The sequence below is a fragment of the Blautia sp. MCC283 genome, from assembly GCF_018785565.1.
In the GTDB taxonomy this organism is placed as follows: domain Bacteria; phylum Bacillota; class Clostridia; order Lachnospirales; family Lachnospiraceae; genus Blautia_A.
The window spans coordinates 1-115,343 of record NZ_WQQB01000066.1 but is presented as its reverse complement, the minus strand read 5'-3'; the positions used below and the strand labels follow the sequence as shown (position 1 = coordinate 115,343).

At 41.0% G+C, this 115,343-nt stretch carries 113 protein-coding genes and 5 pseudogenes (1 of these 118 running past the window's edge); 8 read left to right on the top strand and 110 right to left on the bottom strand.

The window, feature by feature from the left end; translation table 11 throughout:
* The 90 genes and pseudogenes from GPK81_RS15575 to GPK81_RS15140 form a co-directional block, all read right to left on the bottom strand.
* A protein-coding gene (locus tag GPK81_RS15575; RefSeq protein ID WP_195983180.1) for a YodL domain-containing protein crosses the window boundary here: on the bottom strand, window positions 1-1,275 show its start. The gene continues 1,482 nt to the left of window position 1, outside the view; 1,275 of the gene's 2,757 nt are visible here — the first part of the coding sequence; its start codon is at window positions 1,273-1,275; its stop codon lies beyond the left edge, outside the window.
* A gap of 81 nt (window positions 1,276-1,356) precedes the next feature.
* Window positions 1,357-2,982 (bottom strand): helicase C-terminal domain-containing protein, encoded by a 1,626-nt coding sequence (locus GPK81_RS18085; RefSeq protein WP_330627645.1) that lies wholly within the window; start codon window positions 2,980-2,982, stop codon window positions 1,357-1,359.
* Window positions 2,983-3,061: 79 nt separating this feature from the next.
* Complete coding sequence (locus GPK81_RS15565) at window positions 3,062-3,250, bottom strand: transposon-encoded TnpW family protein (RefSeq protein WP_004452856.1); 189 nt, start codon at window positions 3,248-3,250, stop codon at window positions 3,062-3,064.
* A 123-nt stretch (window positions 3,251-3,373) separates the two neighbouring features.
* Window positions 3,374-4,639, bottom strand: a complete 1,266-nt coding sequence (locus GPK81_RS15560; RefSeq protein WP_215707318.1) for a plasmid recombination protein — start codon at window positions 4,637-4,639, stop codon at window positions 3,374-3,376.
* Window positions 4,640-4,819: 180 nt separating this feature from the next.
* Window positions 4,820-5,839, bottom strand: coding sequence for an AAA family ATPase (locus GPK81_RS15555; protein ID WP_237972435.1), 1,020 nt, complete (start codon window positions 5,837-5,839; stop codon window positions 4,820-4,822).
* The gene (locus GPK81_RS18080) at window positions 5,820-6,011 is read right to left on the bottom strand and encodes a hypothetical protein (RefSeq protein ID WP_035323891.1); all 192 of its coding nucleotides are present in this window, start codon (window positions 6,009-6,011) and stop codon (window positions 5,820-5,822) included. The genes GPK81_RS15555 and GPK81_RS18080 overlap by 20 nt, the downstream gene beginning before the upstream one ends.
* Before the next feature lie 261 nt (window positions 6,012-6,272).
* A complete protein-coding gene (locus GPK81_RS15550; RefSeq protein ID WP_158365190.1) occupies window positions 6,273-6,683 on the bottom strand; it encodes a helix-turn-helix domain-containing protein in 411 nt (136 codons plus the stop codon).
* Window positions 6,684-6,837: 154 nt separating this feature from the next.
* Complete coding sequence (locus GPK81_RS15545; protein ID WP_173757014.1) at window positions 6,838-7,140, bottom strand: DUF3784 domain-containing protein; 303 nt, start codon at window positions 7,138-7,140, stop codon at window positions 6,838-6,840.
* Between the two features lie 9 nt (window positions 7,141-7,149).
* Complete coding sequence (locus GPK81_RS15540; RefSeq protein WP_015533646.1) at window positions 7,150-7,356, bottom strand: helix-turn-helix transcriptional regulator; 207 nt, start codon at window positions 7,354-7,356, stop codon at window positions 7,150-7,152.
* Complete coding sequence (locus tag GPK81_RS15535; RefSeq protein WP_173757016.1) at window positions 7,353-7,682, bottom strand: DUF6442 family protein; 330 nt, start codon at window positions 7,680-7,682, stop codon at window positions 7,353-7,355. The genes GPK81_RS15540 and GPK81_RS15535 overlap by 4 nt, the downstream gene beginning before the upstream one ends.
* Window positions 7,683-7,935: 253 nt before the next feature.
* A complete protein-coding gene (locus GPK81_RS15530; protein ID WP_173757018.1) occupies window positions 7,936-8,307 on the bottom strand; it encodes a TnpV protein in 372 nt (123 codons plus the stop codon).
* The gene (locus GPK81_RS15525; protein WP_215707316.1) at window positions 8,232-10,352 is read right to left on the bottom strand and encodes a recombinase family protein; all 2,121 of its coding nucleotides are present in this window, start codon (window positions 10,350-10,352) and stop codon (window positions 8,232-8,234) included. The genes GPK81_RS15530 and GPK81_RS15525 overlap by 76 nt, the downstream gene beginning before the upstream one ends.
* A 175-nt stretch (window positions 10,353-10,527) precedes the next feature.
* Window positions 10,528-16,545, bottom strand: coding sequence for a DEAD/DEAH box helicase family protein (locus tag GPK81_RS15520; protein WP_215707315.1), 6,018 nt, complete (start codon window positions 16,543-16,545; stop codon window positions 10,528-10,530).
* 68 nt (window positions 16,546-16,613) lie between these two features.
* Window positions 16,614-17,702 carry a DUF5688 family protein gene (locus tag GPK81_RS15515; RefSeq protein ID WP_148463343.1) on the bottom strand — a complete coding sequence of 363 codons (1,089 nt, stop codon included), beginning with the start codon at window positions 17,700-17,702 and terminating at the stop codon, window positions 16,614-16,616.
* A 6-nt stretch (window positions 17,703-17,708) separates the two neighbouring features.
* On the bottom strand, window positions 17,709-17,849 hold the full coding sequence (locus GPK81_RS15510) for a hypothetical protein (RefSeq protein ID WP_170962603.1): 141 nt from the start codon (window positions 17,847-17,849) through the stop codon (window positions 17,709-17,711).
* An 85-nt stretch (window positions 17,850-17,934) separates the two neighbouring features.
* On the bottom strand, window positions 17,935-24,228 hold the full coding sequence (locus GPK81_RS15505) for a SpaA isopeptide-forming pilin-related protein (protein WP_195983178.1): 6,294 nt from the start codon (window positions 24,226-24,228) through the stop codon (window positions 17,935-17,937).
* Between the two features lie 68 nt (window positions 24,229-24,296).
* Entirely contained in the window at window positions 24,297-24,956 is a 660-nt protein-coding gene (locus GPK81_RS15500) for a DNA topoisomerase (RefSeq protein WP_252196676.1), read from the bottom strand.
* A 53-nt stretch (window positions 24,957-25,009) separates the two neighbouring features.
* Window positions 25,010-25,207: a hypothetical protein gene (locus GPK81_RS15495; protein ID WP_005335835.1), complete on the bottom strand. Its 198-nt coding sequence runs from the start codon at window positions 25,205-25,207 to the stop codon at window positions 25,010-25,012.
* Window positions 25,208-25,458: 251 nt separating this feature from the next.
* Window positions 25,459-26,835 (bottom strand): virulence-associated E family protein, encoded by a 1,377-nt coding sequence (locus GPK81_RS15490; RefSeq protein WP_064785841.1) that lies wholly within the window; start codon window positions 26,833-26,835, stop codon window positions 25,459-25,461.
* The gene (locus GPK81_RS15485; RefSeq protein ID WP_215707314.1) at window positions 26,747-27,385 is read right to left on the bottom strand and encodes a CHC2 zinc finger domain-containing protein; all 639 of its coding nucleotides are present in this window, start codon (window positions 27,383-27,385) and stop codon (window positions 26,747-26,749) included. The genes GPK81_RS15490 and GPK81_RS15485 overlap by 89 nt, the downstream gene beginning before the upstream one ends.
* Before the next feature lie 152 nt (window positions 27,386-27,537).
* Entirely contained in the window at window positions 27,538-27,975 is a 438-nt protein-coding gene (locus tag GPK81_RS15480) for a hypothetical protein (protein ID WP_118322795.1), read from the bottom strand.
* 123 nt (window positions 27,976-28,098) lie between these two features.
* Window positions 28,099-28,311 carry a hypothetical protein gene (locus GPK81_RS18075; RefSeq protein WP_252196675.1) on the bottom strand — a complete coding sequence of 71 codons (213 nt, stop codon included), beginning with the start codon at window positions 28,309-28,311 and terminating at the stop codon, window positions 28,099-28,101.
* A gap of 188 nt (window positions 28,312-28,499) precedes the next feature.
* Window positions 28,500-28,949 carry a hypothetical protein gene (locus GPK81_RS15470; RefSeq protein ID WP_118624419.1) on the bottom strand — a complete coding sequence of 150 codons (450 nt, stop codon included), beginning with the start codon at window positions 28,947-28,949 and terminating at the stop codon, window positions 28,500-28,502.
* A 152-nt stretch (window positions 28,950-29,101) separates the two neighbouring features.
* Window positions 29,102-30,091: a DUF6560 family protein gene (locus tag GPK81_RS15465; RefSeq protein WP_117962072.1), complete on the bottom strand. Its 990-nt coding sequence runs from the start codon at window positions 30,089-30,091 to the stop codon at window positions 29,102-29,104.
* 356 nt (window positions 30,092-30,447) lie between these two features.
* Complete coding sequence (locus GPK81_RS15460) at window positions 30,448-31,983, bottom strand: plasmid recombination protein (RefSeq protein WP_215651041.1); 1,536 nt, start codon at window positions 31,981-31,983, stop codon at window positions 30,448-30,450.
* A gap of 84 nt (window positions 31,984-32,067) precedes the next feature.
* Window positions 32,068-32,817 carry a hypothetical protein gene (locus tag GPK81_RS15455; protein WP_050006303.1) on the bottom strand — a complete coding sequence of 250 codons (750 nt, stop codon included), beginning with the start codon at window positions 32,815-32,817 and terminating at the stop codon, window positions 32,068-32,070.
* A gap of 216 nt (window positions 32,818-33,033) precedes the next feature.
* A complete protein-coding gene (locus GPK81_RS15450; protein WP_007488503.1) occupies window positions 33,034-33,324 on the bottom strand; it encodes a hypothetical protein in 291 nt (96 codons plus the stop codon).
* Window positions 33,302-33,550, bottom strand: coding sequence for a hypothetical protein (locus GPK81_RS15445; RefSeq protein ID WP_007488504.1), 249 nt, complete (start codon window positions 33,548-33,550; stop codon window positions 33,302-33,304). The genes GPK81_RS15450 and GPK81_RS15445 overlap by 23 nt, the downstream gene beginning before the upstream one ends.
* Window positions 33,551-33,659: 109 nt before the next feature.
* Complete coding sequence (locus tag GPK81_RS15440) at window positions 33,660-34,043, bottom strand: TnpV protein (protein ID WP_007488505.1); 384 nt, start codon at window positions 34,041-34,043, stop codon at window positions 33,660-33,662.
* Complete coding sequence (locus GPK81_RS15435) at window positions 34,040-35,962, bottom strand: recombinase family protein (protein WP_050006304.1); 1,923 nt, start codon at window positions 35,960-35,962, stop codon at window positions 34,040-34,042. Before GPK81_RS15435 ends, GPK81_RS15440 begins: the two co-directional genes overlap by 4 nt.
* The gene (locus GPK81_RS15430) at window positions 35,959-37,422 is read right to left on the bottom strand and encodes a DNA topoisomerase (RefSeq protein WP_215707313.1); all 1,464 of its coding nucleotides are present in this window, start codon (window positions 37,420-37,422) and stop codon (window positions 35,959-35,961) included. Before GPK81_RS15430 ends, GPK81_RS15435 begins: the two co-directional genes overlap by 4 nt.
* Window positions 37,423-38,853 (bottom strand): CD1107 family mobile element protein, encoded by a 1,431-nt coding sequence (locus tag GPK81_RS15425; RefSeq protein WP_330626631.1) that lies wholly within the window; start codon window positions 38,851-38,853, stop codon window positions 37,423-37,425. It abuts the gene before it with no gap.
* Window positions 38,807-39,109, bottom strand: a complete 303-nt coding sequence (locus GPK81_RS15420; RefSeq protein WP_008688068.1) for a DUF4315 family protein — start codon at window positions 39,107-39,109, stop codon at window positions 38,807-38,809. The genes GPK81_RS15425 and GPK81_RS15420 overlap by 47 nt, the downstream gene beginning before the upstream one ends.
* A 42-nt stretch (window positions 39,110-39,151) precedes the next feature.
* Window positions 39,152-41,953, bottom strand: coding sequence for a CD1108 family mobile element protein (locus GPK81_RS18595; protein WP_215653215.1), 2,802 nt, complete (start codon window positions 41,951-41,953; stop codon window positions 39,152-39,154).
* Between the two features lie 145 nt (window positions 41,954-42,098).
* Entirely contained in the window at window positions 42,099-44,555 is a 2,457-nt protein-coding gene (locus GPK81_RS15410) for a VirB4-like conjugal transfer ATPase, CD1110 family (RefSeq protein WP_173020512.1), read from the bottom strand.
* Window positions 44,437-44,901, bottom strand: a complete 465-nt coding sequence (locus GPK81_RS15405; protein WP_012744297.1) for a PrgI family protein — start codon at window positions 44,899-44,901, stop codon at window positions 44,437-44,439. The genes GPK81_RS15410 and GPK81_RS15405 overlap by 119 nt, the downstream gene beginning before the upstream one ends.
* Window positions 44,902-44,924: 23 nt before the next feature.
* Window positions 44,925-45,794 (bottom strand): VirB6/TrbL-like conjugal transfer protein, CD1112 family, encoded by an 870-nt coding sequence (locus GPK81_RS15400; RefSeq protein ID WP_012744298.1) that lies wholly within the window; start codon window positions 45,792-45,794, stop codon window positions 44,925-44,927.
* Window positions 45,795-45,806: 12 nt separating this feature from the next.
* A complete protein-coding gene (locus GPK81_RS18070) occupies window positions 45,807-45,878 on the bottom strand; it encodes a hypothetical protein (protein WP_255626455.1) in 72 nt (23 codons plus the stop codon).
* 84 nt (window positions 45,879-45,962) lie between these two features.
* Window positions 45,963-47,660 carry a recombinase family protein gene (locus tag GPK81_RS15390; protein WP_177969079.1) on the bottom strand — a complete coding sequence of 566 codons (1,698 nt, stop codon included), beginning with the start codon at window positions 47,658-47,660 and terminating at the stop codon, window positions 45,963-45,965.
* A 26-nt stretch (window positions 47,661-47,686) separates the two neighbouring features.
* Complete coding sequence (locus tag GPK81_RS15385) at window positions 47,687-47,869, bottom strand: hypothetical protein (protein WP_015521925.1); 183 nt, start codon at window positions 47,867-47,869, stop codon at window positions 47,687-47,689.
* A 303-nt stretch (window positions 47,870-48,172) separates the two neighbouring features.
* The gene (locus GPK81_RS18065; RefSeq protein ID WP_015543458.1) at window positions 48,173-48,289 is read right to left on the bottom strand and encodes a putative holin-like toxin; all 117 of its coding nucleotides are present in this window, start codon (window positions 48,287-48,289) and stop codon (window positions 48,173-48,175) included.
* A gap of 264 nt (window positions 48,290-48,553) precedes the next feature.
* A complete protein-coding gene (locus GPK81_RS15380) occupies window positions 48,554-50,461 on the bottom strand; it encodes an AAA family ATPase (protein ID WP_023843669.1) in 1,908 nt (635 codons plus the stop codon).
* 38 nt (window positions 50,462-50,499) lie between these two features.
* Window positions 50,500-52,227, bottom strand: a complete 1,728-nt coding sequence (gene mobQ / locus GPK81_RS15375) for a MobQ family relaxase (RefSeq protein WP_003864580.1) — start codon at window positions 52,225-52,227, stop codon at window positions 50,500-50,502.
* Complete coding sequence (locus tag GPK81_RS15370; protein WP_015543456.1) at window positions 52,227-52,592, bottom strand: DUF3847 domain-containing protein; 366 nt, start codon at window positions 52,590-52,592, stop codon at window positions 52,227-52,229. The genes mobQ and GPK81_RS15370 overlap by 1 nt, the downstream gene beginning before the upstream one ends.
* A 200-nt stretch (window positions 52,593-52,792) precedes the next feature.
* On the bottom strand, window positions 52,793-53,023 hold the full coding sequence (locus GPK81_RS15365) for a hypothetical protein (RefSeq protein WP_003864582.1): 231 nt from the start codon (window positions 53,021-53,023) through the stop codon (window positions 52,793-52,795).
* The gene (locus GPK81_RS15360) at window positions 53,011-53,577 is read right to left on the bottom strand and encodes a DUF3990 domain-containing protein (RefSeq protein WP_020944841.1); all 567 of its coding nucleotides are present in this window, start codon (window positions 53,575-53,577) and stop codon (window positions 53,011-53,013) included. Before GPK81_RS15360 ends, GPK81_RS15365 begins: the two co-directional genes overlap by 13 nt.
* Window positions 53,570-53,794: a DUF3791 domain-containing protein gene (locus GPK81_RS15355; RefSeq protein ID WP_003864584.1), complete on the bottom strand. Its 225-nt coding sequence runs from the start codon at window positions 53,792-53,794 to the stop codon at window positions 53,570-53,572. The genes GPK81_RS15360 and GPK81_RS15355 overlap by 8 nt, the downstream gene beginning before the upstream one ends.
* Before the next feature lie 322 nt (window positions 53,795-54,116).
* Window positions 54,117-55,628: a hypothetical protein gene (locus tag GPK81_RS15350; protein WP_003864585.1), complete on the bottom strand. Its 1,512-nt coding sequence runs from the start codon at window positions 55,626-55,628 to the stop codon at window positions 54,117-54,119.
* 112 nt (window positions 55,629-55,740) lie between these two features.
* Entirely contained in the window at window positions 55,741-55,923 is a 183-nt protein-coding gene (locus GPK81_RS15345) for a DUF6440 family protein (protein WP_003864586.1), read from the bottom strand.
* A gap of 33 nt (window positions 55,924-55,956) precedes the next feature.
* Window positions 55,957-56,271 (bottom strand): L-2-amino-thiazoline-4-carboxylic acid hydrolase, encoded by a 315-nt coding sequence (locus tag GPK81_RS15340; RefSeq protein WP_215707312.1) that lies wholly within the window; start codon window positions 56,269-56,271, stop codon window positions 55,957-55,959.
* A 94-nt stretch (window positions 56,272-56,365) separates the two neighbouring features.
* Window positions 56,366-56,791: an N-acetyltransferase gene (locus GPK81_RS15335; protein ID WP_003864588.1), complete on the bottom strand. Its 426-nt coding sequence runs from the start codon at window positions 56,789-56,791 to the stop codon at window positions 56,366-56,368.
* A 57-nt stretch (window positions 56,792-56,848) separates the two neighbouring features.
* Entirely contained in the window at window positions 56,849-57,370 is a 522-nt protein-coding gene (locus tag GPK81_RS15330; RefSeq protein WP_003864592.1) for a GNAT family N-acetyltransferase, read from the bottom strand.
* Window positions 57,371-57,716: 346 nt separating this feature from the next.
* Window positions 57,717-57,923: a helix-turn-helix domain-containing protein gene (locus GPK81_RS15325; protein ID WP_003864593.1), complete on the bottom strand. Its 207-nt coding sequence runs from the start codon at window positions 57,921-57,923 to the stop codon at window positions 57,717-57,719.
* Window positions 57,924-58,069: 146 nt separating this feature from the next.
* Complete coding sequence (locus GPK81_RS15320) at window positions 58,070-58,480, bottom strand: single-stranded DNA-binding protein (protein WP_003864594.1); 411 nt, start codon at window positions 58,478-58,480, stop codon at window positions 58,070-58,072.
* A gap of 23 nt (window positions 58,481-58,503) precedes the next feature.
* The gene (locus GPK81_RS15315; protein WP_015543455.1) at window positions 58,504-58,803 is read right to left on the bottom strand and encodes a hypothetical protein; all 300 of its coding nucleotides are present in this window, start codon (window positions 58,801-58,803) and stop codon (window positions 58,504-58,506) included.
* A gap of 696 nt (window positions 58,804-59,499) precedes the next feature.
* Window positions 59,500-60,354, bottom strand: a complete 855-nt coding sequence (locus GPK81_RS15310) for a substrate-binding domain-containing protein (RefSeq protein WP_015543454.1) — start codon at window positions 60,352-60,354, stop codon at window positions 59,500-59,502.
* 1 nt (window position 60,355) lies between these two features.
* Window positions 60,356-62,074, bottom strand: coding sequence for a Na/Pi cotransporter family protein (locus tag GPK81_RS15305; protein WP_020944839.1), 1,719 nt, complete (start codon window positions 62,072-62,074; stop codon window positions 60,356-60,358).
* Window positions 62,075-62,246: 172 nt separating this feature from the next.
* Window positions 62,247-63,029 (bottom strand): EAL domain-containing protein, encoded by a 783-nt coding sequence (locus GPK81_RS15300; protein ID WP_215707311.1) that lies wholly within the window; start codon window positions 63,027-63,029, stop codon window positions 62,247-62,249.
* A gap of 258 nt (window positions 63,030-63,287) precedes the next feature.
* The gene (locus GPK81_RS15295; RefSeq protein ID WP_003864601.1) at window positions 63,288-63,569 is read right to left on the bottom strand and encodes a hypothetical protein; all 282 of its coding nucleotides are present in this window, start codon (window positions 63,567-63,569) and stop codon (window positions 63,288-63,290) included.
* A 14-nt stretch (window positions 63,570-63,583) separates the two neighbouring features.
* On the bottom strand, window positions 63,584-63,931 hold the full coding sequence (locus GPK81_RS15290; protein ID WP_015543451.1) for a TnpV protein: 348 nt from the start codon (window positions 63,929-63,931) through the stop codon (window positions 63,584-63,586).
* A gap of 73 nt (window positions 63,932-64,004) precedes the next feature.
* The gene (locus tag GPK81_RS15285; RefSeq protein ID WP_055298248.1) at window positions 64,005-64,166 is read right to left on the bottom strand and encodes a Maff2 family mobile element protein; all 162 of its coding nucleotides are present in this window, start codon (window positions 64,164-64,166) and stop codon (window positions 64,005-64,007) included.
* A 121-nt stretch (window positions 64,167-64,287) separates the two neighbouring features.
* Window positions 64,288-65,097 (bottom strand): annotated as a pseudogene (locus GPK81_RS15280) (VirD4-like conjugal transfer protein, CD1115 family); the annotation flags it as partial.
* Window positions 65,098-65,245: 148 nt separating this feature from the next.
* Complete coding sequence (locus GPK81_RS15275; protein WP_044963264.1) at window positions 65,246-67,954, bottom strand: DEAD/DEAH box helicase family protein; 2,709 nt, start codon at window positions 67,952-67,954, stop codon at window positions 65,246-65,248.
* Window positions 67,955-68,212: 258 nt separating this feature from the next.
* Window positions 68,213-69,328, bottom strand: a complete 1,116-nt coding sequence (locus tag GPK81_RS15270; RefSeq protein ID WP_021738879.1) for a hypothetical protein — start codon at window positions 69,326-69,328, stop codon at window positions 68,213-68,215.
* A 264-nt stretch (window positions 69,329-69,592) separates the two neighbouring features.
* Entirely contained in the window at window positions 69,593-70,120 is a 528-nt protein-coding gene (locus GPK81_RS15265) for a DUF3592 domain-containing protein (protein WP_021738880.1), read from the bottom strand.
* Between the two features lie 54 nt (window positions 70,121-70,174).
* Window positions 70,175-70,552: a translation elongation factor Tu domain protein gene (locus GPK81_RS15260; RefSeq protein WP_021738881.1), complete on the bottom strand. Its 378-nt coding sequence runs from the start codon at window positions 70,550-70,552 to the stop codon at window positions 70,175-70,177.
* Window positions 70,553-70,640: 88 nt separating this feature from the next.
* Window positions 70,641-70,808: a transposon-encoded TnpW family protein gene (locus GPK81_RS15255; protein ID WP_081695227.1), complete on the bottom strand. Its 168-nt coding sequence runs from the start codon at window positions 70,806-70,808 to the stop codon at window positions 70,641-70,643.
* Between the two features lie 288 nt (window positions 70,809-71,096).
* Complete coding sequence (locus tag GPK81_RS15250; protein WP_227097757.1) at window positions 71,097-72,536, bottom strand: virulence-associated E family protein; 1,440 nt, start codon at window positions 72,534-72,536, stop codon at window positions 71,097-71,099.
* Window positions 72,451-73,104, bottom strand: coding sequence for a CHC2 zinc finger domain-containing protein (locus tag GPK81_RS15245; RefSeq protein WP_021738884.1), 654 nt, complete (start codon window positions 73,102-73,104; stop codon window positions 72,451-72,453). The genes GPK81_RS15250 and GPK81_RS15245 overlap by 86 nt, the downstream gene beginning before the upstream one ends.
* Before the next feature lie 106 nt (window positions 73,105-73,210).
* On the bottom strand, window positions 73,211-74,644 hold the full coding sequence (locus tag GPK81_RS15240; RefSeq protein WP_021738885.1) for a hypothetical protein: 1,434 nt from the start codon (window positions 74,642-74,644) through the stop codon (window positions 73,211-73,213).
* Between the two features lie 412 nt (window positions 74,645-75,056).
* Window positions 75,057-75,359, bottom strand: a complete 303-nt coding sequence (locus tag GPK81_RS15235) for a hypothetical protein (RefSeq protein ID WP_021738887.1) — start codon at window positions 75,357-75,359, stop codon at window positions 75,057-75,059.
* A 37-nt stretch (window positions 75,360-75,396) separates the two neighbouring features.
* On the bottom strand, window positions 75,397-75,675 hold the full coding sequence (locus GPK81_RS15230; RefSeq protein ID WP_044963260.1) for a hypothetical protein: 279 nt from the start codon (window positions 75,673-75,675) through the stop codon (window positions 75,397-75,399).
* Window positions 75,676-75,690: 15 nt separating this feature from the next.
* Window positions 75,691-75,870, bottom strand: a complete 180-nt coding sequence (locus GPK81_RS15225; protein WP_021738889.1) for a hypothetical protein — start codon at window positions 75,868-75,870, stop codon at window positions 75,691-75,693.
* 9 nt (window positions 75,871-75,879) lie between these two features.
* Window positions 75,880-76,263, bottom strand: a complete 384-nt coding sequence (locus GPK81_RS15220; RefSeq protein ID WP_021738890.1) for a TnpV protein — start codon at window positions 76,261-76,263, stop codon at window positions 75,880-75,882.
* On the bottom strand, window positions 76,260-78,143 hold the full coding sequence (locus GPK81_RS15215) for a recombinase family protein (RefSeq protein ID WP_021738891.1): 1,884 nt from the start codon (window positions 78,141-78,143) through the stop codon (window positions 76,260-76,262). Before GPK81_RS15215 ends, GPK81_RS15220 begins: the two co-directional genes overlap by 4 nt.
* Window positions 78,144-78,414: 271 nt before the next feature.
* Entirely contained in the window at window positions 78,415-79,668 is a 1,254-nt protein-coding gene (locus GPK81_RS15210) for a type IV secretory system conjugative DNA transfer family protein (RefSeq protein WP_334300545.1), read from the bottom strand.
* On the bottom strand, window positions 79,665-80,156 hold the full coding sequence (locus tag GPK81_RS15205; RefSeq protein WP_012744313.1) for a PcfB family protein: 492 nt from the start codon (window positions 80,154-80,156) through the stop codon (window positions 79,665-79,667). The genes GPK81_RS15210 and GPK81_RS15205 overlap by 4 nt, the downstream gene beginning before the upstream one ends.
* 83 nt (window positions 80,157-80,239) lie before the next feature.
* Window positions 80,240-81,034, bottom strand: a complete 795-nt coding sequence (locus GPK81_RS15200; RefSeq protein WP_012744314.1) for an ATP-binding protein — start codon at window positions 81,032-81,034, stop codon at window positions 80,240-80,242.
* On the bottom strand, window positions 81,034-81,852 hold the full coding sequence (locus GPK81_RS15195; RefSeq protein ID WP_012744315.1) for a replication initiator protein A: 819 nt from the start codon (window positions 81,850-81,852) through the stop codon (window positions 81,034-81,036). The genes GPK81_RS15200 and GPK81_RS15195 overlap by 1 nt, the downstream gene beginning before the upstream one ends.
* A gap of 10 nt (window positions 81,853-81,862) precedes the next feature.
* The gene (locus GPK81_RS15190; protein WP_215653169.1) at window positions 81,863-82,744 is read right to left on the bottom strand and encodes a replication initiator protein A; all 882 of its coding nucleotides are present in this window, start codon (window positions 82,742-82,744) and stop codon (window positions 81,863-81,865) included.
* The gene (locus tag GPK81_RS15185; protein ID WP_129794754.1) at window positions 82,737-83,129 is read right to left on the bottom strand and encodes a hypothetical protein; all 393 of its coding nucleotides are present in this window, start codon (window positions 83,127-83,129) and stop codon (window positions 82,737-82,739) included. Before GPK81_RS15185 ends, GPK81_RS15190 begins: the two co-directional genes overlap by 8 nt.
* A 13-nt stretch (window positions 83,130-83,142) precedes the next feature.
* Window positions 83,143-83,541 (bottom strand): single-stranded DNA-binding protein, encoded by a 399-nt coding sequence (locus GPK81_RS15180; RefSeq protein WP_005344165.1) that lies wholly within the window; start codon window positions 83,539-83,541, stop codon window positions 83,143-83,145.
* A gap of 13 nt (window positions 83,542-83,554) precedes the next feature.
* On the bottom strand, window positions 83,555-83,953 hold the full coding sequence (locus tag GPK81_RS15175) for a hypothetical protein (RefSeq protein ID WP_129794753.1): 399 nt from the start codon (window positions 83,951-83,953) through the stop codon (window positions 83,555-83,557).
* A gap of 128 nt (window positions 83,954-84,081) precedes the next feature.
* Complete coding sequence (locus tag GPK81_RS15170; RefSeq protein ID WP_012744320.1) at window positions 84,082-84,393, bottom strand: DUF6050 family protein; 312 nt, start codon at window positions 84,391-84,393, stop codon at window positions 84,082-84,084.
* A gap of 35 nt (window positions 84,394-84,428) precedes the next feature.
* On the bottom strand, window positions 84,429-85,325 hold the full coding sequence (locus tag GPK81_RS15165; RefSeq protein WP_012744321.1) for a ParB/RepB/Spo0J family partition protein: 897 nt from the start codon (window positions 85,323-85,325) through the stop codon (window positions 84,429-84,431).
* Window positions 85,315-86,100 carry a ParA family protein gene (locus tag GPK81_RS15160; protein ID WP_008703831.1) on the bottom strand — a complete coding sequence of 262 codons (786 nt, stop codon included), beginning with the start codon at window positions 86,098-86,100 and terminating at the stop codon, window positions 85,315-85,317. Before GPK81_RS15160 ends, GPK81_RS15165 begins: the two co-directional genes overlap by 11 nt.
* 257 nt (window positions 86,101-86,357) lie before the next feature.
* Window positions 86,358-87,431 (bottom strand): integrase DNA-binding domain-containing protein, encoded by a 1,074-nt coding sequence (locus tag GPK81_RS15155; protein WP_138344409.1) that lies wholly within the window; start codon window positions 87,429-87,431, stop codon window positions 86,358-86,360.
* Window positions 87,432-87,535: 104 nt separating this feature from the next.
* Complete coding sequence (locus GPK81_RS15150) at window positions 87,536-87,757, bottom strand: excisionase (RefSeq protein ID WP_021650362.1); 222 nt, start codon at window positions 87,755-87,757, stop codon at window positions 87,536-87,538.
* Between the two features lie 424 nt (window positions 87,758-88,181).
* On the bottom strand, window positions 88,182-88,454 hold the full coding sequence (locus tag GPK81_RS15145; protein WP_015541278.1) for a helix-turn-helix domain-containing protein: 273 nt from the start codon (window positions 88,452-88,454) through the stop codon (window positions 88,182-88,184).
* Complete coding sequence (locus GPK81_RS15140) at window positions 88,441-88,878, bottom strand: RNA polymerase sigma factor (RefSeq protein ID WP_005426505.1); 438 nt, start codon at window positions 88,876-88,878, stop codon at window positions 88,441-88,443. Before GPK81_RS15140 ends, GPK81_RS15145 begins: the two co-directional genes overlap by 14 nt.
* A gap of 504 nt (window positions 88,879-89,382) precedes the next feature.
* On the opposite strand from GPK81_RS15140, the gene GPK81_RS15135 reads away from it, so the two are divergent.
* Complete coding sequence (locus tag GPK81_RS15135) at window positions 89,383-89,742, top strand: helix-turn-helix domain-containing protein (protein WP_015524620.1); 360 nt, start codon at window positions 89,383-89,385, stop codon at window positions 89,740-89,742.
* A gap of 63 nt (window positions 89,743-89,805) precedes the next feature.
* Here GPK81_RS15135 and GPK81_RS15130 read toward each other — a convergent pair whose 3' ends face one another.
* Window positions 89,806-90,141, bottom strand: a complete 336-nt coding sequence (locus GPK81_RS15130) for a hypothetical protein (RefSeq protein WP_005426510.1) — start codon at window positions 90,139-90,141, stop codon at window positions 89,806-89,808.
* 171 nt (window positions 90,142-90,312) lie between these two features.
* On the opposite strand from GPK81_RS15130, the gene GPK81_RS15125 reads away from it, so the two are divergent.
* The 3 genes from GPK81_RS15125 (at window position 90,313) to GPK81_RS15115 (ending at window position 91,169) form a co-directional block, all read left to right on the top strand.
* A complete protein-coding gene (locus tag GPK81_RS15125) occupies window positions 90,313-90,576 on the top strand; it encodes a helix-turn-helix domain-containing protein (RefSeq protein ID WP_015541275.1) in 264 nt (87 codons plus the stop codon).
* Between the two features lie 94 nt (window positions 90,577-90,670).
* On the top strand, window positions 90,671-90,844 hold the full coding sequence (locus GPK81_RS15120; RefSeq protein ID WP_005426514.1) for a hypothetical protein: 174 nt from the start codon (window positions 90,671-90,673) through the stop codon (window positions 90,842-90,844).
* Window positions 90,831-91,169: a type II toxin-antitoxin system RelE/ParE family toxin gene (locus GPK81_RS15115; RefSeq protein ID WP_019162149.1), complete on the top strand. Its 339-nt coding sequence runs from the start codon at window positions 90,831-90,833 to the stop codon at window positions 91,167-91,169. The genes GPK81_RS15120 and GPK81_RS15115 overlap by 14 nt, the downstream gene beginning before the upstream one ends.
* Before the next feature lie 47 nt (window positions 91,170-91,216).
* Here GPK81_RS15115 and GPK81_RS15110 read toward each other — a convergent pair whose 3' ends face one another.
* Entirely contained in the window at window positions 91,217-91,576 is a 360-nt protein-coding gene (locus tag GPK81_RS15110) for an MmcQ/YjbR family DNA-binding protein (RefSeq protein ID WP_019162150.1), read from the bottom strand.
* Window positions 91,577-91,976: 400 nt separating this feature from the next.
* Here GPK81_RS15110 and GPK81_RS15105 point away from each other — a divergent pair, with 400 nt between their 5' ends.
* Complete coding sequence (locus GPK81_RS15105) at window positions 91,977-92,318, top strand: plasmid mobilization protein (protein ID WP_005426517.1); 342 nt, start codon at window positions 91,977-91,979, stop codon at window positions 92,316-92,318.
* Window positions 92,267-93,646, top strand: a complete 1,380-nt coding sequence (locus tag GPK81_RS15100) for a relaxase/mobilization nuclease domain-containing protein (RefSeq protein ID WP_138344407.1) — start codon at window positions 92,267-92,269, stop codon at window positions 93,644-93,646. The genes GPK81_RS15105 and GPK81_RS15100 overlap by 52 nt, the downstream gene beginning before the upstream one ends.
* A 23-nt stretch (window positions 93,647-93,669) precedes the next feature.
* On the opposite strand, the gene GPK81_RS15095 is transcribed toward GPK81_RS15100, so the two are convergent.
* Window positions 93,670-94,083, bottom strand: coding sequence for a winged helix-turn-helix domain-containing protein (locus tag GPK81_RS15095; protein ID WP_019162151.1), 414 nt, complete (start codon window positions 94,081-94,083; stop codon window positions 93,670-93,672).
* A gap of 118 nt (window positions 94,084-94,201) precedes the next feature.
* On the opposite strand from GPK81_RS15095, the gene GPK81_RS15090 reads away from it, so the two are divergent.
* Both GPK81_RS15090 and GPK81_RS15085 read left to right on the top strand, forming a co-directional pair.
* On the top strand, window positions 94,202-94,576 hold the full coding sequence (locus tag GPK81_RS15090; protein WP_026077000.1) for a BlaI/MecI/CopY family transcriptional regulator: 375 nt from the start codon (window positions 94,202-94,204) through the stop codon (window positions 94,574-94,576).
* A gap of 10 nt (window positions 94,577-94,586) precedes the next feature.
* The gene (locus tag GPK81_RS15085) at window positions 94,587-96,383 is read left to right on the top strand and encodes a BlaR1 family beta-lactam sensor/signal transducer (RefSeq protein WP_015541271.1); all 1,797 of its coding nucleotides are present in this window, start codon (window positions 94,587-94,589) and stop codon (window positions 96,381-96,383) included.
* 27 nt (window positions 96,384-96,410) lie between these two features.
* On the opposite strand, the gene GPK81_RS15080 is transcribed toward GPK81_RS15085, so the two are convergent.
* The 17 genes and pseudogenes from GPK81_RS15080 to GPK81_RS15000 all read right to left on the bottom strand — a co-directional run.
* Window positions 96,411-97,658 carry a DUF6070 family protein gene (locus GPK81_RS15080; protein ID WP_059085548.1) on the bottom strand — a complete coding sequence of 416 codons (1,248 nt, stop codon included), beginning with the start codon at window positions 97,656-97,658 and terminating at the stop codon, window positions 96,411-96,413.
* Complete coding sequence (locus GPK81_RS15075; protein WP_215707310.1) at window positions 97,645-98,802, bottom strand: DUF6070 family protein; 1,158 nt, start codon at window positions 98,800-98,802, stop codon at window positions 97,645-97,647. The genes GPK81_RS15080 and GPK81_RS15075 overlap by 14 nt, the downstream gene beginning before the upstream one ends.
* A gap of 40 nt (window positions 98,803-98,842) precedes the next feature.
* Complete coding sequence (locus tag GPK81_RS15070) at window positions 98,843-100,945, bottom strand: penicillin-binding transpeptidase domain-containing protein (RefSeq protein ID WP_059085547.1); 2,103 nt, start codon at window positions 100,943-100,945, stop codon at window positions 98,843-98,845.
* Window positions 100,946-101,672: 727 nt separating this feature from the next.
* Window positions 101,673-101,918 (bottom strand): transposon-transfer assisting family protein, encoded by a 246-nt coding sequence (locus tag GPK81_RS15065; RefSeq protein ID WP_118511767.1) that lies wholly within the window; start codon window positions 101,916-101,918, stop codon window positions 101,673-101,675.
* Window positions 101,915-105,769: a DUF3849 domain-containing protein gene (locus GPK81_RS15060; RefSeq protein ID WP_215707309.1), complete on the bottom strand. Its 3,855-nt coding sequence runs from the start codon at window positions 105,767-105,769 to the stop codon at window positions 101,915-101,917. Before GPK81_RS15060 ends, GPK81_RS15065 begins: the two co-directional genes overlap by 4 nt.
* A gap of 53 nt (window positions 105,770-105,822) precedes the next feature.
* Window positions 105,823-106,917, bottom strand: a pseudogene (locus tag GPK81_RS15055) (DNA methylase); the annotation flags it as partial.
* Window positions 106,910-108,766 (bottom strand): recombinase family protein, encoded by a 1,857-nt coding sequence (locus tag GPK81_RS15050; RefSeq protein ID WP_001820670.1) that lies wholly within the window; start codon window positions 108,764-108,766, stop codon window positions 106,910-106,912. The pseudogene GPK81_RS15055 and the gene GPK81_RS15050, both read right to left, overlap by 8 nt.
* A 54-nt stretch (window positions 108,767-108,820) precedes the next feature.
* A complete protein-coding gene (locus tag GPK81_RS15045) occupies window positions 108,821-109,012 on the bottom strand; it encodes a hypothetical protein (RefSeq protein WP_001820669.1) in 192 nt (63 codons plus the stop codon).
* A gap of 71 nt (window positions 109,013-109,083) precedes the next feature.
* Window positions 109,084-109,314: a YdbC family protein gene (locus GPK81_RS15040; RefSeq protein WP_001206986.1), complete on the bottom strand. Its 231-nt coding sequence runs from the start codon at window positions 109,312-109,314 to the stop codon at window positions 109,084-109,086.
* 45 nt (window positions 109,315-109,359) lie between these two features.
* Window positions 109,360-110,214, bottom strand: a complete 855-nt coding sequence (locus GPK81_RS15035) for a ParB/RepB/Spo0J family partition protein (RefSeq protein WP_000743700.1) — start codon at window positions 110,212-110,214, stop codon at window positions 109,360-109,362.
* 8 nt (window positions 110,215-110,222) lie between these two features.
* On the bottom strand, window positions 110,223-111,188 hold the full coding sequence (gene mobV / locus GPK81_RS15030; protein WP_001820668.1) for a MobV family relaxase: 966 nt from the start codon (window positions 111,186-111,188) through the stop codon (window positions 110,223-110,225).
* A gap of 517 nt (window positions 111,189-111,705) precedes the next feature.
* Window positions 111,706-112,726: pseudogene (locus GPK81_RS15025) on the bottom strand (AAA family ATPase).
* 154 nt (window positions 112,727-112,880) lie between these two features.
* Window positions 112,881-113,355, bottom strand: a pseudogene (locus GPK81_RS15020) (RNA polymerase sigma factor).
* A gap of 83 nt (window positions 113,356-113,438) precedes the next feature.
* A complete protein-coding gene (locus GPK81_RS15015) occupies window positions 113,439-113,864 on the bottom strand; it encodes a sigma-70 family RNA polymerase sigma factor (protein WP_215707307.1) in 426 nt (141 codons plus the stop codon).
* Window positions 113,865-113,958: 94 nt separating this feature from the next.
* Window positions 113,959-114,468: a sigma-70 family RNA polymerase sigma factor gene (locus GPK81_RS15010; RefSeq protein ID WP_105116765.1), complete on the bottom strand. Its 510-nt coding sequence runs from the start codon at window positions 114,466-114,468 to the stop codon at window positions 113,959-113,961.
* 490 nt (window positions 114,469-114,958) lie between these two features.
* Window positions 114,959-115,129, bottom strand: coding sequence for a cysteine-rich KTR domain-containing protein (locus tag GPK81_RS15005; protein WP_004614788.1), 171 nt, complete (start codon window positions 115,127-115,129; stop codon window positions 114,959-114,961).
* Window positions 115,130-115,183: 54 nt separating this feature from the next.
* Window positions 115,184-115,343, bottom strand: a pseudogene (locus tag GPK81_RS15000) (elongation factor G); the annotation flags it as partial.

The following is a 115,343-nucleotide window of genomic DNA, read 5'->3' as shown; positions in this document are numbered from 1 at the left end:
AGTCCAGCCTTCGTCTTCCAGAAGTTCCTCTGCCGCTTCTTCAATAGAAATTTCATCATTTTCATAGACGCCACCATCCATCAGACGGAAATCTTCATCGTAAAAGGAATAATCGTATCCTTCTTCTGTCCTCTGAATAGCAAAATACCGTTCTCCTACCTCATATGCCAGTTCACTAAGAATCTGTTCTTCCAGATTCAAGAAAGAATCCAGCTGTTCAAAACTGATACTGTCTACAAAATGAGCTGTTACTTTTTCCCCATCATTCAAAACAACGATATCACTGACAGACAGGGAATGCCCACGGAAGTCTTTCGGTCTATCAATGTTGAACCTTTCAAAAATATCATCCAGTGACGTATTTCCCAGTAATTCTCCAACATAGACCAGCTTATAATCTTCTTTTTTTATCTGCATACCATGACTTTCAATAAAACTCATATTCATAAATGCATAATTTTCGCCCGTTAAATCATCTTTGATCTGATAAATACCAAAGGTTCGCCTTGTTCCTAACAACAGGTTTGCCTCTTTCAAAGACTGAATCTGCGGATATTTCTGCATTTCCCATTCCAGGTTACGGAAACGCTCCCGTTCTGCCATGGACATCTGATAATGCTCCGGTCCTCGTTCAATTTCCATGCGTTCCGTGACATAGATTGGTGATGAAAAATTAGTGATCAGATAGATATCTGCTCCGGCATCGTATAATTTCAGTGCTTCTTCCTGCTCAATGACACTCATAGGCTCCTGAAATGCTCCAAAATCTTCATCTGCATAATCCAGATCCTGATCTCTTATCCGTTCCCACATCTGTAATTCCATGCCAAACAGACCTTCATGTGCCTGTATCATTTCTTTGCTTGCATATTCTCCCTTGCCGCCATCGCTACCCAGGCAATAAATCTTAGAACCCATTCTGTGATAGTCCAAAGCTGCTTCTTTTCTGAGCGGTACCATATCCTCTGCTGTATATCCATAATCACGTAATTCAAGCTTGCCTATGGTTGGATCTGGTAAGTCCTGAATATCCATTTTTGCATCATCCAGAAGCTCCTCTACTTTATCTCCATCTGCCTGATTGATTGCATCTGTCAGATTTCTTACCAACGTCCTTACTTTCTCTTCCTCGCCAATCAGATTTGCATATTCAAAAATCTGTTCTTTTACATCTGTTGGAAATTCTATGCCTCTACGCTCTGCCTGAGCGATCCGTTCCTGCGTATATTCCTGCATTTTCTTTGTTTCTCTACCTGTTATCCTGTTTCTTGCCATATAAACTCCTCCTGTATTCTGAAAGATGGCATAACCCACAGAACATTCTTTCTGTCAGATTATGCCATCTTCCTTGTTTTCTTATTCCAGACCGAAATCCCGTTTTCTGGTTTCCTTGCCAGTTTCACTTTCCCGCTGGCTCTTTTCTTTATAAATCTGCAGTTTCTCATGGATAGAACCTCGTGCCGGTCTTTCTTCTTTCTCTTTTGATTCCGACTGCTCTGTTTCTGTATCTTCCCGTTCATCCATATTGAGAAGTGCATTTAATTCTGACAGTCGCTCCAGTTTTTGGTTCAGTTCCTCTTCTTTTGGAAATGGCTTCCCGACTTCCTCTTTGGCATTTGTCATCTGCTCCTGTACCGTTTCCAGCCGTTGTTCTGCTTCTGCTAGTTTCTCCGGATAACTTTCTAAAAGATTATTGATACGAGTGATATTTCCCAGGGCATCTGCCCCCAACCGAACTTTAGCTACCAATTCATGCTTTACAGACAGGATAAACTCTTTGCTCCAGCTGTCGAATTGGATTCTCATGTTGAATCCCTGATAGCTTCCAATGTCCATAGCTGCATCTACAGACTTAATGTCTTTGCAGACCGCCAGAAGTGCCGTACCTGCCTCTTTCTTTTCTGTGAACACTTTACCACTGATTTCCATAGAAAACTGCTCTGGATCTGTGATTTTATGCTCAGAAAAATGAGCGATGTCTGCCTTGTAGCTGTCAATGATCTCTGTCAGTTTTGCAATCTGTTGCGGAAAATTCCTTACAATATCATCTTCCAAACGATACTGGTTATTCATGTGATTGGCTTTTAAAAGTTTCAGCTTTGCCACATCCACGTCCAGTGCCATCTTCTCCTTTACTGCTGGATTTCCAGTTGCCAGTGCTTTAACCTCTGCATAGGAAAGTGCCGCTTCGTCCACATCTTCGCAGCTTCTGACCGGTGCTTTGCTGGTCATGATCTGGGAAATGAATTTCTGCTTATTCTCAATCAACTGCCACATATAACTGTCGAATGTGGATTCTGTCACATACCGGAAGATATGAACCTTTTTATTATGGTTTCCCTGACGGATAATACGTCCTTCCCTCTGTTCCAAGTCAGACGGTTTCCAGCCAATATCCAAATGATGCAGGGCAATCAGACGGTCCTGCACATTGGTTCCAGCACCCATTTTTGCTGTCGAACCAATCAAAAAACGAACCTGTCCGGATTTTACTTTTCCAAACAACTCCGTCTTTTTTGCTTCTGTATTTGCATCATGAATAAACGCAATCTCTTTTTCCGGTACACCTTTCTCTATCAGCTTCTGCTTCAAGTCATCATAAACATTGAAACTGCCATCGCCTTTCGGTGTGCTCAAATCACAGAAAATCAACTGTGCGGATTTCTGTGCTGCAGTATCTTTCCAGATTTCATAACTTTTCTCTGCACAGACTGCTATTTTGCTTTCTGGATTATCTGGCAATAGTTCGTTCACTAAACGCTGATCCAGTGCTAACTTCCTTCCGTCATTGGTAATTTTCAGCATATTATCAACCGAGGCATCTACTCCACCGTTTCTAACAACTTCTGCACGTTCTCCAAGGCTTTCTACGATTTCTTTCTGCTGTTCCGTTGGTTTCAGCACCACTGTTTCATATTCCGCTTCCGGCACAGGAAGCTTTAATTGATCGGAAGTCTTGATATCTGCAATCTCCTTGAACATATTCATCAGTTCCGGAATATTATAAAACCGTGCAAATCTGGACTTTGCACGATATCCTGTTCCTTCGGGAACGAGTTTGTCAAGATGATTTTTGTAAGTTTTCTAAATTCAAATATTTATCCGCTGAAAAATCTCCCAACATCTCGTGTCTGCATATTTCTTGAAACACCGTATTCAAAGGCTTCTTCGCACTTTCCGATTGCTTCACATTGACAATAAAAGTTGTTTTGCCTATTCGTGTTGTATAAGATAAAGTGTTTTCTTTCATATAGTCCGTTTCTCCTTTTCATAAATTGACTGTGGGGCATTCCGTTTGGAACACCCCACAAATACAGCCTGTTTCATCGGAACATATCAAGAAGTCATTAAGTCGTGAGTATAATGGAAATGGTTATCTTTCCATACCACGCTTGTTTTTTCGTGCCTTGATACGCTCTTGTCTTTCTTTTTCCCTTGCTTCTTTTTCGGCTCGTTCCTGTGCTTCCTTAAAAGAAAAAAGTTGCTTCACTTTTTCGGTAAAAAGTTTAGCAACTTCAGGAAAATGCTCCAACGCTTGAAGAAAAGGTCTGCACTTTTCTTTCAGTTCGTTGTATTTAGTTTTCATTCTTTCGAGTGCGTTTGCACAGTCAAAATATTTCTGTCGGTAATAGTTGGCACTCTGTTCTAATTCATTGATTTCCGCACGACTTGTAATGCCCTCTTTGGCAAGGGCGGTCAGTTGGGAATAATCCTCTTTGGAGATTGCCATTTTACCCGTGATTGTTTTCTGCCCCATACTGTCAATCTCGTTATAGGTTTTGGAAACATTACGGGCAGGCTCATACTTTATCTGTTCACGCTGAATACGCTTCTGCAACTTCTCCAATCGCTCCTTGTCCTGCTTGATTTGATATTGCAGGGAAGTCAGGTGTTCTGCTGTACTTCCGTATTCGCCACGCTGAAAACCTTTGAAGCCTTGCTCCGTCATATAATTAAACAATTCGTCTTGCAGTATGCTGTACGAAGCTCGAAACATAGGTTTTCCGTTCTTTCTGAGAAGCGGATTGCCTTTTTCATCGGTCAGCGGAATATCCGATTTCCATTTCTTTGAATGGCTGATTTGATGAACCACTTCCTTAACCGTTCCTCGCAGTTTTTCATCTTTGCAACGCTTACTCCATAGGATTTCTTTCTCCACCACAGGCAAAACCATAGCGTGAAGATGATAGTGGTAAACCTCTTTTCCAAGTTCCTCGGTTGCCGCTGCATTGATTTCATCAGCGTGCATAACAGCCGATATGATATTATCAGCACCGAATTTTTCTTCAATGAAATGGAACGCTTCTTCATAAAACTGCTTTGCATATTCGTAGCCACCGTTACGCTCGAAGTACATCGTGTTCACATCAATCACAATCTCGTTAAAGAGTGTAGCGTCTTTTCTCAACCCACGGAGCGACACCAGCCCGTCGGTTTTCATCTGCTTTAATTGTTCCATATAAGTCGGAGCAGTCGGTGTTTTGAAATGCACATTAAAAGGTATGCGTTCCTCAATCACATTCATATTTTCGTAGGTTTCATTTTTGCGTTCGTTGTGCCTTTCCGCCTTGCTCACATCAGAAGCGGTGTACTTTTTGACCCTTGCACAACTCATATCCGCTTTGTTGTTTTTAGCCATTTTCGTTCTCCTTTCTCGGCAGGGCGAAGCCATTACACAACATTCTTTGAATGTGTGTAACCCACTATGACACTTTCAGACTTCGTCTGCAAAGATGTCGTGGGCAAGGGAGTTCCCCCTTGACCTCCTTAGATACCTCCATCATAAAAACAGACTGTCCTCCTATCAGACAGCCGGCTTTTATTCTCTCGGTATATCGCCCATCGGCAAAGACCAGTACCACAGAAAGCCTCGTTTTCTTGAGACAACGCCTGCTTTCTTCTTTGCCTTTTTGATGGTCGATTTCTTGAACCCTGCGGCTTCAAGTCTTTCTTCGCAATCCGAAGAAAGCATTTCTCCGTCTTTCAGAATTTCCAAAAGAAATTCTTTCGCCTTGATTTCCTTTTCGTTCGGTCTGCCCATTTTAGGAGCAAGGGACTGGAACGCTTCTTCTGCTGTCATTTCCATTTCAGAGATAAAGTCCACGCCCTTTTCTGCCACCTCAAAGAGAATTGCCGAGCCTGTCGGGGCAAGGTTAGATTTCACTTGCACCATATATCGTTCCGCTGGTGCTTCTTTGTTCGGTGTGCGTGTGATTGCAAGAATACTTCTTGCAGCACCCGCAATATCAATAGAACCGTTGGTACGATAAAGAGGGTTGGTATCTCTCATCTTGTTCATATGAGCGATAATCACAATGGCACAGCCAGTATTCTTTGCAACCGCAATCAGATGATTAAACTCTGCTCGTGTTTCGTTGGCATTGTTCATTGAGCAGTTCTCTCCGATATAGGAACTCATCGGGTCAAGAATTAAAAGTTTTGCGTGGTACTTTTCGATTGCTTCAGCAATACGGTTATCCCCAAAGGATAAAGATTTTTCATCTTCCTTGATGAAGATAAGGTTTTCTCCGTTCCCACCGGCAGAATTAAAACGGGGTACTACCGTATCGTCTGCATCATCTTCCGTTGTCTGATAGATGATAGTCATAGGCTCTGTTTCTTCATCGGTAAAGGGGAGAGGCTCTCCCTTAGAGAGCAGGGCGGCAACGGAAAGCATTAACTTGCTTTTTCCATCGCCCGGATCGCCCTGCAACAGCGTAACCTTGCCGAACGGAATATACGGATACCACAGCCATTTCACTTCTTTCGGCTCGATTTCACTTGCCTTTACAACTTCAAGAGGTACATTTACATTCATCTCATTTTCCATTTTCATCATTGTTCTTCGTTCTCCTTTTCGATAAATACTTCGGGCAGAGCACCACGATACAGCGAAAACTCTGCTTGCAGTCATTACTGCATTTTCTGCAAAGTTCGTTGTAGGTAATGCGATTTCTTTCATTCAGAAACAACGCCCACTCTTGTTTCCGTTTCTTACTCATTCTCGGCATATCAATCCTCCTTTCCGTCTGAAAATAAAAAAACCACAGGAAAGATACTCAGAGCCTTGTTTCTGTCATTTCTCGGGGCGAAAATCGGGCAAAATTGCCTTTATAAGCCTTTCAAAAAATCACGCAAGGTATTTGTACTAACCTGTGGTTATGTATGAAATTGTAGGGTTTGGGGCAACAAAAAACACCGTATTTCTACGATGTTTTCTGCGTTCTAATAGATTGTTGATTATCTGCATAAAACTGAAAGTTTCACTTTTATTATTGTTTCTTGTTTGAAACTATACTGCCGATTACCTGAACAATTAGAGCCATTCCTAAACCAACTACGCCGCCTGCTAAAATAATCATAATAATTTCATCATAATTAAATCGGTTTGCAGCAAAAGACCATATTCCTGCTATGGTTGCAAATATTAAAACAAACCCTAAGTACAACGTCTTAACAGTCTTTCTATTCGTTGTTGATACTGGTTCTATTCCTTTAAGAATATAATCCGTTGTGACTTCAAAAAGTTCGCTCATAGCGATTACTTTTTCTAAATCGGGTGTGCTTTGTTCACTTTCCCATTTTGATACAGCCTGTCTTGATACACCAACCTTATCAGCAAGTTCCTCCTGCGAATATCCTTTTTGTTTTCGTAAATATTGTATTCTATCTGCTATATTCATTGTCAGTTCTCCTTTCCTTTTGACAAAATCATAGCATTTTTTATAGTTGCATTACCACCACCTATGCTTGGAAATGTGTCAACCAACGGTTTCAATCAAGTTTTTCAGTTCAAAAATGTATTAAGAAATTCGGAAAATTCAAAGTTTCCTTTGCTTAAAAAATCCCTTTATTGTATTTAATTTGTCCATACAACATAAAGCCTAATCCGACAATAACTGCTGGAAGAATAATAAATCCCATAGTCTCTTCACTCCAAAATGAAACTATAAAACCTAACACCAAAGATATTCCGATAATCAGTGTTCCTGTTCCAACGGCTTTTCCATACTTTGGTATATCTTCTTCTTTTACTTTTCGCCTATTGTAAGAATGAATTGTACTGATATTGCCTTTGATATTTACAATTCCTATAACAGATATGAACACTCCTAAAATCAACAACATAATGTTCTCCATAATTACCTCCTAAAAATAGAACAGTTCTTCAAATTTCTTGTCTAAAGCAATACATAAAATCAATGCCAACTTTGCTGTTGGGTTGAACTGTCCAGTTTCAATAGAACTAATGGTATTTCTTGAAACTCCTACCATTTCTGCAAGCTGGGTTTGAGAAAGATTTGCCGCTGTACGAACTTCCTTTAAGTGATTTTTCAAATGTAATTGCTCTTTCATATGCTCACCTCTAAAATTTGGCGAACAAATCCAACAAATGCCAAAACGGAAAGAATGAAAAACATACTGGTCAATAGCAAATCACTCTTTCGTTTCATTTTGATAAAACGAACTAACCATTGTGTCGCAAGAATACTGAAATATATAACCCAAGGACTGTAAATCATAGTATGGGCAATCATAGAAGATAGCAAAGAAAGCAGACAACACACCAAAGCCCCCACTCTACTTGCGTGACTTCCTGCCAGATATAGCACTTCCATTTCCGCCAAGTCTTTATTTTGATGTTCTTTTCTACTTGCGTTTAAGATTTCTTCCTTTTTCATATGAATACCTCCGTTCCAAGTTTTCTTTGCACACCTTAATTATACTAATACCAAGTTTTCTTGTCAATAGTGTTCACACAAAAGTTACAAACAATGTAGGAGAATGGCATATCGGAAATGAAGTATATGGCTGTTTGCATTATACTTTTCCGCCACTTCCATTACACTCGCAACTTAATGACTTCTTGAATACTTCCCGAAAAAGAAAACTGCCATCAGTAAAGACAGCAGTTCCTTTTCGGCTGGTATGCTATTAGGAATACACAATATCGTTCAATACAATCTCATCTGCACAGGCTCGGATATTGTTCATCAATCCGACCCATCTCATCATATCCTCCGCTTTCAGTTGTTCCGTCACACCTTGTTTTTTTGCCATTCCCTTTATTAGATACTCCGCCATATTACACGCCAAAGTATCAATATCAGCAAGGTGTTCATACAACTTACCGCTTGTAAGCAGATTAAAATATAAGGCTTTCTTGTGTTCCCTTAAATATCTTTCCCTCATTCTTCCGTATTTCGTGAGAACAGGGGGTTGTTCTATCGTCAAGCAGGGATAGTAATAATCTCCGATGAGTTCGTACTGGATACCAGTTCTTTCGTCTGTAATAAATCTTTGCATTCTGATTTCTCCTTTTGCTTCTTGTGATAAAATTCCAAAGATTTCTCGTTGTGATTTTGCTTTTGACATTCTTCGGAACAGAATTTCTGTTGACTGTGTGTAGGCCAGTAGGTACTGCCACACACAGCACATACACGCTGACGATAATAATGATTTCCTTTTTCTGCTTCTCTGTCGGCTTTTGTCTTATCCTGCCTTGCCTGATAGCAACAATCCTTTGAACAGAATATCTGTCGGTTACTTGTAGGCACAAACTCTTTGTGACAGTGAGGACATATCTTTGTTTTGACGATTTCTCCACCGTTTTCAGCGAGTTTTTTTGCCTTTCGCTTCTCTCGGTATGCTTTTTCACGCTCACGCTGTTTTGCCAGTCGTTCCATTTCAATCTGTTCTTCCTGTGCCTTGATTTCAGCAAGTTCTTCTTCTGTATAGGCAATATCGACCTGCCCGACATAGTTGAAATAAATATCAACCTTTTGTGTCCTTGCTTTTCCCACACCCTCTGCTTCATAAACCACAATCTTGTCAATGAGTTCGGCAAACATCAAATCGGAAATTTCTGTCGGCTCTTTGCACTTGCGTATCAAAGAAATGAAATGCTTAATATCCACCGTATTTGCCTTTTCTTCGGTCAGTTCCTGTTGCATTGCTTCAATCTTCGTTTCCAATTCAGCCTGTTCATCATCATACTGCTTCATCAGTTGTTTGTACTGTCTTTCGGGCAGTAACCCCGAAACAAGATTTTCATACAAACCACGAATAAGTTTGGATAGTTCATCGTATCGCTTTTGAAAACGGTGCAGTTCCGATTTATTCTGCTTTGGCTTTTCTGTCTGCTTTTCATTCCAAAGTGCTTGAAGTTCCTTTGCAAAGGCTTCTTCGTCATTCAGAACAAATTTTGATAATCGTTTTACAGCCGATAATATCAAGGCTTCAACATTATCAGCACTAATCGAATGGGCAGTACAAGAGTTTACTTTGCTTGCATAACCACCGCAACGGTAAGAATACTGCACCGAACGGTCTTTTTTACTGTAATGCGTTTGCAGGGTCATTCTTCTGCCACAATCCGCACAATACAGATAACCGCTTAAACGATTGCTATGCGTACCTTTTGCCGCTGTTCTGTTCGCTCGTTTCTTTCGCTTCTGAACGCTGTCCCAAAGTTCCTGCGAGATGATAGGCTCGTGTGTATTATAAAATACATACTGTTCATCTTCATCGGTATTCTTCCTTTTGTGCAGCTTGAAATTGGTGCTGACAGACTTACGCAAAACCGTATGACCGAGATATTCCTGTCTGCTCAAAATCGCCCTTATGGTTGACATTCCCCAAGTATATGGGTCTGAAAACTTCGTACCGTTATACTGCTCGGGGTGATACTCCTTTGCGTGTGCTGCCGGAATTAAAACCTTTTCTTCGGTAAGCAATTCAGCGATTGCTCTCGGACTTTTGCCCTCGTTGGCAAGCAGAAAGATACGCTTTACCACCCCAGAAGCCACAGGGTCAACGACAAGCGTTTGTTTGTCGGTTGCTAATCGGTTATATCCATAGGGGATTGAACCGCTACAACGCTTTCCGTCTTTCATACGGGCATCAAACACAGCCTTGATTTTATTGCTTGTGTCTTTGGCATACCACTCGTTCATAATATTCAAAAACGGGGCAAAGTCATTATCCGAAGCATTATTACTGTCAATGCTGTTGTTTATTGCAAGAAAACGGACATCTTTCTGCGGAAACAGAATTTCCGTATAAAATCCGACTTGCAGATAGTTTCGCCCTAATCGGCTCATATCCTTAACAATAATCGTTGCAACATTTCCAGCTTCTACTTCTTTTATCAACGATCGAAAGCCGGGGCGATTGAAATTTACTCCCGAAAAACCATCATCAGTAAAATGGCGAATGTTACCGAAACCATTCTTTCGGGCATAATCTTCCAAGTATTGCTTTTGATTGGTTATGGAATTTGACTCGCCCATAAGGTCATCATCTCTCGACAAACGCTCGTAAAGTGCCGTAATTCTTGAAGTCCTTGACATTCTCTTATCCTCCTTTCTTTATGTAATCTGTTTTGGTATTAAAAGTATTACTCCCTCTACCAATAGGAGAAAATAGGGATACAAAGCGGAACTGTTTTTCAAAGAATCAAAAAAATATTTTTTGAAATTCTGCAACCGACTTTGATAACCTATTTTCAATTTAGGAACGCATTATTTATCGTCCTACTAAAGTATAGCCCTCCGGTGCAAGTTCAATGCTCGTGACAACTTCGCCAAAAGTAGAGGCCCAGGAATCAAACAATCCAAGTCCCATATTCTGCAGTTTGCTGTTCTGCAGATACCGCTGCATAACATATAATTCCGTCATGCTGTTGCTGATTGGTGTGCCTGTAGCAAAAGTAATGCCTTTTCCTCCGGTAATTTCATCCAGATACTGACATTTATTGAACATATCTGCGGACTTCTGTGCTTCGTTCTGTGCAATCCCGGCTACATTTCTCATTTTTGTATAGAGAAACGCATTTTTATAGCTGTGTGCTTCATCTACATACAAATGATCCACGCCCAGTTCTTCAAACGTAACTACCTGATCTTTCTTCTCTTTCTGATTCAGTTTTTCCAGCCTTGTCTGCAGTGTCTTTCTGGTCTTTTCAATCTGTTTGACGGTATAACGCCCGCCGTCCTGTTCATACCTTGCACTCTGGATTGCCATTTCCAGATCATCAATCTGCTTCCGTAACATAGCTTCCTGTCTCTCATCAGAGATTGGAATACGCTCAAACTGGGAATGTCCAATGATAATGGCATCATAATTCCCCATAGCAATTCTGGCACAGAACTTCTTTCGGTTTGCTGGTTCAAAATCTTTCTTGGTTGCAACCAGGATATTGGCTCCCGGATATAACTGTAGGAATTCTGCACCCCACTGCTCCGTCAAATGGTTTGGCACGACAAAGAGATTCTTCTGTGATAATCCCAGTCTTTTACTTTCCATTGCCGCCGCTACCATTTCGTAGGTCTTCCCAGCTCCTACTACATGTGCCAGAAGTACATTGTCTCCGTAAAGCTGGTGTGCAACTGCATTTTTCTGGTGCGGACGAAGTTCTATTTCCGGATTCATTCCTGGGAAAGTCAAATGACTGCCATCATATTCACGGGGACGGATGCTGTTAAATCGTTCATTGTACACCTTTACCAATCGTTCACGCCTCTGCTGATCTTTAAAAATCCAGTCTTTAAATGCTGCTTTCATTGCATCCTGCTTCTGTGATGCCAGCATGGTCTCTTTCTTATTGAGGATACGGATCTCATCACCATTTTCATTGACACTCTTATCATAGATGCGTACATCTTTCAGGTTCAGGGTATCTTCCAGAATCTTATAGGCATTTGCTCTCTCAGTTCCATACGTTGCATAGGCAAACGCATTTTTGGGACTGTCGGCATTCTTTCCTGTAATCCTCCACTCTCCATTTACCTCAGAGAATTTTACCTGTATTTCCTTCTGTGCAAGATACCGTGGCGTATGAAGCAGTTCCGTCATAAAATCCTGATAATCTGAAGGTTCAATCCAAGTAGCTCCAACACGCACCTCAATTTCGGATGCTTCCAGATTTCTCGGCTGAACTGCCTCCAATGCACGAACATTCGGTGTAAATTCCGGGTGACTCTCGACAAAGGTTCTCGCAGTGTTTAATTTATCCCTGACATTTCCGGACAGATATTCATCTCCGCTTTCCCACTGGTCTGTCAGTGGATTCTTAAAGATAACTCCTACCAGTTCTTCTGTGATTTTCTCTTCGGTCTTTCCGGTCAGCTTTGCCATATATGGGAGATCTACTTTAGCCCTTTCATTTAAAGACAGAGCAAGTGCTTCTGTGGCTGTTTCCACACTTGTCACAGCAACCGCCTTTTTGATGGTTCGTTTGGTGAACATGTCCGCTTTCCGCTTCAATGTTCCATCTTCATTCAAGTCTTCCAGGGAACACAGCAGACAATAAGAAGAGTCATCAGAAAATGCCCGTTTATTAGCATTACTTCCAATAACTCCATACTTTGCTGTGTAGGTATCATACACCTGATTCAGTTTTTCCTGCTGTTTTTGGATTTCTTCGTCTGTGACAAATTCTTCCATCTGCATGGCGATCAGCTCACGAACGGTATCACGGATTGCAACCATGCCTTTTACACGTTCTGCAGTGGCTGCAGGCATTTTCACCTGATTCATCAAAGAGTTGACACGGTAATATACCTGATCATCTACCACCGTATAGCTGTAATTTCTAACATTCGGATCAGCCGGAATACTCTCTGGCATCTCATCCAGTTCTGTTTCCACATCTACTGCCGGTACCATGCTTCCCTTGATGTGTTTCACAGCTTCTTGTAACTGTAATTCCAAATCAGCTCCTTCCATTGGAGCACAGGTTGTTTCCATACCATACGGACCGGACACTTCTTTCATCTCACCCAGAATCATTTCCGGATGCTGAACAAAATACTGATTGACCGTAATTCCATTGACATCACTATCCAGATTTATCCATTCCGGCATTTCTTTCGTAAGGCTTTCCCTCTTTTGGAAAAACAAGATATCAGCACTGACTTCTGTTCCCGCATTTGCCTTAAAAGCTGTGTTCGGCAGTCGGATTGCTCCCAACAGATCTGCCCGCTCTGCCAGATATTTCCGGACTTCCGGTGACGCCTTATCCATAGTTCCCTTTGTTGTGATCAGTGCCGCCACACCACCTGGACGTAACTGATCTATCGTCTTGGCGAGAAAGTAATCATGGATCATGAAATTGTAGCGATCATACTGACGGTCATTGACCTTGTATGCACCAAATGGCACATTTCCAATCGCCACATCAAAAAAATCATTAGGATAATCTGTCTTCTCAAAACCTTTGATCTGAATATTGGCATTTGGATAGAGTAGCTTTGCAATTCTGCCACTGATGCTGTCCAATTCCACGCCATAAAGTTTGGACTGGTTTAGATTCTCTGGAAGCATTCCAAAAAAGTTTCCGACTCCCATAGATGGCTCCAGGATATTTCCTTTTGTAAATCCCAGATTCTCCAGCACCTGATACATACTTTCAATCACAATCGGCTGCGTATAATGAGCATTTAAGGTGGAAGCTCTGGCTGCAGCATATTCCTCTGGTGTAAGAACAGTCTTTAATTCCAGATATTCTGTCTCCCATGCAGCTTTTGTCTCATCAAATGCATCTGCAAGACCTCCCCAGCCGACGTACCTGGATAAGATTTCCTGTTCCTCTGGTGTCGCATTGCGGTTCTCATCCTCACATTTTTTTAACAGCTGAATAGCCATAATATTGGCTCGGAATTTCTCCTTCGGTGTTCCCTGTCCAAGTTCATCATCTGTGATATGGAAGTTCGTTGCTGGAATCAGTTCTGCTATTCCGTTAATCTCTTCCAATGATTCTTTTTCTTCCGATACCTCAACTTCTCCCGACAGTTCTTTTTCTTTTTTATCATAATCTGTCCACACACGTTTAGAAATAGCAGTAAAATAGGAAGACTCTTCCTCCATGATTTCTTCCTTGATTTCCCGTAATTTATCTAAGGTATCCGCATTTACTGTTTTGTTGTGATAATGATAATAAAGTACTTCTTGTCCAAGTTTTACATCCAGACGTTCCAATTCTTGTGTTGACATTCGCTCCCAAATATCATCTTTTTCCGTATGAATCGTGAAACCTTCTCCATCATCATGATATTCTAATGTGTATTGAAGTCGATTCTCTTCTCCCTTAACTTTGCAAGCAAAATCATAGATTTTTGTTCTGGTACCGGACATATATTCTGAATCAACTAGTCGCAGATCCGTTATATCTTCCGCTGTAAAAGTATCCTGTTCCAGCTGTTCTCCTAACATCTGCTGTGCTTCTTCCAGGTCTGCCAGTCTTTGTGCTTCCTGTCGCTCTTCGTACTTTTCCATTTCTTCCGGTGACAAATAATCATCTGTGCGGATTAACTGGCGAACACGTTTTGCAACCTTATTCCACTTTAATAAAACTTCTACCTCTGGATTGCCAATCTTCCCTTTTCCAAGCTTTAATCCTTTTGCATCGTGGGATGCGTCAGAAGCATCTGCTCCTGGTATTCCGGGTGAAGAACCACCTGTTCCATATTCATTTTTCAGGAACTCAGCTGCATCTTTCATATCATGGTGCTCCATGAAATACTCATAGATTCGGTTACGTCCTCCGGCAGTAATACCGCCTCTTCTCAGGACGGCATCTATCTCGTCTTGTGTAATAAAGGAAAGTGCAGGACGTTCGACTGTAAATTTCTGGTCTACCCAGGAACGCTCCCTCTGTAAATCTTGAAAACGCTGAAAATATTCCGGATTATGCTGAATCTCCCAGCGGTAATAATCTCCCGGATTCTCATCCATATATTTCTGCAGCCATTCAAAACGATAGACAATCGCATCTGCTTTCTCTTGATCTGTCCATGCTCCACTCACTACATCCTGCCAGTCTGAATATGATTGGTTCTTTTCCCAGTTTCTGCAGGTATCCCGAAAATGGAGTGCAAGAAGATTGGTCATTTCTTCCTGCTCCTGTTCAATGGCATTGTTGGAAATCAAATTATCCACGTAATTTCCATCCTCGTACATATCCCGGATTCTGTCCGCTGCTTCTTCCCACGTAACCATGCGGTCAAAGTTCCTTCTGGCAGATTCTCCTCGTCGGATGCGGATACCATCATTGTCATACCAGATACTGATTTTCTGTCCATCTATGGTAAATCCTTTGCCACCGGTACCATATTCATTCTTCAGAAAGTTCCGCATTTCTTCATTATCCAGACCTTCAATCAATCTTGCTGTAATATGAAACAGTGTATTTTTCTGTCCGCTTCCCGTGCGGAGAATATCATCTATCACTTCATCGGAAATAAGGAAAGCGGCTGGCTGTTCTAATGCAGCTGCCGCTTTCCTTATTTCCCCTAACTGTTCCTCTTCTGTTGGGAACAGGCTTAACTGTAAATAATCTCCTGAATCACCAGTTCCTCTGCCTGTGCTTTGATCTGGTTCATGTGTCTGGTCCACGCCATTGTGTCTGCCATCTTGTCCGGTGCCGGATCTTTCTCCAGAAGTTCGTTCATCAGGTTGTCTACTCTCTGTCTTGCCTGACTGTCGATCTCCATCAGATGACTGTCCAGACGGTTCTGCAGAGTCAGAATGTTGAACCTTGCTACCTTGTGATTTCTCAGATACTCTTTCCTCATCATTCCATACTTCCCGATGGTTCCTCTCGTCTCTTCCAGGCTGATATCTGGAATCTGATACTCTCCGTTCTGGCTGTAAGTGATCTCTCTCATAGTCTGTTTCCTCCTTATTTTCTTCTCTATCTTCTGTTTTATTTGTACTGTTTTCACGCATTAACGTGTTAAATTCATTATAGACTACTTCTTTTTCTTTTGCAACCGTTTTCAGGTCATTTTCCAGATTATTCAGCACATATCGTCCAATCTGCATCAGGACTGGTCTGCTGATCTCATTGACTGCACTTCCCAGATGTCCTAATACTATCAGCTGATTAAAGTCCGTAATATGCCGAAAATCCTCTGCATCCAGATATTCCTGTGCATCCAGTCCACACCGGTTTAGTAATACATACCAGACACTATTGGTCATCAGTTCCCGAAATTCGACTTCCTGATTCTGTTCGTCCAGTTCTTCCAGAAATGTCCCTGTTACGTCCAGTCTCAGTTCTTCCAATGCATCTGGAAGCCATTCTTGCATACTCTCCTTCGCTGCCTGATGCAGACTTTCAGCAAGTCCTCCTTCTGTATCTTCCAGTGATAACTGCTCCTGCAGATAATCTGCCACCAGCTGTTCTCCTTCCACCGGAAGATTCCATAACTGAGGATCCTTTCCAAGATTCCGCACTTTATAAGTGTCCTGCACATCAAATACATACCGAAGTTTCGTTTTCGGTCCGGAAGTATTGTCAATCAAGGCAATCCCTTTGGATCCCTTTTTGATCCAGCGGTACATCTTCTGATTCCAGATTTCCATGGATGCTACGGCAGTTGCTTCCGGTCGCTGTGCATAAATTAAAAGCTGTTCTGGAAAAGTGTATTTGTACAGTCTGGATGCAGTGTTTAGGAACCGCATCCATTCCTGCGGACTGGCAGCTACATCTTTTGCCACCTCTTCCGTCAGCTGTTCCATTGCATATAATTTATTTGCCATGCGCTACTCCTTTTCATAAAATCAGGGACTGCTTAGCACAGTCCCCTTAAAATCATCGTTGTTACTCTTTATAATGCTGTGGCAAGCTCTTTTGACTTATTCTTTGGCACTTTGTCTCCCTCTTTTGCCTTGATTTCTGCCTTAGCTTTCTCCAGTCTTCCATGGATTCCACCTTTTACTTCCGCTTTTTCGGCTGCTTTTTCTTTCTCCAAACGAGCTTCCCTACGCTCAGCATTTTCCATAACTGCCGTTTTCCCATCACAAAACTGAACTTTATCGGAAAGCTGCTCCTGTCTCTCCACCTTTGTCTCATTGACTTCCTGTACCATCGCATTTAATTCCGGAACCTGAAAAATGCCGTTATCAGGAAGAATCAGCACTTCATGAATGGAAGATGGGATGACAAAGTAATCACTTCCCAGGCATTCCCCAATCTGTTTACGAATATCTTCCTGCAGTAACAGGGACGCTCCATTCATCTTAGCTTTGTTTGTCAGACAGAACATTGGGTTTTCCATGGCTTCCATATCCATTTTTTCATTCAGCAGGTTTTCTGGTTCTTCACCAAAAATCATAGATTTGATAATCTCATTCATATCCATAAGTGTGACACCACGTTTTCGGTCTGCCACCATCGCATCCGCTTGAATCTGTTCGGCAGATACTCCCCACTCGTTCATCAGAGAAACAGTTACCGGAATACTGCTGATCCCTTCTCCATTTTCCTCCAGATTTACTGCATAATAAGCTGCAAAATCTCCGTGTTCTGTGACTACTTTATCTGCAAGAAGATCGGTATTCCATTCCTTATCACAAATTCTCATCTGTAATTTGTCCTTCATCTTTTCATAATCCAGAATATCTGGAACTCCCATATCAAAAAATTCTGCTTTTCCCTGTGCCTCAATACGCATATCAGCCACATCGCTAACACAAGAGTCTACATCTTTTCCATGGATATATTCCTGGTAGAGGGAATCCAGATAGACTGTCGGTACGATTCTCTGATCTCCGTTTGGAATCGTAATACCTGTCAGCTTCAAACCGTTGTTTTTTTCTACTTCCTGCAGTTTAATTTCTGCGTCCTTATAAGACTCTGGCAGATACTCCTTTACATTGTCTTTGACATATTCATAAAATTCTTTTCTGTTCATCATACGCTTTTACCCCTTTCTGATCATGTGATGGTTCACTCTTTTTCTACTGACCATCTGCTCGGCTTTCTTCTGATAAGCCATCATTCTCTTTAAAGTTTTCTCCTGGTTCTTTTTTGCTTCCTGTCTTTTTACCATTGTTTTCATCATAGTTTTCTGTTCCTTTCTTTCATTAGTTGTATTGAAAAGGGAGCCCTGATTCAGGGCCCCCCTTTACTACAAATTAATTACTTTACTATTTTCTGTTTTTCTTTTTTCTGATATAAAGTCCTGCCATACCTCCTGTGGAGATTACCAGAAGAAGAATCGGCAGCCAAATATTCGTGCTGTCACCTGTTTTCGGTGCATTTGATACCTTTGTCTCTTCATGGGACTGTGGTGTATCCAGTGTTTTCGGTGTTTCTGGAACTTCCGGTTTCTCATTTGTCAGATTAAAGGTAACTTCTACAACCGGTGTACTGTCATCTGCATAGGCAAATGTCACTTCATGCTTGGTCTGATCCAGTGTGTATCCGTCCAGTGTCTTTGTTTCCACCAGATAATACTTGATAGCGGTATCATATTTGCCGTTCTTAAATGTGGCAATCTCATACAGCTTACTTTCTGCATGACCGGCAGCATCTGTCTTTAAGGTTTCCAGAACTTTTCCTTTACTGTCACGGAGTTCAAATTCTACCCCTTTCAGCGGTTCTCCTGATGATTTATCTGTCTTATTGAGAATCACTTTTCCCTTGGCAGTATCATCTTTCATAGCCACTTTCTGGATTTCTCCGTTATCTTTCACCTCAAATGTCACATCGGCTGTCAGAAGATATCCTTTCGGTGCCTGCTCTTCACGTAAGGTATATTTACCGATTGGCAGTTTTTCGATATAGTGTGCTTCCTCTGTGGAAGTCCAGCTCTCTACTACCTGATCATCCTTATCGAGAATCGTCAGTTTCGCACCTGGAATCTCAGTTTCTCCTGTGATATCAGTCTTACTGATCTCTACTTTTGTCACATCATCTTTCATCTCATGCTTCTGAACCTCTGCTGTATTCTCTACTGTGAAAGTAATACTTTCTGCAGTGACATATCCATCTGCCGGTTTTGTCTCTGTCATGGTGTATTTCTTACCAACAACCAGTTCTTTGATCACATGGGATTCTTCCGTAGAAGTCCATTCATCTACTGCATTGCCATCTGAATCCGTTACTTTCAGGTGTGCACCTGGAAGTTCTTTACCTGTTGTCAGGTCTGTTTTGGACAGCTCCACTGTGGTTGGCTGATTTTCAAAAGTAAAGTCGTAGCTTACTTCTGTCTGGTCTTCTCCGGCATATTCAAAGGTAAATTCCTGTACTTCTTCTGTTGTAACAAATCCGTCCGGCGCAAAGATTTCTTTCACATAGTATTTTCCATCTACCGGAAGATCTACCGTAAAAGTAATCTGTCCTTTTTCATCCGTTACTCGCTGCTCGATCAGACTGTCTTTCTCAAGGAGTACCTCGCCCTTTGCATTTTTGATATCTTCACTGGTATAAAGACCGAAGACACCACCTGCAAGGACACGGTCTGTATCTTTTTCTTTCTTCACAACCGTAACCTTTACTTTCTGACGGGCATTCTGCCATTTCTCATCATAAGTGATGACTGGTGTATCCTGATCACGGTAGGAAAGATCAACATATCTCGGTTCTCCGTCCAGCACATAACCATGGGCAGTTTTTACTTCCTTCACATAGTACTTGCCAGCCGGGAGATCTCCCATCTGTGCAATACCATTAGAATCTGTGGTAATGGTTCCCACTTTTTCATCTGCTTTAAAATAATCTTCGCTGACACTATCTGCCGCTTTGATATCTTCCGCCGCAAATACATCGAAAGTCACATCTGCAAGGCTTCCGGTTACATACTCAAAAAGATGCTCCACGGTACCTTTTACATGATCCAGAAGTGTCACCTTATCCAAAAACTCTCCATTTTTGTTGATGATCAGAAGTCCTGTCGGAACTTCATCTTTCATCTCTACTTTTTGAATCTCGGCAGTATCTTCCAGTGTGAACTTCACATCCGTTGCTTTCAGATAACCATAAGGTGCCATTTCCTCACGAAAGGTGTATTCCTCTCCAACTGTCAGTCGTTTGATCACATGTGGCTGATCTTTTACAGAAGTCCACTGATCCACAACATTTCCTTCTTTATCAAGAACAGTGAGTTTTGCCCCATCCAGCTCCACACCTGTTGTTACATCAGATTTCGTGATTTCTACTGTTGTCGGCTGGTTCTTTTTCACAGTTTTCAGTTTTACTGTCTTCACATCCTGTCCCTGGTAAGAAGCATCCAGATTCAGAACTTCATCAGAAGATACAAATCCCGCCGGTGCTTTTAACTCTTTCACATAATACTGTCCAAGTGGCAGATCCAGCGTACATGTTGCAAGACCATCTTTATCAGAAGTCATTTCCTGCAACAGTGTGTCTGCTTTCACGATCACTTTTCCATCTGCCTTGATATCCTCTTTGTTATAGATACCAAAGACAGCCCCTTCTATGGTTGCACCATTTTCTGCATCCTGTTTTTCTACCTGGATTGCAACTTTCTGTCGGTCATCGCCAACCGTCACTTCCTGTTCAATCACAGGTGTATCCTGATCGGCATAGACAAATGCGACTTCTGATCTGTCATGGTTCAAAACGAATCCTTCCGGTGCAGTCTTTTCTACCACATAGTAAGAACCAAGTGGCAGATTCTCTGCAACTGCTTTTCCGTCTTCCCCGGTCGTTACCGTTGTTACCAGTGCATCTTTTGCATAGATCAGCTGTCTGTTTCCGTTTTCATCTTTCTGATAATCCGGTGTATAGATATTTTCAGCTGCATAGACATTAAATGATGCACCTTTCAGATATCTTTCTTCATAAACAAAATCTTTCTTAAATCCGGTCAGGATCTCACCTTTTTTATAGATCGTCAACTTTCCTTTTACCGGATGATTCTCGTAATCTACCGTAATAATGGCATCTCCGCTCTCAGAATCCATCTGGTATGCTGTGTTTGCATCCACCGCAATCTCTACATAATTCTTGTTAATTGTGTACCCTTCCGGTGCGTTGACTTCCTCAATCCGGTAATGTCCGATCTTCAGATTCTTCGGCATGATTAGATATCCCTGGCTGTCCGTAAAATAGGACTTATGGGTTGTTGTCACTGGATAAGTTGTTACCTGTTCCACATACTTCTTGTTGTCCAGGTCATATACCTTAAATTCAGTTCCGGCAATCAATACGGATTTCTTTGTTTCATCGTCTTTTTTCACGATTTTCAGTTTTGCCTTAAACTCTTCATCCAAAAGCACACGCCAGATCTGTGGCTCATTTGGATGATGCTCTGTGATATTCACTTCAAAATCATCGACTGGCTTGTAATTGTGCGGTGTTGTAGTCTCACGCACGATATAGCTTCCAAATGGTAATGGAATACTGCAGGCATAACCTTTTTCATCTGTGAAAATCTCAGTTGCTCCATTTTCTCCACTCACTACAGGTTTTGCAGAATCAAAGTCGTAGCTTCCATCTGCTTTCTTTGTAAGGGAAGATTTCAGATAAACTGTAAATCCGGCTCCGGATAACAGATCGGCATCGGTCTTTCCATTGTTGGCTGCTTTGATGATCTGGAATGGCTGCTTGATGACCTGCTCACTGGAAGTGCACTCTCTTTTTACTTCTGCTGTCATATCTCCTTCATAACTGCACGTAAGATCATGCTCTTCTGTATCTGCCAGGTATCCGGTCGGCGGTGTAATCTCTTTGATATAATATTTGCCAAGATATAAGCCTTTTACAGAAGCCTGTCCTTTGTCATCTGTTGTAAGAGAAGCTACCTGTTCTCCTGCTTTATAAATAGTTCCGGTTGCTCCGTCCGGATGCACGATATCTTCACGGGCATACAATCCATAAACTGCACCTTTCAATGTGGCATCTCCCTGCGGTACTGCTTTTCCTGTCTCTTTATCCATTTTATAAAGATTGATCTTTGCTGTCACACGGTCATTGCTGAAGGTATGGGCAAAAGATACGGTTGCTTCTTTATCATTGGTGTAAGAAAACTTGAACGTGTACACATCTTCTGTATTTCTCACATAACCTTCCGGTGCCTGATCTTCTTTTACAGAATAGGAATATCCAATCGGAAGATCTGCTGTAAATTTTGCAGTTCCGTCTGCGCCAGTAGTTACTTTCTCAATCAGCGTTCCTTTTTTCACAACAACGCTTCCGTCTGCATTTCTGATATCATCGGATGCATACAGAGCAAAAATACCGCCTTTCAGTGGTTTCCTGGTATCTTTATCCTGTTTTATTACGGAAACATCTGCTTTCTGTCTCTCGTTGTTAAAAGTCACATCTGCAAATACAACTTCTTTATTCTGACCAGCATAAGTTAGAGTCACTGACTTTTCTTCGCTGCCGTTATAGAAAGAGTCCGGTGCTTTTGTTTCTTTTACCACGTAGGTTCCAAGATGCAGGTTTTTCAGTGTGACAGAACCATTCTCACCTGTTGTCAGGTTTTCTTTTACAAGGTCACCTTTGCTGTACACTTTTGTGCCATAAGCTGTTACGATATCTGCCCCTGCATACACGTTATACACTGCATTTTTCTGTCTGCGGTTTTCATACTGAAATACCGTTCCATTTTCACTGACATCTGCTCCGGTCAGAACCTGTCCTTCTTTGTAAATGGTAAGCTCTGCCAGCTGTTCTTTATTTTCCACGGTTACAGCTGAGGTCTTACTTGCTACCAGTTTTACATTTGTTGCTGTTGCATTTACTACATACCCCTGTGGTGCTGTGATTTCTTTCAGATAAACGGTATCCTGTGTCTTGATGATCGTAACAGAGGATTTTCCGTTCTTATCTGTTGCCGGCATCTGAGTAATCAGCTTTGTACATGCCTCATCGCTGTATACACCAAATACTGCACCTGCAAGATTAACATCCGCTGTATCGTCTTTTTTTACGATTTCGATCGTAGCCTGTTCAATCCAGGACACCTTTAAGCTTACATATTTTTCATCAGCAACACCTTCTCCAAACACAAATGCCAGATCCTGAACACTTGCATTCGTAGTCAGTTTATATGCTGAATAATCTTTTGTAATACTTCCCTTCATTTTTGCAGAAAAGGTAGCACTTACATCTTTTGTCTGTGTCAGAGGCGCTGAGAGATAAAACGTGGTTCCGCCTCCAATTGTTACGCTTGCACCTGCCGCACTTACCTTTCCAGTAGATACATTATGGAGCTTTACTCCCTTTGGTAAGTCCATTGTAATTTTCTGCTGGGAAGATGCGTTGAACTGAATGTTCTCCGTTCTCTGAACATTTCCGTCTACATAAGTTTTTACATTCGGCTTCGAAAATGACATCGCTACATCTGGTATTTCCGGCTTATTCACACAATAATTATAGAGTTCTTTTGCCAAAGCCTCTCCTGTAGCATTTGTTCCGTAAAATGCATCACTACTTCCGTTGGCATAGGATGCAGCCATGTGAATAATGATGAATCTTTTTCCTTCTGAAAAATCCGTGTGTTTATTCGCAAAAAAGCTTTCGCTTCCTGCGGCATCAGTACCGTAATAACACACTTTTGCTAACGCCTGATTGTCTCCAATCTTTGTGATTGTATAATTTCCAGATCCAGGTCCTGGCTTAGCTGGCTGTACACAATACGCAATTGCTCTGACGCTTCCGTAGCTGATATAGTACGGCTCTGTCAGATAGGTTCCAAGATTATAATCTGCATATCTATACAGTGGTCCTTTTTCAATTGTTACCTGCTGTGTACTTCTTGCTGAATAAGCGGAAACTGCTTCAAATGTTGCAATCTCTCCCTCTTCCATAGCTTCAAGATCCACGCCTTCTTCTCCTGCCTGTTCCAAAACATCATGAAGCTCTAACCCTGATTCTTCATCATAGGTATCCTGATTCTGTGCCTGCTCTACCAAATCATCAAATTCGTCAGCGTCAATATCGGTAATCTCCGAGTCTGCTTCGGACTCCTCCGCTTCCTCTGTCTGCTGTTCACTGCCAGCTGTTTCGGATTCGGTCACTGCTTCACTTCCTGCCGCCCCTGTCTGCGTTTCTGTTTCTTTCTCACGCACAATCAGGTTTCGGCTGATCTGGTACTTCGGATGCTCCTGATTTACCGGTTCCACATAATAGACCGCTTTGTAAGTGTCCGCATGATCTGTCGTAAAATCCTCATTCTTATCATTCTTTGCTTCCTCAAATGTGACTTTGACCTTGTTATCATCCTTGATTTCCAGTCCTGTGTAGTCTGATTTCACATCAAATACACTGCCTGTTTCCATTTCATAATCTTTGGCAGTCACCACCTCATCTTCATCCAGAAGTTCTTTCACTTCCTCATAAAGTGGAGGGTTCTCCTCTGGCTGGATCTCCGCTGCATATGCAGTCATTGGAGATAACACTGTACTAAGCATTGTCATGCCTGCCAGCAAGCCAGATACTACTTTTCTAAAATTACCTTTTTTCTTCATGCTAAGGTCCTCTCTTTCATATATTTGTATTAAAACAGACAGTCCTTAGACTGCCTGCAATACACTACTTATCGTTGTGGGAAAATCAGATTGAACTGTACATTTCCCTCACCGAGATCAACCATTTCCACGGTTGCTTCATACTGTCTCCCTGTTTTTCTTGATACCAGATCCTTATAATGGATTTTTCCTTTAGACAGAAATTTCTTTGCTGTCGTCTTATCCATCTTTTTTCCCTGACTTGCAAGGAATTTATCATTCTTCCATAAGGTAAAAGCACAGCTCCGGTCAGAGCAGTAAAAGTTTACTTTTCCTTCCCGGACATCTGCTCCACAGCGGGGACATTTGCCAATGATTTCTCCTTTTGCCTTTCCCTGAAACTGGTCTTTCTTTTCTTCTGAAATCCCCTGATACCTAGCAACCAGTTCCTGCATCAGCTCTGTAATTCCATTTAGGAATTCATCTGCTGTCTCTGTATTCTGGGCAATATGATTCAACGCCATTTCCCACTCTGCTGTCATCTTCGGAGATTTAATCTCATCCGGCAGAACCGTAATCAGTACATTTCCATCATCTGTCGGCACAAGATTTTTCTTTTCCCTTTTCACAAAGCCAGAATGAATCAGTTTTTCAATGATTGCTGCCCTTGTTGCCGGTGTGCCAAGTCCTTTCTTTTCCGTATCTTCGGTCAGTTCTTCATTCCCTGCACGTTCCATCGCTGAAAGCAATGTATCTTCTGAAAGCTTTTGTCAAGGGGGTGCGTGGATATTTTTTATATTACTTACGCAGATTCTCTCTCTGCTTCTGCCTGAATAATGCGTTTCAACCTGTCCTCAGCAGTCAAACCGCTACTATGGTCAAAAAACACTTTGACTTTATAATTTGTTTTGCCTTGCTTAATCACAAAAACTCCATCCGGTTTGTTTTTCTCCGAATGGTTATTTGGGGTGGGTAGTGTACTGTTCACAATATTTGTCATACGATATTCCTCCTACTTAAATGAAAAAAGCCCGACAAGGAAAGGTCTGACAACGAAGTTCCGACAACGGACATCAGAAAACCTTTTTTCTTTATCGGGCGATACTATCTTTTTACTATTTCCTTTTTCTTTATAATATTGGTTGTCATGGTTGTCAGAGAGGGAAAAGTGCCGCAATATCAAGGCTTTCGGGATTTTTGCCCGACAACCAGACCGACAACCGGCTCGACAACCGAAGCGACAACGGGCTTTTATTTTTGCTTCAACCATTCTTCCGGAAGTCCTAACTGTTCCATTTCCTCTGTCGGGATTTCCTGAAAACCATCCATGCTGTTGTCAGGCTCGTTGTCATTCCTGATACGCTCCCAGCCCTTTTGTCGGCGGTAAGGCTCTGGAAAATACCTCGGATTGCTGAACGCCCTCCAGCCTGTGACAGCGTTATTCATAATGTCGTTGATCTCTCGCAGCTCCCATTGTTTCGGTTCGTCATAATCATGCCCCAGTGCTTCCTTGTAAAGCTGCTTAGAGCAGACTATGCTGCCGGAATAGCGTTCCAAATAGTCTAAAATCTGTCCTGCCTTTGTGTCCTCCGGCATAAAGTCCTTTTGGTGGGCTTTCAGATAAGCGTTCATAGCCGGACTGAATCTCAGACGGAAATTGCCGCTTCTGTAAATCTCCATAGCTTCTGCCCACATCTGATTGATATACTCTCTGGAAGCCTGTTCATCCTCCAAAATATGAACCTCAGCCCTTTCAGGATAGACCATAACCGGAACGAAGCGGCGGTTGCCTGTTCGGTCAAGGGGAAGAAAGTCAAGGGTATTAGAAGAACCTCCAAACACACATTGTCGTTTTCTGTCTGCCGGATGTGTTTCATAGGGTATCTTATAGGTTTCCTTTTGTCGGCTCAGAAAGGACTTGATTTCTTCAATGCTCTTAGCGTTGGCGGTTGCAATCATTTCCGACATTTCAATAATCCAATGCCCCTGCATTTTGCGGTACACATTTTCATCATCCAGCTTTTTCAAGTCATCAGAGAACCAATCATCATTGACCGCAAGCAAACGGAAGAAAGAGGACTTTCCGGCTCCCTGACCGCCTACAAGACAGAGCATTACCTCAAATTTACACCCCGGCTTAAAGGCTCGTGAGATAGCACCCAGCAGAAACAACTTCAATGCTTCATAGGTGTAATCATCTGTATCAGAACCGAGAAAGCGGTGCAGACAGAAGCGTATGCGTTCTGTTCCGTCCCATTGCAAGGCATTGAGAAAATCACAGACAGGGTGGTAACGATTTTCATTGGCAATAACCGCAACTGCGTCTATAATTTTCTTCTCTACGGTCAATCCATAGTTTTCTTCAAAATATAGGAGCAGATATTTCACATCTACATCCGTCAATGTCGGGCTGTCACGATACCAGCCGAGGGGCTTCACAATGTCGATTCTTTCGGTCAGAAGATTTTTTCGGATAGCCCCTTTCAAAAGTGGGTCATATTGCAGAACACGCTTATAATTTGCGGCAGTATTATAAACCTTACCTTTCTCGCTCTGCTCTAAGCTGTTTCGGATTTCTTCTACTGTGCATGGTTCTGTCTGCTGACAGTTCTGCAATTCGCTGTTCAAGTTTCAACACCTCCTTTCTCTGTTCTGCCACAAGTGCTTTTCGTTCCTCCAATGAACCATACAGAAGAATATCAAGCAGATATTCGATATAGTTCTTCTTATACAGTGCTTCTGCAAACAGAGGATTCCATTCCTCATCCGGCTGTTTAGGAGCGTATTTCTTTTCCCATTCTCTAAGAAGATGAAAATAATCCGTCAGCACCTTGTAGCAATGATTTTCTCCTTTTTGATACTTCTGTTCCGGTGTCGGCTCACGAATACGAGGGCGGACACTGGGCTTTTGTCGGCTGTCATAGTTAAGACCAAAATCTTCAGCAAGTTTGACAGCAGCTTCCCTCAGCCCGATACCGAATAGCTTCGCTGTGAGATCAACAGCGTCTCCGGTCACTCCGCAGCCAAAACAGTAATAGCGTTCATCCAGCTTCATACTGGGGGACTTATCCAAGTGAAACGGACAGCACGCCATACCTGTGCGACCCACTTTCAAGCCATAGGCTTCTGCGGCTTGTCGGGCAGTAACATTTTCTTTTACAACTTCAAATACATTCATGTGACTCCTTTCCTGAAACGAAAAAAGCACCTGTCATTTTCAAAACGAAAACAGCAAGTGCCTTAGAGTTCCATATTCAATTTTGGGTGCAAAAGAAGCAGGAGACCTTTTCAGATTTCCTGCTTCTTCTAAATGATAATTATTTCGTCTAATTAGTGAAAATCGGGAATTTCCTCACAAAATTCCTCGTTATAATAAGGCACGCCATCTTTGATACCCATAGTGATTTTTGAATCTAAATCCAAATAGTATCCCTCATACTGATAATCTGCCACTTCTTCTGATTCCTCTATCAATTTCTTCAGAGTTTCAGCAGCTTGCAAACTCTCAGCATTGTTCAGACCACCAATCGCCGGTCCGCTGCTTCCCTCATACACTTCCAAGTAAATTTTTTCAGAAGACTCCGACTCAACAAATAGAATATAAGAGTAAGCGTCTTCAAAATTCTGTGTTTCATAATTGGGTTCTCCAAATAATGCACGCAGTCTGCCATAGGCGATTACAGGTTCTAAATCTAAGTTTGTAAGATTGCTGCTGTTTTCCGGTATACTTGTCAGGCTTGTGTCTTTCTTGAAATCAGATATTGTCATAGCATTTTCTCCTCGTATGGTAACTTCCAATTAACCTAATCATCTCGATTTTTCTCTCGAAATAATTGCTCCATATTTGGTATGTGGCAAAAATTCAACTTCTAAAAAATCGTTTTCATCAATCTATTCTGAAAAAACCGTAATTTCAAATACTTTTCCTGTATCTTCATCCTTTACAAAAATGCTTCTACGTTCATGAGAAACATCCGCACCACCATGACTTTGTTCAATAGTATAGCCTTTAATGTAAAAATATTCTTTATTAATTATGTACGGAATATCAAAAATAATTTTCATTATATATACTAAAATAAAAATTACCGTTATTAATAACATTAAATTAGCACCTCTAAGTAATTTAATATCATTTCTACCGTTATATTTATATTGCTCTACAACACTTTTTTTCTTAAAAAAAGTGCAAATAAAAACTTTCTTTTTTTATACAATACACTATATAACATAATACTGCTATTCCAAACAATATCCCTCTTATTTCAAGTCTAAAAATACTAAATTCCATTTTATGCCTCCCCACAACCAAATAATTCTGTTTTTATATAATCATATATCTCTCCTGCTACTCCATCTCCTATCGATTCAACTAATTGTGCAATATATCCTTTTAATAATGTTTTAAGATGCATTGCACCTGTCCCATTAACAAGCCTTGTTATTCCTCCTGCAAAAATTGCTTGATAGTTATTTCTTCCTGCATTTAATCCTTTTATTTTTATTTTTGATCCTATACCGCCTAAGATACCTCCTAAAATCAAATCTTCAAGTACATCCAAGCCGATTTGTTCTATTCCCCTTTTATTTGTTCCTGTCATCGTTTCAAGACTTTCCCCAACTAATGTTGATGTTCCACTTGAAATCCCTCCAATAATAAAGGGCTTTGATAAAAAATTTAGTATCTTTTCAGAAGCGCCTATAGTTGTACCTACTTTTCCTATAGCTGAAGGTGCTCCCAAAATTCCACCTAATGCACCACCAAATGCTGAACCAATATACGTTTCAATACTGGAAAATTGTACCAGTAAGAGATCTGGTGTTCTCCGCTTTCCTTTTTTATCCGAATAAGTACTGCTTCTTCTTTATCCTAATCTTCCACATTATTTATCAATCACATTACAGATATTTTTTCATCCTTTAATCTCATTAGCAAAACTTCTACATTTTCATTATATCTGTCTATTTTTATTGGTTTTTCTCCTTTTACATAAATAATTATGTACTCCTTTTCTATTATACTTTTGTGTTGCTCAACCTTTGTAATCTCTTTAAATTCAACTGTCCGCATTTTCTTTAGAAAATCTTTCTTATAAAGTTTGTCTTGTACTTCCAGTTGATCATACCAATAGACACCGCTGTAATAAAGCAACAGTAAATCTATCACTCCCAGCAACAGATACATCCAAATTTTCCCATCTCGAGTCAAAAATAATACAATTGTAAAAAAAGTATAAATGCAGAAACCTATGATAGGCAATATTTTCCGGATAATCATTGGCTCTACGATGCAGTGCTCTTTCGTAGATGGAATCAATTCTTCTTCATCTATCCCCCTTTTTTTCAAAATAATTAGTAAATCATAAACATCTCCTTCTGCATCCATTTCATACTGGAATATCTTTTTCTCCCCTTGATAAAAGCGATATTGATTTCTTCTCTTTCCTACGCATCTTGTAATATCTTCAATTCTATATTTCCTTGTAATTCCTAATGCAGAACGGTAGATAATCTCTTGTGTGTCATATTCTATCTTCCATATGTATCCATATAATGTCAGAACAATTCCTAATACTGTAAATCCTATAGATACCAACAAACAAATCAACATAAAATAACAATTTTCTATCTGTTGTACAAATTCCCATTTGAAGATCTGACTTAAAATAAAAGCAATAGTTGTACAACCAAAAAATATTCCGCATGGTAATCCTACTTTCAAGATGCTGGGTGCTGTAATTATATATTTTTTTGTCTGCTTTCTGGATTTCTGCTTTTTTGTTACCTCAACGTCTTTCTGTTCCTTATATTTTTTCATAGCGTATTCAGCTATTCTTATGGATAAAAGAATGCTGATTACTAGTACAAGTTCTTTAATATTCATAGCTGGTCTCCTATCCCATTACTCCACAAATTTCTAACGTTTCTTCACCATCTTTATCGACCTTAATATTGTTGCTTAATATCGACATTATCCAATCATCACTGTTTTCTATTGGCAAAAAATCTTTTAACATATCTTTAATATATCCGATACATTGTTCCCTAATGCACAACCGCTTAAGCACAGTGAAACAAGTAACATCAATGTTAATAGTTTTTTCATGATAGCTGTTACCTCTTTAAGATTTTCAAATAGTGTATCTCCATTATACTTCATCAACCTAAAGAATGGAAGATAATTTCTTGCTCCCTAAAGCAAAAGCACCTGTCATTTTCAAAGTGAAAACAGCAAGTGCCTTAAAGTTCCATATCCTGTTTTTTGCTTTTCGCCGGAATTGTCCGGCTGACTTCACGCTCTGCCATTTCCTTCTTCTTGCGGCTCAACTGCTCTATAATGGAACTTTTGGCTTTCTTCTTGATTTGCTCCGTTCCGGCTTTTTTGACCTCCGGTTTCATCAGCGTAGTTTGGATTTTCTGAATAGTTGATTTCATAGCATTTGTGATTCTGGCAATCACGCCATCCAATCGTTTCACTGCATACTCAACTTCTTTCTTTGAAGCCTTACGCTCAGGGGAGAGAACCCACGCCTTAGACTGCTCCACCAGCTTAATATCCTCCTTGTGCGTTTCCAGTTTTACAGTATCAGCAACGACCTCAACCGCCTTGTCATAGGCAATATCGGCAACCTCATCCACCAGAGCTTCCACATCCTCAATCTTCATCGTGAGTTCTTCCAGCTTTTGCTCCTGTGCTGACAGTTGCTCCTTTTGCTTGAAAAGGATATAATCCTGTTTTTCCAGATAAGCACGACCACCATATTCCGGTTCTTCTTCCAGTTGTAAGCCATGCTTTTTCGCCACATCAAACAGCAGCACTCGGCAAGCTGAATCGAAAGTCATCTTGCGGTTATTTTTTCTTCCGACAGGCTTCTCCGGTTCCGGCAGTTCAAACCCCAGTGCTTCCAAAGCCTTTTCCTGCTGTGGGGCAATCTCCCCATATTGATTTTCACAGTCGAACACATGACGCTCGTGAATATGAGGGGTGCTTTCATCCAAGTGCAGCGCCCAATTCAGGATATGGACATGAGAGCCGAAACGCTCATTTACGATTTCCATAAATTCTGTGACGATCTCAATGAGCAATTCCGGCGGAACATGATTATCAAGCGTTCCAATCTGATAGACCGTTTCCTCTGGACAGGTCTTTTTGCTTTTGAGCAAATCTCCGGTTTCCTTATTCCTTTCAGGGTGTCTGTTCTTCACATTTCTTTCGTTCTGTCCTGTCACAAAATCACGATACCGCTGATGATAAAAAAGCTGTTCCACATCTTCAAAAGTGGCAGACAGCTCATTTTCCTTTTCGGGATTTTTGAAATTGCGGAAGCCATTGTAACAGTCCCAATAGAGATTTTGTTTGGCTCGTTCTTCATCAATGTGTTCGCTGTTGGCAATGTCAAAACTGCGGTCATTGTGCTTCGGATTATAAACGCCATTCTTTCCGGCTCGTCCATTGTGTCTTGTTAATTTCACATGAGTTCCTCCTTTTCTTTTTGATTTCCCCGACAGGGGAGAAGGGCAGCGAAGCTGATTCCTTGCGGCTTTCTGCGTCAAGTAATACCCAGTACTAAGTGGCGAAACGCCACTTAACTGGGCAAGGCTGCCGCCCTTGACCTGCACAGGGGTATTGCATTCCCTGTACCCATGCACAAAGGGTTGCACCCTCTGTACTCCCGCCCGAACAAACTGACTTCGCCCCGTCCCAAGCTCTGTCAGTTCCTTCGGTTTTACAAAACAGTCCACCGGACTATTTTGCAAAAAGAAAAACCGACGCATGATCGCTTTACGCTCAATACATCGGTTTCTTCATCTGACCTTAACGGTCATATTCAGTTGTGGCAGATTAGACAATTTGAAAAATTACTCTGGCATATCTACTGAATAACTTAGATTGTTTCCTCTCTTGTCGCTCTTTAAATCATCATAATACCATAGATACATCGTTCTGTCATATACATTGATTTCAATAACACCATCTGGCTTTTGACCTTCTACTTCTAATGAGTAAATTTCCTTATCATGTGCATAGCCAAAAACAAATCTGGTATCTGGATAATTTGGATTCAAGTCCTGTTGAAAATCACTTAATTTTAAAGATGAATGAATTAGTTCTGTAATATCAGATATAAGAATGCTATCCGCTTTAGTTGTAACCGGTGTAGCATTCATAAACGCATATTGTACAGTTGCTTCCTCCACCTGTTTTTTGCAGCGTGCCATCACAAAACCTTGAACGGGATCATTATCGCTTCCTGCCCGATAGAAAATCGTATCATACTGTTTGCCATTCCATATATGCAATATTTCATCAACATGATTAAGAAAATCTTCTGGAACAGAAAATTCTTCATTTTCAGTATTCAAAGGAGAATTCAAAATAGCTTCTTCGACAGAACTATAATATATGAGTTCAGAATCCTTTTTATCGTAATCGCTCAAATTGAATTCGACATATGCATTGTCTTTATTGTCATCTTCCGGAACATAAGTATAGCGACCATTTTCAATATGGTCATCATAATCAACAAACAGTCCAATACATATCAGTGCTGCAAAAATCAAAAAGACTATTCCTATAATGATTAGCAATATTTTCAAAAATTTTTTCATACAAAAGTCCACCTTCTTGCTTCATTTCAGTAAATTATATCATACCGATATGAACAATTCAATTTACACTCTATCAAGTAGTTTTTTTACTTACCTGTAACGCACATTTCTGCAAAATCCATAGTCCCCGATACTTTCCTCACAGGCGATAGGCAACGGTCAAAACATCAGGTCTGCACCTGACATTTTAACCGCATATCAGCCCTGATTATCACATTATCCCTGCTGGCTGTTCAGCCCATGCTTTTTCGCATATTCGCTGGCTTTCTGTCTGCGTTCCTCACTGTAAGGCGGCAAGAAACGGATAGACAGACGGGACTTTGCCAGCTCATAAGAAACACCGCCTTGAACATTGGATTTTTCCAGTCGGCAAAGGTCAGGGTACTTCTTAGCAAAAGCAGCCAACCTCTTTTTCAATCCGGCGTTGTGGGTGTAGATATTTGCCTTGTCCTCGCCCTCATTAAAGAGAACGATTGTTTCTTTCTCAATCTTCGTCAGTCTCGCCATAGCAGCCCTCCCTATGGTTTTTCAACACACGCAGCTTGCAGTAAAAGCAGCGATACCACCTTTCAACACCCTCAGCACTCAGCTTGACGGAAAGCATATAAAACAGCTTCTTCGCCACTGGATCGGGTGCAAGGGCAGCCACCATACGCAAACGCTCAACAGTTGCTTTCAGGTTCGGACAGCCAAAGGCATAAAGGGCTTCCATTTCATTCCGGTTCATCTTCATTGTGTTTTCCTCCTTAAAGTTTGATAAATGAAAAGCGACAGACACTTCATAAGGAAATACCTGTCGCTTCGTTTACGATATAAATTTGTTGGTTTTGGACTTGATAAAATCAGCAGTAAATCATTTCCTGTCTGATGATTTCTTCGGCTCGGTTACGGATAGAGTTCATGGACTGTACCCACAATATCTGATTGTCTGCTTTCATGGTTTCGGTCACACCCTCGGCTTGTTTCATCTGCTCAATGATAAGGCTGCACCTTTCCGTTGCCTGTTCGTTCAGGTCAGCAAGGTAAGTATGCAGTTCGCCGGATAAACAGAGGGCAGAGAACCTTGCAGGGTGGTACTGCTCTAAATATGTCCTGTGCAGTCTGCCCCACATACCGATAGGGCGGTGTTCCTCCGGCAGCTTCAAGTCCGGCACATAGTAATCGCCCACAAGAACATAGTCCAGACCGTTGCTTTCGTCATGGATTCGTGGTTTCAATTCTGTCATGCTATTTTTTCTCCTTTCACTTTTTGCCGATTTGATTTGCTTGTGGCGTTCTGTTCAGCACACAGCTTGCTATCAGAATTATTTTCTTCTGCTATACGCTCATGCTCCGCAAATTTTTTTGATTTCTCACGAATCTTTTTCATATACTTACGATTGGATTCTCGTTTTCTGCGAAGTCGATCTGCTTCTTTTTCAGCAGCAATCCTTTCTTCCTCTGTTGGTTCATGCTGCTCCACAGGTACTTGAAATTGCCCGACATAGTTAAGATATATCTCCACCTCTGTGGTGCGGTCTGCACCTTTTCCCTGTGGCTCGTGAACCAGTATTTTATCTATAAATTCATTTATCATGGCAGGAGTAAGCTCTGTAATGTTCTCATACTTTTTAACCAGCTTTAGAAAACGCTCCACATTATTTTGACCGCCTATAATTCGTTGCATATCAGCGGTGTCAGTCTCAATAATCTTGTTTAGCTCGTTCTGCTCATTTTCATAATCAGTAAGCATACTCTGAAAAAGCCTGTCCGGCAATCTTCCAATTACGTTATCTTCATAGATTTTCCTGATAAGCATATCCAGTTCGTGAACTCGCTTCTGATTTCTTTCAATGCGTTTTTTTACAGTTTCAGAAACAGCAATATCTTTCATCGCCGATTCTTCTTGCAGAGAATAGACAAACTCCTGCTCATTCAAAGAAACATAATGGCAAGTCTCTTGTATGGTTTTCAGAATGATGCTTTTAAGTGCTTTTGTTGAAATATGGTGGCAAGTACAATGCCGGTCATACTTCTGATAAGCAAGATTATAAGTGGAACATTCATAACAATCTGCCGGATTTGAATGGCTTATCCGCTTTTCGCCTTTGGTAGTATAGTATATTCTTTCACGCCCTTTTCGTTGCCTGTGATTATACATCGGCGCACCACAGTCAGCACAGTAAATCTTTCCGGTTAGAACATTAGGCTCACCCATAGGGTCTGCTTTTCTTACATTCTGTCTTAACTTTTGAGCAAGCATCCATGTTTCTTCATCGACAATAGGCTCTTGTGTATCATCAAAAACCACCCAATCTTCCTTATCTGCCCTTTTCGTCTTTTTGTCCTTATAGGAATTTTTGAATGTCCTGAAGTTGACAGTCTTTCCGATATACTCTGGTCGGGCAATCAGAGTAGTAACCTGATTTCCTCGCCACATATACGGATTTTCTTTGTCATAGTTGCTTGCATGATTTCCAAGTCCCTTTTTGCCAAGATAATAAGATGGTCTTTCAATTTTTTCTTCTGAAAGTTCTCTTGCTATCTGATAAGGTCCTTTTCCCTCAATAGTCATACGATAAATTCTGCGGACTACTTCAGCAGCTTCTTCATCAATAATCCAATGGTCGGGGTTTTCGGGGTCTTTCAAATAGCCGTATGGTGGGATATTACTTGTATGAGCGTTGCCGGAAGAACCTCTGGATTTCAGTACAGCTTTAATTTTCTTACTTGTATCCCTGACAAACCACTCATTCATGATATTCAGAAAAGGGGCAAACTCACTGGTTTCTTGACGGTCACTGTCAATACCATTATTGATTGCTATAAATCGAACTTCCTTTTCTCTAAACAGAATGTCAGTGAAAAAACCTACTTGCAGATGATCTCTGCCAATTCTGGACATATCCTTGCAGATACAGGCAGTGATTTCTCCGTTTTTAACACCTTCAACAAGTCTGTTCCATGAAGGTCTGTCAAAGGTCGCTCCACTCCAACCATCATCGGTAAAATGAACAAGATTCGTAAAACCATGTTTCATAGCATAATCTTCAAGCATTTGCTTTTGATGAACTATACTGTTACTCTCTCCAGCATTATCATCATCACGAGACAGTCTTTCATACAAAGCAGTAATGCCATTGCTTTTATCTTTTTTTCTTCTCATGCTGAACTCCTTTCTTCAATTCCTATCCACTCCTTACGCTCACAAAATATCACATCCGTGTACTGTTTCGGTGGCTGTGTAAAATGCTCCGATACAAAAGAATCACAGGGACCGTAATGCTTGCCTGCCCAGATGTCCAGCTCCGGCTCTTCTTTCTCACTCTTTACGCCAAAGAACTGTTTCAATCTATTTTCAATCGCCTTGAATCCTTCCTGCTTTGTTTTCTTTGCTGTGAGATAAAACGTATGATAATTACAGGTAATCTGACATTTATGACTCTCATAAATATAAGGCTCTGCGGTTGCTGTCAGAACCCTGGCACTGACCAGATACAAAATCTTGCGGTTTCGTTCTTTCAATTCACCAATATCTGCTTTTGCTACCTCCATGGTTGGGATAATTGCATGGTGATCGGATACTTTCTTTGAATTTAATACCTTACTCACATCCGACTGATATCCCAGACCTTCGGCATAAGGCATTTTCCCAAGTAACATCTGAATCAGTGTTTCAGTACTTTCTCCCATCTCATCTGTCAGATACTGGCTGTCTGTTCTCGGATAAGTGACAAGCTTCTGCTCATACATCTCCTGCACAGCATCCAGTGTCTGCTGTGCGGTATAGCCAAACATTCTGTTTGCCTCCCTCTGCAGGGTGGTCAGATCATAGAGCTTCGGAGGGCGGACTGTTTTCTCTTTCACATCATCCTTCTCCACTTCGCACATACGCTCTGCACAATCAGACGCAATCTTTTCAGCATCTTCTTTTTTCTGAAAATGCTCTGTGACCGCATCCATATCGTCAAACTTAATATGAGCCATATAATATTTTTCTTTGGTAAATTCCTTGATCTTCTGATTTCGATCCACGATCATGGCAAGTGTTGGTGTCTGCACTCTTCCAACTTTCAGATTCTGGTTATACAGAACGGAAAAAAGACGGCTCGCATTGATCCCCACCAGCCAGTCTGCCTTTGCCCTGCAAAGTGCTGACTGATAGAGACTGTCATAACACGAACCGTCTTTTAATGACGCAAATCCATCTTTGATTGCCTGTTCTTCCATGGAAGAGATCCAGAGCCGCTTCATTGGCTTTTTGCATCCTGCCTGCTCATACACCAAACGAAAGATTAACTCACCTTCACGTCCTGCATCCGTTGCACAGATTACTTCATTTACTTCGGAATCTCTCATCAGTTTCTTTAAGATTCCGAACTGCTTCTTTGTGCCCTCCAAAATCTTGTGTTTCCAACATTCCGGCACAATCGGCAGATCATCATATCTCCATTTTTTATATTTTTCATCGTATTCCGATGCATCACATAATCCAACCAGATGGCCTACGCACCAGGAAACGATATAACCGTTTCCCTCCACGTAACCATCTTTTCTTGTCCTAGCTCCCAGTACCGAAGCCAGTGCCATCGCAACCGATGGTTTTTCTGCAATCACTAATTTCATTTACTCCTGCTCCTCTTCTTCATCTTCCAGCACCTTATCATCAAAATCTTCATCTCTCAGGATTTCCGGTTCTGTACTTTCTTCCTGCACATCTGCATCGTCTACTTCCCGTTTTTCTGACTCTGAGTCTTCGGATTCCTCTTCATCCTCTTCCATCTCATCCTCGTCATCATATTCATGTTTTGGTTTATAGACTTTGAAGTAATATCCTCCTGCCGCAGCTCCGACTGCAACCAGTGCAATCAAAAGATACGTTCCAAACGGGCTTTTATCTTCTGGCATCTGGATTTCATCCTCTACCTTATCTTTCTCGGCTGACTCTGTCGTTTCCGGTTTTTCTTCCTCTGCTTTTTTCTCTGGTTCTGCATAAACCGTATCCACTTCCGGAAGTGTCACCGAATCAGAAAGTGTGAAGTTCATCAGATCTTTCTCACTGACTTCTGTAAGGAAATACACATTATCCTGAGATTTTGAATTGTCAATAATCAGATAAAAAATCTTACCACTCTTAGTTGAAATGGTATAAAACTCTTTTGTGCCTTCCGTAGCTGTTTTAGTAACAGAATCTGCTGTCTCGCCTTCTTTATTAAGCTGTTCCTCAATACCTGTCACTGTCCGATCATCCACAGTTCCTTTTGCATCTGTTGGCTCAGAAGCCTGTGCATCCTGCGGAAGTGGTGAAGTCGTTGTTTTCTCAGTCCCAGTTGCATCTGCACTGGTCGTGGTTGCCATCGCACCATTGCTGTTACTTGAAGTTTTCTGTTTCTCTGCCTGCTTCTTTGCCCATTCATAATAAGGATTCTGCAACACATACTTTTCAGAAGTATTTCCGGCACCATCCGTTACCGTGATTTCAATCTGTTTTGTTGTAAAATCTTTCTGTGTCAGTTGCACTCTCAGCATTCCATCCTTCAGATCTGTATAAGTGGTGCCATTGACTGTTACTGCAGTAATCCCGGATACTGTATCATTCCCCTGAATCGTCAGCACACCATCTGTCAGGGAAGCAGAGAGTGTCGGCTTTTCCGTGTCATAACACTTAATAGAGCGATTCTGCTCATAGACCTTCCCCTCACCATCAGTCACACGCACGTACACTGTCTGATTTCCAGTGATCGTGATACTTCCACTTCCAGTTACATCCTGCCAGCTTCCATCTTTTCCTGCTTTTGCTTCAATCTTTGCTATTGAGAAACCTTCCGGCATATGGCTGGCATCTACCGTAACAGCAATGGTTGTTTCTCCCTGTTTCCAGCCATCCGGTTTCTCAATCGTGATTGCAGGTGTGGTATTCTCAGCTGCATAAGCAGTCTGTGTCTGGAGCAAAGGTGTTGTCAGGCAAAGAAATGTCGTTGCTGCAAGCAAGCTCTTTTTTACCCTGCTTTTAGTAATTGTTCTCTTCTTCTGTTTCATTTTTTCCAGATTCATCATCGGCTTTTGTTTCCTCCTTCTGTATTTCTACCCTGCCGGGCAGTTCATTTTTCATTCTCTTTTTGAAAGCTTCCAATTCCGGAATACTCATATCCATTGCACGGATAATTCTTACAATTTCCAGATTTTCCGCTTCTGTTTTTGCAATCTCCGCAGCCTTGAACCGCTTTAAATCTGCTTCATATCTGGCTTTGGAAGCTTCCATTTTCTCTTTGGCTTTCTCATAATCTGCCGTAGCTTTTTCAAGACTTTTCATCGGTTCTCCTTTCCGGACGGCTGATGCAGCCGCCCTTTTTTCTTACCATCGTCCAAATCCATAGAAATGGCTCTGCCAGTATGGGGAATTGATGGACGTATACTGCACCGGATGTCCACAATGGATCATCTGACCATTGCCTACATAGATTCCGATATGCGTTACCGGCTCCCCTGCGTCGTAAGTTCCAGTAAAGAAAATCAGATCTCCCGGCTGCGCCTCCGACTGGGATACTGGTGTACAAATGTTGTACAGTCCCTGTGCTGTTAGTCTTCCTGTATTCCTTACACCAGAGTTTGTCAGACAGTAGCTTACAAATCCAGAACAATCGAATCCACTTGGGGAATATCCACCCCATACATATGGTGTTCCAAGATATCTCGCTGCTTCATTTAACAAACGCTGTGCTGCTTCACTGGTATATTCATTGCCGCCAAAGCCTGCTCCTTCTCCAGTTTCCAGATAAAAGATCGGGTTTAACCGCTCTCCATTTTTCAGAAGTTCAATATGAAGATGGCTTCCTGTGGAATTACCAGTATTTCCTACAAGACCTATCTCATCACCTTTCGTGACGGATGCTCCTGCAGATACACTCCGGCTGCTTAAATGTGCATACCGCAGTTCATAACCTTTTCTGTCTTTGATAATGACGTAATTTCCATAGCTGTCGTTATAAGCAGAAGTTGTAACTGTTCCGGTCAGCCCTGCCATTACTTTTGTCCCTTCCGGTGCTCCGATATCCATACCATTATGAAGCTGATTTGCTCCTGATAGTGGATGAATCCTGTATCCATAATAGCTGGTCACACTGGAATACCAGTTAAAATCAACCGGTGTCGTAAACATCTGTAAATTACCTTTCGTATCATTATAGGCACTGAACAGTTCTTTCTGGAAGAATCCAAGCCTTTCCTGACAGATAGACATTAGGTTTCCACTGGTCAATGTTACATTCAGCGTGTCCACATCTCTGGTTCTGGTCACTTCTACTTCATTGCTTCCGTTATCATCTGCAAGATAACATTCCCATGTCTGATGTCCATGTGCAGATGCTGCCGCATGACTGTCATAATAGACATCAAATTGTACACCGTATCTTGCGAAAGCTCCGGTATCTTCTACAGTATATTCGACACCATTCATTACCACTTTTGTTCCCATTGGAACAAACGGATTGGAAGCATCTACTGCTAAGGTATGATTGGCAGTTGGATATGCTCCACTGGCAGTCGGTCCTCCGCTCCAAATACCACAGCAGATTGGACAATTACAATATCCGCTTGTTACAACCTGTCCCAAAGATTCTCCAACTCTTACTGTTGCTGTCTCTGTCACAGTCTCATTGACCGCTTCTGTAGTCAGATGATATTGCTCTGCAAACAACGCATCCAGCTCCGGCTTGACCTGTTCAAACGTAAACTCTTCATACTTTGCTGACAGATAACTGATCAGGATAAACGGATCATGCTCAATAGGTCCGATGTTATATCGGTATTCCTCATGTCCCGGTTCTTCAGATTCCATGTTGTTGATCCGCTCCTGCAGATTAGCTTCCAGCTGTGTATAATACAGTTCCGCTTCCCGGATTGCCTGATCCGATGACAGATAACTGGTTCCTGTGTAAGTGATCACATTTTGTAAAAACACTGCAGAGCATGACGTGACATTCGTTATGATCAGAAACATCAATCCGATCAGAACTGCTACACTGATATACACCTTCCGGTTTTCTTTAAAGAAGTTGGTCACTTTGCCGCCAATCTTCTTGATATAATCAATCGTACCTTTTGCAGCTGTTCCTACTGTCTGTTCACTTCGCTTCACTTTGGCATAATCCCGTTTGATCTGTTGCTTCTGAATCTGCTTTTTCAGCTTCTTCTGCTCCTGACGGGCTGCCGCCTGTGTCTGTTTCTCTACCTGTCTCTCCAGTCTGCTTCTCTTTCTGGAAGCCCTCTGTTTCCTTCGTCTGGCACTTCTCTGTTCCAGCCGGTAAATACCTTCGCCGCCTTCTTCCAACTTATGGGCACCTTCTACCGCCGCATTATCGTCTTCATTTTTGCTGATCTCACGGTGCAATGCTACGGAAGTTGCACTTCCTGCTTTCTTGACAACAGAAGCTTTTTCTGTTTTCACAGATTCCCCTTCACCAAACTTCAAACGGGATTTTTTCTTTCCAGGAGATTCTCCTTCATTTGCCTGATAGACCTGTGCTTTCTTGGAATGCTGCTTTGCTTCCTTTTTCTTTCTTGCTTCTTCATAAGAAAACTTTTTGGCTTTTTCTTTCTGTTTCTGATGGCGGAAATTGACTCCATCCGTATCCATCTGGTTCAATTTCTCCATATCTTTGTCATTTTTCACAGAAGCACCAGTTTCCTCATAAGCAAACTTCAAACGTTGTTTTTGTTTAGGCTTTTTGCTGCCACCGGTCTGATTTCTCCGGCTGTCTCCCCTGTTTTCTGATAGATCAGCACGTTTATCTTTCAGTCTCCCTAACTGTCCGACTTCGGATTTTTCTGCAAGTCTGGATTCTTTTCCGACTTCAGCACGGATTCTTTTTCTATTTTGCTGTTTACTACTCTGTCCAAAATCCTCACTTTGCTTCTCTGTCCGTATCAGTTCCGGTGCATCTCTGGATTTTTGCACAGAGGGACGAATATTTTTCCCACTCCGTTCAGACTGGCGGGGAGACTTATCCACAAGGTTTTCTTCTTTTTCCCCCTGTTTTCTTCCCATCTGCACATCACTGGCACGGTTACTGACACGAACAGAAGATTTATCTGTCAGGTTTTCTTCCACCAGACCATCCTTGGTCATCTTCTGGACTTTCTTGTCCCTGACTTTCATTCTCTGTTCTGCCACTACTTACTCCTCCTTCTTCGGATACCCTTTCCCTGCCTGTAATAAGCAGAGAAAAGCGATGCCGAAAACAGCACCGCCACTAAAAGTTAATACATATGAAATTGCTCGTAACATTGTTTTCTCCTTTGATTTAACCTGCTTCGGAAGTCTCCTCTAAGCGAGTTGTCATGATTTTATAGAGGGAATTCTTCGGGAATCTGTCTACAAATGGGATAATGACATTTCCATAGAACAAAAGTCCTTCCCCCTCATTACTGTTGGTTACATAGGACAGCTGGGTTGGTGAGATATTCAGCTGCTTTGCCAGAATCTGCCTGTCTCCGGAAGCCTGGTTCAGCATATAAATAAAATCTGAATTTTCAAATATATTCTCTATCTCCCTGGAAGACAATAAATCTTTTATATTCTGGGTGATTCCAGTTGGAATACCACCCCATTTACGAAATCTCTTCCATATCTCCACACTATAAGCTGCGGTCTGCTCTTCCTTCAAAAGAAGATGGAACTCATCCACATAGTATCTGGTGGACTTATGAGCAGAACGGTTCATTGTTACCCTGTTCCAGACCTGATCCTGAATGACAAGCATCCCAATCTTTTTCAACTGCTTACCAAGTTCCTTGATATCAAAGCAGACAATGCGGTTATTGATGTCCACGTTTGTCTGATGGTTAAACACATTCAAAGAACCTGTAACATAGATTTCCAACGAAGTGGCCAGTCGCTGTGCTTCTGGCTCTTCCTGTTTTCTCAGAAGGTTATATAAATCCTCCAAGATTGGCATCTTCTCCGGTACTGGATCGGCAAGATATTCCTGATATACTAACCGCACACAACGGTCAATGATGGTCTTTTCTACCGGCTCCAGTCCATTCTTTCCTCCAACAATCAGCTCACACAAAGACAGAATAAAATCTGCTTTCAATGACAGTGGATTATCTTCCTCGGAATAGTTCAGGTTCAGATCCATTGGATTGATATACTGGTCAGATACTGGCGAAACCCGAACTACCTGCCCATGCAGTGCCTGCACAAGTGCCGAATATTCGGCTTCTGGATCACAGATAATGATATCGTCTTCCGTGATCAAAAAGCAGTTTGTAATTTCCCTCTTTGCTGAGAAAGACTTACCGGAACCTGGTGTACCAAGAATCAGTCCATTCGGGTTCTTCAAACGTTTCCGATCAACCATGATCATGTTGTTGGATAATGCATTCAATCCATAATAAAGAGCTTCCCCTTCCTGAAACAGTTCCTGTGTCGTAAATGGCACGAAGATCGCTGTTGAAGATGTGGTAAGCCCTCTCTGAATTTCAATCCGATTGACTCCCAGTGGAATACAGGACATGAGTGCTGCTTCCTGCTGATAATCCAGTTGTTTTAAAGAACAGTTATATTTCTGTGCAATTCCCTGCACCTGGAAAATATTGTTATCCAGTTTCTGACGCTTCCTTGCGGTATTCATCACCAGAACCGTTACAAGAAACATTCGTTCATTTCTGGACTGCAGATCTTCCAACAGGTTCTTCGCCTCTTCTCCATAAGTCACAAGGTCCGATGGAAGCACGTCCATATCATAACCGGAACGTACTGCCCGCTTCTGCTCTTCAATCTTCATCTTATCCAGATCTGAAATCTTGCTCTTGATCATCTTGATCGCAGAACTCTGGTCAATAGACTGGATATGAATGTTGACATTGATGCTGTCATCCACATCCAGGAAATCTGCAAGCATCCGGTCTGTAAGCTCCGGTGCCAGAATCTGCAGATAACTCACACTTCCCATCGTTCTTCCCATCAAAAATGTCTGATTCTTGGAAAAGTTAAAGGAAGTCGGTGCAATAAAATCTTTGGTCTTTAATCCTGTTTCTGGAAGCATCTTATACTGGAACTTAAATGGTTCAATCCGATCCTGGTTGAACACATGATACAGAATCTCCAGCCTTTCCAGACCATTCAGGGAATGCGCCTGGGCTCCCAAAACCTTAAAGTTATTTAAGATATCTGTTTCGATTCTTTCAAGCCTTGGTCTTGCCACCTTCAGGTTTTCTGCTTCGATTCCAAAAGTGATATACTTTGTCTTTACCAGACCATTATTTCCTTTGGAAAGCTGATTTTTCAGCATAGTACGGTACTCTTCACGAATGGCATTGAAGTCATCGTTCTGATCCGGAATATCAATACTTTTTTCAAATTCTGCCACATCCACCTGCTGATTGATAAAGGACAGCTGCACACTGATGGAAGAATCAAAGTAATTTAAAAAATCACAGTAATTCTCAAATATCGTGGTCTTATCCTCATTTAAAGCCAGCTGATAATTGATGTCATAAAACTGAATTGTCTTAGAGAAAAAGGTCTTTGTCACCTGGCAGATACCATCCTGCAGCATCCGAATATACGGAATACTCTGCTGTGCAGTTGTAGGAATGTTTTTCTGTTTCCTACGATCCCGTTCCTGCTTCTTCCTACGCTTTTCCTGTTCTCTTTCTTTTCTGCTTTTTTTGTTTCTTCTTTCCTGACGGTTTCTTTTTTCCGCCAGGGACAGACGCTCCTGCTGAGCCTCCTGCTTTGTCTTTTTTGCCATCCGGCACACCCTCCTTTTTTACAAGGGTGGAAATCTCCTGATAAAAATTTTCTGTCTTATATGGTCTTACCGCTGGACATATAAACTTCTGTCGAATGATATTTGCCACCACTTTTTCAAAGGGAAGCCCGTCTTTTTCATACATCGCCATGAAGAAAAACGGAAGCATGATCGTTACCATCAGAATGGCAGCGATACTGGAACCGATTGGTTTTCTCATGAACAGATAAAACGGAATTCCCACAACTGCGGCAAGTGAAAAGAAAATCAACTGCCGCTTTGTCAGATTTAACGCTACTTTTGTTTTGACCTTGGTAAGGTCTTTTGGTACTGGTACATACGCCATGGTATGCGCTCCTTTCCTGCCCGTTAGTGGGCATTGAATATTGATTTGCTAAGGCTTCCGGTCTTGAATAATGAAAATGCAAGAATCACGGTATAAGCCGCTACTGAAAACATTGCTGCATGAAGGTCACTGGATATGGTCATTGCATTTACTAAAACTGCATAAATTCCCACACAGACCATCATGAAGAATCCCTGAAATGCCAGTGCGAACAAGCCTTTTAAATAGTTGTTTCCGATATTGCCCCATTCCTTATTGGTCATGGTGGCAAACGGAATTGGTGCTATGGAAGTATAAAGGTAAATTTCTATCATTCTTCCGTACAAAATAACGGTTATGATGATCGACAGAATCCGCATGGTAATACTGATCAACAGCGTTTCCATGGATAGCAGGAACAAATCCCCCAGTTCCATATCTTCCAGTGCATCCACAATCCTTGCGACTGCTTCTGATGCATCCACCGCTGTGTTCCCGGAGATCACCCCGGCGGCATTGTTGACCACATGCTGGCCAACATCAAAGACCGCCATCGTGATATTGAACGTATTTGTCACCAAATAAATGGCTACATACGCCTTGAAAATCCAGAGGAAAATGTTGTAAGTCTCAAATTCATGGAAATTGTTTTTCTGCGTTACCATCGTAATCAGCTCATAGCACAAGACAAAGGTGATGATCAGTCCCGCAATGGGGACAATTACTGTCTGGGAAATGTTCTGGATCAGATTAAAGATCCCTGCATTCCATCCCTGCGGTGTCTGTCCCACCTGCCCGGCTATGGTTCCCACCTGCTCATTGACAGACGTGAACATGTTATCCAAACATGACTTGATAAGCCCGATCAGGATATCCTTTATCGCTTCCGTAATTCTCTCAATGATGGTGTTCATCTACCACTCCTCTTAAGAGAACAATGTTGCCAGCTGTGGAATCAGGGTAGTTCCCAGCAGCATGATTCCGGCACCAGCCATCAGCTGTTTTATGTCTTTTATGAGAAAATATTTGCTCGAAATGAGCCTTGAAAAGATTAAAATAGATTAAATTTTGATAGATTTTTCTTATTTATGGGAGCCGGAACCTCTTTCGATGGTTCCAAGCTCCGGTATTGGTTTTAAGTTGAAATGAATTTCCATTGTGACCGTTTCAGGAGTACGGCAGTAATTTTCTGTTCCGTCTTTCTCCTGCGGTTCTGAGATAACGATTTTACTGATCAGCCGGTTCAGAAGATTGGCATCCAGTTCTTTGATGTCCGCATACTCGCTAATATCGTCAATCCACTGCTGGGACTGTGCATCCAGTTTTTCTTCCGTATTCAGCACACTCTCATTCTGGAAAAGTTCCTTTTTGATATCTGTCTGCTCCTTCTGTGTCTTCTCCAGCATCTTATCAAAAACAGATTCTGTAATCTTGTCATTGATAAGGTCATCATACAGTTTTGCAATCAGCCGGTCTAACGTTTCCAGGCGGTCTTTCTGCTTTGATACCAGCTTCTCCAGACTTTCCCTGTGTTCCTGTGTATCTTCCTCGCATAACTCCTTTACCCGGTTTTCCAGTTCTGTTCCGTCTCCGGTAACTGCTTTTGCACATTCCTGGATTCTGGTAAGGACTGCATCATACAGGTCATCAGCGTCCACCCGGTGCTGGGTACAATGTGCTTTCCCCTTATGGATATAAGTGGAACAGGTATAAACTTCATGCTGGTCTTTGGTGTGCGTCTTCTTCAACGTCAACGCACCGCCACACTCTGCACAGCGGAGTAATCCGGCAAACATGCTGTATTCTCCCTGTTCTGTCTGGCGTTTCCTGCCTTTCATCTTTGCCTGTACCAGATCAAATACATCCTGCGGAATGATTGCTTCGTGGGTATCCCTGACTGTGATCCAGTCCTCCGGAGCTTTATCTCCCTGATTGCCAATCTTGAAACGGTAGTACCTTTTCTGGGAAGCCATGTCACCACAGTAAACGGGATTCATCAGCAGGGATTTCAGATAGGATTCATCCCATACATATTTCCCATTTTCCGGGTCTTTCTTTTCCCATTTTGTGTAATAGGTGCGGAGTCCCCGTTTCCGGTGCCACCATGACGGGCAGGGAATCTGCTGGCGTTCCAGTTCTCTGGATATAAAGTTAATCCCATGACCGTCCACCGCCCACTGGAAAATTTTCCGGACAATCGGTGCTGTCTCGTCGTCAATCAGGAGATGTCCCTTTTCCTCCGGGTCTTTCTGATATCCCAGTGGTGGAACAACACCTGTAAACTTTCCCTTGGTTGCCTGCAGGTGATAGGACGCATGGACTTTCTTGGAAATATCTCTGGAATACATCTCGTTCAGCACGTTCTTAAATGGGGCAATCTCATTGTCTCCGGCAAAGGTATCCACATTATCATATAATGCGATATACCTTACTCCATGCTTTGGGAAAAACTCCTCCATCAGAAATCCTGTCTGTACATGGTTTCGTCCCAGTCGGCTCTGGTCTTTGGTAATTACAAGATTCACCAGTCCTTTTTCACAGGCTTTGAGAAGTCTCTGCAAATCAGGTCGGTCTGTGTTCAATCCTGTATAACCATCGTCCTGAAACACATCCACCACCTGCCAGCCCTGTGACTGACAGTAATTCACCAGTATGTCTCTCTGGTTGGAGATGCTGGCACTCTCTCCGGTCAATTCGTCATCTTTGGAAAGTCGGCAGTATACACCAACTCTCCAGGTTGCATTTCTTTCTATATTGTTACTCATATATCTGTTGTTCATCTGATACCTCCGTTACTTTGCACATCCTACGCAGATTTCAGATTACTGAACTCATAATCATTATACTGCTTATCTTTCATTATTGCAAGTTTATCTTTTGTTTTCGTGTCACGTATTTTCTGTGCGATCACCTCTGCAAACACTTCTTTTGCGTCCTGATCACCGTCAAAATATACTCTGATGTTGATAATTTTCTTCTTCACTGCCATTGTAAAACCTCCATTTTTTGCAAAAAAAGAGCAGCTAATCCATTTTTACAGATTAACTGCCCAGACTGTTGGTTACATATATTAAAATTTTTGTATTAACATTTCAGAAATTGGGGATATAATAAAGACAGGGATAAATCCCTGTCAGATGAACTGCATATTTTAATTTTCCCATTGAAAACAAGAGGAATGTGTGGTACATTTGTTATAGGAAAAGCACCCACTCCAAAGTGGATGCCGCCTGAGTTGACTAAATGGTCTTACGACCACCGCCTATCCTGTTGGCAGACAGGATAGGCATTTTTATTTCCTCTTGTTCTTCCGATCAAGAAAGGCAATAATCGCAATTAACAGGCTACCAAAAGCGATCAGTAAACTGAGTACGCCTAAGAATATTGAGATAATCTCATAAGCTGTCATATCACGCACCTCCTTTCTTTCATCTCAGAACCCCGAAAGGCTCCGGTCTGTAAATATCAGGAGGCAGCCACACCCTGTCACAGGTGCTTCCCCGTAACATTGCTGTTACCGGATAATCATACCATTATATCCGCCATATTACAATTCATTTTTGTTCCAGATTCACAGCAATCCTTATTCTGTATGGATACCTGCTATTTCCGTTTGATTGCCTTGCACCGGCAGACGGCAGACGGCAGATAGGGTATCTATAAAGCCTGCCGTTCACTCCAAAATTCTGCCGTCACCCATTCTCCCTTGTTTTTTTAATCGAATGGTATTTTCCTGCTTTTCATTCATCCGATAATCCAGTTCTTCTTTCATCCGGCTTCTGGCTTCTCGCATGGTTCTCTGGGAGATTCCCTGTGCTTTTGCCTTTTCATCCAGTTCCCGGATTGTGACTGCATTTCCGTCTGCAAGCAGTTCATAGATCAGTTTCGTTCCCCGTTGCAGTTTTGTTTCTGTCGGCTTTCCTTCCTTTCCGTCCAGAAGATCATCTGCGGAAATCTCATAAGCTCCCACCCAGCGGAATCCTTCTTCATCTCCAAGTTTAAATGCCATCGTCTCACCTGGAGGTGCAAGAGAACTTTTCTCATGGATCAGTACTCTTGTTGTCGGGTCTTTCTTTACTTTCCCGATAAAAAGCAGGCTTCTCACCGCCGCCATGATATCAATAGAACCAAGTCCCCGGTAAGTACTCTGTGTCCCTGAAGATTTATTCAGATGTCCGATCAGCACAATCGCACAACCGGTCTTTTCAGCGATCATTCCCAGTTTCCGGAATACCGGACGGACTTCATTTGCCCGGTTCATATCCACATCGGCACCGATAAAAGCCTGTACCGGATCAATGATTAAAAGTCTGACCTGATTCTGACGGATTGCTTTTTCAATACGGTCATCGGATAACGTCAATGCTTCCTCTGTATCATCAATGACCATCACCCGACTCAGGTCTGCTCCTGCTTCCACCAGCCTCGGCTTAATCGTATCTCCCATACCGTCTTCTGCAGTCTGATAGATCACATTAAAAGGTTCAATCTCTTCCATGTTCGGGAAAGTCTTACGGTTCGTGCAGGCTGCGGTCAGCATCATGGCAAAATAAGTTTTTCCCTCTCCTGGATTGCCCTGAATAATCGTCAGTTTTCCAAATGGCAGATAGGGAAACCACAGCCATTCTACACTGGTCTGTTCAATGTCTTCATAACACAACATCGGCACCAGTTCTTCCTTCTCCGGTACTTTCATTGTAACTGTTTCAATGATTGATTTCTTCCTGTCTGCATTTTTATCACAGAGGATTTCATTCCAGTCCTTTCGGGACGGTTTCAGACGGATGACACTGTATCCGTCCGGGATTTCTATTGCCAATTTCTCACTGGCTTCATTCCCTGCATGGTCATTATCCAGGCACAGGAAAACCGAAGTAATCTGAGGGCGTTCAGAAAGAAAAGCCATCAGTGCCGCACTGGAAATGCCACCCAGACTCAGGTAGCTCCGCTTTTTCCAGTCTTTGGGAAATAATTGGATAAAAGAAAGCAGATCAATGGCTGCTTCAAACACAAACAACTGATTATCCGTCCCTCTGTGACAGAATCCGTAAGATTTATCAGATTCAGCCACATCTCCCCGGTATTTTGTTTCACCAGTTCCCCTGCAATGGGCATATCTTGGAATACCGTCTGCATCTCTGCCAACAAACACCACATTATGGTGCTTCTTTTCTTCATAAATATCCCCACTGCCGATCCATTCCTCCACCATATTCTTTTCAATCCCTCTGTTTTCTGTCAGATATCTGATGATTCTATCATTATTTTCCTCTTTCTCTGGTAATCGGAAGTCAGGGGACGGGGCGGGGCAGGTACTGTTCCTGCCTTCGCCTTCCTCCCCGGTTAGCATCTTGACAGCTTCCGGAAATGTGGCATTGTAAAATTCCATCACAAAATCCACCGGATAACCACCCCTCCCCTGACTGTGCCTGTACCACCGGTTTCCGGATACCGTTACACTGTCATGCTTTTTCCAACGGTATTCCTTTCCGCTTTTCCCTAGTTGTTCTCCCTGTGCGCTCAGAAAAGAAACAAGATCTGTCTGATTTGCTCTTATAATTTGTTCTTCTGTATACTGCATTTTGCTCATCCTTTCCCGTCTGTCCTGCTGACAGACTGTTATAAACTCATGTCATAGTTTCGCTTTTTCTTCACTGCCTGTTGTTTTGCATCACGCTCTGCACACTCTTTCTTTTTTTCATCCAGTTTTCTCAGAAGAGAGGTCTTCTTTTCTGGATTCTGCTCCGACTGGTTCAACGGCTGTTGCTCTGCTTTCCCGTTTTCTTCAAGAATCTCTTTCGCCTGAACTGTGTAAAATGTCGGGAACTTCACCTGCTTCTCCCTTTTTTCTTCTGAACGCCCGGAAGTATCTGCTTCTGCCATTTCCCGGTCACGTCTGGCAATATCCGCACAGCTCTGTACCTTTTTCACAAAAGTTAGTTCCTCCTGGTACGGCTGATTATCTGCTTTCAGCTCTTCGATCCCCGCCTGAAGTTCTTCTTTCTCCCGTTTCCATCTGGCAGTTGGCACTTTTCCATTTTTATCCAGATGTTGTTTCAGTTCCCGTTCACATTTGCGGTAATAATTGATTTCTTTTTTATGCTGCTGATAATATCTCTCCCGTCTTTTCTGAAAATAGAAATGGTTATACTCATCAATCAATGGCTGATTTGTTTTTATTACCTCTGCCATCTTTTCCAGATTCTCAAGTTCCTTTAACTGTTTCCGCTTTTCAGAAATTTCTTTTTTACTGACAGAAACAACACCGTTCAGTTCCTCAATCCGTTCCTGCAAGTCATCCATCGTTTCTATCTGATGTGTCTGAAGATAACTGATGGATTTTGCAAACTCCTGTAAATTGGAGAGATTCTTACCTCTCTGTTTCATCTCCGCATAAAAATTGGGAAGTGGTGGTCTGCCCTGTGTCTTTTTATCATAATAATCCTGCAGGCTTTCCAGCAGTGTCGGGTTCTGCCTGCGATCCAGCTCTGCTTTCATTTCCTCATAAGCTGTCTTCATCCACTGAATGGATTCTTTCAGAGAAATAAACATCTGGTTAAACTGCCGGATTGCCCGGTTCAATTCTCCGATCACCGTTTTGATTCCCTTTTTCTCCATTGCCCGGACTTCATATCCCTCATGGATGGTCGGGATCAGGTCAATCCCCTGTTCTTTGTAGGAACGGTGGTCGATTCTGGATGCCATGTGGCACTCCCTGAATTTCCCATTTACTTTCTCTGTCCATGCCCGCCGCCATTCTTTTAAAAGCTCCGGATCATTCCATCCGGTAGTAGAAACAGCATTGAACATATCTTTTCCTTTGGCATCCTTCACCCGGTTTCCATCCTCATCAAGAATATATTCCCTTCTCTGCTTATTGCCCCAGATTCCTTCCTCTGTAAAAGGACGGATTGGGACAAGCACATGGAAATGGGGATTATCCGGTTCTTCTTCATTTTCCGCTTTTCCCTCATGGACTGCCAGATCCACGATCATGCCACGTGCCACAAACTGCTCCTGGCAGAACTCTTTTGCCAGTCTGATATTTTCCTCAAGTGTCAATTCATTCTGCAGTGCAATGTCAAACGAATAGGCAAGCTGTGCCTTGTTGTTCCGTTCCACATGCTCCACCTCGTTCCAGAGTGTTTCCCTGTCAGTCAGACGCTCTGGCACATACTCCGGTGTCAGGATTTCTGTAAATATCACACCTGACTTGCTCGTATAATCGTGTATCTTGTTGTAATAACTGTCAAAAATCCTCTGCCCGGAAATATAGGCTGCGGAAGCGACCACCATCTGCCCTTTCCCTCTGGATACATTCCTTACTGAAAAATGATACAGTGCCATTAACTGTCATCTCCCTTCTCTGTCTTTTTTACTGCTTCTGCAATCTGCTGTTGATCTTTGTGTAAGGCGGCTATATGAGCCTGCCGCACAATACTCTTGTTGTAACTGCTGTTCTGCAGTTGATTCATCATGTCCTGGACGTCTTCCTGTTCCAGATCTCTGGACAGCGGAAATACTTTCTCAAACTCTGCCCCTTTGACAATCAGCCGGTGGGAACGTTCCCTGCGTTCTACCAGCTTCTTCCGCTGCTCCAGAATGTTTTTGTGGTGAATTGCTGCCTCCAGTTCCTGTCTGCTCTTTTCCATGTTGGCCTTCAGTTCCTCCAATGACATGGATTCATACTTTGGATTTTTTGCTCTGCTCATTTTCTTGTACTCCTTCTTTTTTCTGTAAACAAAAAGAACCGGCTTATTCATGAATGCCGATTCCTGGGTATAAAAAACTGAGGTCGTTGTCCTGTGATTAGGAAATGCTGACCTCAGCGTTTTTGAAATATTTAATTGTTGCTCCTTGGAATGAAAGTCTTTGTCACCATTGTCGTATAAATTTAAACTCACATCCCATATCAGGATTTCTTTAATTCTTCCATATACAGTTCAGCTATATATGCCGGACCAGTGCACCACAGCTTTGTCTTCTCATCATACAGTGCTTTTCCTGTCTTTGAACACAAAAAATCTGTCAATACCTCGTTTCTGTCCTTGCCTGTCTCTTCTGCGATTTCATCTGTCACCATAGTGATCAGAAGGTCGATTGTATAATTCATTTTTTCCTTTGGAATTGTTACTTCAGCCATATCTTCTCACCTTTCACAAATTTCAGACACTCAATAGCTGCCTCAGTTTTAAAGCAGTATTGATCTTTCAATTTATTCGGCAGCAACTGTCTGATACAGAAATCGTCTGCTACTTTATCACCTGCAGTCCCAAAAGCACCCGCAAGATAAGCGGTAAGAGTAGCGTTTGTTGCATCATCCGCAATCTTTCCTGCAATGATATCATATTTTGCCATTTCACGTTCAACCTCAATAAACATTTTTTTCTTTCGGTGAGCGGCGATACAATGTAACCAGTCCACATCTGCATTTTCAAAAATATGCGTTTCAAGATTTTCTGAAAGTTTGAATTCAAAAGTTGAAATATATCCAAACTTCTGCCCCTCTTCAATTGTTCCGGTTGCGATGGCTTTGGCTATTGAGGTTCTCAGAAAACTTTCTGCCTGTTCCTTTGATGTGGTTAAATAAAATCCCTGTCCAAAATCTTTTCTCTTTGCACATTTGGCAAGATCTGGCTCTTTTACTTCACAATAACTTCCATGATAGAGAACAAATCCATCTTTTAACTCAAGCACTAATCTCTATCCCCTTTCTTTGCAAAAATTCAGTAATATCTTCAAGCACAGCTTCATCGCCTTCACAATGAAAAATCCCATAGCATTTTTCTATATATCCAAGAACATCGGCTTCTTTAAACAAGTGGATAATCTGTTCAACAGGTAAATGCCACTCTTCTGAAGCAAGCCGGATTAGTCTTGTTTGCATAAAAGTAATCTCTGTTTTCTCACTCATTATGAATCCTCCTCATTTTCTTAGTCAGTAAAACCGGAATTGTTGATTACCAAGGCATATTTCCAAATCGACTAATAAAAGTTACTGTTAGTCCGGTTTTATCAATCATTGCAAGTTTTACGATTGCGCCTGTACTGTTTGCTTTCCTCCGTCGACATTCAAATCTGTTGCCGTGGCACCTGGATCAGCGCAGTTCACCTCTTATGTCTTGGAGTCCTTTTGCATACTTCCAAAAGAACCCAGTCCGCTTGAAACATTTACGATAATAGTTTTATTTTTTCTCTCATTGTCATACAATGCACCTACTTCCCCAGAATTTATTTTACCACGTATTCTTCTGTTCGTCTGTCACCTGCATCGTATCTGCATTTACCAGATAAAAATCTACCAATTCGGTCTCGTAATTGCCATCCGGATATACTTTTTCTAACACCAGTTCTTCGCAGGAATTACCATCTGCATCTGTCTTGGAACCATTATCGTACAGACAGTATCTCACATTTACCGTATTACCGTTCTTTGTTTCCTGCGTTTCGCTGACGACAGCATAGACTTCTCCCTTTGCATTCGCCGTGTAACTGAACGCCATATTTTGAAGTGTATTCTGCTCCTGAAGGTAATTATAAACTGCCAGCATTGCATTTTGAATTGTCAGACCATCATGCTGCCCTTCTGTCTCGTAATCTTCTATGGTATTTCCACTCTGAATATCCTCTGAATCTGTTGAATTCTCTGTATCCAAATCCGGTAATTCTGTAGTATCCTCTTCTTGATTATCTTCTTCATCTATTGTATCCGAAGACCACCACAGACCATCCATACTCTGCATAACAAATGGATTATTGGTTCTGTATCTCCGTTCACCACCATAATCTTCCTGCACAGTTATATACGTATATTTGCTGTCACAACCAGTCACCGTTTCTGTTCCATCCATTCCGAACACTACACTCAGACCACTCATTCCAATAATCAAAAGTGCAAATATCGCAGCAGCTCCATAGACAATTATCAATGCCACTTTGTTTTTACCGAATTGTATGGATAATGCCTGGCAATTGTGTCTGTATAAACTCACGATCCCCCAGATCAAAAGAACCGCCAGACTGATTGTAATAACAGTAATCGATATTTCTGCGAAACGATATCTCACTTCATATCCCATATCACGTTTTATACCATACCACAATCCATAGAAGAAGGTACTATACGCAAGAACCAAAGTAATGATACTGATCCGTATCGGATGCTCTTTTTTATCCGGCACTGCCTTCTTCAGTGCCTCTGCCATCTGCGCTGCCGCTCTCTGCTCTATCCACATAGCAAGCTCTGCTTTTGACGGATATGTGCATTTAGTATCCGGAATCCCTGCGTAACACATCTGGCTCTCTTGAATCCCTGTCGCATCTCCTGCTGCCATTGCTGTAACCACTTTCAGGTAATAATACAACTTCAACTGTGCTGGATTGAATTTATCTATACGAATATCTGCCAGCTCCTGTGCAGCCCGTTCATAATTGTTAAGGAGTACACTCATCCGTGCCATAACCAAAAGCATCTGATTCGCTACAGCAGGGTAACGGTGATATTGCTTCTCATATAAATACCGTGCATACTCATGTCGTTCTTCCGGTGTTAACCGATAGGACTTCTTTCTATTCTGTGCCAGCATCGCAATTCGCAGACCATAAGCCAATTCCAAAATTGCAATCAGCTGGCAGATAAATGCACCAAATCCCCAGATATCCGTTGTATACCGCACATAGGTCACCAACACAATGCCTAGCATTGCCGGAATCACGATCAACCATTTTGTCCAACCTGATCTTCTCATAAAAATCTCCTGAATTGTTTTTCTGAATATAGTATATTACCGCACACACCAATCGACCATATACATATTGTGACGATGCTGTTACTTACCATAACAGTTGCTGTTTCTAAGGTCATCTATTTATAGCCTGAGAAATAACTGGTTTCCCATCTCTGTCCAACAATGGAGTCAGTCCACCTGAATACCCACATGCATGATATAAATAATTCACACCAGTTTCCTTATCCACCCATATCTCAGTAGTAGTTAATGCTCCCTGAGAATATATTTTTTCAAATCTCTCTTCTTTCGCCATTTTCAATTTCCTCCCATAATCAATTTTTCGGTTTTATAAAAAATGTTTCTCTGTTACTTTCTCGATTGTATCATAACATACAGTTCCATCTTCGGCAATCGTCGATTTTCTGATAAATCTCGAATGATGCTTTAATACTCCATAAGCATACCAGTCATGGTTGCAAAATACTTTGCAGAACTCTGCATAGCCATGTTCCTTACAGGTATCGAAATACAGACACCTGCTGATTTCATAAGTAAATCCACTATCATCATCCTGCAAAATTTCTGTCTCCCAACATACCTTTTTTTCGCCCTCCAGATCATCTACCAGAGACTGTCTCACAATCTTATAGCCATTCGGCAATAAATCGACATGCTTTTTTCTCTTTTTCCGTTACCATATTTTCTCCCAACTTGCACACTAAGTCATAATTTTCCAAACACTAAAACTTGAATTTCTATTTCTGCTGCCATGCCATTACATAGTCTTTTTCTCCAGTAGCTTCATCCAAACCGCTATACTGAATCTCAAATCCTTCTCTTTGATAAAAGGATATTGCCCGTGTATTTTTTTGATATACATTTAAGATTAATTTGTTTCTTTTTCCCTTTACATAGTTTAGCAAAATTTTACCTATACCTTGAGATTGCATTTCGGCAGAAACAAAAATACCTTCAATGTATTCGTTACTTAACCCTATAAAACCCTGTATTTCCTGTTTATCCTCGTAAACATAGACAGTTGCCTGTAATAGAAGTTCTTTTACTAACTCAAAATTACTTTTCCAATATTGAGCAGAGATAAAATAATGTGTCTTTATATTTGTATCTAACCATATTTCTGCAACTTTATTTATATCCACTTTCCGTAATTCTCTAATCATAACGGTGATGCTCCTCAAACTCCGATTTTCTCAATTTTTCAAACTGGAATTTACGAACTACAATATCTTTTCGAGAAAAAGATGGTTTTTGTGTGCAATTACATCTCCAACTTTTTTAGAAGCACTAGCAATTATTTCAAATCCATTTTTTTGATACAAAGATAGCGCAGGAATATTTTGACTTCCTGTATCCAAACGTAGTGCCCTGCAACTATTTTTTTGTGCTAATTCTGTAGCGAATTTTATTAGTGATGATGCAATTCCTTTACCAGACATACTCGGACGTACCATTAAAAGGTGAATTACCATTACCTCATCTTCAGATAATTTTTCTTTCCAAGGAATAGTTGCATATTCTATTGGTTGAACTTTATCAATAATGATACTTCCAACAATTGTTCCGTTTTCTTCATATACAAACAAAGCACCAGCATAAATAGCCCGTTCTGCATCATCTTTCGTTGGATAAACCCCTTTCTTAAATACAGTAAAGGCTGTATGATTCAGTTCATACTGGAAATGCTCATTGTAAGTATCTTCAATCGAATTAACATCTTTTAGTATTGCTTTTCTAATCATAAAATCTCTCCACAAATTTTGATTTCACACTTTCTTTCCCCTTATATGTCTATATCTGAAATATTCAGTCACAAACTTTATCAGGGATAGGCATCTGTGCCGCAAGGGGATCTTCCCCTTGTACGAAATCTCTGATTTCGCTGTATTTCCCGGTTTGAGATTTCTTGAAATCGGGAACAGCACCGCAGGTCGCACGATACAGGCAGATGGAATTGCCTGTATAGAAGTGCGCTCTTAGCGTTGCTAAGAGATTTATGCCGTATCCGGCGTGTTATCTTTTTTCAATTTCTTTTTTCGACTTCTGAAGCATTCTTCCAGTTTTAATAATTTGACATGTCTGCTCTTGTTACTCATCATCTGTAAATTCCAGCATCTCATCAACGGTGCAGTCCAGCTTCTTGCAGATCTTCTCAATCGTCTCCATTGATACATACTGGTTTTTTCCCATCCTGGCAAGAATATTTCCACTGATCCCGGTGAGGTACTGCATCTCTATCCGCTTCATATTTTTATCTATGAGCATTTTCCATAATCTGTTATAACTTACGCCCATAAGCAACCTCCATATTTTTCATCTGAACATATTTTGATTATATCACGATTTCGTTAGGTTGAATACCTGTAATTTTTGATGTCTTCTGTAAAATGGAAAAGAGGATGCCCCGACAAAGGGCAACCTCTCCAACCATTTACTTCGGTTTAGTCGAATGGAACCTCACCTTCCGGTGCTTCCATAAATCCGTCCTTATCTGTTTTCGGTGTTTCCGATGAATCAGCTCCAACACCATTATCCTTGTTCTGGGCAAATTCATGTTCTTCCACGATCACATCTGTAGTATAAATTGTTTTCCCGTCCTTGTCCTTATAATTGCCAGTGCTGATACGACCGCCAATCACAATCCTCATTCCCTTGTGAAGATATTTCTGTGCAAACTCTGCACTCTTTCCGAATGTGACACAGGAAATAAAATCCGCTTCCTGTTCACCGTCACGTTTATATCTTCTGTTTACCGCCAGTGTATATCTTGCTACTGCCATATCATTATCTTTTCCGGCATATTTGATCTCCGGATTCTTTGTCAGTCTTCCCATTAAAACCACTTTATTCATAATCGTTACTGTCCTTTCCGCAGCTACGCTGCCATTGCATATTCTTCATCATCTGTTTCATCGTCCGGCATAAACATTGCACATGCTTCCGGTGGATTGGTATCATCCGGTGAAAATATTTTCCGGATCATTTCATACATGATCGGATACCGATATGCGATTTCTTCTCTTGCAAGGAATCTGCATACCCTGTAAAGATTCTTTTTCATTTCTTCATCTGTTGTAAGCATGGCAACCAGATGGATTCTCTCCCTTGTATAAATCAGATTCGGGCATCCAAACCAGTTAATCAACTGCATTTCTTTCATTTTCAGTTCTGTCATAAACTGCTCCTTTCCGGGCATTTTGCCCTGTAAACATTGTCATCAGTTTCATTCGTCCGGCGGTCTGGCGTGCGTTTCCCTGTCACCTGCAGCCGTCTCAGACTGCCTCTGCCTGCATCAGCAGGTCACTGACCATAAGGCTTCGGTCAGCCGCCCATCATCGGGAGTGTCATTATAATTTCGCTCGCTCTCAGAAAAAGAAAGGTCATGGCATAACTCCTGTTAGGCTTCCAGGGTGCACTTATCGGTTGTCAAGGTTCATCGAAGGAACATTCCAAAACGTCCTCTGATTACTAGAGTCAAATGACTTCGCAAGATGCAAAAGATTCGTGATATTTTTTTGCATTTTTATCATTTTTTCTTTTACTTTTGTTAGTCCCTTCACATACTCTGTACTGAGACAGGCAAAAGCGGACATCTTTGGGGTAAAATTTTTAAAATAATTGTTCCTCTACCTATAAAGCCTGGGAAGCGGTATTTACCAACCCCCTTTTGCAAGTTTTTTTCGCATAAATGAAATATTCCCTCACTAATAGCAAGTTTCAGAGGGCATTTGGACGGTACTTTTGCAGAAAAAATTATTTTTCCACTAATCACACGTGGGAATTTGAAGAATGTCAGATAATTTTGAAAAAATCCAAAAAAGAAGCACCGACCGTTATAGTCAGTGCTTGTAAGATATTATATTCGTTTTTCTCAGGAAAGATCATCCCAGTTTTTATATGTTCCATTGTACAGACCTGTAAGTTGTTTTATTGTAAGATTTTCCAGTGGATTTTCTTCATTTATCACAATAGCTATAGCATCTTTTCCAATGACTTTTGTTTCCAGAAGCTCTGCTTCATAATCCTTTAATTCTCTGGATGACATTGCGAAATCACACTCTCCACTTATCACCGCCGTAATCCCTCTTGAAGAATCTGTTGCTTTTACTTCTATTTCAGCATTTGGATTTTGTTTCTGATAGTCATCTGCCAGTGCTTTTACCATTGGTTCCATTGAAGTGGATCCTTCAATCAGAATCTTTCCTTCTGACTTGTCAGAAAGGAATGTTGTTGTACTGTCAGCCTGAATACAATATTGTTTCACAATATCCTGTCCTTTACTCTTTACATAAGTCAGGAAATCCTGTTCCACATCTGTCAGTTCTCCATTATAAGCCAGATAATAATCCCTGCAAAGAGGATAACTGTTATTGTCTATTGTTTTCTCAGAAGGAAGAACTCCGTTGATTTGAAGTATTTTTCCATTCGTATCTGTTGCGGAACTATATGCGACATAACCAACTGCGTTTTTATCTTCTTCCACCTTTTTCAGAACTTTCTCTGTAGAATCAACAACTATTCCTGTATCACTCTCAGGCAGTTTCAAAAGATTCTCAAATTCTGCTCTGGTTCCTGACCCTTCTTCTCGTGATACAGCTGTGACAGCTCCCATAGCAGACAGATCCGGCAATGGCTCTTCCTCGGTTCCACATGCTGTTATTCCCGTTGCCAGCATTATCATTATCAGCAGAAGTGCAGATTTTCGGATGTTTTTTTTCTTTACCATTTTATACTGCACCTCTTTCCATCATTGATTTTCCCGTCTCTTCATCAAGGTTTATAAAAGCCACATTATCACAGGCTTCTTCTGCAATGCTGACACAATTATCTGCCATACGGTCAAAATTATACATGATCCCAGAAAAATATCTTGTCATAGACGCATCACAAACCTCATTTTTTACACGGTTTAAATGTGCCTTACTGTATTTTTTCTCTGCTTTATGCATTTTTTTCTTATTTTTAAAAACTGTTTCAGCCACTACAGCATCACCCTTACGGATTGCCTCCATTGCTTTCTTTAAAAGCTGCTGGATAATATCAATGCAGTCTTCCATTTCTGAGGAGGCTTCACTGGTCAGTCTTTTTCCATTGTTATTTACTTTTTCACATATCTGGTCAATATCTTCACATCTGTCTGCAATCCTCTGAATACTATTGTTTACATACAGTAACCCTGCCGTCTGCTCAGACTGTTGTTCTGTAAGGTTTCCGCTTGCGAATAATCTGGTAATATATTCTGTCACACTGTCCTGTAACTGATGTACAATCTCCAGATTTTCTATAAACGAACCATGAGTTTTTGAGTCTCCATCTGCTACAATCGCCGTTTTTAAATCACTTAACAGAGATTCTGCCAGTTCTCCAAGTCGGTTCAGTTCCTTAGATACCAGAACCATAGCAGCCGCCGGCTGTTCAATCACTTTCATATCCAGATATTTGGGTTCAAAAGCTGCTTTCTCTGTTTTGTCATTTCCACGGATGATTGTTGTAACAATTTTTACCATCAGCGGAATCAGTGGCAGCCAGACCAGTGTACAGACGATATTAAACGTTGTATGTGCATTTGCAATCTGTCTTGAAATCACATCAATCTCATTTCCCTTTGGTGAAATAAACTGGACAAATTTTGCAAACCACGGAACCAGGAAAATAAAAACGCAGCTTCCACTGATATTAAAAATACTATGCGCAATTGCTGTACGTTTTGCATTTTTAGATTGTCCAATTGATGCAAGAAGTGCTGTGATCGTTGTACCTATATTATCTCCAAGAAGAATCGGAATCGCACCGGTAAGCCCTATTACACTGCTTACTCCGTCCGGTCCTGCCTGTGATGCAAAATTCTGCAGAACTGCAATCGTAGCTGAACTACTCTGCACAACCAATGTCATGACCGCTCCCAGTACAACACCAAGAACCGGAATGGATGAAACTTTTCCCATCAGATCAACAAAGACCGGACTTCCCGCCAAAGGTTTCATGACTTCACCCATGATTTCAATTCCTTCAAATAAAAGTCCGAATGAAAAAATTACCATACCGATATTTTTAACCTTTTCTTTTTTGCTAACAAAGTTCAGAATAAATCCAACAAAGATAATTGGATAAATATAATTGCTGATTTTAAATGCCATCAGCTGTGCCGTCATAGTGGTTCCTATGTTGGCACCAAAGATAACAGAAATTGCCTGCGGAAGACTCATAAGTCCCGCACTGACAAAACCGATAACCATAACTGTCGTCGCTGAACTGCTCTGCAATACAGCTGTTACAAGTGCTCCGGCAAGTGCTCCCATAATTGGATTTCTTGTAAGAAATCCAAGGATTTTTTTCATTCGTTCTCCTGCGGCTTTCTGAAGTGCATCACTCATGCTGTTCATTCCATAAAGGAACAAGGCAAGGCCACCGATCAGACCAAAAACCACTTTCACATTCTCGTTCATTTCTCTTTCCTCTCCTGTTATTATATAAGATCTACATTTTCCTATACAATTATAGAAGACAGAAATCAAATCTATGTGAGTGCTTGTGTAAAATAGGTGTAAAAATCAATGGAAATCTTTATAATGTTATAATTGACTTATTCATTTTTCACCTGCTGACATATAGTTTTCATTACGATTTATTATTCAGTCTACGTAATACCAACATCGCCTCATTCCTTACATTTTTGAACGTTCTGTCCGGTCTTCCAAGAAAATATCCTTGTCCGTAATGAACACCTAATCTACACAGACACTCCAACTCTGCTTCTGTTTCTATCCCTTCTGCAATCAGAATTGCTCCTGTCTCATTACAGTAATGCAACAGAAATTCCATCATAATTTCCTTTTTCTTATGTTTTTGAATATCTCTGACCAGTTCTATATCAACTTTTAAGTAGTTTGGCGATGTATTTACTACACGGTTCAGACCAGAATATCCAGCTCCAACATCATCCAAAGCTATTTCATATCCCTGATCTGCATAATGCTTCATAATCTGTTGCAGAATCTGATAGTTTTCTATATCCGACCGTTCCGTTATTTCAAATACAATGTCACAGGACGGTACTCCGGCTTTCGCAGCCTTACGGTTTGTAAATCCCTGTATGAACGATTTATCCTGAATGATATTACCATCTGCATTAAGAAATAATTTTGCATGTTCTGGTTTATTCGCCGCTGCCTTCAATGCTTTATTTCTGCACAATTTTTCCAATTTCCAAACACAGCCTACCTGTTCAGCAATCACAAACAAATCTGAAATCATAAGAGTCGTATCATGCCTGTCGATACGACTAAGAGCTTCATATCCTGCCACATCTCCAGTCTGTAAATTTACAATCGGCTGAAATACCGGATATATAGCCTTTCTTTCTAATATTTTATAAAATTCATCTGCATTTTTTACTTTCATTATTTCTTCTCTGCCTCTGTGAATACATTTTCTGTAACCCTATCAACCCACTATATGATATCATCACTTTTTCATCCTTCAATCAGATTTAAGTAAAATCATAGTAAATTTTCACCATTGTTCAGCCAGACCAATTCTTATATAACACAAAGCAAATACGTACTACCACCTGTTTTTTATTATGAAAACTATATTAAATGAGGCTCTTACTGTCTATACAATAAAAGCCTCGTTATATATAGTCTATGTTCTGATTATTCAGATCTTACTGTCTTTTTCACACACCAGTCTTTCATAATCCAGAAATCCCCGGATATACATTTCTTTTGCCACAATTCCCTCCATTGCATTTTTCGCTGAAATAATCCTGTCCAGTGTCTGCCACATCTCCTGTCCGCCATCTCTGAGGACCGGTTCCAGTATTTCTATGTAATGATGAATTTCTGCTTCCAGAGTGAACATCTCCGGGTCAGATTCAAGAAATCTTTCCAGCTCCCGCTGGTATTCTTCATAATAACTTTCAATCAGTTCTCTTCTCATATCTAGAATCCCCCTTATACATAAATCAGTTCCTGCTTGATGATCTCAGCAGCCCGGTTGCGGATATTGTTACAGTGGCATAGCCATTCCATAGGATTCTGTCTCTTCAGTTCCTCGGAAACTCCCTCCGCACTTCGCATCTGAGTTTCGATCAATTCAAAGCGTTCCTGTGCCTGTTCATTCAGATCTGCCAAATAACTGTCCAGCCTGGCGGTCAGAAGAAGATATGTATAAGTTCCAGATTTATGTTCTTTCAGATATTCCTTCCGAAGCATTCCCCATAAGCCAATCGGTCTGGTTTCCTCCGGGTAGTAAAGATTCGGTAAATAATAGTCTCCCACTTTTGTGTATTCGATTTTCATGGTGTCTCCTTTCGCTTTGCATGAAATTGTCATGTTATCTGCGTAGGATGTGCATTTTCTCTTTAAAATCTTTTCACATAGAAGACATTAAGTGTTTGATGCCCTGGCTCTTAGCGCCGGGATTGTCATTCCCATATCCTTCCAGAAGGTTTACGACACCCCACACGCCAAGACCTGCACCGATTGCGACTACAAGAGTTTTTAAAGTTGTAATTGCACTGCTAAAAAATGCCATATACATTCACCAAAACTGACTTTTTTCAGGTGTTTACGGGAATGAAAAAACACCGACTAAAAAGCCGGCGCACCTAATGTCAGTTATTCCTTTCCTTATTATTTTTCGTTCATTCCCAAGGTTACTCCGACAGATCTACTTGAATTACTTCCACCTCTTCTTCAGATTTCGGTGTGTACTGCGGATTTAACTCTTTCTCAACCTTGTATCGGTTCTTCTCGTTTTCATCTGCAAGAAGCCGATAGTTTTTGTGTTTCGTAATATCATATTTGTCTGAGAAAAATGGTCTGGCACCACGGATCTGCAGGATACATTTTCCTCCATCCATGACTGCAATCTCGTCCTCTGTCATCAACTGTTTCCCCAGTTTCTGATAATTCAGTCCAAAAGATTTCTGATTGCTTCTTGTCTCCGAAGTGTTATACAGGTCAATGGTTTCCTTACCCAGAAGCTCACTCATTTCCTTTAATGTGGTCTTCTCTTTCCCACCAAGGAATAAAGTCGTATCACAGTTGCCCAGAATGGTATCTGCACTATCCTTATACATTGCCTTTAACTGGCTCTGTGACTGCAAAATAATAGAAGCAGAGATTTCCCTGCTTCGGATGGTTGCGATCAGCTTGTCAAACTGAGGAATTTGTCCGATGTTGGCAAACTCATCAGCGATGACACGCACATGCACCGGAAGTCTGCCGCCATATTCATCATCTGCCTTGTCGCAAAGCAGATTGAAAAGCTGTGACTGCAGCATCGCAATCACAAAGTTGAATGTGGTATCCGTATCGGACATAATCAGAAACAAGGCTGTTTTCCTGTCTCCGATCTTATCCAGTTCCATTTCATCGTAAGACATGATCTCACGAAGCTCTGCGATATCAAATGGGGCAAGTCTGGCACCACAGGAAATCAAAATCGACTTCGCCGTTTTGCCAGTAACAAAATGTCAATAGTTTTTTAATCATTTTTCTCAAAAAGGCAAAAAAATAGAACGTATAGTTTATTTCCATACGCTCTATCTCACATTTCATATTAAATTTTGAATTCTACAAATTTTTTATATTTCGTTGTCAATATGTTTTCTACTCTAACGCCCCTTTTACTTTTTTGTGGGAAATGCACCGCTCCTCCCGATTGGCAAGTGCCTTCACCCTGCCTTCTAACAGAAGTTCCCTTCCTTTTTCATTTCTTGTATACACACAGTCATAATTTCCGATATACGGATGCATGCATTTTGCAAAACGTTCCGCATCCTCCTTCTTTTTCGAAAAACAATTTGGAATGGCATAGAAACCATTCAGTCCTTTGTGTCCCTTCTTTTTCACAAGTATGTAACGCTGGTTGTCGATCACATCAAAAAATTCATTGACACACTGTGCGAACAACGCTTTATCCCTGCCGCTTCCACCGGACAGATAAATAATATGGTTATCCGGTCCGTTTGATTCTGTCTCAACTTTACAGTGTGTTTCTTCCAGAAGCTGTTGCTCCTCTAATGCTTTGCGGATTCCATTTCCAAATGCCTTTAATCTTTTTAGCGGACTTCCCAACATGAAAATTTTCGGGAAACGTATCATAATTCCAGCCAGTCCGGCAGCAATGAAGAAGTAACAGGTTCCGGCCAGGATACCATTTTGGGACGCTGCAGCAACAATACCTGCCCCAATTGCCCCGATCAGACACAGAATTCCTGACAGGATCATTGTAAGAATCGCATCCCAGAAAACAACACTTGTGACAAATTTGTCTTTTACTTCTGTCTCATCCACAATATCCATTTTGTCATAGACTGCAAGTGCACTGTTCCAACGTTCTTTTAACGTATCGCGCTGCCCCGACATTTTCAGCATTTGTCTGTTAATCCTGTCAATATTCGTTTTATTAAATGGCGTTTTAATAACTGACAACCGTTTCATTCCATTTTCAATCGTATTTTCTGTATAATGCAGACCGAGAAAATGTTCCATCCTTCGCTCCAGCATACTGTAATCTTCACTGATCTGATTGTCATCTGCCTTTAGCACTTCGTTCCACGGTCTTAAACAGACTAAATGCCAGATGTTACTTGTTTTTTCCGGATGTTCTTTCATCACACGGATGGCACGCCCTCTCATCTGGTTGCTTAACATAAATGAGCCTACAAAGCTTGCAAGGATCAGGGAATTGATACAAGGAGAATCCCATCCTTCCCCTAACAGCGATTTTGTACCGATCAGCACCTGCATATAGCCTTTTGAGAAAATATCTGTTACCGCCCCTGTGAGAAAATGTGCATTTCCAACCGCTGTCACTTTAAGATAATCTGTTTCAGAAAGATTTCCGATCCTGCTGAATGTAACTTTTCCGCTCATTCCGATCGCCTGCTCTAATGCTTCTCTTGCCTCTGCCGGAATGATCACAATCGTTCCACAAAGCACCCCAAAACGGATTTGTTCGTTTTTCTTTTCATTGTCACGACGGAGCATCTCAAAAAACGGAAGCACTCCAAGTGAGTTAACATCATATTCTGTATTTCCAATTGCTTTTTCATATTCTTTCCGGATGTAATCTGTCAAAACAAGCAGCCTCAAATCCTGACCGGATGCCTCATATTCATGGAACACAATATCACGGATGCTGTTACATTTTCCAAGGGAATTTGTGAGCATTTTTTCCACTGCCGCACTTTTCGTCATGACGACTTTTTTCTTTTCTATCAGACCGTCGGATTTTAAATCAGCAATTAGCAATTCACGATATGTCTTGTCACACAGGTATGAATCCACATCATCATACAAGAATCCCTGTAACAGACGCTCCATCCATTGCACATTCATGTCCGGTAATTTTTTTGCCCCCAAAAGCCTCTGTAATCTGGACGGAATTGCAATATTTTTGCTCTGTAAATAAATCAACAGTGATGCCAGATATGCCGGATTATCCAGAAGCAGATCATCTGAGAGCTGTCCACTGAACCCCTTATGGCTTCTTACGTACGTAAGGAACTGAGTATCCCGCATGATTTTTTCTGTCATTGCTTTACTGCGTTCTTCAAAACGTCTGACTTCCTTCTCTTCTTCTTTTGTTGGATAGTTGAAGTAAACATAATCCTGATGCGGACAGAGGCTTCCCTCTTTTACGAGCTCCGGTATCGTAATCTCTTCATCGATCTCTCCACACATATTCATGTACCGCGTCCACATAGCCGGTGTGGAATCATATGGTGGTGTTGCTGTCAAAGCGATGATTTTAAGGTTATTCACCTGTTTTTTGAATTCTTCTAATGCTTTCCACCATTCACTTCGCAAGTGGTGGCATTCATCCAGACAGAGTACTTCGATCCCAGCCTCTTTCATCGTCCCAACCAGATCAAAACCGCTGTAATCTACTTCCTTTGTCTCTGTTTTCGCCGGGCACTCGTCTGTGCCTGTGCCACTATCCTCACCTGCATCTTCCTGTATTCCCTGAAATCTTGTCATGGCACTGTGTAATGCCTGATAGGTTGCAACCGTGATCGCCTTTGGCTGTTTTAAATTCTGTGAAAGATAATCTTCCCCCTGTATGCCCTCACATAAAAAAGCTTCCTCAATCCTTGCGATCCACTGCTCCCGGATCGTAATGGATGGTGCCAAAATCAGTGCTTTTCCGTTCATCCTGCGGATCAGTTCAATTCCCAATGTCGTTTTCCCGGATCCGGGTGCCGCTACAATATGTATTTTTCCATCTGCCATGTACCTGTCTGCGTGTTCCAAAACCCTTGCCTGATACCTTCTCCATGTTCCTTTAAACTCTAAAATACCTTCGTAATTCATAATCATCCATTTTCCTCTGCTTATTCCACTTTTTCTGTGGTCTGTAACTATTATATACAACTGCCAATTTTCTTACAAGAAAGATTCCGTGTCCAATAAGAAGTATGCCTATGTTGGGATATTTAAATCATTCTGCATCCTCAAAGCAAATGAATTTAAATAGAATTTCAGGTGTGCCTGTGATAAAATATTAATAAGTTTAACAACTGAAATTTGACTGTATCATTTTGTTCATCAAATTTATTATTCATAAGGTGTCTATTTTGATCCTAAGAAGAAATGAATTTTAGGTCTTGTATATTCATCAAACTGATCTTCTGTCTCTGTATCAAATGAACAAGACAAACTGATAGGCGCATCCTGATCATAGAAACGGAAACTCTTATAAAATGTCCCATTTAGAAATTCATCTTTAAATTGTTGTGGAATAGCCTGATAAGATAATATCTCAGGATTAGATACGGATACATTTAAATTCTCAAAAGACTTTTGTAATGTCGCAAAATCTTTTTCTGTCTGCATTAAATTCTCTTCTAAACTCTTATTAATATCCACACCTTCTACATATGAGATATTGATGATAGTACCACTATTATTGACTTGAACATGAACATAACAATCAGTAGCACCTGAATCTCTTAAATATCCCATAACAGTATAACTTGATCTACTACGTGATTCATTTGGATTGTCTGCATGTACTCTTACACATACAGGTTCTAATGCCTTTTTTACTATTTCTACTTGTTTTGCAGAAGCTGCAATTCTTTGATCCATTGCCTGCTTTCCTTTTATATATTGAGGTATATAAGTACCGACTACAATAAGTATTGGGATAACTGCAAAGGCAATGAGTTGTTTTTTTATATCAGGAATAGGGATTCTATAAGCATGTGCCATGTTCTCGGCATTACTTCCTGCTTCAGATAACATATCTATAGATGTAGAGACTGTACTTACTGCACCAGCCACCTGCATAGCACTTCCTATATTCTTTGCAGTATCATTATCACTTTCTTTAAGGAATCGACCAACAGCTTGTGACGCCAAAGCAGCAGATACCTCTTTAGAATAATCTGTTTCTGACTGTTTCACATTTAATCTACCTATAAGAGATTTCCATTTCTTACCGTTCATTCCAAACTTAGGGGCAAGTGCACAGAAACAGAATATAATAACATATATAATGACAAATCCTAATGCAGTAAACATCCCTGTAGGCTGAAAACCTTTGTTTTGGAATACTAAATCATCTATCATCTCTAATGGTACTATTAATGCACATTGTACAAATGAAAAGATGAGTGCAACCACTGCAATCTTTGGATATATACAATATCTTTGAATCATTTTTTTCTCTTTATTGTTAATCATGGATATCACCTCTGTTTCTAGTATAACTTATTTTTGAATGAAAAAAGAGCGATATTTTGCTCTTACTATATTTGTTTCTTAACTAAAAGGAAATTACGAATATTTTGATGTTTAATACCATACTCAAGTTTGATTGTATCATGGTTCATCCTTGACCCGTTAGAGGGCAACGCATTTAATCCGAACAGCTCATTTAAAATAATATTATTCCTTTATAATTCTACAAACTTGAATTTTGTCTGATTACCAATTATCTTTTGTAATTTATAGCTGCATCAAAAAGAATACCAATACACTCAAGAGTATCGTTACTATTCCCATTATGATAAACATCATGGAAGTAAAACTTTTTGAAATTGGTCTATCAACATAGCACTTTTTAGGATTGTTTGGATTATAATAAACTGTCATCTTACTGTTGATAGGCCACAACTGCTCTGCAAGTTGACGCAAATTTGCAATGGATCCAGTTTTTACATGTAGCCAGCCTTTTTCATCTTCATAGACTTCTGATTTCACCGGTACGGGTACTCCAGATATTTGCGTTGTTTTAATTCCACAAAATATTTTCTTTGTTTTATAACAAGTTCCATTCACAAAGTACTCCACGATTGGATACACCCTTCCATTTCCCGGAAACCCATATTGTTTAACAATACCGTCTGTCTGCTTTGTACACAATTGATTCTGTCTTTTTACAATGATATTGAAAGTAACTCCTAGTAAAACCAATATTACACCAAGACCTCCAACTGTCATCAATTCTAACCATGCAATTTGTATTTCTGTCATAGTTTCATCACCTCAAATTCCAGTTTTCTTGATTCTGCAAACTTGAATTTGTAATTACATTCCATACATATTGGCATTCTTTACAATCACTCTATCTCCTTTTTCTAATTGTTCCTTAGAAACTCCTCTTAACCCAAGTCCAACATGTTCTGTTTTATATCCACAACCATTTGATTTTCGTTCTTTTGTATGTATATCGATGTTAGTAATTATAGTCTCTAATACACCTCCATTTGTTTTATAAACACACGCATTTTCTCCTTCTCTACACATTCCTGTTGATATGTTTCCTGTGACAACTGTTCCACCCCCCATAATTGTAAATACATCATCAATAATCAATTCAAAGTCTTCTTTTAAACATAATGGAACATCTAATCTGTTCATATACTCTTTTTCTCGCTCTTTTTTGCTTTTACCAAATAATCCCATAGTGTTTCTCCTTTATAACTTCTAATTTGTTGCTCAAATCATATCACATTTTCAAACATATCTCAATTCCAATTGTCTCTGCCCCCATCTATTGCATTGCCTTTCGGCTTGCTTCTGTAACCAGCATCCGGTTAATCTTTTCTTGCATGGTTTCCTTTGCATCTTCATTGAAATGATAGCGGACAACATATACTGTCTGCCCGATTTTCTTTGTAAATGTGTTTCCCTCTGTTTTTTTATTCATCATTTTTTCCATAATCATCTATTTCCTTTCTTTCCTGTGCCCGACAGAGAGAGGTTTGCTTCTGTCCCTGCCGGGAGTTTATCGGCACGCTGACAACGCAAGTGTCAACATAGGGTTTGAAACTTTTTTCGGGTAGTTATTTCTGTTTTCCAAAATACTATTGAAAAGTTTTTTGAATGTTCTTGTTGACACCTGTTAAAAAGTAGCTGAAACACCGGTAAATACAAAGGATTTTGGTGTCAACAAAAATGTCAACAAGCAGTAAATTTCCGGGTAATCAGTAGCCTTTCGGCATCAAAATCAGCCTTTCTCTCTGTCGGGCAGATCAAATGGCAGCTCCAACTGTTCTGCTTTCGTCAGCTTTGTAAATCCATCTTTATCCGGTTCGTTGCCACCCTCTTCTTCTGCTCCTTCCCTGATCCAGCTTCTCTGTCTGCCATATCCTTCCTTTGAAAATCTGTGGACTCCGGCTCTCTTCCAGCCAGTGATCTGCGTATCCATAATGGAACAGATCTCATTTGTCTCGAATTTTTTCGGCTCCCGGTCAAAATGGTCAAAGGCTTCTTTCCAGATCTGGACGGAACATACATGACTACCTTTATAAGCGTCCAGCCAGCCTTGTATCATTCCTGCCATCGTATCTTCCTGTGTGAACTGTTTTCGGTATTCACTGATCTCCTGCTCCATTTCCTTTGAGAACTTCAACAGGCTGCTCTTATTCTCCGTTGACCAGTAGATTTCCATTACTTCTGCCCACAACTGGTCAAAATAGGATCTGGCTTCTTTTTCATCATCGAGGATATGCTTCTCTGCCTTACTGCTGTCTATAGCAATCGGCAGGAACCGTCTTGCCCCGGTACGGTCAAAAGGAATGAACTGCCTTGTGTTCGTTGAACCTGCAAAGATACACTGACGCTTCCGGTCTTCCTCATATTTATCATAAGGGTTCCGGTAAGTGTCTTTCTGTCTGGTCAGGAATGACTTGATTTCCTCATTGCTCTTTGCACTGATTGCAGCAATCATCTCCGACATTTCCATAATCCAGTGTCCCCGGAGATGCTCGTATATCTTACTGTCATTCAACTGCTTCAGATCATCAGAAAACCAGTCATCGTTCAATGCAAGAAAACGGAAAAATGTGGATTTTCCGGCTCCCTGCTGACCTACCAGACAAAGCATTTCATCTGCTTTACAACCGGGGCGGTAGATTCTGCTTAATGCTTCCATCAGGAAGTGCTTCACAACCTCATAGACAAAATCCGAAGCATCTGCCCCCATATACCGTTGCAGAACATAACGGATTCTCTCCTGCCCGTCCCACTCCAGTTGTTCCAGATACTCACAGATCGGGTGGTATGCCCGGCTGTTGGCTTCTATGCGAAGTGCCTTATCCATACATTTTTCACTTGTGAGTTTGTAATAGCGTTCAAAGAAATAGTAGAAATAAGTCCTGCCATCATCATCCAGCTTGCAGACTTCCTCATTCCACCAGAGTTTTTTTACAATATCAATCCTGCCTGTCAGCTTGTTGTATTTCATACTCTCACGCACAAGCGGATCATTTCTCAGCACAACCATATAATTTCCAACCGTTGCTTTCGCAGTTCCTTTCTGTGTATATTCCAGCATCTGTTTCACTTCATCGACTTTGCTTTTATCTACCATCCGGAACATTTCTTTCATGGCATCTTTCTGTTCTTTTGTGGCGATCTCCTTTATCTTCTCTTTCGCATTGCTCAATCCGCTCCACCTCCTTCCATTTTTCTTTTACAAGTGCTTCCTTATCTGCCCTGTCCCCAAAGAGCAGGATATCCAGATAATACTCAACAACTGACAACTCCCTGAGAGCAGTCATAAACTTTTCATGCCATTCTTCTGTCCGTGTTTTTGGTGCATACTGTTCTTTCCATTCCAGAAGCAGGCTCAGATAATCCAGATAGGCTCTCAGGCATCTCAGATGTTTTTTCTGCCAAAGTTCTTCTGGTGTCGGCTCTGGCTTTTTTGCTGAAACGCTTCTCCTGTTCTGCGGTGATCCCCTGTCCCTGCCGGAATAAGGAATCCCAAAATCATCTGCCAGCTTCATGGCTGCATCTTTCAATCCAATGTCAAACAGTTGTGCCGTAAAATCAATGGCATCTCCTGTACAGCCACACCCGAAACAATAATATCTCCGGTCAACTTTCATGCTGGGTGATTTGTCATTATGGAAAATGCAGCGGATCAGTCCGCTCCTGTTGGGCTTTAACCCATACCTCTCCGCAGCCTGCCGGACGGTCACATTCTGTTTTACTTCATCAAATAATCCCAATTCGTTTCCTCTCTTTCTTAAATCTGCTTCCCAAATCTGGGAAGCAAGTTTTCACAAAAAACAAAAAAGCACTTTGTCCTGTCCTTACGGAATCAACAAAATGCCCTTATAGTTCCAGATCACTGGAATGTGATCTTCCTTTATTCAGTTGTTTTCTCTCTGCCTCTTCTCTTTGAATCTTTGCTACGTTCAATGCAAGTTTTTCTCTGATTGACGGCTTCACTTCTTTTTTGATTTCTTCTACAACGGCTTTTTTCTTCTCTGGCTGTTTTAACTGACGGACAACCCTCACAACAGCTTTTTCCATCGCATATTCGATTTTTTTAATCAGACCGTCCAGCCTGTTTATCGCATATTCCTTTTCTTTTCGTGATGCCTTACGTTCCGGACTCTGAATCCATCTCTTAGAATCTTCCGCAAGACGAATGTCATCTTTTCTGGTAGCCCGCATTGTTTCCTCTGCGACTTTATCCACAGCCTTGTCATAGGCTTCACTGGATACTTCGTCAAGCAAGGTTTCCACATCTTCAATACGGAGGGTAAGCTGTTGCAGTTCCTCTCTCTGTTCTTCAATCAGCTCGCCCTGACTTAGAATCCGGTCAGAATTGGAAATGAAATTTTCTTTAAATTCTTTTTCCTGCTGTTCTATTTTTTCTTTCTGTGACTGGATAACCTTTTCATTTGCCCTGACATGGTTTGACTGCCTTGCAAGTTCCAGATGATTCGCATTGACCTTATCCCTCTGCTGATTGAGCATTTCCTGCTGAACCGCAATCTCTTCTTTCTGCTTCATTCGGATATAGTCCTGTTTCTCCAGATACTGCCTTCCTCCATAGGACGGTTCTTCGTCAATTTCCAGTCCATGACGTTTACAGATATCCAGGAACATTGTCCGGCAGGCAGAATCAAAAACAACCTTACGGTTATTTGTCTTTGATCTTTTCTTTTCCGGATTCGGAAGTTCAAAGCCAAGTTCTTCCAGTGCCGCTTCCTGTTTCGGTTCAATCTCCCCATACCGGTTCGTAGCATCGAATACATGACGCTCATGAATATGCGGAGTCGCTTCGTCCATGTGCAGTGACCAGTCAATGATATGCACATTAGAACCAAACCGCTCATCGAACTCTTTCTTGAATTCATCAAAAACCAAAACCAGCGTTTCCACAGAAGCGTGTTCATCTATCGTCCCAAGCTGATAGATACTTTCTTCCGGACAGGTCTTTTTATTTTTCAGAACATCTTCCACCCCTTTACATCTGTCGGGGTGTCTTGCTTTCTCATGACGTTTATTCTGGTTAATCACATAATCGCTGTAATGATCCACATAGTATGCCATCTCAATCTGGTTAAAAGAAAAATTATCCTCTTTTCCCCGGTCTGCCATTGTGGTATATCCCTGATAGCAGTCCCAGTAAATATTCTGACGGACACGTTCATTGTCAATATGCTCACTGTGTTCCGGGTCAAATCTCCGGTCATTGTGAAGCGGATTGTAAACACCGTCTTTCCCAGATCTGCCGTTATGCCTTGTGCCTTTCAATTCACATCTCTCCTTTTTTCAAGTTGTTTCCCCGGAGGGGATTGCAGCGAAGCTTCCAAAAGTCTCTGTCCCCGTTACAGACAGTACCCAGTACCATATGGCGAAACGCCATATCACTGGGCAATGGCTGCCGCCCTTAACCTGCTAAGGGCTTTGCCCCTTAACCCCAGCAAGATGCTGCCGCTCTTTGCAATCTGGGCACAAAGGACTTCCAGCCCTCTGTACTCCCAGCAGACAAAACGTAACTCCTGCCGCTGTCCCTTCAGCAGGATCTCCGTTCCGTCTGTTTTTCAAAAATCCTCTGCATCGGATTTTGTGAAAATATAAAAATGGGTAAAACAAAGGGCACTAACTTTTTACGGTTAATGCCCTTTCCTTTACTCATTCACTTTTCAGATAATTCCTGTATGTATCATTCTGATAATTGCTTCAGAACCATTTTAACATTCTTCCTAAGTTTCATTCCGTCCCTCAGTCCCAACCGGTAGAAAAATTCTTCTGTCTCTGCTCCACTGTTAAATATCTGGTCGCAATATTTTGTAATGGCCTCTTCCTGTTTCTGTGGAAGTGTGGCAATCACTTTTTTATATTCTTCCTCAACTTCATCTGGTTCTGTCACAGACGGCTGGCTCAGTTTCCAGTCTGCATACTCTTTTCCCATATGCTCCGTTATGGTCAGGTTGATAAATTCTTCAATCTCTTTTGTAATCTTCATTTAAGAATCCTATTCCTTTCTCCAGTGGTCTACTTCATCAATCTGATTTTGATTGTTTCCAGCCACACCACTGCCCAGCCAGAAAGCACAGCAGGATATAAAGTATAAAACCTGCCACAAGCATCCTGACCGCTTCTGTGCCTGTCTCCTGTCCGAATCCATACCCTAAAACTGCTGTAATGCAGATGATCCCCGACAGGATATGAAATACCGTTGCCGACAGCCATGTGAAGAACATAACCACCAGTTGTATCATTGTCAGGCATATACGCACTGGCAGTAATACGATTTTCACAATAATTCTTACAACAACCATGACTGTCCACCCCTTTCACTGTTTCAGATAACTACGATAGCTGTCTATCACAGAATCTGTCACACCGCTTTTGTAAATCTTTCGGATATCAACGATTTTTTCATCTTTCAAAAGTTTCAGCCAGTCCAGTAAATCTTTTCTGCTGTTTGCAAAATTACAACATCTTCCGTCTGCATATTCAATCCAGTATCTCATAAGTCCCTCCTACACATACACCAGTTCATTTAAAATAATTTCATCTACCCGGCTTCTTGCATTGTTTGCCCGGCGAACCCATTCCATCTGATCTCTGCTTTTCAATTCTTCCGTAATGCCTTCCTGCTCCATAATCTGTTCCATGAGGAAATCCCTGCGTTCCAAACACTGCTCATTCAGATCTGCGAGATACGTCCAGAGCTTACCACTCAATGTCAGATAGGAATACAAGCCACTCTTGTAATCTTTCAGATAGTTTCTGTGAAGACTTCCATAAAAACCAATCTCTCTTTTCTCTTCGGGTACTGCGATCAGTGGCAGATAGATTTCCCCGACAAGGATATAATCCAGACCATTACTGTTATCGTGAATGATTCTTTCTAATTTGCTCATGCTGATGCAACTCCTTTCTTCGGTTCTGCTGGGGGAAGCAGTGATAGCGGAATGAACACACCTTTTGCAATATCTTCCTGCCGGATCTCTTCTTTTTTTGCATCCAGTTCGGCTTTCTTTTTTGCCTTTGTCCGTTCATAGTATTCCTGCTGCTTTCCATTTGCTTTTCTTCTCAGGTAATTCTGGTGAAGCCTGTCTTTTCTGGCTTCCCGTTTTTCCATTTCTTCAATTTCTTCCGGTGTCATTTTCACCTCACCGAAATGTGGCGGTAAATATCTGCCGATGAAGTTAAAATAGATTTCCACTTCCTGTGTCGTCTCAACGCTTCCTTTCCGGTCACGCTCATGCACCACAATCTTTTCTACAAATTCATTCAGCATGTAAGTGGTCAATTCCTCAAAATTTTGGTATTTATCAACCAGAGCAATAAACTTCTCCGCTGATCTGCGACCTTCTTCATAGCCTGATAATTCAGCTTCCATATCTGCAATTTCTGCCGACAAATCTTTCTGTTCTTTAGAATACTGTCCATCAAGAATCGCATAGCGTTCATCTGGCAGCTTGCCAAGAATATTGTCCTCATAAATTCTGCAGATCAGTTTTTCCAGTTCCTGCACACGCTTTTTTGCCTCTGCCAATCTGCTTTTCAATCTTGTGATCTCACTGGACTGCTGTGAAGTCTGTGCCTTTTTTACTGTCTCCAAAAATTCTTCACGATTCAACTGTGAATACTCCGCAACAGCCTTTAAAAGTTCCTTAATCAGCTCCATAACCACATCAGCATTAATTCTGTGCTGTGTCTGGCAGAGTGTTCCAACCGGAACTTTAGAATATGCAGAACAAGTATATTGTGGTACTCGCTTGCCATTATTTACTCGATGGACATACATTTTGGAACCACAGTCTGCACAATACATCAGACCTGTCAAGGGGTGGGCTTCTCCCCATCCATCTGGATATCTTCTCACATTGCTTCGGATTCTCTGTACATTGTCAAAAGTTTCCTGATCTATAATGGCTTCCTGCGTGTTCTCAAACACCGTCCAATTATCTTCAGATACGTAATGGCTTTTCTTATCCTTGAAATGTTTTCTGGTCTTGAAGTTCACTGTATGACCAAGATACTCTCTTTTCTTCAGAATGCCTGCAACAGTAGAAGAGCCCCAGCCATAAGGATCTTTGATTTCTTCTACTCTGCCTTTCCATAATCCGGCATCTTTCTTTGCCATATGAACCGCTGGTATCTCAACCTTATCCTCTTTCAGTGCCTTGGCAATCTGATATGGTCCGTACCCATCCATTGTCATGTGAAAGATTCTCCGTACAACTACAGCTGCTTCTTCATCAACAATCCATACATTCGGGTCATCCTTGTCTTTCAGATACCCATATGGTGTTGTACTTGCCACATGCTTGCCGGATTTTCCTTTCGCCTTGAAAGTGGATTTTATCTTTTTACTGGTATCCCTTGCATACCATTCATTCATGATATTTCGGAATGGAGTAAAATCATCGTCCTCCCGGAAGCTGTCTACATTCTCGTTGACTGCAATCAGGCGGACATTCTTCTGTCGCAGCAATTCCATATATTGTCCGACTTTCAGATAATCTCTTCCCATTCGGCTCATATCTTTAATCAGAATCGTTCCGACTTTCCCCGACTCTACTTCTTTCATCATGGCAAGAAAGCCTGGGCGATCAAATCTTGTACCGGAGATACCATCATCAGTAAAATGAACAAGATTGGTAAATCCATGTTCTTTTGCATATTGTTCCAGCAGTTTCTTCTGGTTTGAAATACTGTTGGATTCCCCGTTTAATTCATCATCACGACTAAGACGTTCATACAACGCTGTCATGAATCCCTGTTTCTCTGTCATAGTCAGATGTCCTCCTTCCTTTGTTTATTAATTGCCTGTTCTCATCCCATATCCGTTCCTGTACCGGGTTCTGATGTTTCCGGGACGTATTAACCAAAAAAGACACGCTGAATGCCTATTCAGTTCTGGTATCACTACGGGCAGGCTGTTTCGTTTTCAAGGTTCGTGTAAGAAGTAAAAAAGATTCTTACACTAAACGAAATGCTCAGAGGTCTTTTTACAGCCCCCTTACTGCATCTTTTTTGATTTCGTGTCATCTTTTTAAAGTTCCTTACACAATCTCTGTACTGACGAAACAAAATACGGACATGTTTTGAAATTGTTTTTTACAAAATACAATTTTGTTCTTTAAGGTAAAAAAATAAGCCTCAAGAGACTTTTTAATCATTTTGGAGCTCCAACTCTTTAAATTTGATTGATTAAGAAGTCTCTTCAAACTTACTACACCAGCCGCCATTTTGTATTTTTTATACTGTCTGACCGCAAAGTGCTGCGGATCTCTTTCTTCCAGTTCCTGGAACATCATATCTACCGGGTTCTGGTAAGTTTCATCCTCTTCACGGGTTTCACTTTCATTCAGAAGATCCAGAAGAGTATTCAGATTCTTCTCCTCTTCATCACCCTCATACCAGATGAAGGCAATCAGTGCTGTGTACAGCAGTTTCTCCGCTTTCACCCAGAAATCCTCGGAAGATTTTTCTCCCTCCCCTTTGGTGTTTGCAATAATTGTCGTCACCAGTTTCAGGATATCTTTTTCAGACCGTATATAAGCAAATGGATTGTAATGAAGAGACTTAGAAAAGTTGATCGTATTCAAAACCTTAATCACATAAGGCTCATATACCACTTTCCCGGATTTATCTTTGATGACATTTCCATCTTTATCCCTCTTCGGCGGTCCCTTTGCTAACATCTTCCCGCACTCCTCGATCAGAGTGCCTTTGGGATCTGTAATGACCATGGAACAGTTCATCTGCATGACCGATGGTTTTACGAAAAAACGTGTCTTACCGGAACCACTGCCGCCGATAACTACAATATTTTTATTTCTTGCATATTTCGGTTGCTTCGGTCTGCTCTCCATCGTCAGTGCTTCTGTTGCTGTCAATGGAATGTTCATCCACGGATTTTCCGACATATAAGGTTTGATATCCTCAGCGTTTCCCCATCTGGCTGAACCATACTCGATTCCTTTTCGGAGTTTCTTTGCATCTGACTGTTTCTGCCAAACCAGCACTTTCAAAACGACTGCAACCGTAATCCCTGCCAGCAGATCTTTCCAGTTATTGCTTAACACAAAACCAGCAAAAATCCGATCTGCGTGTTCCATAGCATATAAGAGTTTGTTCCCCATATCTTCTCCCGGACTATTCCGGTAAAGAAAAAATGCCCGGTCTGCATAGAACGCAGCCAGAGCATATGGGAGATTGGTAAGAACCAGTTTCTTTTTATCCAGGGCGGACAGCCTGACCCCGATCTTATTCTTCCACTTCTGCATCAGAGGTTTGCCGATCTGTTTCTTCATCGACTCTGCTCCTGATGCCGGTTCTTTACTTTGTCCTTCGTCTTCTTTGGCATCATTGCCCGGTAAGCTGCCAGACGCTTGTGAATCGAAGGTTTATTCGCTTTTTGAATCTGTTTCTGGGAAAACTCACGGAAAGCAGCATTGAGGGCATCCTGATCACGTCCTTTGAAAAATACCAGATAAACTGGCGGCTCTTTGCTCTTGTCCTTTTTCAGAGCATAGTTAATTCCATATTTTCTGGCATAGCGTTCAAAGGACTTGATATTTTTGTTCGTGATCTCGATATTGACCATCCCGGCATTCTGCTTTGCCAGCTCTTTTACCGTGACCTTTCCCTGTTTCGGCTGATTTTTCTGTGCTTTCTTCTCTACCGATTTCTGCTTATGATGCCGCAGATACGCAGCAAGAACCTTTCTCAACAGGTCTGCTGTGATTTTGGTAGTCCGAATACAGAACGTGACCGTTTTCTGAGTTACCTCTTCCTGCATGACTTTTCCCTCCTTTCAGCGATTTAACTGCTGTCCAGATCTGTAATCATGGCAATCACCCCCTTTCAATAAAAAAGGACAGATTAACCGGTAATCAGGCTCTGTACCTGTACGAGTTTTTCTGTCCCTTCTTCTTTTCTCTTATCTTCTCCACCACAATAGATGGGAACACACATTTCAAGTATTCTGCTATAAATACGCTGATGGGCAGTATCTAAATCTGTGGATTTCATTTCATTCAGTCCCAGATTCGTTGTTACGATCAGCGGAAGCATTTTACAATAGCGGCTGTCTATCACATTATAGACCTGCTCCAAAGCAAACTCGGAATTTCGTTCTATTCCCAAGTCATCAATAATCAGCAACGGATAATCCACAAGATTTTGTATAATCTGGTTCTTATCTGCCTGATAGCTGGTCATTTCATTTAGGATCCTGGAAAAATTTGTCATCATGACACGTTCTCCCTGTTCCAAAAGTGCATTTGCAATACAGCCTGCAAAGAAACTTTTCCCGGTTCCAACTGGTCCCATCAAAAGCAATCCTACATTTTTTCTCTTCATATCTGTCCAGTTTTCTACATACTGCCTGGCAATTAGTATCTTCTGGTTGCTTCCGTTGTCATTTTCAAATTTCCATTCCCAGAATCTTCTTTCCCGAAGTCCGACGGATTTTCTCTGATAAAGCAGTCGCTGTGCTTCTTCCCGCTGCATCTTTTCATCCAGTTCCTGTCTGGCTTTCACCTCGCATTCGCACAAACAAGACACTACATGCTCAAATCCCATCAGACTGACTTTCATCTGTTTTCTTTTTCCACAGATGCCACAATGAAGACATCCCTCTTCGTCCACATAATCTGCTGTTACTTTATTTTCCATCACAGGCTTTCTCCTTCCTGAAATTCATATTTATCCATTCCTATCCTGGTTCCATCCCTTTCTGCCCAAAGACAGATTGTTGCAAAATGGTTCTGATATTCTTTTCCACTGGATTTCATATAAACAGAAAGATGATCAATCCGTTTCTGGTAATCCCATGGAAATAGCGTCATCAGCTCCTGCAGTTCAGCTTCCGACAGAACAACATTTTTAAATCTACCATACTGACTGAATTTTTCTTCCAAAGCGGGAGTATTGCCCTTACTCTTATCAGTATGATTCTTTTCAGTCTTATTTATCTTAGTATTACTTCCATCCAGATTCTTGCAGTCCGGACTTCTATTTTTTTGCGTTCCGGACTTCCAGTTTCTTGCAATCCGGATTTCCAATTCCTTGCAGTCTGGATTTCCAGTTTCTGGCGTTCCAGAAGCAAAGTATCTTACTGGCTTTCCTCTGCTCCGTTTCACAAAATTTTTCACGTATATGACAGAAGGACGATTATTCCCCTGCCGATACCGTTCGATCAATCCAATCCCATGCACACTGTCAAGCTCATAAAGAAGCTTTGTCACTGTCGTATGCGACATTCGCAACAGTTCCTGCAATTCTGCGATCGTATAAATGATATAGACATAACCATCATTGTCAATCCATCCATTTTTCTTGGATAGGCTGATTCGATCAAGCAGAATTCCATAAAGGAGCTTTGCGTCTGTGGACAGGCTTGCAAACTCTTTTTCTGTGAACAGAGCTTTGGGGATCCGAAAAAAAGAAAACTGGTCAGATTCTTCTGCTCTGAAATATTCAAAATCTGCCATAGCTTATTTCCTATTCTTCCTCACTATTAAAATCACACCCTGCTGCACTGCCTGTTCCATGACACATCTCATTAAACACAAAGTTGAAGCACATCATTAACTCGCTCAGATAATAATTCCTTGCTTCTTTATTGCAGGCATACATATCCTCGATATAAACCTCCTCGTTTCCATTCATTCGTGCGATTGTTTCCAGAACTTTCATAAACTTCTTATTAGAACAGCACTCATACTGTTCATTTACATATTTCTGAATTTCCAGCACATGTTCAGGCTTTCCTTCACAAACAGATAACACGCCAAATGCCAGATCCATACCAAACTCATAGCCATCGGCTTCTACGGCATCAATATCAAGATTACCTTCTTCATCGTAATAGCCTCGCTCTTCCATAGGAGTCAGTGGTGTCTCATATTCATCCAGATATCCCATATCTGCAATTGTTCCCAGAATATCTCTGGATGCTGCCACCATCTTGTCCATGATAATTTCTCTTTCTTCCATCTGCATATTTGCCATAATTCTGTCTAATGTCATCATTGATTCTTCCTCCATCTCATTTTCATAAATATCATTGATATAAAAGTGGTTCGCCTTTCCATCGTTTTGAACAATACGCACCAGCTTTCCAATCTTAACAAGTTCCTGTACTGCCTGATCTACGCCATATCGAGTCGTATTCAGATCTTTCTTCATTTCGCTTTTTGGATAGATAACAAACAGATCTCCATTATGATCTACCCAGCCATTCTGCACCGCAAATTTCAAACGATCCAGAAATAAGCTGTATAAAATTTTTGCTGTATTTGATAGATTTTTGAATTCTTCCACCTGGAACAGCATCTTTGGCACCTGCAAACAATCTACCGGCATATACTCCATCTTACTCATTGATTATTTCCTCCTTCTTTTTGTACAGCACTTCGGCTGAATTAATATTGATTTCCAGCATCCCTACAAATACCTGATAGTACAGCAGGCATATCTGTTCATCCTCTCTTGCCAGATACAATCCTTCCAGTTCATCGGACGGATGTTTCATTCCATATACCGCCTGACAGATATCATGGATTTTCTCACATTCCACACTTCTAAGATGCATCTCCAAAGTGTGATTAAATCTCTGCCAGTCCTCCAGTTTCTGGTTTACTGACATCATGCACTGGAACAGTTCCGCTGCTTCACATGCTGCTGACAGCACTACATTTTTGTTATTGATACTTCCATCGGCATTTTTCATATGCCCTACCATATACGCCTGATCTACTGAAACCATCTTTTATCCTCCTCTATCTAAACGGCATTTCCTCTTCCATGCCCTCTGGGATCTCTAAGAACCCTTCCGCATCTTCTGGAAACGGTGGTCTGTCAACCATTTTTGCACCTGCGAATTCAATCCGGTTTGCATACACTTCAGTGGTATAGATCTTTTTCCCAGTATCCTTATCTTCATAATTACCTGTGACAATCTCGCCTTCCACCATGACCTTCGTTCCCTGCATCAGATAATCTCTGGCAAATTCTGCTTTCTTTGCAAAAGCCTTTACCGGAATAAAACTGACTTCATCGGAATAATTTCTTCTGACTGCCAGAACAAACTTGGCAATCTTATGAAGTCCTTTTTCATTCTCCACTTCATTGTATCCGGGATTTCTTACCAATCGCCCGGAAATAACTGTTGTATTCATTGGCTTAACCCTCCTATGCTTTCATTGATTTGTAACAGATACCGATACATGGTCCACATTTTCCATAGGCACATCCGTAACATTCATCTTTTTCCAACTCTTCCTGCTTCATTTCATCGGCAAACATTCCTAACAGCGTTGTGTAAATCTTTTTCATTGCCAAGAACTTCTCTTCTGCTTTTTCCATCTTCTCTTTGTAATATGGAATCAGTTCACGAAGAACTGGATGGAAACGTTCATTTTCATCATCCCAGGCACAGGTTTTCATCATACAGCGTGGCTGTTTCTCATAATTGCCCAGATAATACGGGCAGAACGTACAGCCTCTTTCCTTAACAATTTCCACCGGAATCACTGGCATCTGACTTTTGATTTCTTTTGTTACATGCTTACTTTCAATTCGTTCTCTCATCTTAAAAATCCTCCAAGTATATATATTTGCAAAAGGGATTTCCCCTGAATTGCCTGATTTTGGGTACAAAAAAAAGAGGCAAGCTTACGATTTTATTTTCGCAAGCCTGCCTCTTATCAAATATTCAATTATTTTCCGATGATATATCGTAAGAAAACGTATACCGCACGGATTACATACACTGGAATCATGATACTTCCAATCAAAGCTCCAATGATGACACTTAATGCAGCCATCCCAAGTGTTGCTGTTATATCCATTCCTTTTGGAATCAGGACCAGCCGCATTTTATGTATTCCAAATGGAAGTCCGGAAAGAAATATCCACCAGAATAAGTCTGTCTGTCCACTGACTTTCATGATGGTGGATACCATCCAGAACCAGAATAGCATAAATGCCAGTGGCAGTATTGATTTTTTAATTACATCTTCTATCATCATCTTTTCATTCCTTCTGTCCAACTTCGCATATCATATTATTGTTTTTCTGCCCATGATGCCAGGAGCATAAATATCACTTCTTCCATCTGAGCTTTAGAATATGACTCAGGAAAATACTGTTTCAGCTTTTTCGCCGGAATCTGTACCTGTACTTTCTCAGTACTTTCATTCATACAGATCTGGTCAATCTCTGAATATGTCAACATCTGCTCTTTTGCAATCTGCTTCAATTCCTTTGCCTGCTTCATAGACGGTACCATATTGTGATTACTCATATACTGAAGCAATATCTGTTGTTCTTCACTTCTCAAATATGAAACTTCAACAGCTGTATTAAAGGGAAGCTTCTTCTCGTCTGCCAGTTCTAAAAGTTCTGCGATTAACTCTGTCAGATGAATATATCGAAGAATCTGTCTGGAACTATCTCCTGTATTCTGACTGACTTCTTCTGCCGCCAACTTCTTGCCAACTTGGCAAGAAGTTAAATCAGACCGTTTTCCCTGACGCTTTAACGCCTCATATTTCATTTTATAAGCGAATGCCTTTTCACTGATCAGCAGCTCTTCTCGTTGAATGTTGGAATCTACCATGATCACCGTCGCTTCATCATCTGTAAGATCTTTGATGATAACAGGCATTTTCTCTAATCCCGCAAGTTCACATGCTCGTTTTCGCCTATGACCAGCTACCAGCTCATAACCACCGGACTCTCTCAATCGCACAATACCAGGAACCAACACGCCATATTGTGTAATGCTTTCTGATAATTCTTCCATTTTCTTATCATCTTTTACTTGAAACGGGTGATTTGGAAATGGATGAAGGCTTCCTATTTCTATCTCACAAATTCCATTGTTTGTTTCTTCGTTTGTTCCAAATAACGCATCAAGTGGCTGTAAGGAAATGGGAGTTGCTCTTTTTTTAGATGGCATCTTTCAGCACCTCCTCCGTCACTCTCCGATAAGCTTCTGTAGCTTTGCCTTTCGGATCATAAGAGAAAATACTCTGTCCTTCTCTGACTGCTTCCTTCATTCTTACAGAAAATGGAATATAATTATCAAAGATATGAATTTGACTTCCATATACATTTCTGAGAAGTTCCATGTTATTTCTGGCATCATTCGTATGAGCATCGACCATCGTAAACAAAATACCTCCGACTTGCAGCTTCGGATTAATCTGCTTACGGACCTTACCGATTGTTTTTAACAACTGCTGCAATCCTTTGATTGGCAGGTAGGATGCTTCAACTGGAATGAGGACTTCATCTGATGCAGCCAGCGCATTAATCGTAATCATTCCCAATGATGGCATACAATCAATGATGACTACATCATATTGATCTTTGATACCATATAAAATCTGTTTCAATACATATTCTCTACTCATTGCATTTACCAACTGTACTTCCGTACCTGCCAGTCCAATGTTAGAACAGATAATGTCTATCCCCTCTGCCTGATGTCTGATAAAACATTCGGAAGGAATATCTTCATCTTTCATTACAGCATCCATAAGAGCAGTAAGTGTTTCATTACTGTCATCACAATCACGATATCCAAATCCTGCGGATACATCAGACTGTGGATCGGCATCTACAATCAACACTTTCATATTCTTTTGTGCTAATCCTACTGCTAAATTAGCTGTACATGCGGATTTTCCCGTTCCCCCTTTTTGGTTTACAATAGAAATAATTCTAGCCATTTTTCATCACCTTTCATCGTCATCAATCAAAAAGAGGACTGAATTAGACATCCGGAATCTATATTCCGTGCGAGCTAATTCAGTCCTATAATTACAATAATTCTGTTGTTTTTACTCTTGTCTTACACAAATCCATTTCCAGTCTGAATCTGTAATAATTCATATTCTGGAATGACAGCGCTGCTTTATTTTTCCCTTTTCAGGAAATTAAAAATAAGGACTAAATTAGTGCAACCCCTTGTATTTACTGGAGTTTTCTAACTTGTCCTTATTATAACTCGACCATGAGGCGTGATCTTTGGCATTTGTTCCTCATGAGTACGATTATACTTTCCTAACGCCCACTGAAAATGTTTTTCCCAATGAAGTGCTACTTCAGGCATATCTTTTTTATCCAGAAATAAGAATCGACTATATCCATCTATAATCGGCTCAACCCTTACTTTTTTACGGTTTTTCACAATCTGTTCAAAACATTCATAAACTTCATCTGTCATCGGTAACATTCGTGTTCCACTTGAAGTTTTGGTATCTTCAATGACGTACTGCATTCCTCTGGTTCTCTGAAGCTGATGATTCACATTGATTTTTCTCTCCTGAAGATCAATATCTTTCACTGTCAATCCACAAAACTCAGAAATACGAAGTCCAGTCTTAAACAAAATAAACATTCCATTATAGTATTTTGAGTAATGGTCATCATTTCGGATAAACTCCAGAAATAACTCTTCCTGTTCTTTTGTAATTGCCTGTCTTGTAACACTGTCATTTACGACAACTGTACATAATTGAAATTCAAAAGGATTCTTGCGCAGTAAATCATCTTCAACTGCCATCTGAAATGCAGGTCTTACAATTCCACGCACACTGTGAATGGAACTGTATCCTCTTCCATCTGCTTGCAGCTTAATAAACCATGCTTTTGCATCCGACAATTTTATTTTATCTATTCTTCTGGTTCCGAATTCTTCATTTTTTATTATATTGATCACAAAATCATAGTTCGCCTGAGTATTATGACGAACCCCCTTTTTTTGTCCAATATATTTTTGAACCAAATCCAAAACTGTTAAATTTCCTCCGTAAGGTACTATACCATCATGTAAATCTCTTTGGATATTTTTTTCTTTTTCCCTTAGAGCTAAGCATGGTCTGCATCCAGTTGGCAGAGAATCTGTTGGCTCTAATTTCCAACTATACAAAAACTTCTGCTTTCCATAACAATCTGTATATACAAACGCATATCTTCCATCTTTTCTCTGACTTTCTCCGTTTCGTAAAATTCGACCTTTTTTATCTCGTCGTTTTTGGTCACGTTTTGTTTTACCCAAACGTCTTCGCCCCTTTCTACGAAGAAGCCCTAGCACGATATAGGTATTATATCATACCAGGGCTAACATTTCCACTTTAAAGTGCTAAATTGTTCGTATATTTTTTACAAAGACGTAGTCTGATCCAGAAAGGCCTCAAATTTCTTACGGTTAATCAATGACTTACACCCCACCTGGACTGTAAAGCAACATTCTGAATTTAGATGTTCCGAAATAAGCATCCTTATTTTCTTTTCACCTATTCCGAAATATTGCACTGCTTCATCCACCGTAAGCATATATTTTTCCCAAATTGGAATCTTACCTTTTTCAATTTTAATCGCCACTCTTCTCTCCTCCTTTTCTCTTTGGACAAAACATTTTTATCTGCCCATGACAATTTACAATTTTATACACTGTCATCGGCAGATAAAATTACAATACAGGTGGCAGTTCAGTACTCTGCCCACATCGGTTTTGCACCGTCATTAAATATGACCAGATTTTTTCTGGAAGTATCATTATCACAGATATGCTTCGTCGCCCTGTGCAGCTGCTACACATTTTGTCAAATTCTTCTCGCTCCATACCTTTACTTCAATGTTATATTTCAGCATTTCCTCGTATTTACTCCATTAACAGAGCAGATATATCATGGCGGATTTACCTAGTGGCTCTACATATCTTCACGTCCTGTATGTAAAACAATATACAATTTTCAAGGTACAAAAATTCCTGAAGGGGAAAAGGAATCTATATTAAATACTCCCTTTACTGATTACTTTTCCTTACATATGATTTCGTATCAAATCCCAAGGTCTTAGTAATCAGTTTTGCTTCCAGGCGTTGACGCAGAGTTTCATCTACACAGTAATGCACCTGTCCAAATTCGTCAAACATTTTTCTGGTAGCCAAAACTGTTATGTACCCTTCATAATGCTTCAACACTGCCTGGATTGCCTCAGTATCACCAGTTGATGCTGCCTCAATAACATGGAATGGCAGCAAATCAAATGCGCATTTCTGTTTTTTACTTTTTTTCATTTGCAGATTCCTCCATATTTTTTCTCATCAGTTCCAGTGATCGTCTACGATGCTCATTAATTGTGCTGCGTACAAGATTCATTTCTCTGGCAATGTCTGCATCACTCATATCCATAAAATATGATAATAACACAACATTCCTTTTCTTTTCAGTAAGTGTCTGCAGTGCTTCAGCAATCAATGCATCTTTGACTTCTATGTCGTAACCCAGGACCTGAAAACGATGTGTTTCCATTTCATGCTCATCCATTATAAAAAGTCTGCTCAACTCCTTTTCTGATAATTCTGACAACATCACTTCATACTTCTGGCGATATGCCATATGCTTTTCATAATTAATAACTTCACTTTTCAATGCCAGCTTGCACAGAGAATCAAACTGATGTCTGACTGTCTGCTCATCTTGAAAAGAGGATTGCTCCATAAGAGTTCACCTCCTTCCCCGCCGGTAGGCAATAAGCAAAGTTCTTGCTTCCCCTTCACACATATCCCAAACGGATGAGTGCATTTGTCGGGGTGTGGGAAGAAATTTTTAAAAAATTTCTTAATAAATACGAGAAAATTGTTTTTCCTGTATTTTGAGGTATATAAAAAACGTCCTAATGGGTAGTTTTTAGCCCATCGGACGCTATTTATATCAAAAGATAATATTTTGCCATCATTTTTTGTGGCATATAATTCACTTTTTGAGGTAAAGAAATTTATTTGCTTTTTTGAACTATTTATCTATTTCATCCGTCACGTAATGACGGATATGATACCAGACAATAAAATTCTTAATCTTTCCTATACCTCCGGATCTGTTTTACTGAAATTCAGAATTTTATATGTCTTTTAAAAAGTGAAATATCACCCTCTTTTTTAGTGAAATGTTAGTTCATTTTCTTTCAAGAAAGGGAACTATACACTAAACATGGAGGTGTATCATATGCCAAAACAAACAGATAAAGAACTGGGATTGTTTTTTAAGAACGCCCGACACGAGCAAAAATTGACTTATGAAGAATTAGCTGAAAAAGCAGAAATGTCCAGCCGATATTTAAAGGAAATTGAAAATGGGGGCCGAGTTCCGAGTTTTCATAAAATCAGAAAACTGGTACGCGCTTTAAATGTTCCTCCTGAACCATTGTTTTATCCAAACAATCATACAGATAATCTTGATTATCAACGCCTGCTCATGTACCTGTCAAAATGCAACGATGAGCAAATTACCGCTATCCTTGCCATCGTAGAAGCATACCTGCGCACATACAAAATTCCTACAGACCACGATAAACAAGATCCCTGAAATTCATTTGAATTCTATCTGAATTATTCTGAAGAAGCGGTATGGTTTCCCATACCGCCACTCTTAACGTGCATATTTTTCTATCATTCTCTTAACATTCGTGGATTTCTTTATTGCCCCTATATTAATAAGAAACTCAACTACATCCATCATTCCCTGGTAATAAGCCCGCTGCTCCTCTTCATAATGGAAATGTTCTAACTGATCCAGATATTTATTCCAGAAATTCTGCTCACGCTCTGGGATTTTTTCCAGATGTAGTGGCAGCTTCTTTTGTATTTGTTTCAAATTCTTCTCTGCTTCTTTCCATTCTTCCGGCTGTACTGTATATTCTCTTTCTCCGGAGTCACAGCGCAATTCCTCAAATAAATTCGATACTGCTTCATAAAATTCATTCATCTTCTTTCCACCTCTCATTAGAATTATTTCTCATTACAGGCAGCATTATCATTTTCTTATTTCAAAAATCAAATAAACTTTCCAAAAACTTCATCTTTAGAAGTATAGTAACAATATTTTTCCTTAAAATCAATAATAATACTTCATCTTTAGAAACTTTTGAGGATCAGAATGATTATTTATTGGGATAAAAAAACGAACAGTAAAAACAGAATAGGACAACGGGTAAAAGAATTACGAAAGGCTCATAATCTTACTCAGAAAACACTCGCTGCCAAATTACAACTTGCAGGATATGATTTTAATGATCTGGCAATCCTGCGAATTGAACAAGGCACACGTTTCGTTCCCGACTACGAAGTTGTCGCACTGGCCGAAGTATTTAATGTTTCCTGCGAATATCTTCTTGGTCTGACGGACGCTCCTGCAAAATAATTCAATTGTATTGCTGCCCATTCTATGCTAAACTATGGATAGATACTTCTGAACAACATACACTATTTATAAACCGTATGATTGGAGTGATTTCATGGAATTAACAAAAAAAGTCCCTACAACCGATAAAAACCAGGAAAACAATCATCTTCTCCGCATGTTAGACCGGGGAATTGATGATATGGAAGCTGGTCGTGAATTGCCACTGGAAGATGCTTTTCGCAAAATCACAGAATTAAGGGATGCACGAAGAAATGCAAGAATATAAAATTATTTTAACCTGGGAAGCAATTTACGATGTCACAGACATTGCAGATTATATTGAAGAAGAATTCGGCCAGCAACGTGCTGACCGTTTTCAATCTGATCTGAAAGAACAAATGCAGAATTTAGGCCAGTTCAGTACTGCCTTTCCCCGAACTCAAATTCTGTACAGAGGATATTCCATACATAAAAGATCTTTTCCGCCATCTATTATTTTTTATATTATAATGGAAGAAACAAAAGAGATTCATATTCTCCGAGTGTTGCGCCATGAACGAGATTGGGAAAATATCCTGTTGCAAAGATCAACTTATACATATCCAGAATGAATACCTGGGAGCCGATCAGAGATTTTTCTGAAAGGCTTCCTTTTTTATTACTTCCCACTGTCAATTAAATCATAACTCATATCCAGAAAATCCAGCGTCTTAGCTTCACTGACAGAATCATCCAAAAGAATCGTAATCCAGTGTTGCTTATTCATATGATACCCCGGTAAAAATCCATACGTTTGAATAATCATCCCAACCAGATCAGGATCACATTTTACATCCAGGATGTCAATGTTTCCATCTTCTTCTAATCCCAGTATTTTCTTTTCCACTACCATAATTATAGCATACCATTTTCCATTTTTATGTCGAAGCACCGCAGAATCAGGATCTTTTTTCCATAAATATTCCGGTTCAGTTCCATATTGCTCTTTTACATATTGAAAAATTTCTTCACGTTTCAAATTTATCCCTCACTTACGATTTCTTTCTCTGATTATACGCTATCAGGATTGTATTCTCAACCACTTCTCACAGTTCTATTTATGTTTTATAGCTTTTGCATAGCCTGCTTTGCAGGCTACACCCCAAAAGAAGCAAGCACTGCCAGTGTCATGACACCTGGCTCATTTTGTCAAATTCCCTTTCCGGTTCATTCTACCAAAATGTATCAGGGAGTATCCCTGGCCCTCTCATATTTTATAATTTCTTAATTTGACGCTTTCACCCAGTCCTGTTAAAATAACTTACAGATACATCTGTCCAAACCAACAAAAAACCAAGTACCATAACTGTCATAGCCGAACTGGTTAGACAGTTTTTTTGTACTCTTTTTTATAGAAAAAAACGAATTGGAGGATTTCAATGAGCAAACGTACCAGAATTCATCCCGTACAATTTTATTTGAATGATGACGAACAATACATTTTAGAAGAAAAATATCGTCTTTCCAGGATGAAAAGCAAATCTGCCTTTCTACGGAAAATGATCTTATATGGATTTGTATATGAAGTAGACTACTCTCATATCCGAAAAATGAATACCCTGCTGGGCAATATCAGCAGCAATTTGAATCAGATCACCCATCGTATAAACAGTACCAATACAGTTTACCCAAAGGACCTGGACGATATAAAGGAGTTAATGGAAAAAATATGGCAGTTACAAAAATCCATGGTATCAAAACAACCGTTGATAAAGCAATAGAATACATCTGCAATCCAGATAAAACTGACCAGAATCTATATATTTCTTCCTTTGCCTGCTCTCCCGAAACAGCCGTTCTTGACTTTAAATACACTTTGGATCATACACATGACTGCAGAGATCCGCACAATACAAATAAGGCATTTCATCTGATTCAGGCATTTTCCCCTGGTGAAGTTTCCTATGAAGAAGCCCATCAAATTGGCAAAGAATTTGCGGATCGCTTACTGGAGGGAAAATACTCCTATGTTCTGACAACACACACTGATAAAGGTCATGTACATAACCATTTAATTTTCTGTTCTGCAGATAACATCACTTTTTCTCATTACCATGACTGTAAAAAGAATTACTGGAAAATACGAAATCTCAGCGACACTTTATGCCAGGAACATAACCTGTCCACAATTATGCCAGATGGTAAAAAAGGAATGAAATACAATGAATGGGCTGCAAATAAATCTGAATCCAGTAAAAAAGCGCAGCTGCGAAAAGATATCAACCAGACAATCCGAATCGTTTCCACTTATTCAGAATTTCTTGCATTTATGGAAGCTAAAGGATATGAAATAAAAAACGCAGAATTTGGCGAAAACAGCAGAAAATACATTACCTTTCGTTCTCCCGATATGTCCCATCCAGTGCGTGGAAGTGCTAAATCTTTAGGAAAAAATTTTACTAAGGAACGTATCAAAGAACGCATTAATAATAAGCTCCACAGAACTACTGTTCCTTCTGTTCGTAATAAGTTAATAGACACCAACACTCCCAATATAGCAGGAAACATTGGACTTCAGAAATGGGCAAATAAGGAAAATTTAAAAATTGTCTCTGCTGAATATAACAAGATGTTCACACATAATCTACATAATTTTTCAGAACTTGAAGACCGCATAGCCTTGTTACATATGCAGCAAAAAGAGGTAAATACCTCTGTTGTTTCTCTCGAGTCTCAGATACGCCATCTTCGAGAAATGCTAAAATATGCCGAACAATATCAGAAAAATAAAATTTACGACGACCATTATAAAAGCTCCAAAGATCCAGATCGTTATTTCCGTAAATATGAATCTCAAATTATTCTTTTCGCGGGTGCTGAACATATTTTACAGGAAAATGGTATAAACCTGAAACATCTTAATTCCAATAAGTTGCAAGAGCAAATTGCAGATCTTATTTCCAGAAAGGAATCACTAAATACTCAATACGTTTCCTTTAAGCAAGAAATAAAAGAGTTGGAATTGATACATCAAAACCTGTCCAAATATCTCAAACAGGATGCTCCTGAAATACAAAGATCTTCTCATAACCAACTCCCTTCTTTGTAAAACCATAATAATAGGCAGCGATTTCACTCGCTGCCTAAATTCCCATTAAACCGATATCCTACACCTCGTACTGTTTGTATATATAATGGTTGTCCAGGATCATCTTCTATTTTTTCTCTGATATTGCAGATATGTCGCATAACCACATTATAATCACCGGAATAAGGTTCATTCCATACCAGATCATAAACCATTTCTTTTCCAAATATTCTACCTGGACTTTTCGCTAAAAAAAGTAAAATATCATATTCATATTTTGAAAGATGAACATCACTATCATTCTTTTTAACAATTCGTTCCTGTAGATATATTTTTAATTCTCCAAACCTTATAATTTCCGGTATGAATTGGTTTTTATGTTCCCAGCTAGTCAATATGTTTTCACTTATGCTTCCATTAGCATCTGTGATTCTCTCAATAATTTCTATCTTTTTCACCTTTATTGCCTCTACATTATTAATTTTATATTCTATATATCATCTGCCATTTGACTTTTTTCTTCTACAAGTAATATAATATATTTATTACATATGTAGGATTTAGCAGGAGGATTTTATTATGTCACTACCCCAGATTTCAGAAGCCGAATTTGAAGTTATGAAAATTGTATGGAAATATGCTCCCATCAATACAAATGAAATTACAGAAAAACTTACTCTAACTACCAGCTGGAGTCCAAAAACAATTCAAACTCTTATCAAGAGACTTGTTTCCAAAAAAGCTCTTTCCTGCGAAAAACAAAGCCGGGTATTTGTCTATACTCCATTAGTCCAAGAAGATGAATATATACGCCAGGAAAGCAATTCTTTTTTAAAGCGATATTATAATGGAAATCTTTCTTCTATGCTGGCTTCTTACCTTGAAGACGATAAGCTCTCTTCAACAGAAATTGATAACTTACGCCATTTATTATCAAAACATCAGAAATAGGAGGTTTTGAATGAGCAACTGGATCATCCACTTTTTAATCAGTAATATCTTCATATGTATTTTTACACTTGTAATAATCGGAACAAAAAAACTTCTGAAAAAATATTTATCTGCGACTACACAGTACCATCTCTGTTTTCTTTTATTTTTATTACTTGCCGTGCCATTTTTTCCTGTACAGATTCATGGCTCACAACTTTTTTCATGGTTACATTTTTTTCAAACTGACTCAGGACTTAACTCTGGTACCGACACGCTATCCGAACTTACCAGTAATACACAAAATATTTTGTTAAACCAGGTGAATGATTTTTCAGTTTCCATCAGTAGTCAATTTTCTGGAGGCTTGAATACCATACTCTTTCTAATATGGATAACGGGTGTTATGATTATGTCAGTCCTCACCCTTCATTCATTAAACTATGTACGTTCCATAAAAAGATCTGCTCTCCCGCTTCAAAATCAGCAGGTAAAAACTATTTATTACAATTGTTTAAAGGAACTTAAAATCTCTCACCCAGTATCAGTCTACAGTACTGCATTTTTAAAATCACCAGTTTTAATCGGAATAATACATCCCAGAATTTACATTCCCATCCATTTAATTTCCGAACTGAATCCTGATGATATGCGTTTTATGCTGCTACACGAATTACAGCATTACCGTCACAAAGATACATTTATTGGCTTCCTCATGGTCATAAGTAATATACTCTACTGGTTTAACCCTTTTGTTTGGTACACTTTAAAAGAAATTCTCTGTGACCGTGAAATAGCCTGTGATTCTGCTGTATTGCAGATGATTTCTGCTGATGAATACCAAGCTTATGGAACTACACTGATTAATTTTGCAGAAAAAATATCCTCTTTTTCCTCTCCACTGGCAGTTGGAATGTCCGGAAATTTCAGGCAGATGAAACGACGTATTCTCAACATCGCCGTTTTTAGGAAAGAAACTCTTTATCAAAAAATGAGAGCATTGATAATTTATCTGGTCATTAGTGCTGTTTTTATTGGATGTACACCCATTTTATCCATTGATGCCTCTACTCAAAACGTATATCATTTTAGTGATACAGACAAAAATATCTCCCTGTTAGATATATCCGAAACATTTGGAACATATGATGGATCATTTGTTTTGTATGACAATAATTTGGATTCCTGGAAAATATACGATCTTGAAGAAGCCACCAAACGTATTCCGCCAGAGTCTACCTACAAAATATACGATGCATTATTAGGGTTGGAATCCGGAATCATCACACCAGAACACTCTTCCATGACATGGAATGGTGATGCCTTTCCTTTTCCATCCTGGGAAGCTGATCAGGATTTAAACTCTGCTATGCAAAATTCCGTTAACTGGTATTTCCAGGCAATTGATTCGCAGCTCGGAATTAACAGAGTCCAGGAATTTTTGAATAAAATAGAATATGGAAACCAAACAACCAGTTCAAATCTGGATTTATACTGGTCCGATTTTTCATTAAAAATCTCGCCTTTAGAGCAAGTAACATTATTAAAAAAATTTAACACAAATGAATTCCATCTAAATTTCCAAAATGTATTTTCTGTTAAAAATGCTATAAAAATTGCCAGTACACCTAATGGTAATTTCTACGGAAAAACTGGAACCGGTCGTGTCAACGGACAGGATATCAACGGCTGGTTTATCGGATATGTAGAAACTTCCGATAACAGCTATTATTTTGCAACCAATATCCAAAGTGATTCTAATGCAACTGGCAAAAAAGCATTTGAAATCACTTCTGATATCTTAAAAAAATTACATATATGGAATTAACAAATATGAAAGGGCTGATAGTTGTTATCAGTTCTTTCTTTTTATTCTATATTGATATTTGGGAACTTCTTTCGTACCATTATTCAGAATTTTATTCCCCATATATTTAAAACTCTTATCATCGTTGAACTTAACAGTCAGCTCACTTGTAATAACGGCATCATTACATATAAATGTATCACATACAGCATCAACAACCAACACACTGTTTCCCTCTCCGCTATCTCTTATTTCAACGACCTCCGGTAAAGATGTTCCAAAATGAGTAGGGCTATAATTTAAACAGCCTAATCGTTCCCAGTCATAAGTTTGATGTTCCGAATCAAATACTGCCCATTTTTTAATTTGATCTGCTGTTATCGGCAAAAACTCCATTATCAGATTTTCAAACTCTTCTGCCGGAATTCCACTTGAGTTACCTGAAAACTCATATCTCTCCCCGTATTTCATTCGATATAAATATTCATATAAACCATTATAATCTAACCCTTCCATATCAGATCTATCCCAATCAGAACATAAAAGATTATTCCCCTGATATCCAAGCAAATACACACACCTCTTTGAAACTTCCCTGCATTCATCACTTAAAGGTTTAATTCTTATCATAGAACTGCCATCAACCGCTTCTGATACTTCCGGATACTTTGGAACGCATAGCGTATAACCAAACCAGCCTTTTTCTGTATATTTCCATTCTTCTATCCTTGTATACGAAACATATACAATAGATGGATTGTCGTTCATACCCCAAACAGCTTTCACAGCCAGCAAATACATATCTGTCCCATCATAATTGAATTTGAGTCTTTCTATCCCACCATCCCTGTTAATCCTATATAAGACGATATCTCCTGTCAGATCCTGTTCTGCCCTGAAAAGAAATTCTTCCATTTTAGAATAATTAGCCATATTTGAATACGGTGCTGATGTAATAACGGGGACATTTTTTTCCTTTAATACTTCCTGCATTTCTTCCATTACTGTCTCAGAAACTACTATATTCGATGAAGTCCCTTTATCCGCCTTTTGATAAATGACTTTCATCTGATTCATAACATTCTTACAATCTTCAATAGCTTCTTCTTTCACGACTTCATCTACTGGCAAATCATATCCTCTTTCTTGTACAGCATAATTCGCAGTTTCCTGTGAAATATATTCTAAATCAGCCCCTTTACATTTTGTATTTCCTATGAAAAAGCATCCCGAAATAAATAAAACGCTCATCATCTTTTTCAGTTTTCTTTTTGTAATCATATCAATTATCTCCATAACATTCCTCCCACTTTTCGTCTGATAATCTTTCCGTATACCAGGTAACCTCTATTTCTGACATTGATACATAATTGGATACATATTGAAATCTATCTTTATCTAACAGCCGAATGGTTACGCTATGACAAAACGCCTGATCTAATTCTTTTTGTGGCCATACCGCATTTACTTCCAGTGTTATTGTTCCATCTTGATTTTCTATGTAGGAAACAACTTCCGGATATGGAATATATGGTGTGGGAGCAAAATCATATACGATTCCTCTGGTTCGATACCGATATGTCTGTATTTCTGTGTGAAATACCGTTCCTGTCTGCAGTATCTCTGCGCTTATATTAAAATATTTTTGAAATATCGTTTCAAATGATTCTTTTGGGATTTCATAAGTCTTTCCTTCCTTAAATTCATCAGTTTTTTCTTCCATTGAAAGTAAACGATCAAAAACATCATAAAAATTTATTCCATCATAATTTTTTTCACTCCAATTAGAAGTAAACAATTTATTAAGTGTATATCCAAAAGGAAGTATATATTTTCGATTCAACTCCCGACATTTTTTATTTAACGGTGCTACCCGAAAGTCCCGATATCCAGACGGTCCATCATATCCTGCCGGATGATATTCTTCTATAAAGAAATGCCCGTTTTCTGTATATTTCCATGAATTAGCTCTAAACTCATGATAATATGTTTCCTGCCAAGTGTCCTCTTTCCATTTAAAAGAGCTTACTTCAACGTCTATTTTCCCCTGTTTGGTTTTCAGATCATACCGGATAAAATAATCCCCTGCTATAACTTGAAATATAGTAGTTTTTCCATTCTTCTCTTTTTCTGCTTTTTTCAAAAAATCATCTACTTTAATACTTTGAACCATATCCAGCTGATTGTAGGAATCAATTACTGCATATCCATATTTTCCAAAATAATCCATACTTTTTTGTATTGTACTCAGCTCATATAGTGCATTTTCTTTCACAGCATTCTCATATATGTTCCGATAGCCTTCTGCTAGCATTTCACACTCTCTGTAAATTTTTTCTTTCGTATCTTCAATTGTCTTTTTCTGCTCTTTCTTTATGCCACATCCACTACAGACAGCAAGAAAAATAACTCCCACAAATATTTTCCAAATTTTTTTCATATCATTTTCCTCTTACATTTGTAATATTTAAAGGTAAAAATTATTCATTACCAAGATATTCATCCAGTATCGCCTTATCCTTTTCCACCACATAACCGCTTCCTCCAATATCTTTCACATTCTCTACCATACTGATGAGCAAAATAGGATTCTTTGTATCTCTATCTGTAGTAAAAACTGTAAACCAGCCAATTTCTGTTCCAGATGTATCTTCTTTTGTAGCTTTCAGTTCCGCTGTTCCGGTTTTTCCTGCTAATCTAATGTCTTCCCGACATGCTCCATAACCAGTTCCTTCCGGGTTATTCACTACACCCTCTAACCCCTCCATAACCTCCGAAACAATTTGTGGTGAAAAAGCATCTTTTATCCAGATTTCACTGGAAGTGCTTCCACCATCCGCGTGAAGATATGGCTTTATCATATTTCCATCATTTAGAAAAGCCGTATAAATGCTTGCAAGATGCAAAGGATTTACCAGAATCTGTCCCTGTCCATACCCACTGTCAGCAAGCTGGATTTCTGTTTCTATCTTGTCCATATTAGAATATTGGGACTCTGACATTTTAATATCAAATGGAAGTTCCTGATTAAATCCTATTTGATTTAGAGACTGCATCAGTTGATCCGCACCAATTTTTAATGCTGCTTTTGCAAAATAAATATTATCTGAATAAATAAGCGCATTTTTCAAGATCACAGGTTCATAATCATGAAGTGTAGTCACTGTATAATCTCCCCACGAGGAATCTTTCTGCCACGCCAGACCCTCATTTCCAAAATCGTCATTTGCAGTAAATGCCCCCACTTTTAATCCAATTGCAGCAATTACAGGTTTAAAAGTTGAGCCAGGACACCATGTCTGGCGAAAGCGGTTGTATAAAGGCCTGTCTTCATTTTCATTTAATGCACTCCACTGGCTGTTGTCCATTCCACGTACAAAATCATTATTATCATAAGATGGCGTACTTACCAACGCCAATACTTCCCCTGTATAAGGATTCAAAGCTACAGAACATCCTCTGTCTTCTTTAAATTGTTCATAAAGAGTACTTTGAAGATCACCATCAATCGTAATATGGATATCTTCTCCATCTTTTCTAGGCTCATATGCAATAACACTTTTTTTATTTCCATTTGCATCTACAATACAGATTTCACACCCATCTGTTCCTTTTAGTTCTTTTTCATAAAGCGTTTCCAGTCCAGTCTTTCCAATCACACTGTTTGTACGATACCCTTCCCCTTTATGTTCCTGCAAATCTTCGGCTGTAACCGCCTGTACATACCCTACCAGATGAGAGGCAGCTTCTTTTAGATAATAAGTTCGTACTTTTACATCAGATAACATAATACCTGGAATCTTCAATAATGTGTCCTGCTTTTCTTTTTCTTCCAGAACAGTTTTATCCGGATTCACTGTCAAAAGATCGACCTCTTGTATTTTAGGAATTGTTGCTACTGGTACAAAAGAATCTGCTTTTACCCAACCGGCTTTTAACTTATCCTCAATTTCGTCTGCTCCAATTCCAAGATACTCTGCCAGTTTTTTTATTGTATCTTCTCTGTTCTCCATCCTGCCCGGAACAATTCCTACCGAAGATGCAGTTCCCTCTCCAGCCAACTGACGACCATTTCTGTCTAAAATATCTCCTCTCTTTGCCTCTTCTGACGTTACCTGAACTTTATCCGTTGCAGATAACTCTGGAAAAATCAACTGATCCTGCCAGATTAAATGATATCCTGTCCAATCATGTGAAAATACCGCATCGTTGGTAAATTCTACATTTCCTGCAGCAGTCTGCATATTTGTTGTATAGGAAACTGCCGCATTTCCGTTTTCTTGTCTTTTTACTGTAATATCGGTTATGGACAGATCAGACATCTCAATGCCTTCATATATTTTAGAATTTCGTTCTATAAATTCTTCCTTACTGTTCATGCTGCTTTTTTTCTGATCCAGCATGGCATACATTTGCTCATATTCCCCTTTTTCAATATATTTCATATATTCCATTAGTCTTTTTTCAGGAACATTACAATTCATTATTGTTACAATACCGATTCCACCACCAATCAATATACCGCTAAATAAAACTATTTTTGTAATAATCTTCGTGTGTTTTTTTCTTTTCTTTTTTCTCATATAGTTTTATTTCTCCTTTTTTCATATTTTCTTAAATATTACACTTGTAATATTTAAACGTCAAGTTTTTTCTTAGGTTTATATATGTAAACAAGAGGAAAGATTTGGAAAAAAAAAGAAAGGGCATCTCAAAGCCCTCTTTGATAAAGAACTTTACCGACACCCTGAGGTAATGGTTTCTCCGGATGTTTCCCAAACGCTATAATCACTCTCCAGAAGAACCAAAAACGATTTTTAATTTTCTCTCAGAAAAAAAGAACTACTCTAAATCTGCAGATCTTTGAAATAACCCTGCTCGTTTCTTATAATCACAAACATATTCAGGCAACACATTCTTTGCTGGCAGATTATTATAGCGGAAAACGCAACAAATCCCTTTATTAACTTTTGTTCTATATAATTCCTGTACCAATCCTATTGTTTCATCATCTGAACAAAAGCTCTTCGGAATCTCCCTACAATCCCTGATAATAACGCAAATCTGTTTACTATGTCCTCTCTGTCAGTATACAAGCCAGCTAATCTCTTTATTATAGTATCTAAATACTTCTTCCCAATTCCACTACTCAAAATTTCTTCAGTCACTGTTTCTGCAGATGTGTTTTTATATCAGCCAGAGTTTCCCTGGCTGAATTCTTCCAATATATACCTGTTAACACTTCTCAATGCTGACACTTTTTCCTTCGCTTCTCATCTTTCACCTGCTATACTGCACTCTGGCTTGAATTCATTCCCCCTCTTCCAGTTCCGATTTATAATCTTCCAAGTCCATAAGAAAAGTCTCATAGCCTTCATCACTCATGCAGAACAGCTTTCTTAGGGTATTGCAGACAAGCCCGATCATATCCGCATCCCCTTTTAGAAATGGAATGATATGGTCGATTGCTTCCATTGTGTCATTTCTGTTTCCTTTATCAAACATTGCCGTTACTAAACATTCGTCTGTATCAAAGTTCATTGCCAGATCCATCATAATTCTACATCCCCCTTCTTATGTGCTTTGGATTTTTCTACTTCTTTATTTTCCTGCTCCTGTGCTTTTGCCCTTGCCTGAAACTCTTTCAACGACTGCAGTACAGATTTTTTCAATTCCCCTCTTTCGCCCTTTGCCGGCTCTTTCTTTTGTGTCTGGTTCTCTTCCACTGATACGGATTCTTTCTTGACTGGTGCTTCTGAAACTTCCTGTTTCACTTCCACAGTCTGTTCTGCTTCCTGCACTTTTCCATGTTTCTCATTCAGATACTTTTCCATATCGTTAATTGCTTTCTGTACTAATGGGCTTTCCTTATAATGAGGAATCATATCTATCAGTTCCCTGTCTACTCTATCCCAACACATCAGTTCATATTCCCCGGAATAATCCTTATCTCCATCCTGCAGATCAAATCCAATCCCTTTACCTCCATGCAAGCGATCTGCCGGAATACTTTCATAAATTTTAATCGCTTCTTCCAGAGTAAGATTATTATGGTACTCTCCCATGACCGGAAACTCCATGCACTCTGCCACATAAAAAGTAATCGTAGCTTCTGGTTGCTCCTGTTCTGGTTGTCTGGTAAAGATAGAAAAGGTTTCTGCATTTTCCAAACGGGAAAGTAATGACCGGGCAGTTATCACATCACTGTCTATATCGGATTCTTCCGATACTTCAACCAGCCAGTCCTTTAAACACTCTGTTTTCTGATTCAGAATGTCCTCTGTGATTTTCTCCACCTGTTCTTCCCTATCCTCAACCGTATCTTTATATTCGTAGGGATCATAGTCATAGCTGAAATTATCCAAATCCACTGCCAGCTTTTCGATTTCTTTCTGATCGAGATAGGCTTCAGACTCTTTCATATATTCTGCCAGAGTGATTCTTTCTTCTGCGATAGGATTGATGTCCACCTTAATACCTGCCATTGCTATACCATGAGCATTTAATTCATTGAAGAAACTGTCCTCCCGGATATTGCCACGATAAGAAAGCACTACATCAAGGTCAGAATCATCTCTGTAAAGTTCCTCCCTGCTTCTGGAACCATGCACCCTTGCTGCAAGCAGCTCTACTTCATTTTCTAATCCCATCTCTTCCAGAATACCCTGTGCGTGATATAAGACACCACGCTCCACTTCTGCCCTGCTAAGACCATTTAATGCTGCCTCATCTCTTCCAATCTCAGAAGTCGCACGAAGCTCACCTGCCTGCAGTAAGTTTTTGGAATGTTGGATGGTCATTGCCTCAAATTCTTTATAGTCCACTTTGACACATTCCATATCATCCATTCTTTCACTTTTTAAGATTTCATAAGTAGCTTTCTGAACAGATACTTTTGGATCGTCATAATCATTGGAATGGATTTCGTGCAGGTCAGAATCATAAAAAATATAAAAATAGCCTTCTTCCGTTACCTGTACGGTCAGATACCCTTTGCTCTTGGTAAACTGCATTGCAATTCCCTCACAGGTATCCACTGCGCTTTCCCGATCATAGTCCTCAAAAATACTTGGAGGACAATTCTTTAATAACTGTGCCAGCTGCATCTGCCGTTCGCCTGCTTCTTCTACTTCTGCCATCAAGTCCTCATAATCAACGGGAATTGCATTTTCCAGGGACATATCTTCATCTTCCAAAATATCTTCCATTGCCTGCCGCATAGAAACATCAGGATTATCATAGGCACCGCCGTCGATCTCATCATAATCCAAAGCATAAAAGGTATAATCATAGCCTTCCTCTGTTCTCTGGATCGCAAAATACCTATCGTCAATCTTATATGCCAGTTCACCCGGCTCCAGTTCCGGCACAAGTCCCTCTACAGAAATCCCTTTCTCCTGCAGATATTCTGAAATAGCTTCCAATGCTCCTGCATCATACCCATTCCAGAGATCTTCTGCGACAAGCTGACCATGTTCCGATACGATAATCCCTGCCACATCTGAACCATACTCATCATGCTCCATGAAGAAGAACTTCTCCCCTGCATACTCTCTTTCATCTACTGTATGCCAGGTTCCTGCATGTCCATCTGCTTCAAATTCTCTCGTATCTGCTGTAATGGTGACTTCCGCTTCATCTAATGCCTGTTCAATCTTCTGCATCCGGATCTCTGCCCTTGCCATATCAATAAATCCGTCCAACACCGCTGGATGGCTTTCTATCACATAATCCTGATTCAGATTCTTTCCCTGATTGATATTTTCCGGAATCTCGATATGTTCTGCCCAGTCTTTGTTTTGTCTGGAAAATCTGCCGTCATAAGAAAGTTCCCGGAGTGTATTTGCCATAACAAACGTCATACGCTCTTCTCCAAACTGTTCCAGCACTTGCCTTGCGGCATCTTCCTTTAAATGCAGTCCGTCAAAATTTAATGCGATTGCTTCCTCGATTGCTTTCTTACAATCAATGTTTAACTTTCTGGAATCCAGATAGGCATCTACATCCCGTTCTTCCATCGCCTGAGCAAGTGTTCCTTTATAGACTGGGGGATAGGCTCTGGTATGATTATTTTCCAGCATCTCCATTCTCTGCTGTACAAAGTCCGGAAGTTCCTCAAAGCCGAAAGAATCCACATAATAAGCCTTTGTCTCCGCCGTCCTGTTTATGACAATAACATCGCTTACCGATAAGGAATGTCCATGAAAATTGTTCGGGCGATTGATATTAAATCTCTCAAAAATATCCTCCAATGTGATTGTTGGTGTCCACGGAGCCGCATACACCATCTTGTAGTCTTTTCCCTCAATGGTATAGCCTAATTTTTGAGCTGATTCAAAACCCATAAACTGATAAGTATGCTCTCCACCCGTATTCATCTGATAGATTGCAAAACGACCGCTCTCTCCCTGAAGAAGCAGAGTTTCATCAATCTTTTCCGCACTGTCCTGTTCCAGTTTTTCCTGTCTGGTGGCGGATACTTCTTTTTCTTCATATTGCATGGTGTTTTCCCTTTCCAGCTCATGCATTTGCTCCTCAATGTTCCCGATGATCTCTGCCGATGTTTTTCGGATGGTATCCATTGATGCTTTCAACGCCTTCATATCCCTGCTCTCACACCAACTGGCGATATAGGTAAACGAATATTCTGAAGTATCCAGACCAAAATGGTTGCAGACAATATAAGCGATACTTTCTGCTTCCACTTCCTTTGTTGTCTGGTCTTTTAAGACGCCTTCCGCATCCATTACTTCCCGGTCATGCAGTAATGCGTGACTCACTTCATGGACTCCGGTTTTCATCGTCTGGACATTACTCATATCTTCCTTTATCGCAATATATTTTTCTGTCTGGTGATAATAGCCTTTTGCTTCTCCTTCCACATTCATCATGCGGATCGGCACAGGAGAAATATTCTGCAATGCCTGCATGAACGTATCATAAAACTGTACACTTCCGGTAAGCTCCGGCACCTCCAGTTCTACGATCGGTTCCCCCTCTGTCTGGCTGACATCAAACACTGTCGTTACACGGAATCTCGGTATCACCATCTCCACAATCTCTGTTTCCGGCTGTCCATCATCCCCGATCACAGGCTCTTTTGTTACCGGGTCGATCTTTTCAATCTCCTGTTTCTCCCGTATCGGTGCTGGTGCGATGATCTGGATTCCTTTCTCTCCACGTTTTACATGACGGTTAAATTTCTTCTGCCATGCCTGATAGCCTGCCACCAGTGTTGCTTCCGGTTTCTGCATGGTGATCAGCAGCGTGTTATTAAAGCTGTAATTGTAGAACTTTGACATGGTATTCAGATATTCGGTATATCTCTCCGAAGTAAAGATTTCCTTTACTCCCTGTTCCAGCCGTTCCGATATTTCTTTTAACTGTTTTTCTATATTATTTGCCATAAACAAACCCTCCATTTTATGTCCCGCCAAAGAAAACTCTGACGGGAAATCTTTTATAACTCCTGTTCATGTTTTTTCTTTACAGCTTTCTGTGTAACTGTAACGGTCGGTTCCGCTGTATTCTGCTGTGCCTTCTCCTGTTTTAACCGTTCCAGAATAGATGGCTTATGGATTCTGTCTGCTGTTTCCGGAAGTTCTTTTTCTTCTATGGCATCCCTGCTGTCTGTGTTGCTTCCTTCTCTGCCAATATCCTCATCTGCCATAATCGTCTCATTACCCTTTTCATCCATGTTCAGCAATGCATTTAACTCGGATAGCCGTTCCATCTTTTCATTCAGCTCTGTTTCTTTCGGAAATGGCTTCTTTACCTCTTCCTGTGCAGTAGCAAGCTGCTGTTGTACGGTTTCTAACTTCTGCTCACTTTCCGTCAGCTTCCTGTCAATGGAAGAAAGCGTGTTATGGATACGCTGCATATTTCCTACCGGGTCTTTTCCGATCTCCAGTTTATAAGAACATTTCCCTTTGACCGTCAGTTCAAACGCATTGGAGAACATATTGTAGGAAGCAGATAACGTAAACCCATGATATTCCCCGACCTTTCCGCCGGTGCTGACGGTTTTTAGTCCTGCACAGGCAGCGATCAACGCTTCGCCTGCTTCTTTCTTATCTTCATAAAAGACATTTCCTACCGTCATGGCAAATGTGTCATTATCCTGTAAATCCACGCTTTTTACTACCTGCGAATCCACCTGCATCCCGGCAATCCGCTCTTTCAATGCACTGATCTGTACCGGGAAATTCTTTGCAATATCGGATTCCAGACGGTAAATCTGACTGGTATGGTTTGCCTTTAGAAGTTTCAGCTTACTCACCTGCACATCCAGATCCATTTTTTCCTTAATGTACGGATTGCCTGTAGCAAGTGCCTTGATCTCTGCATAGGACAGTGCGGTATCATCCACATCTTCACATGCCCTGACTGGTGATTTACTGGTCATAATCTGACTGATGAACTTCTGCTTATTCTCCAAAATCTGCCACATATACGCATCAAAAGTGTTCTCCGTCACATACCGGAATATCTTTACTTTGTCATTCTGGTTTCCCTGTCTTAAAATACGTCCTTCCTGCTGTTCCAGATCAGTCGGTCATTTTTTGCGGACAGTTCATACATGCTATCCTTTTCTGTTCTCTGCTCCTGCGTTTGCTCTCGTTTGATTTCTCCCTCCGTATCTTCTTGGCACAAGCAGGACAATACCTTGATGCACCAGAGCCCGGGACATATTCAACGCCGCACACCGTACAATTTTTAGCGGGCATTGCTGCCCACCGTTTTGTAGGTATGATATGTAATTCATCGACAAAGCCGATGAATTTATAGTAAATCTTGATTTCCTGCTTCACTGTTCCGTCTGCCATCTTCTCACGCTCCGAAACAAGTATCTTGTCTATGAGTGCGTTTATAACTGTTGCATCCAGTTCTTTTAAGCCTTGATAATTTCGGATAAGGGCGAGGAAGTCACGGATTCCCCGTGATTTCTCGTAGCTTTCATTAAGAGTTTCCGTCACCTCTTTCAGCCTTGCTTCAATTTCAAGCTGCTCTTTCTGGTATTTCCCCGACATCATCTCAAAATTCCGCTCGGTAATACGCTCCATGACCTTATCCTCGTAGAGAGAGGAAAACAGCCTGTCCAGTTCCGCAAGGCGTTTGTTCAGCTTCTTACGTTCTTTCTCTAATGCTTTCGCCCTGCTCTGGTCTGTTTCCGTGAGCCGCTTTTCTATGGCCCTGACCGCCTTTTCATCATTCACTGCCATATCCGCAAAACAGTTGATGTCGGCAAGAACGGCATTGAATAAATCCCTTGCTTCTATATTGTGTGCACTACACTCGCTTCTTCCGTTTCTTGCATAATTATTACATGAATACTGTACACAGTCGATAATCTCTGGGCGTTTCCTCCTGTGTACGTTCATTGCCCGCAGAGCACATCCGCAGTCCACACACTTGATAACGCCTGCAAAAATATTTACAAATCCTCCCTTGTTCTGTGGAAGCCTACGACTTGTAATAAGCTGTTGGACAATATCAAATTCCTCCTGCGTGACTATTCCCTCATGGGTATTGGGTATCACTTCCCATTCTTCGGGCAGCTTAGAGGGGCGTTTCTTGCTTTTCATATTGGCGGCAATCCGTTTGTAGCCTACAAGATTTCCCGCATATATCGGGCTTCTTAAAATGCTCCTCACGCTGTTCCCACTCCAAATATAGCGTTTGTCCTCGTTCCCCTCAAAATGACGTTCAAAGCCTGTTTCGCCACGCTCCGCCGCATAAGCGGCAGGGCGTAGGATATGCTGTTTATTAAGATGTCTGCAAATTTTGGCAACTCCATTCCCTTTTAATGCAAGGTCGAATATCTCTTTTACAACATGTGCCACTTTATCATCTATCAGCAGATGGTTGTGGTCGGCAGGGTCTTTGATATAGCCATAAGGGGCGGTAGTTCCCATGAATTTCCCCTGTTGAAACCTCGCCCGATATGCCGATTTTATCTTAACAGATATGTCAGCGGCATACATTTCGTTTAAAATGTTGCGGAAAGGCGTGATGTCCATAGCAGATTTATTCAAGGTATCTACGCCGTCATTGACCGCTATATACCTCACGTTATGCTCTGGGAAGAAAACTTCCAGATATAACCCACAATCAAGATAGTTTCTCCCCAGACGGGATAAATCTTTCGTAATCACGCAGTTTATCAGACCGCTTTCAATGTCTTTTATCATATTCTGGAAACTTGGTCTTTGGAAATTTGTACCAGAATAACCATCGTCCACATACGTTTTTGCTATGTGCCATCCCTGCTTTTTCACATAATCCGTGAGGATGGATTTCTGTGTCGCAATGCTCGCACTCTCGTTATCCGTACCATCGTCTTTAGATAAGCGGCAATAAATGCCGACTAAATAGATTTTCTTTTCTTCTTTGATTCCTGCCATACTGTAAAACCTCCGTATCTGTCCTATCTGTTTTCATGTCCCATTGCGTACATTCTAAGCGGACAGCCCCTCATTGTCGAAGGTGTCGCCCTCGGCAATCTTCTTCCGAATATCCTCGGAGATAATCGGGACAAACGCTTCTGTAACGGTCTGTGTGCCGACATATTCACGGCTGATTATCATCTGCACTGGTGCTTTTGGCACGATACGCTTTCTCTTTTTATCTGCTTTCTTATCCTCGCCCATACTTAAATCTTCCTTTCCAGACAGGGCAGGGAAGAGTTTGGAAATGTCCCCGCCCTGCCAATCAGATACCATTAATCCTCGCTGTTTAATTCTTTCTGTAATGCTTTAAGGAGTGCCGCCGCTTCATCAGCGTTCAGCGTGATTCCCTTGCCGCACTTTTCACGGTTCGGGGAAAAGCTGCGGATGTCATACTTCGGCTCTTTCCCATTCCATGAAATGAGATTGATTTCCTTTGTGTAGCCACTGTCGCCCGTAGACAATACTGCGATTTCCTTTACGATTTCATACTGGATTTCTCTCATTCTCCATACCTCAACTCTCTGTATTTACTTCCCGAAAAAAGAAGATTAGCGGCTGTCACGGTTGCGTTTCCTCTGCAACTCACGCTCCAAAAGTTTGATGATGGTTTCCTCCATCTGCTTCGGCGTTGTGTTCTTCGGAAAGTATTTTTTCAGCTTGCTTGTGTTGATTTTCAAGGTTTCTTTCTGGTTGCCCTTTTCCTCCGTCATAATCGCAAATATCGTATCCATGTCAAGCCGCCCGCTCTGGCTTAACTGTTTCATCCGCTGTGCCTGTGAGAGTGAGGGCGTTGCTTCTTCGCTCTCCATCGTGGCAAAGAGGTTTTCCTGCTCGTCTTTCTTCAAGAAGGACAGTTCCACCGCAGGCGTGAGGGCGATTTTCCCCTCGTCCACCATCTGCAAAATCGGCGGTATCAGTTCCGTCAGGCGGATAAAACGCTGCACGGTCATCCTGCCCACGCCGAAGCCCTGTGCCACCTTGTCGTCCGTCCGCAACTTCGTCACAACTTGTGACGAGGTTAAGTCTGTGCGGAAACCCTGCCGCTTCATGGCTTCGGATTTCATCTTGTAAGCAAACGCCCGCTCCGATGGCAGGATATTCTCACGCTGCAAATTGCTGTCTACAAGGGTGATGATGGCTCGGTCACGGTCTAAGGGCAGGACAAACGCAGGCACGGTATTTATCCCTGCAAGTTCAGAAGCACGGACACGCCGCTGTCCTGCAATCACTTCATAACCGTCCCCGTCCTCTTTCGGGCGTGTGATTATCGGCGTGACAATGCCAAATTCCTTGATGCTTTCCGCTAACTCTGACAGTGTTTCATCTTCTGCCACATGAAACGGATTGTCGGGGAACGGGTACAAGTCTTTGGTCTTTAACACCTTAAAATCCTGTTTCTTCATTCACATATCTACCTTTCTTTCGCTCTGCTTCTATGATTTTTCTGCAATTCTTCCAACACTTCGGGCGGTATTTTTGACAGCAGCCGCCCCATCTGCTCGTTGGTTCTCTGCAATTCAAATATCTTCTGATTCGCTTTCTGCACCTTTAGTTCCTGCTCGTACTTTTCATCACGCATACGCCCCGCATAGTCTGATTCCTGCCCAATTCTCTCTTTCAAACTGTCGATATACGCCTGCTGTTTCCCGATTTCCTTAGAGAATTTCTCCACGTCTGGCAGCCATGCAGAGAGTAAATCTAACGCTTTATCCCTTTTCTTCCCTGCGTTAAAGGCGTTGATGTCGGATAGGGCAGACACGATTTCTTCATACTGTTTATCAAGCCTGCCGCCTAATTTATAGAGCCATGTGGGGACGTGTTTCCGCTTGGTTTCCATTGAGGACTGCCCCCGTTCAAGCTGATTCCACCGTGAGGACATCCGCTCATGGTAGGCGGTCTGCCACTCGGATAATGATTTCTGGTTGCCTAAGATAGCTTTCGCTGACAGCTTATTGTCTGGCGTAATCGGCACAAAGCAGAGGTGCATATGGGGCGTTCTCTCGTCCATATGGACGACAGCGGAGAGGATATTCTGCTTTCCAACACGCTCCGAAATGAAGTCAAGAGCCGTCTGGAAATACGCTTTTTGTTCTTCGGGCGGTAACTGGTTCATAAATTCTGGTGAAGCTGTGATGAGCGTTTCCACCATCATCACGCTGTCTTTCCTTGTCCTGCACCCCGCTTCGGCTACCATGCGGTTAATCTCTTTCTTGTAGGTGTACTTTGGTGGTGCTATGAGATGGTAATTGTTTTTAGAGCGTTCCATATCTATATCTGGGTTGCTTTTGTAGGCTTCTTTCTTCCGCTCGTTGTGGCGTTCACAAGCCGCAACGCCGCCCGCTTTTCGTTTCTGGAAACGCAGGATTGCATAAGGCATAGGCGGATTCCTCCTTTCTTTCGGCGGGTGACCGTCCTTTGGGGTGACAGCGGTGACGGTGGTGACAGCAGTTTTGGGATACCCCCTGCCGACTGCCGCAACTGTCACCCTCACCCCCTGCATGACGGTCATGTCGATGATGACGGTGTTTTTGGGATACCCCCCTCGCAAGAGCCGTCACCGTCATGCCGCCATTCTTTTATCCGAAGCCGTAAGGCGTAGGATAGCAGGGCACAGCCCTGCCTTAAGGGAGTCCAGAGGGAACGTCTGGCACACGACTTTGCAGGGCAAAGTGTAGTGTGTTACACCCTGTAAACGCAGTCGGAAAAATCGGAATGATTTTTCTGACCGCAGGGGTGGTTTTACACGACCGAAAAGGGCGAGTAAATCTCACGCCTGCATTTTGCGTTTACGGGGTGTTCTCCCGTAGGGATGACAGCGGCAGGGTATCCTAAAATCACTGTCACCACCGTCACTGCTGTCACCCGCAGGGCAGAGCCGCCAGCTTTACATGGCTTTAAGCGTCAATGACAGTAACAGGGGGGTATCCTAATATCGCTGTCACCACCATCACCGCTGTCACCCGCCCTCCTTGCAAGGGCAATCCGCCTGCCGTCTTTCCTGCGGCTGTACTGGTAGCAGATACGGTTCTCGCTTAAAAATGTGGTGCGGTATTCATTCAGCCATTTCGTAATCACCGTGGGTATGGTTTCCGTTTCCCCCATAGCGGCTAACAGTTCCGTTGCCGTGCCTATCCATTCTTCCTTATCCCTCATAAAATCCACCAACCGAAAAAGGACATCTGGTATCGTTTCTTTCGCAAGCTGCTCCTGCGTTTTCCGCTCCACAAGCTCCCAACGGCAATCACGGAAACGCAGCGTGTATTCCTGATAAGGCGTGTCCCTGCCCGTCACATACAGCTTGGCGGTGTCAGACGCACGTTTCTCCTTTTCCAGAACAAAGGTAGCGTCCGCACTCCCCGTTAATCCTGTCGTCCCAGACACCTTGTTGAACACGTCGCTGTCATTCTGCTTTCGGATGTGGTGTACGACAATGACCGCCAGAGAGTGCCTGTCGGCAAAGTCTTTGATGAGGGAGATGTCCCCATAGTCGCTTGCATAGGCATTGTCTTTTGAAGCTGTACGGACTTTCTGCAAGGTATCAATGACAATGAGCCTGCTGTCTGGGTAATCTTCAAGCTGCACGATAAGACCGTCTGACAGCTTGCAGCTTGCCACGGCAAAGTGGAGCCGCCCGCTTGCTTCGTCCGTCAAACGAAATAACCTGTCCTGTATGCGGCAGAACGTGTCCTCAAGGCAGAGGTAAAGCACATCGCCCTCCATTGTCGGCATATCCCATAAAGGGATTCCCTGCGACACGCATAAGCATAGCTTCAGCATGAGCCAGCTTTTGCCTATCTTCTGTGAGCCGCAGAACAGCGATAAGCCTGTCGGGATAAGGCTGTCCACCACAAAGGATGGTTTCTCAAGCGGTTCATAAAGGAGCGTTTCGGCGTTGACTGTCTGTAACTTCTGCATGGCTTTCCTCCTTTCGGGCGGTGTCTTTGTTTTCGTTGCACATAGGCGTTGACCTCCTTAAAAATAGATTTACTCCCACGGAAAAAAGTGAGAGTATGTAATGCCGCCAATCCCACACAAATAAAAAACAGATTTCTTTTTCGGGCGGTGTCGGTCACGGTTGGAGATATTTCTTCAATTTCCGCCTTTACTTTCTCCTTTGCAATCGCAACAGATTTCTGTATTGCCGAAGCGGTGCAATGCTCCATAGCGGCGATTTGGTAAAAATTGAACTCATACTCGTAGTAGAGCAGGAAACGCCGCCTTTGTATCTCTGGAAGGCTCCCAACCGCCTTATAGAGCGTTTCATTCCGTTCTTCCTCAACCATGCGTTCATCAAGGCTCTTAGGCACACGCAACGCCCGTCTGTAAAGGGTTTCGTCCCATACCTCGTTAAACTCCCTGTGCCGCTCGTCCCATTAGAAAAGATTCCTGTTCCTGCGCTCCATCTGCCGAAACTCCATAAAGAACTGTTCCGACACTTCCAACTCGTGGGATTTGCCCTGCCCGTCCTTAAAGCTGATAAAATACCTTGTGCCGCTTTCCGTGGATTCCTCCCGAAGCGTGTATGCCTTAACCCTGTATGCCATCCTGTTGTCCTCCTGCAAAAAATGAGTGAGGGGATTTCCATCCCTCACCCAGTAGCCCGCAGGATGGCAGGCTGTTTTAGAAGCTATAAAATTTTCCGCAGCTTCTTCCGCAGATGGTCTAACCTCGCATAGATGGCACCAGTCGTCAAATGCACAAGCGGGGCAATCTCCTTTGTGGAATACCCCTGCATTTTCAGCAGGACGATTTTCAAGGTACGCCCGTCCACCGTGACTAATACTTGATAGAGATTTTCGCTCTCAATCTCTTCCAGTAACTCCGCAACCGCACCCACTTCCGCCTGCCGCTCCCTGCCTGCCATGTCCTCAAGATATTCCGCAACGTCATTCGTCCATCGGTAAAACCGCCTGTTGGAATTGAAGTCTGCCCTGTCCGCCATGCGTATCTGCTCAATGGTCGCTTCATCAACGCCGCACTCACGCAGCAGCTTTTCCTCCGCTTCTTTCCAGATACGCCATTTCCTGTCCTCCCGTCCGTGGTTGTATGCCATTCTTACTTCCTCCAATCAGAATTGATTGAGAGGGCAGAGAAAAGCCCCCTCATCTTCCCAAAGGAAAAAACAAGGGGGCTGAACGCCTTAAATTTTAATTTTCTATTATCTTTCTTAGTTTTATTAGGATTCTGGCTTTGCGTTTGTTTACAACGCTCTGGGTTATGCCCAACCTCGCCCCGACTTCACGCTCGGAAAGTCCGTCAAAAAAGATTGCCTGTATCAGCTCCTGTTCACTATCCGACAGCAAAGGCAGGGCGGCTTTCAGCCTGTCCACCATGACCGCATTGACAACGGTTTCTGCAATGTCCACCGCTTCATCAGTGATAAAGTCCAGAGGATTCCCCTCGCTGTCCGTAAATCCGTCGAGAGATAGCAGTCTATTCTTTGTATCTAATTTTTGCAGATAACGCCACCGTTCCTTGTCACGGTAGAAGTCTGTGTATTGCTCCCTCACGACTTCAAGCAGACAGCCTTGAATGGGGATAAACAGCTTGTCCATATAGGTCTGGTCGGATTCCCTGCAACGGCAGAACTCCGTGTAGGATAATTCCACATAGCCGCCACTTTCTCTGATATATACCTTTCTTGGTGCATATTTCACCATAAATACCTCCCATCTGAATTTTTGAAATGTAAAAAATCCAGATGGAGAGGCGGAGAACGACACCGCATATCAGAAACAGCCCTACGGCACTTTCCAACAAAAATCGACAAAAGAAAAACCGCAAAGGCTCTGTGACCTTTACGGTTATAGGAAATAGTAATTCTATTGTATGGAGATTGTACTTCTACTTTCAAGGTGAGAAGTACCGTTGCACTGGCAGAAATTTTTTTAACTGGTTTCCTGCCGTTCTCTGATATGCTATGTATTGATAAATTTTGCTTCGTATGAGCAGATAGATAACTGCCCGAAAAAAGGACATAAAAAAATCCCTCCAAATTTAAAAACAAATTCAGAGGGTAATTTAGGGTATAACAAAATAACCCACCCGAATATCGTTTTTTTTATTTGGTGAGTTTGTTCTTTCAAATACGAAACAAAAAGAGCCGATGATTCGTGAATTGTTCCACAATTTCATCGGCTCTGCGTCTTAAGCGTCTGGCTCTTTGATGACAGTTATCTTCAAGTTGTCAACTTTAATCAATCTTTCTTGTCTGCATTTTGGACAATAAAGGGGATAATTCTCCAAAACAGTGTCCTTCCTAATTTTATTACGGGTTTTGCTCCCACAAACAGGACACAATATCCATTCGCATTTCATCATAATTAGTCTCTAATCCTTTCAAATCTCATTTTATATGACTTTTGCAAGCTGTTAAGCTAACTTGTGGAACATATGCCGAACCTTATCTATACGGCTATTCGGGCGGCGGGGTTGGCAAATAAATTTACCAATAGCTGGCTGGTATCCTTTTAACTCTGTCAAGCAGACTCCCTGCCCATTTGTGAAATAAGTTAAATCGTTCCTGTATTCT

Bases quoted from the DNA above. Each gene is read 5' to 3' on its own strand.
- GPK81_RS15345 (WP_003864586.1), bottom strand. From the start codon at position 55,923: ATGGCGAAAGAAGAGAGATTTGAAAAAATATATTCTCAGGGAGCATTA.
- GPK81_RS15165 (WP_012744321.1), bottom strand. From the start codon at position 85,325: ATGCCATCTAAAAAAAGAGCAACTCCCATTTCCTTACAGCCACTTGAT.
- GPK81_RS18065 (WP_015543458.1), bottom strand. From the start codon at position 48,289: ATGACAGCTTATGAGATTATCTCAATATTCTTAGGCGTACTCAGTTTA.
- GPK81_RS15225 (WP_021738889.1), bottom strand. From the start codon at position 75,870: ATGAGATACTGGATTGAATATGCAGACGGAAGATGTTGTAATTTTGCA.
- GPK81_RS15350 (WP_003864585.1), bottom strand. From the start codon at position 55,628: ATGAGAAGATCAGGTTGGACAAAATGGTTGATCGTGATTCCGGCAATG.
- GPK81_RS15185 (WP_129794754.1), bottom strand. From the start codon at position 83,129: ATGGTTTCAGTAGATCAGGCGTATATGGTAGGGCATATGAAAAATGCC.
- GPK81_RS15295 (WP_003864601.1), bottom strand. From the start codon at position 63,569: ATGAGAAGAGAACTGATTGAAAGTTATTATGAAGAATACCAGCGGGAG.
- GPK81_RS15035 (WP_000743700.1), bottom strand. From the start codon at position 110,214: ATGAAGAAACAGGATTTTAAGGTGTTAAAGACCAAAGACTTGTACCCG.
- GPK81_RS15545 (WP_173757014.1), bottom strand. From the start codon at position 7,140: ATGGAGAACATTATGTTGTTGATTTTAGGAGTGTTCATATCTGTTATA.
- GPK81_RS15410 (WP_173020512.1), bottom strand. From the start codon at position 44,555: ATGGCAAAAAAGACAAAGCAGGAGGCTCAGCAGGAGCGTCTGTCCCTG.
- GPK81_RS15365 (WP_003864582.1), bottom strand. From the start codon at position 53,023: ATGGCTGAAGTAACAATTCCAAAGGAAAAAATGAATTATACAATCGAC.
- GPK81_RS15520 (WP_215707315.1), bottom strand. From the start codon at position 16,545: ATGGCAAATAAATTATATGCAATGGAACAGCTGACGGAAGAGGTGGCA.
- GPK81_RS15530 (WP_173757018.1), bottom strand. From the start codon at position 8,307: ATGCAAAGATTTATTACAGACGAAAGAACTGGTATCCAGTACGAACTC.
- GPK81_RS15430 (WP_215707313.1), bottom strand. From the start codon at position 37,422: ATGAAATTAGTGATTGCAGAAAAACCATCGGTTGCGATGGCACTGGCT.
- GPK81_RS15060 (WP_215707309.1), bottom strand. From the start codon at position 105,769: ATGGCAAATAATATAGAAAAACAGTTAAAAGAAATATCGGAACGGCTG.
- GPK81_RS15255 (WP_081695227.1), bottom strand. From the start codon at position 70,808: ATGGAAAAAATGATGAATAAAAAAACAGAGGGAAACACATTTACAAAG.
- GPK81_RS15550 (WP_158365190.1), bottom strand. From the start codon at position 6,683: ATGAATATAGCAGATAGAATACAATATTTACGAAAACAAAAAGGATAT.
- GPK81_RS15220 (WP_021738890.1), bottom strand. From the start codon at position 76,263: ATGAGCAAATTAGAAAGAATCATTCACGATAACAGTAATGGTCTGGAT.
- GPK81_RS15235 (WP_021738887.1), bottom strand. From the start codon at position 75,359: ATGAAGATTACAAAAGAGATTGAAGAATTTATCAACCTGACCATAACG.
- GPK81_RS15105 (WP_005426517.1), top strand. From the start codon at position 91,977: ATGAGCAAACGTACCAGAATTCATCCCGTACAATTTTATTTGAATGAT.
- GPK81_RS15275 (WP_044963264.1), bottom strand. From the start codon at position 67,954: ATGAATTACGAAGGTATTTTAGAGTTTAAAGGAACATGGAGAAGGTAT.
- GPK81_RS15100 (WP_138344407.1), top strand. From the start codon at position 92,267: ATGGCAGTTACAAAAATCCATGGTATCAAAACAACCGTTGATAAAGCA.
- GPK81_RS15440 (WP_007488505.1), bottom strand. From the start codon at position 34,043: ATGACAGAATTGAAACCACGAATCCATGACGAAAGCAACGGTCTGGAC.
- GPK81_RS15190 (WP_215653169.1), bottom strand. From the start codon at position 82,744: ATGAGTAAGATGGAGTATATGCCGGTAGATTGTTTGCAGGTGCCAAAG.
- GPK81_RS15065 (WP_118511767.1), bottom strand. From the start codon at position 101,918: ATGATGGATCTGGCAATGAACTTTGATACAGACGAATGTTTAGTAACG.
- GPK81_RS15285 (WP_055298248.1), bottom strand. From the start codon at position 64,166: ATGGCATTTTTTAGCAGTGCAATTACAACTTTAAAAACTCTTGTAGTC.
- GPK81_RS15175 (WP_129794753.1), bottom strand. From the start codon at position 83,953: ATGAGAGAACGAATTGAAAGTAAGCATGTAACAAAAGAAATCAAAAGT.
- GPK81_RS15485 (WP_215707314.1), bottom strand. From the start codon at position 27,385: ATGAATGTATTTGAAGTTGTAAAAGAAAATGTTACTGCCCGACAAGCC.
- GPK81_RS15140 (WP_005426505.1), bottom strand. From the start codon at position 88,878: ATGGAGCAATCCTCTTTTCAAGATGAGCAGACAGTCAGACATCAGTTT.
- GPK81_RS15565 (WP_004452856.1), bottom strand. From the start codon at position 3,250: ATGAAAGAAAACACTTTATCTTATACAACACGAATAGGCAAAACAACT.
- GPK81_RS18085 (WP_330627645.1), bottom strand. From the start codon at position 2,982: ATGTTCAAGGAGATTGCAGATATCAAGACTTCCGATCAATTAAAGCTT.
- GPK81_RS15540 (WP_015533646.1), bottom strand. From the start codon at position 7,356: ATGAAAGAGCAATTACATTTGAAAAATCACTTAAAGGAAGTTCGTACA.
- GPK81_RS15445 (WP_007488504.1), bottom strand. From the start codon at position 33,550: ATGAAGATGAACCGGAATGAAATGGAAGCCCTTTATGCCTTTGGCTGT.
- GPK81_RS15040 (WP_001206986.1), bottom strand. From the start codon at position 109,314: ATGAGAGAAATCCAGTATGAAATCGTAAAGGAAATCGCAGTATTGTCT.
- GPK81_RS15015 (WP_215707307.1), bottom strand. From the start codon at position 113,864: ATGGCATACAACCACGGACGGGAGGACAGGAAATGGCGTATCTGGAAA.
- GPK81_RS15325 (WP_003864593.1), bottom strand. From the start codon at position 57,923: ATGGGCGTAAGTTATAACAGATTATGGAAAATGCTCATAGATAAAAAT.
- GPK81_RS15355 (WP_003864584.1), bottom strand. From the start codon at position 53,794: ATGAGTGAGAAAACAGAGATTACTTTTATGCAAACAAGACTAATCCGG.
- GPK81_RS15180 (WP_005344165.1), bottom strand. From the start codon at position 83,541: ATGAATACAACAGTTATTTCCGGGCGATTGGTAAGAAATCCCGGATAC.
- GPK81_RS15270 (WP_021738879.1), bottom strand. From the start codon at position 69,328: ATGATTAACAATAAAGAGAAAAAAATGATTCAAAGATATTGTATATAT.
- mobQ (WP_003864580.1), bottom strand. From the start codon at position 52,227: ATGGCACTGTATCATTTTTCAGTAAGGAATGTATCCAGAGGGAAAGGG.
- GPK81_RS15200 (WP_012744314.1), bottom strand. From the start codon at position 81,034: ATGGAAAATAAAGTAACAGCAGATTATGTGGACGAAGAGGGATGTCTT.
- GPK81_RS18595 (WP_215653215.1), bottom strand. From the start codon at position 41,953: ATGAAAGTCAGGGACAAGAAAGTCCAGAAGATGACCAAGGATGGTCTG.
- GPK81_RS15205 (WP_012744313.1), bottom strand. From the start codon at position 80,156: ATGCAGGAAGAGGTAACTCAGAAAACGGTCACGTTCTGTATTCGGACT.
- GPK81_RS15160 (WP_008703831.1), bottom strand. From the start codon at position 86,100: ATGGCTAGAATTATTTCTATTGTAAACCAAAAAGGGGGAACGGGAAAA.
- GPK81_RS15525 (WP_215707316.1), bottom strand. From the start codon at position 10,352: ATGTCAAGGACTTCAAGAATTACGGCACTTTACGAGCGTTTGTCGAGA.
- GPK81_RS15070 (WP_059085547.1), bottom strand. From the start codon at position 100,945: ATGAGAAAAAAGAAAAGAAAAAAACACACGAAGATTATTACAAAAATA.
- GPK81_RS15290 (WP_015543451.1), bottom strand. From the start codon at position 63,931: ATGAAAATCGAATACACAAAAGTGGGAGACTATTATTTACCGAATCTT.
- GPK81_RS15130 (WP_005426510.1), bottom strand. From the start codon at position 90,141: ATGAATGAATTTTATGAAGCAGTATCGAATTTATTTGAGGAATTGCGC.
- GPK81_RS15385 (WP_015521925.1), bottom strand. From the start codon at position 47,869: ATGGCAGTGAAGAAGAAAATTATCAACATCAGAGTATATTTTGACGGT.
- GPK81_RS15435 (WP_050006304.1), bottom strand. From the start codon at position 35,962: ATGAGAAGAAAAAAAGATAAAAGCAATGGCATTACTGCTTTGTATGAA.
- GPK81_RS15460 (WP_215651041.1), bottom strand. From the start codon at position 31,983: ATGCGTCGGTTTTTCTTTTTGCAAAATAGTCCGGTGGACTGTTTTGTA.
- GPK81_RS15495 (WP_005335835.1), bottom strand. From the start codon at position 25,207: ATGACAAATATTGTGAACAGTACACTACCCACCCCAAATAACCATTCG.
- GPK81_RS15215 (WP_021738891.1), bottom strand. From the start codon at position 78,143: ATGACAGAGAAACAGGGATTCATGACAGCGTTGTATGAACGTCTTAGT.
- GPK81_RS15370 (WP_015543456.1), bottom strand. From the start codon at position 52,592: ATGAGCAGAGCAAAAAATCCAAAGTATGAATCCATGTCATTGGAGGAA.
- GPK81_RS15515 (WP_148463343.1), bottom strand. From the start codon at position 17,702: ATGATGAACAGAAAAGAATTTTATGAATATGTCAAAGACAATGTAAAG.
- GPK81_RS15405 (WP_012744297.1), bottom strand. From the start codon at position 44,901: ATGGCGTATGTACCAGTACCAAAAGACCTTACCAAGGTCAAAACAAAA.
- GPK81_RS15450 (WP_007488503.1), bottom strand. From the start codon at position 33,324: ATGGCGAGACTGACGAAGATTGAGAAAGAAACAATCGTTCTCTTTAAT.
- GPK81_RS18080 (WP_035323891.1), bottom strand. From the start codon at position 6,011: ATGCCGAGAATGAGTAAGAAACGGAAACAAGAGTGGGCGTTGTTTCTG.
- GPK81_RS15510 (WP_170962603.1), bottom strand. From the start codon at position 17,849: ATGATGAAAACAATGGTAAAAAGACAGGAAGCAAAAAAGAACCAGGAG.
- GPK81_RS15420 (WP_008688068.1), bottom strand. From the start codon at position 39,109: ATGAAAAGTCTTGAAAAAGCTACGGCAGATTATGAGAAAGCCAAAGAG.
- GPK81_RS15465 (WP_117962072.1), bottom strand. From the start codon at position 30,091: ATGAATATTAAAGAACTTGTACTAGTAATCAGCATTCTTTTATCCATA.
- GPK81_RS15555 (WP_237972435.1), bottom strand. From the start codon at position 5,839: ATGATGAAAATGGAAAATGAGATGAATGTAAATGTACCTCTTGAAGTT.
- GPK81_RS15390 (WP_177969079.1), bottom strand. From the start codon at position 47,660: ATGAACAACAGATATATGAGTAACAATATAGAAAGAAATGCAACCTGG.
- GPK81_RS15170 (WP_012744320.1), bottom strand. From the start codon at position 84,393: ATGATGATAGAAGATGTAATTAAAAAATCAATACTGCCACTGGCATTT.
- GPK81_RS15080 (WP_059085548.1), bottom strand. From the start codon at position 97,658: ATGGAGATAATTGATATGATTACAAAAAGAAAACTGAAAAAGATGATG.
- GPK81_RS15425 (WP_330626631.1), bottom strand. From the start codon at position 38,853: ATGATGAATCTGGAAAAAATGAAACAGAAGAAGAGAACAATTACTAAA.
- GPK81_RS15005 (WP_004614788.1), bottom strand. From the start codon at position 115,129: ATGAAATGCGAATGGATATTGTGTCCTGTTTGTGGGAGCAAAACCCGT.
- GPK81_RS15455 (WP_050006303.1), bottom strand. From the start codon at position 32,817: ATGAAAAAATTTTTGAAAATATTGCTAATCATTATAGGAATAGTCTTT.
- GPK81_RS15260 (WP_021738881.1), bottom strand. From the start codon at position 70,552: ATGGGATTATTTGGTAAAAGCAAAAAAGAGCGAGAAAAAGAGTATATG.
- mobV (WP_001820668.1), bottom strand. From the start codon at position 111,188: ATGCCTTATGCAATCCTGCGTTTCCAGAAACGAAAAGCGGGCGGCGTT.
- GPK81_RS15315 (WP_015543455.1), bottom strand. From the start codon at position 58,803: ATGACAGAACTGAAAATGAAAGAAATGCAGTTGATTAACTGGTTTGGA.
- GPK81_RS15230 (WP_044963260.1), bottom strand. From the start codon at position 75,675: ATGGTTGTTGTAAGAATTATTGTGAAAATCGTATTACTGCCAGTGCGT.
- GPK81_RS15400 (WP_012744298.1), bottom strand. From the start codon at position 45,794: ATGAACACCATCATTGAGAGAATTACGGAAGCGATAAAGGATATCCTG.
- GPK81_RS15335 (WP_003864588.1), bottom strand. From the start codon at position 56,791: ATGATTAGAGAATTACGGAAAGTGGATATAAATAAAGTTGCAGAAATA.
- GPK81_RS15120 (WP_005426514.1), top strand. From the start codon at position 90,671: ATGGAATTAACAAAAAAAGTCCCTACAACCGATAAAAACCAGGAAAAC.
- GPK81_RS15300 (WP_215707311.1), bottom strand. From the start codon at position 63,029: ATGAAAGTAAAAAATGCAGATGAATTTTATAAAATATTAGAAAGAAAG.
- GPK81_RS15135 (WP_015524620.1), top strand. From the start codon at position 89,383: ATGCCAAAACAAACAGATAAAGAACTGGGATTGTTTTTTAAGAACGCC.
- GPK81_RS15195 (WP_012744315.1), bottom strand. From the start codon at position 81,852: ATGGCAGATTTTGAATATTTCAGAGCAGAAGAATCTGACCAGTTTTCT.
- GPK81_RS15125 (WP_015541275.1), top strand. From the start codon at position 90,313: ATGATTATTTATTGGGATAAAAAAACGAACAGTAAAAACAGAATAGGA.
- GPK81_RS15265 (WP_021738880.1), bottom strand. From the start codon at position 70,120: ATGACAGAAATACAAATTGCATGGTTAGAATTGATGACAGTTGGAGGT.
- GPK81_RS18075 (WP_252196675.1), bottom strand. From the start codon at position 28,311: ATGTTATTAATAACGGTAATTTTTATTTTAGTATATATAATGAAAATT.
- GPK81_RS15560 (WP_215707318.1), bottom strand. From the start codon at position 4,639: ATGGCTAAAAACAACAAAGCGGATATGAGTTGTGCAAGGGTCAAAAAG.
- GPK81_RS15145 (WP_015541278.1), bottom strand. From the start codon at position 88,454: ATGAAAAAAAGTAAAAAACAGAAATGCGCATTTGATTTGCTGCCATTC.
- GPK81_RS15115 (WP_019162149.1), top strand. From the start codon at position 90,831: ATGCAAGAATATAAAATTATTTTAACCTGGGAAGCAATTTACGATGTC.
- GPK81_RS15045 (WP_001820669.1), bottom strand. From the start codon at position 109,012: ATGGGCGAGGATAAGAAAGCAGATAAAAAGAGAAAGCGTATCGTGCCA.
- GPK81_RS15310 (WP_015543454.1), bottom strand. From the start codon at position 60,354: ATGGTAAAGAAAAAAAACATCCGAAAATCTGCACTTCTGCTGATAATG.
- GPK81_RS15535 (WP_173757016.1), bottom strand. From the start codon at position 7,682: ATGAAAAAGGAAGAAATCTTAAACGCAAGTAGAAAAGAACATCAAAAT.
- GPK81_RS15480 (WP_118322795.1), bottom strand. From the start codon at position 27,975: ATGACAATATCTGATTTCAAGAAAGACACAAGCCTGACAAGTATACCG.
- GPK81_RS15075 (WP_215707310.1), bottom strand. From the start codon at position 98,802: ATGAAAAAAATTTGGAAAATATTTGTGGGAGTTATTTTTCTTGCTGTC.
- GPK81_RS15050 (WP_001820670.1), bottom strand. From the start codon at position 108,766: ATGGCAGGAATCAAAGAAGAAAAGAAAATCTATTTAGTCGGCATTTAT.
- GPK81_RS15330 (WP_003864592.1), bottom strand. From the start codon at position 57,370: ATGATTAGAAAAGCAATACTAAAAGATGTTAATTCGATTGAAGATACT.
- GPK81_RS15320 (WP_003864594.1), bottom strand. From the start codon at position 58,480: ATGAATAAAGTGGTTTTAATGGGAAGACTGACAAAGAATCCGGAGATC.
- GPK81_RS15305 (WP_020944839.1), bottom strand. From the start codon at position 62,074: ATGAACGAGAATGTGAAAGTGGTTTTTGGTCTGATCGGTGGCCTTGCC.
- GPK81_RS15505 (WP_195983178.1), bottom strand. From the start codon at position 24,228: ATGAAGAAAAAAGGTAATTTTAGAAAAGTAGTATCTGGCTTGCTGGCA.
- GPK81_RS15210 (WP_334300545.1), bottom strand. From the start codon at position 79,668: ATGAAGAAACAGATCGGCAAACCTCTGATGCAGAAGTGGAAGAATAAG.
- GPK81_RS15085 (WP_015541271.1), top strand. From the start codon at position 94,587: ATGAGCAACTGGATCATCCACTTTTTAATCAGTAATATCTTCATATGT.
- GPK81_RS15380 (WP_023843669.1), bottom strand. From the start codon at position 50,461: ATGCAGTATACAGAAGAACAAATTATAAGAGCAAATCAGACAGATCTT.